Origin of the sequence: uncultured Leifsonia sp., assembly GCF_945957465.1 — a bacterium.
Lineage (GTDB): Bacteria > Actinomycetota > Actinomycetes > Actinomycetales > Microbacteriaceae > Leifsonia.
This window is the reverse complement of sequence record NZ_CAMFLC010000002.1, coordinates 1-109,209: the sequence shown is the minus strand read 5'-3', so window position 1 is coordinate 109,209 and position 109,209 is coordinate 1. Positions and strand designations below refer to the sequence as shown.

The window sequence follows — 109,209 nt, the reverse complement described above, 5'->3', positions numbered from 1 at the left end:
ATGCAGCTCACGGTTCCCGAAGGCGTGGCGATCCCCGCGCAGGTGTCCGTCGCCTACGGCACGAGCGGCGTCGTCGACGGCCCGACGACAGTCCCCACCGGCGGTGCTACGGTCTTCACCTTCGAAGTGACGGCACGCGACTCCGAGGGCGCGACCGATATCACGGTCTCCGCACCCGGATTCGTCCCCGCTCAGACGACGCTCCGCGTCACCGCGGACTACACCGCGATCGCGTTCCTCCACGGCTCCAGCTACGGGATCACGCACAAGGACAACGTCCTGAACCAGGGATTCGACACGTCTCCGCACCAACCGGGCGACGTCGGCCGTTACTTCCTGGACGGGAAGTGGGGCAATCCGTCGACATCGCCGACGAACTCTCTGAGCTTGTCCGGCATCGTGTTCGCGATGCCGGGAAACACTCCGCTCCGCGGAAAGGTCGACTACCGCCTGCAGGTTCTCACGGGCGGAGAAGGCCTGTCGTGGGCGACCGGCCGAGGCGGCGCGAACGCCGGCAAGTCGATCGTCGGTACGGTGATCGACGGCGCAGCCCACCGCGTCGGCGGGATCACGTCCGATGCTGCGTACCAGAACACGTTTCCCGCGGGGGGAAACCGGCTTCTCCCGATCGTGCGCGACCTGCCCATGGTCCGGGCCGCCAGCGTGACCTTCCTGCTCAGTTTCCCGCGCTTCCCGGACTACGTCGTCGTGATCCGCGTCGCGTACTGAGCCCACAGCTGCGAGGGGCCCGTCGCCACCGATCCCCATCGGGGGAGGATCGGTGCGACGGGCCCCTCGCTTGTCTCCGGCCACGCAGGCGCCGCTTACCGCTCGAGCGGCCTCCACACGACGACCTGGTTGCTGCGGCGCACACGGGTGCCTGCGCGCATCGAGACGACCTCGCCTTCGGAGCCGGCTGCGAACACCCGGCGGCCCGGACGGTTGAGCAGTTCGTCGGCCAGCGCCGACTCGAGCTCGCGAACACGCTCGCTCAGCGCGTTCACGCTGTCTTCGAGCTCCAGGATGCGGCGGATCCCCTCCAGGCTCACGCCCTCGGAGCCGAGGCGCGCGATCTCCTGCAGCTTCTGGATGTCGCGCATCGAGTAGCGCCGCGATTTGCCGGCGGTCCGGCCGGGGCTCACGAGCCCGAGCCGGTCGTACTGGCGGAGCGTCTGCGGGTGCATCCCGGCCAGTTCGGCGGCGATGGAGATGACGAAGACCTGAGTGTTCTCGTCCATTCCTAACCTCGCGCCTTGGCCAGGAGGTCCTCTCGCGGGTTCTCGTCGGGGAGCTTCTCGGCGAACGCCTCCAGCGCCTCCTTGGCCTCGGTGGAGAGGTGAGACGGCACCGCGACCTGCACCACGGCCAGGAGGTCGCCCGTGCCCTTCGCGGTCTGGACGCCGCGGCCCTTCACGCGCAGCACTCTGCCGCTCGGCGTGCCGGGCGCGACGCGGAGCTTGACGGGGTCGCCGCCCAGCGTCGGGACCTCGATGGTCGCGCCGAGCGCCGCCTCGGTGAACGTGATCGGCACCGTCACCCGCAGGTTGAGACCGTCGCGCTCGAACACGGGGTGCTTGCGCACCGTCACGGTGAGGACGATGTCACCGGCCTCCCCGCCGTCGGGGCTGGGCTGCCCCTTGCCGCGCAGCTTGATCTTCTGGCCGTCGGCGACGCCGGCGGGGATCTTCACCTTGAACGGCTTGCCGTCGGCGGCCTGGAGGCTGATGGTCTCGCCCTTGGTGGCGGTGACGAAGTCGATGGTGGTGTGCGCGGTCACGTCGTGGCCGCGCGTCGGTCCGCCGTAGCCGCGGAAGCCTCCACTCGCCGTGCCGAACCGGCCGTTGCCGAAGAGGCCGCCGAACACGTCGTCGAAGCCGCCCTGGCCGCCCTGCTGGAATGTGTAGCGCTGGCCCCCGGCCTGACCGCCGAACATCCCGCCGAACACGTCGTCGAAGCCGCCCTGGCCGCTCGCACCCGGCGCGGTGAAGCGGGCGCCGGTGCCCATCGCGCGGATCTGGTCGTACTCCTTGCGCTGCTCGGGATCGCTCAGCACGGAGTGCGCCTCGCTGATCTCCTTGAACTTGGCCTCGGCGGCCGGGTCGCCCGGGTTGGAGTCCGGGTGGTACTTGCGGGCGAGCTTGCGGTACGTCTTCTTGAGCTCCGCCTCGCTGACGTCCTTGGAGACGCCTAGGACCTTGTAGAAGTCCTTGTCGAACCAGTCCTGGCTTGCCACGGCGCCTCCTCTCCTGCCTGTGCTGTCGTGGTGCGTGCCTGCATGGGCACTGCTGTCTGTGTCGAAGTCTGTGTCGAAGTCTGCATCGTGTGCCGAGGCGGGAGCGGCGGGACACGCGTCCCGCCGCTCCCGGCGCTCATCGTCCGGCCGCTCAGGCCGGGGTGGAGACGACCACCTTCGCCACCCGCACCACCGTGGAGCCCAGCCGGTAGCCGGTCTCCACGACCTCCGCGACGGTGTCCGCCGTCACGTCGGGCGTGGGCTGCTGGAAGATCGCCTCATGGATCTGCGGGTCGAAGGGCTCGCCCTTCTCGCCGTACGGGGTGAGGCCGAGCCGCTCGACCGCGGAGCGCAGCTTGGCCGCGATCGTCGCGAACGCGCTGCCCTCCGCCAGGTCGCCGTGCTTCTCGGCCCGCTCCAGGTCGTCGAGCACCGGGATGAGACCCTTGACGGCGTCTCCGATCGCGCGCTCCCGCTCGATCTCCCGGTTGGCCTCGGTGCGCTTGCGGTAGTTCGCGTACTCCGCGGTCACCCGCTGGAGGTCGGCGAGCCGCTCCGCCGCGACCTGGTCGGCCGTGGTCTGGCCCGACAGGATGTCGAGGTCGTCATCCGAGAGGATGCTCTGCTCGTCATCGCCGGCCGGCCCCACGTCGACCAGCTCTTCGTGCGCCAGGTCGTGCTCTTCGCCCTGCGGCTCCCGAACCTTGCCGGTCTCGGGGTCGATCCGCCGCTTGTCGCGGATGATCGGCTCCTCGCGTTCAGGCTCGTCCGAGCCTCGTCCGTCGCGGTTCTGGTCGCTCATGGTTACTTCTTCTCCTCGTCCTCGACGACCTCGGCGTCGATGACGTCCTCATCGTCGGAGGAGGAGCCCTCACCCTGTGCGCCCGCCTCGCCGGCCTCGCCGGCCGGGGCCTCGGACGCCTGCGCGGCCGAGTAGATCGCCTGGCCGAGCTTCTGCTGGCTCTCGTTGAGCTTGTCGTACGCGGTCTTCACGGCCTCGTCGTCCTCGCCCGCCAGAGCGGTCTTCAGCCCGTCGACGTCGCCCTGGACCTCGTTCTTGACGTCCTCGGGGAGCTTGTCCTCGTTGTCCTTGATCAGCTTCTCGATCGAGTACACGAGCTGCTCGGCCTGGTTGCGGGTCTCGGCGGACTCGCGGCGCTTCTTGTCCTCCGCCGCGTGCTCCTCCGCCTCGCGCACCATGCGCTCGATGTCGTCCTTCGGCAGGCTGGAGCCGCCGGTGATCGTCATCGACTGCTCCTTGCCGGTGCCCTTGTCCTTGGCGGACACGTGCACGATGCCGTTGGCGTCGATGTCGAAGGTGACCTCGATCTGCGGGATGCCGCGGGGGGCCGGGGCGATGCCGGTCAGCTCGAAGGTGCCGAGCGGCTTGTTGTCGCGCGTGAACTCGCGCTCGCCCTGGAAGACCTGGATCGCGACGGACGGCTGGTTGTCGTCCGCGGTGGTGAAGGTCTCGCTGCGCTTGGTGGGGATGGCCGTGTTGCGCTCGATGAGCTTGGTCATGATCCCGCCCTTGGTCTCGATGCCGAGGGACAGCGGGGTGACGTCGATCAGGAGGACGTCCTTGCGCTCGCCCTTGAGGACACCGGCCTGCAGGGCGGCGCCGACGGCGACGACCTCGTCCGGGTTCACGCCCTTGTTGGGCTCCTTGCCGCCGGTCTCCTGCTTGACGAGCTCGGACACGGCGGGCATGCGGGTGGAACCACCCACGAGCACGACGTGCGCGATGTCGCCGACCTTGATGCCGGCCTCGCGGATGACGTCCTGGAACGGCTTCTTGGTGCGGTCGAGGAGGTCGCTGGTCATCTGCTCGAACTGGGCGCGCGTGAGCGTCTCGTCGAGGTTCGCCGGACCGTTCTCGGTGAGCGACAGGTAGGGCAGCTGGATGCTGGTGCTCATCGAGGAGCTGAGCTCCTTCTTGGCCTGCTCAGCGGCCTCCTTGAGGCGCTGGAGCGCGATCTTGTCCTTCGAGACGTCGACACCGGTCGAGTCCTTGAAGCGCTTGATCAGCCACTCGACGATGCGCTGGTCCCAGTCGTCGCCGCCGAGGCGGTTGTCGCCGGCGGTCGCGCGCACCTGGATGGTGGAGAAGTCGTCGTCCTTGCCCACCTCGAGCAGGGAGACGTCGAACGTGCCGCCACCGAGGTCGAAGACGAGGATGAGCTCGTCCTCCTTGCCCTTGTCGAGGCCGTAGGCGAGCGCGGCCGCGGTGGGCTCGTTGATGATGCGGAGCACGTTGAGGCCCGCGATCTCACCGGCCTCCTTGGTGGCCTGGCGCTCGGCGTCGTTGAAGTACGCCGGAACCGTGATGACGGCGTCGGAGACGGTGTCGCCGAGGTACTGCTCGGCGTCGCGCTTCAGCTTCTGCAGGATGCGGGCCGAGATCTCCTGAGCGGTGTACTTCTTGCCGTCGATCTCCTGGGTCCAGTCGGTGCCCATGTGGCGCTTGACGGACGAGATGGTGCGGTCGACGTTGGTGACCGCCTGGCGCTTCGCGGTCTCGCCGACGAGGACCTCGCCGTCCTTGGTGAACGCGACGACGGACGGGGTGGTGCGGAAGCCCTCCGCGTTGGCGATGACCGTGGGCTCGCCGCCCTCGAGCACCGAGACGACGGAGTTGGTGGTTCCGAGGTCGATTCCTACTGCACGTGACATGTGTGCTTTCTCTCCTTTGTTGCTGGCTTCGTGGCCGGGGTAAGTCTGGGGGTCAAGAGTTGAGCCTCGACGGCTCAAGCCTGTCACCCCGACCGGGAGACTGTCAAGCCGCAAACCCCAAAACTTGAGTACATGTGACTCAACTTTGACGGAGGTGCGGATATTCCACGGTCAGGGCTGAAGTCCGAGCACCGCCCACGCGCCACCGGGCGACCGTCGCGACGCGGGCAGCGGATTCACACCGTCCGCACAACCCGCCTCGCTAGCGTCAATCGCATGGATCCGGCCCCTGCCCCGCTGCTCTCCACTCGCGCTATCGAGGCTCTGCAGAGCATCGATCCCGCGACGCTGAGCGAGGTGCAGGCGTTCCGGGACGACTTCGCGCGGTTCATCATGCCGTACAAGTTCGGCATCGACGAGATCTCGACCAAGGTCTCCATCCTCCGCGAGGAATTCGCCGAGCTGCACGAGTACAACCCGATCGAGCACATCTCCAGCCGCCTCAAGTCGGCGGAGAGCATCGAGCAGAAAGTCATCCGCAAGAACTGCGAACCCTCGTTCGACGCGATCCGGGAGGCCATCACCGACATCGCCGGCGTGCGGATCGTCTGCTCGTTCGTGTCGGACGTGTACCGCGTTTTCGAGCTCCTGACCGCCCAGGAGAATGTGCGGGTGCTGCGGGTGAAGGACTACATCGCGCACCCCAAGCCCAACGGCTACAAGAGCCTCCACGTCATCGTCGAGGTCCCCGTGTTCCTCAGCGCGGGCCCGGTGGCCGTGCCGGTCGAGATCCAGCTGCGCACGGTCGCGATGGACTTCTGGGCGAGCCTCGAGCACAAGATCTACTACAAGTACGACGGCGAGATACCCGAGACGCTGCTGCGCGACCTCACCGCCGCCGCGGGCACAGCGGGACAGCTCGACATCACGATGGAGGACATCCACCGCCAGGTGCGGGGCGACGGCGGCGGCCTGCACTACGCGTTGCCCGTCTCGGTCTAGGGGCGCACGCCGTCCGTGGAAGGATGGCGGGGTGAGCGACAGCATCGAACCCGCCGCGGAGCCCGCCCGCACCGCCGACGAACCGGCCGCACAGGACACCGCGGAGGCGTTTCGCACGCGTCGCTCGCGTGCCCTCGTCACCATCCTGGTCATCGCCGCCGTCGTCGTGCTCGCCGACCAGCTCACCAAGCTCTGGGCGACCTCCACCCTGAAAGAGGGCGAGTACCACTCCGTGCTCGGCGCGCTCCTCGGGCTGCAGCTGACATACAACTCGGGTGCGGCGTTCTCGTTCCTGGTGAACGCGACGTGGGTGTTCACCATCATCGCGGCGCTCGCCGTGGTGGCTCTGCTCTGGTTCTCGAGGCTGGTCGGCTCGCGCGCCTGGGCCGTCGCGTTCGGACTGCTCCTGGGAGGCGCGGTGACCCACCTCGGCGACCGGCTGTTCCGCGCGCCCTCGTTCGGCCAGGGTCACGTCGTCGACTTCATCGCCTACGTGAACTGGTTCATCGGAAACGTCGCCGACATCGCCATCTTCTGCGGCGCGGTACTGGCGCTCGTCCTCTCGGTGGCCGGAGTGCCCTTGCGCGGCGGGCCCCGGCACACGCACACCGCGCCGAACGAAGCCGGCTGAGCCGCCGGCGACCGGTTCGTCAGCGCCGGGTCGGTCAGCGGACCCGCGCGACCGTCGCCAGCCACTCGTCGAAGGTGATCGCGCCGAGCTGCGCACCGGACCCGGGCAGCAGGGTGCCGTCGCGCAGCGCGCGACCCCAGCGGCCCGGCAGCGGCACCGTGAGGACCCGGCCGGATCGGCCGGTCGCCGTCAGATAGCGGCGGACGAGGGTCGGCATGTCCTCGACGCGCGGTCCGGCGATGTCCCGGGTCAGGCCCACCGGGGCCGCGGTCGCGAGCTCGGCGAGGCGCGCGCCCACCTCCGCGGCGGCGACCGGCTGCGAACGCATCGCGGGGACCACGTGGAGACCGCCCGATCGGGCCGCCAGCTGGGCGGCGAACTCGTGGAACTGGGTGGCGCGCAGCACCGACCAACCGGCTCCGCTCGCCGCCACAGCTCGCTCCTGCGCGACTTTGCCCGCGTAGTACGCGGCCGGCGCCGCTTCCGCGCCGACGATCGACAGCACGACGTGATGCGCGACGCCGGCGGTGCGCTCGGCCTCGAGGAGGACGCGGGTGACCGTCTCGAAGAAGCGTGTCGACTTCGCCGCGCTCGTCGTCATCACGGACGTGACGTCGACGACCGAGGCGCACCCCTCCAGCGTCCGGGCGAGCCGGCCGGCCTCCCGATCGTCCGTGGCGGCCGCCAGCAGGTCGACGCCGACCGACCGACTGAGGACGATCGGCTCGTGACCGGCAGCGCGCAGAGCCTCGACCGTGCGCGCGCCCACCGCACCCGTGCCTCCGGCGACGGCGACCTTCATCGCGTCACCTCCGGAGCAGCGACTGCTGTCGGTCGGAGAGGGAGGCTCGGGATGCTCGGGATGCGACGGTGACGTGTGTCCATACCCTCAGGACGACGCAGCCGCCCGAAGTGTGAGGTCGGCTGCCAGGATGGAGGCCGGACGGCACCGAGACGGGAGGACGGACGCATGGGCGCGGCACACGACGACGCGGCGATCGCGGAGCGGCCGCACCTCCTGGCGCTCGGCTACCGGATGCTCGGCACCGTCGCGGACGCGGAGGACGCTGTGCAGGAGACCTACACCCGATGGTTCGGGATGTCCGAGCCGGAGCGTGCGGAGATCGGCTCTCCGCGCGGCTGGCTCACCCGCGCGGCCTCCCGTGTGTGCCTCGACATGCTCGGCTCGGCGCGGGTGCGCCGCGAGCACTACGTGGGCGAGTGGCTGCCCGAGCCCGTCCCCGCCTTCGCGTTCCCCCGCGGTGACGCCCTCGCCGACGCGACGAGCGACCCGCTCCGGCACGCGGAGCTCGACGACTCGATCAGCACGGCACTGCTGCTCGTCCTCGAGACGATGACCCCGTCCGAACGGGTGGTGTTCGTCCTGCACGACGTGTTCGGGATGCCGTTCCCCGAGGTCGCCGAGGTCGTGGGGCGCAGCCCGGCGGCCTGCCGCCAGCTCGCCACGTCGGCGCGCCGGCGGATCGCGGACGAGCGCGCGCGGACCGCGCCGACCGCGGAGCACGATCGCGTCGTGAGAGCGTTCGCCTCGGCCGCAGCAGGCGGTGACCTGGACGCGCTCGTGCGCGTGCTCGACCCCGCCGTCGTGCTGGTCTCCGACGGCGGGGGCCGGGTCAGCGCCGCACGCCGACCGGTCGTCGGCGCCGACAACGTCGCGCGCTTCCTCCTCGGGCTCGCGGCCAAATTCCCGGAGTCCACGGCGGAGCTGGCGCCCGCCGGCGACGGGCTCGCCGTGCTCGTGCGCCTGGGCGACCGGCTCGACAGTGTCGCGACGGTCAGCGTGGGCGGAGGCGTGATCACGGGCATCCGCATGATGCGCAATCCCGACAAGCTCAGCCTCTGGGTCTGAGCGGAGCGGGCGGACGTACGATCGGCGCATGGCATTCACGGGCTTCGACGAGGACGCCATCGCGTTCTACCGCGAACTGACCCTCAACAACGAGCGCGCCTTCTGGCTCGCGAACCGCGACCGGTACGAGACACGGGTCGCCCGGCCTCTGCACGAACTGGCCGACGCGCTCGAGCCGCGGTTCGGGCCGGCACGCCTATTCCGGCCGTACCGCGACGTGCGGTTCTCGCCCGACAAGTCGCCCTACAAGCTGCACGCGGCGCTCACGTTCGAACGCGGCGGGTACGTGCAGGTCTCGGCCGAGGGCCTGGCCGGCGGCGCGGGCGTCTACCAGCTCGACAAGGAGCGGCTCGACCGGTATCGGCGTGCGGTCGACGCACCGCGCACCGGCGCCGAACTGGAGGCCGCGCTGGCGGCCTTGCGCGCCAAGGGCGTCGGCATCGAGATCCCGGACGCACTCAAGACCACCCCGCGCGGCTTCGACCCCGACCATCCGCGCGCCGAGCTGCTGCGCTACAAGGGCATCATCACGTGGGCCGACTGGGGTGTTCCCGACTGGTTCGGCTCGCCGGAGGCCGCCGACCGCATCGCGGCTTTCCTCGACGACAGCGCTCCGCTCACGCACTGGCTGCGCGCCAATGTGACCGGCACGCCGGACTGAGCGCGCGGGAGTTCACCGCCTGTTCCCCGCGACGCCCTACGCTGTCCCCATGACCAGCGACAGACCCGTCGACGAGGGAGCCGCCGGGGCCGGAGCGGGCGCCGACGCGGACGCCCTCGCCACGGCGACGGCTCCACTCTTCGGCGAAACCTCGACCGACCGCCGCATCCCGCGCAGCTGGGTGGCGTCCTGGGCGCTGTGGGATGCCGGCGGCGCCGCGTTCAACGCGGTCATCACCACCTTCGTGTTCACGGTCTACCTGACGAGCGAGTACTTCATCTCGCCCGCGCTCCTGTCGGCGCAGAACGCCGAGAAGGACGGTTCCGGTCCCGCGCACCACGCGGTCACCGGCGCGATCGCCGGCCTGTCGAGCGGGCTCGCCTGGGGCATCGGGATCGCGGGCATCGTCGTGGCCGTCCTTGCGCCGGTCCTCGGGCGCCGCACCGACGGGTCGGGGCGGCGCAAGCTCTGGCTGGGCATCAACACCGGAGTGGTGGTCGTGGTCACCGCGCTGATGTTCTTCGTCGTGGGCGAGCCCTCCTTCTTCCTCTTCGGCGTCGTCCTCGTCGGCGTCGGGACCGTCTTCTACGAGATCGCGACCGTCAACTACAACGCGATGCTCGTGCAGGTCTCCACGCCCAAGACGGTCGGCCGGGTCAGCGGACTCGGCTGGGCCAGCGGGTATTTCGGCGGGATCCTGCTGCTGGTCATCGTGCTCGTGCTGCTCGCATCGCCGAACGGCGACGGGACGGGCGGCCTGCTGCGGGTCACCACCGACCAGGGCCTCAACTACCGTCTTGTCGCCGTCGTCGCGGCGATCTGGACGCTCGCGCTCTCGATCCCCGTGCTCGTGCGCGTGCCCGAGGCGGCCGCGAACCGGCGGGTGCCGCGGGTCGGTTTCTTCTCGTCGTACCGGCTGCTGTTCCGCGACATCGCCGTGCTCTGGAGGGAGAGCCGCAACACGGTGATGTTCCTCATCGCGTCGGCGCTCTTCCGCGACGGGCTCGTCGGGGTGTTCACGTTCGGCGGCATCCTCGCCAAGGGGACCTTCGGCTTCACCCAGTCGGGCGTGATCGTGTTCGCCATCGCCGCGAACGTGGTGGCCGGCGTCAGCACGATCCTGTCGGGTCGGTTCGACGACCGGTTCGGCGCCAAACCCGTCATCGTCACGGCGCTGATCGGACTGGTCATCGCGGGGTTGGCCGTGTTCGTCCTGCACGACGCCGGCGCGATCGTGTTCTGGGTGTTCGGCCTCATCCTCTGCCTCTTCGTCGGGCCCGCCCAGTCGGCGAGCCGCACCTTCCTGGCGCGGATCACACCCGCCGGTCGGGAGGGCGAGGTGTTCGGGCTCTACGCGACCTGCGGCCGGGCCGTCTCGTTCGTGGCTCCCCTGCTGTTCGCGACGTTCGTCGCCGTCGGCGGCGCGCAGTACTGGGGCATCCTCGGGATCGTGCTGGTGCTGCTCGTGGGGCTGCTCCTGCTGCTGCCGGTGCGTTCGCCGCGGGAGGCGTCGGCCGCGCGCCGGTAGCGGAGGAGTCTCGGGGCGCGGCGGCGCCTGGAGACGGGGTACGGAGGAGTTCGCGCCTCCAGGGGCTCGGATGTCCTCCGGTGGCCGCTGGCCGGTCGTGCCCCGTCCGTAGCGGAGGATTCTGCGGCCGAATAGTGCGGAGTCTCCTCCGCTGGCCGTCGAGGGGCGGCGTGTCGATGCCTGACTCCTCCGCTGCCGACGGGACTCAGCGCGGCCAGGCCCGGACGAAACGGTCGAACAGGTCGGCGAAGGTGCGCGCCTCCTCGGGCGTGAACGATGCCAGCGCCGCCTCCACGGCCGACCTCCGGTGGTCCTGGACCTCGCCCAATTGCGACCGGCCGGCCGCGGTGAGTTGAAGGAGGGCGCGCCGCGCGTCGGACGGGTCGGGAACGCGCCGGACCAGGCCGCGTTCGACGCCCTCCTGCACCAGGCGGCTCGCACGCGGCTGATCGACGCCGATCGCCGCGGCGAGCGAGCTGACCGAGAGCCGGCGGTCGTCGGACTCGGCCGCCGCGAGCGCCTCCAGCATGCGGAAGCGCGCGATGCGGCCCAGGGACCCGTCACGCCCGCGCCGGCCCGGGCCGGGCCTGGCGGAATCTCCGAAGGGGCCCGGGTAGCCGCCCCAGGGGCCGCGCCCTCCCCAGCCGTGCATATCGCCGTGCGGGCGTTGGCCGTGCCGGTGCTCGCCGTGCTCGTGCTCGTGCTCGTGCTCGCCGTGATCGCCGTGATCGCGCTCGAATCTGCGGCGCGACTGGTCACGTCGCACCGCCACCAGCGATCTCTCGATCAGCGACACGATGTCCGCTTGCGGCGAACCGCTCTGCTCTTGACGATCCTCAGCCATGCATGTAACTATACATTTACTTGTAACAGTACATAGAAATAGGAGGGGTCCCCGATGACGAACATCGACGACTCGAACGACACACAGCCGGGCTACTGGTTCGGCGAGCTGAACGGGCGCCTGCGCGACCGCATGCGCGACGAACTCCGCGACCTCGACCTCGGCCGCCGCGGCTGGCGCATCCTGCACAGCCTGGCCGAGAACCCCGCGACCGCGGACGACCTGGCGGCCTCGCTTCCCCGGCACGGCCGCCGGAGCCGGCCGGACCGCCCCGGCCGCGGCGACCCTGCCAACGGGTCGGCCGCCCAGCCTGAACGGCGTGAATGGCGCGGACGCCCCGACTGGATGCGGCGCGAATGGGAACGCCGGCAAGAGATGTACCGCGCGTGGATGGAGCACGACCGCGAGCGTTCGCATCCGGACTCGCGCGGCGAGCACGAACACCCCGAGCGCCACGAGCACGAGCACCACGACGAGCACGAGCACGAGCACGAGCACAACGAAGACCTCCACGAGCACGACCACGACCACGACCACGACCACGACCACCACCACCACCACCACCACGCGGGCGCCCGCGACTCGCAGCAGGCGTTCGAGCGCGGCTTCGAGCGCGGATTCGTGCGTGGCTTCGAGCGCGGTGTGCCGGGCGGCCCGGGACGGTTCGGCCCTCGCCCGTTCGCTCCCGGATCCGGTGCCGGGCGGTTCGGGCACGGCCCACAGGGTCAGGCGTACGGCTACGGCCCTGCCTACGCGCCCGGCCACGGTCACGCGCCCGGCCACGGTCACGGGCACGGCCACGCGACCTCTCCGGGCCGGGGCTGCCGCGACCACGTGCGCGACGGGATCGATCGGATCCTGGCCGACTTCGTCGAGCGCGGCTGGGTGTGGTTCGACGGCGACACGGCCACACTGACCGACGAGGGACGCGCCGCTCACGACGCGGCGTTCGAACGCATCCGCTCCCTCCGCAATGCCGTGAGCGAGGGCATCGACCCGGCCGATCTGGCCACGACGATGGCCACCCTGGAGGCCATGGCGCGCAACCTGGGCTGGGCTCCACCCGCCGAGGACGCCGACGCCTCCGGCTCCTCCGCCGGCGGGTCGCGCAGCGACGATCCGGCCTCGGACTGAGCGCGCGCAAGCCTAGGATGGACGCATGACGCCACCCCGCGAAGAGGTCGTGCTGCTCGCCGACGACGGCACCCCGACGGGCACGGCGGACAAGGCGACCGTGCATACGACGCACACGCCGCTGCACCTGGCGTTCTCGTGCCACCTGTTCGACGGCGAAGGGCGCATCCTCGTCACCCGCCGCTCGCTCGCCAAGGCGACCTGGCCCGGTGTCTGGACCAACTCGTTCTGCGGACACCCCGCCCCCGGCGAGGCGATTGAGGACGCGATCGCCCGCCGCGCGTCGGATGAGCTCGGCACATCGGTCGAGAACCTCGTGGTCGCGCTGCCGGACTTCCGCTATCGGGCGACCGACGCGGCCGGCATCGTCGAGTACGAGGTCTGCCCCGTCTACACGGCGACCATCGCAGGCGAGCTCGCCCCGGTCGCGTCCGAGGTCGCCGAATGGGAGTGGGTGGACCCCCGCGTGCTGCTGGCCGCGGTCGAGGCCACTCCGTGGGCGTTCAGCCCCTGGCTCACCCTGCAGCTGCCCGCGCTCTACGCGGACGACGCACCCGAAGCTTCAGGCCAGCTGTGAGTCGATCTCATTATTTTCCACCTGTGTAATTGACTGTGGATAACTTCAACCGGCGTATGCCGCGACGCGAATCCATTCGGGCCCGAAGCAGCTCACCCGGGTAGCAGTTGCGCCGTCGCATCCACCGCCGCATCAGCCCGTGCGCGTCGCCTCGAGGTGCTGCTCGAGCCACCAGGTGCGGCCCTCGTCGTTCGACACCCAGCCGTCCCACTCGAACGAGTCGTCGGTGATGTTCGAGAAGTTCCAGCGGATCGGCCGACCGTCGGTCTGCGTGCCGTCCTGACGGATCCCGTTGCGCCGGTGCGGCGTCGCCACCAGCGTGCAGAAATCGCCGGCGGCGGCACCGAACCAGTTGACCCGCCAGGCGCCGAGGGTCGGGTCGTAGACACGCACGGTCGAACCGCGGCCGTCCAGGAGGTCCGGGTCGGCGGCGTCGCGCGCGATGAGCACGTCCTGCACGGCGCGGCCGCCGAGCGTGTATGCGAACACCCACTCCGCGACCGACTCACGCCACGCGCCCGTCGTCTCGTCGAGGAAGCGCACGTCGGCGCGCCAACTGCCGACCAGCCGGCCGAACAGCTGCATCCGCTGCGGGCGTTCCGGCGTCGGTCCGGTGGCGATCAGGGCTCGCGCGAAAAGGGAATCGGTCGACTCGCTCATGGGCGGCCCTCTCGGCTCGGATGGGTCAGCTGGACGGTCGTCCGGCGTCGGTCGCGGAGACGTCGGTGCGGTGGAAGTTGAGGTACGAGCGCGACGCGGTCGGCCCGCGCTGACCCTGGTACCGGGAGCTGTACTCCGCCGAGCCGTACGGGCGCTCGGCCGCGGACGAGAGCCGGAAGAAGCACATCTGCCCGATCTTCATGCCCGGCCAGAGCTTGATCGGCAGCGTCGCCACATTGCTCAGCTCGAGCGTCACATGCCCGGAGAACCCGGGGTCGATGAAGCCGGCCGTGGAGTGCGTGAGGAGGCCGAGCCGGCCGAGCGAGCTCTTGCCCTCCAGTCGCGCGGCGACGTCGTCGGGCAGGCTCACCCGCTCGAACGTCGAGCCGAGGACGAACTCGCCCGGGTGCAGGATGAACGGCTGGTCCGGGTCGACCTCCACGAACCGGGTCAGCTCGGGCTGATCCTCCGCCGGGTCGATGAAGGGGTACTTGTGGTTGTCGAACAGCCGGAAGAAGCGGTCGAGCCGCACGTCGATGCTCGACGGCTGCACCATCGCGGGCTCGTAGGGCTCCAGCGCGATCCGCCCGGCGCCCAGCTCGGCCTTGATGTCACGATCGGAGAGAAGCACGCGCCCAGCCTATCGGGTGCGGGCTCGCCGCCGTCGGCGCGGATGGGCCGGGCGCGGAGCCGCCGGGCGCGTGGCCTAGCCTGGTGGGATGAGCACCACCGCCCCGGCCGCCACCGTGCGCATCCGACCCGCCGTCGACGGCGAGTACGCCTCGATCGGCGAGCTCACATACGCGGCCTATTCGCACGACTACAGCGATCTCTCCGACGACTACCGCACGCAGCTGCAGCACCCGGAGTCCCTCCTCGACGCGTTCGACTTCTTCGTGGCGGAGGACGACGTCACGGGCGAGCTCGTCGGCACGATCGCGGTGCTCCGGGCCGGGCTCGACCAGAACGGGAGCATCGGCCGCGACGAGCTGTACTTCCGCCTCCTGGCCACGCATCCTTCTGCACGCGGCCGCGGGATCGGCGACGCGCTGACCCGGTTCGCCATCTCGGAGGCCCGTCGTCGCGGGCAGCGTGCCGTCGTCTTGAACAGCGGACCGGAGATGCGGGGCGCGCACGCGCTCTACCGCAAGCTCGGCTTCACCAGGCGAGCCGAGCGCGAGGGCGTCATCGTGCTGCCGGACGGGCGGGAGCTCGAGCTGCTGACGTTCGTCCTCGACCTCGAGGGCTGAGCGCGGCGCGGATCTCCCGGCGTACGTCGACCCTCAGCCGGCGATCGACGAGCGCCGGCTCGCCAGCGCCGTGGCCCCGACCGCCACGTACAGCGCTGCCGCGGCGACGAACCCGACGGACATGGCGAACGACAGCCAGTCGCCGCCCGTGAACATCGTCCCGAGGCCGACGAGGAACGTGGCGATCACCACGATGAACGCCCAGAGCGCGGCACCTTGCGCCGCATTCACCCGCCGTGCGGTCGTCCACACCCGCACAGAGACGACGATCAGCCCGATGCCCACCAGCGCGTGGAGGCCGAGGACGATGCCCGAGAACACCCGGGCGGCACCGTCGTTCTCCTCGGGGCTGCCGAGGAGGTTCGCGCCCATCCCGAGCAGGAACTGCAGGGCGAGCGCGCTGAGCGCCTCCCGCGAACGGCGGACCAGGTCGGCGGACGGGTTCGTGAGCGTGGACATCGGTGCCCCTTTCGTTCGGTGGTGCAGGGTGTCGGCAGTGCGCACCCGACGGTTCGCTCCGCATACGCCCAGTGTGTTCCCACGCCGAAACGCTGTCATGCGGTGAATGAAGTAGATTCGGTTACTCCCGCCGGAGTAGCGCGATCGGGCGTCGAGCTCCTCACAGCAGGAGGAGCGTCGCGCACAGCAGCGCGATCGCGACGCCGAGCAGCGTCGCACGGAGCACGATGATCGACTCCCAGCGGCTCTGCAGCGCTCGTGCGTCCTCCGGCACGACGCCGGCCGATGCCGCAGCGGTGAACACGGAGTTGATGGGCTTGGCGATGCGCGCGAAGAGCAGCAGCCACGCGAGCAGGAACAGCAGCGCCCCGGCGGCGGGCGTACCGGCGGGCGGCGTGCCTCCGACGAAGGCGAGCACGACGGTCGCGGCCACGGCGATCGTCCCCCCGATCCCGATGACGGGGAACCGCCGATCTCCGAAGTAGTGCCCGCGGCCGATGACCTGCACGAGCGTTCGGTCGTCCAGCTCGGCCCAGACCGGGCGCTGTACGACGGCGACGCTCATGTCGGTGCCGAAGATGACGGCGAGGCTGAGGATGGCAACGACCGCGGTGATGCCGATGGCGAAGGACATTGTGTCTCCTGGTTTTCGAGGTGATGGGTGTTAGCACTGCTAACAGCTAGCACTGCTAACCTAACGACATGCCTCGATCACCGCAAGACTCGGCGCGAGTCCGGGAACGCGAGACCCGGATCGTCCGCACGACACGCGATATCGCGGAGAACGAGGGGTGGCCCGCGGTGACCGTGCGCCGGCTCGCCGACGCCATCGGGGTCAGCCAGCCGATCCTCTATCGGCACTTCCCCGGGGGCCGCGACGACATCGTCGGCCGGGTCGTGCTCGATGGCTACGCCGAGCTGGCGGCCGCGATGGAGGTTCCGGGCAACGGGCCCGAGTCACTGCCGGCGTTGATCGACGCCTACCTCGCCTTCGCACGGGAGAACCCCGCCGTCTACGAGGCGATGGCTTCGGCCCGCAGCAGTATCGTGTTCGCTTCGGTCGAGACCCCCGAGGTGCTCCGCAGGGGCTTCGAGTTACTCGAGAACGCCGTCGGCGGCCGGGACGGCCGCGAGCGCGCGGTGCGGGCGGAGCTGTTGTGGAGCACACTGCACGGCATCAGCCAGCTCAGCGCCGGAGGCCGCCTCGACGCCGACCTCGACGGGTTCCGGGAGGAGACGATCGCGGCGCTCTTCACACCGCCGGCGTGAGGCGGTCGCCGCAGACGCAGAGGCGACCGCCGCGTCCCCGCGGTCACGTGCGACGGGCTGCCAGGCCGATCAATCCCACGCCGGCCAACGCCGCACCCGCCGCTCCCAGCGCCCGCCGGTTCCGCGACGCCCACGCCTGGACGCTCGTCGCCTTCGACCGGTCGCCGAACGGACCGTGCGTGCCGTGGTCCTCGGTGCGGTCGGCCGGCTCCCAGAGGTTCGCGGGCTGGTCGGCGGGGCGCGGTTCGCCGGTCTGCTGCGACCGGTATCCGGTCGCGGCGAGGTAACGGTCGAGCAGGCCGGGGATGAGCCGGTTGCCGATGATGGTCTGCACCGTCGAGATGCCCACCCAGTACGCCCTGCGCGGCCGCACGGCCGCCTGGACGATCGTGCGGGCCGCGACCTCCGGCTGGTAGATCGGCGGCACAGGCTGCGCCTGCTCCGGGAGGCGCGACAGCAGCCACCGGAACTGCGGGGTGTTCATCGCGGGAAGGTGCACCATCGTGATCGCGACGTCGCTGTGCTCGTGCAGCAACTCGGTGCGCACCGACTCGGTGAAACCGACGATCGCATGCTTGGCGCCGCAGTAGGCGGACTGCAGCGGGATGCCGCGGTAGGCGAGCGCCGAACCGATCTGCACGATCGTGCCGCGGCCCGCCGGCCGCATGCGGCGCAACGCCGCCATGGTGCCGTAGACGAAGCCGAGGTAGCTGACCTCCGTCGTGCGGCGGAACTCCTCCGGGGCGATGCGGCCGAGCTCGGCGAAGACCGACGAGAACGCGCAGTTCACCCAGACGTCGATGCGGCCCCACTCGGTGACGACCCGCTCGGCCGCAGCCTCCACGGCGTCCGCGTCGGCGACGTCGACCGGCACCGTGATCGCACGGCCGCCCGCCGTGCGCACCTCGTCGGCCGCGGCCTCCAGTCCCGCTTCACCGCGGGCGAGCAGGGCGACGCTCGCTCCCGCGCGGCCGAACTCGATGGCGGCGGCACGACCGACGCCTCCGCTCGCGCCGGTCACGACGACGACAGCGCCCTCCAGGGTCTCGATCCGGTCCATCCGTGCTCCTTTCGTCTCCAGTGCGGATAGTCCGGCGACTTCCGGATCGGGTCAACCCCTTGCGTTCGCGCACAGGTTGGCATTGCATCCGGTTCGAGGCGTCGGGACTATCACCGTCGGGACTATCACGAAGGGACGAACAATGACCGTCAAGCTCAACCGGAAAGCCCTCGACCACGCGCGATCGCTGGTGAAGAAGGGCGATGTCGTCCGCGATGAACGCGACGACTGGAGCGAGGACGCGCCGAGCGCGGACGACGAGAACGCCTTCATCGAGAAGCACGGCTGGGAGCAGTACGCGCTGTGGCACCTCGGCGAGGACGCCGAGAAGAACGAGGAGACCAAGGGCCGATACAGCTTCCCGTACGGCGACTTCGTCAAAGTCCACCGCGGCGCGGTGATATCGCTCGAGAGCCGCGCTGCGCAGAACGATCACGACGACATCGCGTCGTCGACCAAGAAGCTGCTCGAGCAGATCGACGAGGACTGAGCAGACGCCATGACCGCGCGCGTGATCGGAACGCTCCCGACCGTGGACGAGGTCGAGACGCGCGTCCTCCGCATCCCCACCGATGCGCCGGAGGCCGACGGCACCGCCGCCTGGGACAGCACCACCCTGGTCGTGGTGCTGCTCCGAGCGGGCGGGACGACCGGACTCGGCTACACCTACAGCTCGGCGGCCGCGGCCGTCGTGATCGACGAGGAACTCGCTCCGGCGCTGCGGGGGCGATCGCTCACCGACCTGGGAGCCGTCGTCGCCGACCTGGAGCACGCCCTGCGCAATCCCGGCCGGCCGGGGATCGGCGCCTGTGCGCTGTCAGCCGTCGACGTCGCCCTGTGGGACGCGCGCGCTCGAGCGCTCGGCGTCCCCCTCGCCGACCTCCTCGGCCGGGTGCGTGCGTCGGCTCCGGTCTACGGAAGCGGCGGTTTCACGACCTACGACGACGAGCGGCTCCACGATCAGCTCGCCGGCTGGGCACGCGACGGCTGCCGCTGGGTCAAGCTGAAGATCGGGGAGTCGTGGGGAACGCGCGTGGAGCGCGACCTGCACCGCGTCGGCATCGCCCGAGCGGCGGTCGGGCCGGGCGTCGGCGTGTTCGTCGACGCCAACGGTGCCTACGGTGTGGCGCAGGCGCTGCGCGTCGACCGGGCGATGCGCGCCTTCGACGTCACCTGGTTCGAGGAGCCGGTGAGTTCCGACTACCCGGACCAGCTGGCGGCCGTGCGCGCTGGAGCGACTGCCGACATCGCGGCGGGCGAGTACGTGTACCGGCCGTCGGACGCCGTGGCCCTGCTCGGGTCCGTGGACTGCCTCCAACTCGACGTCACCCGCTGCGGCGGCTACAGCGGATGGCTGCAGCTCAGCGCCCTCGCGGCCGCCCACGGCGTCCCGGTGTCGGCGCACTGCGCACCGCAGCTCGCCGCCCACGCCGGCTGCGCGACCCGCGGGTTCCGCCACCTCGAGTACTTCCACGACCACGCCCGGCTCGAGAAGCAGGTGTTCGCCGGAACCCTGCCGCTCGTGGGCGGCGCGCTCACACCCGACCGGCGGCCCGGTCACGGGCTGTCGTTGCGCGACTCGGCGACCGTGTGATCCGCAGTCCGCGGAAGCCCCCGGCGGGTGTGCCCACGCAACAGTCCGGTGGCGAGGTCGCGCAGGTAGGACAGCCGTTGGGTGCGCGCCCCGTGTGCGCCCTCGCAAGCCCGAGGGGCCGCCGAGGGGCCGCCGAGGGGCGCGTAAATGCCCTCATCCGTAGCGTTTGAGGGCATTTGCGCGCCCCTCGGGCGCCCCTCGGGCGCCCCCCCGCGCGTCAGCGGGTGGCGGGGCGGCGGTTCTCGGCGCTGACCATCCAGGCCAGCTGCTCGAGGCGCTCGATGATCTGGTGCAGGATGTCGGCCGATGTCGGGTCGGCTTCGTCCACGTCGTCGTGCACCGAGCGCATCGTGCGCACGACGGTCTCGAGGCGGTCCGTGATGAGGTCGACCGCGTCGGTCGTGTCGATCTCGCCGTTCGGGAACGGCGCGAGCGCGGTCGTCTCCGCCACCGTGCGCGACCGCCCGTCGGTGGTCGCGTGCAGCGCGCGCAGCCGCTCGCCGACCGTGTCGCTGAACTCGCGGGCGGCCTCCACGATCTCGTCGAGCTGCAGGTGGAGGTCGCGGAAGTTGCGGCCGACGATGTTCCAGTGCGCCTGCTTGCCCTGCAGCGACAGCTCGATCAGGTCGACCTGCACGCGCTGGAGGTCGCTCGCGAGCGACGCCGGGGCGACGAACCCGTTCTCGGAGTTCTCGCGACGCGTCTCGTGCTCGCCCGGCGCCGCTCCCCTTGCGCGTGTGGTCCGGGGCGCAGCGGCGGCCTTGGTCTTCGTGCTCTGATTCTTCGACGTGGTTGCCATGCCTGATCTCCTTCGCTGGTCTCCCCGCGGAATCTAGGCCCGCCAGCGTGCGCCGCAAACCGGGTTGACCTCCGGCGGAAGTGTGATGAGGTATCGCCCTGCACGCTCGGGTACGCCGTGCTCTCTTGGGCCCGTCCAGGGCATTTCCGGGCGGGCCGTGTAAGGTGAGGCAACTTCTCTTCGCGTTGCAACGTCGCCGCGACCTCATCCCGCCTCGATCGAGGCGAAAGGACTCACCATCACCATCGCTCCGCGGCCGACGGCCGCACTGATCTGGCGCCAAGCCGACGACACGGTCTGGGTCGCCACCACGAACGACGGGTACGCCGGCATGGCCGAACTCGACGGCGGACGGTTCCGCGTGCTCGACGGCCGTTCGCGCCCCGTCGGATCCGCCCCCACCATCTCTGAAGCGGAGGCGCTGCTCACGCGCGCCCCGCACTCCCACTCGCACCGCGTCCGGCGCGGTGCCCGCAGCCGTCCGCGCCGATTCGGGCGCGGCGACCGGAGCCGCTCACCCGGCTCCCGAAGAATGAAGGAAGAAAAGATGCCCACTGGCACCGTCAAATGGTTCAACTCGGAGAAGGGCTACGGCTTCATCGCCCCGGATGACGGCAGCGCCGACGTCTTCGCCCACTACAGCGAGATCGCCGCCACCGGCGGCTACCGCAACCTCGACGAGAACCAGAAGGTCGAGTACGACCTCGCGCAGGGCCCCAAGGGCCCCCAGGCGGCCAACATCCGTCAGGCCTGAGAGTCCGGTGCCCGGCCGAACGGTCGGGCACCGCACCGGCAACGCCCAGCAACCGCGCCTACGCTGATGGCATCTCGGGCGATCCGCCCATCATCCTCGGCTGGGAAGTCGTCGCACCAGCGGAGGAAGCAATGACCGCACCCACTCTCGGCCCCGTTCTGCGGACACGCCCTCGTGACGAATCGCGCGCGCCGGTCACGAGCACGTACAACGAACTCCTGGCACGCGTTCGCGGCGAAGGTCTCCTCGAGCGTCGTCGCGGCTTCTACGTCGCCGTCTTCTCGCTCCTCACCGTCGGGCTGCTCGGCGCAGCGGCCGGCTTCGTGCTGCTCGGAGACTCCTGGCTCCAGTTGCTCATCGCGGGAGCCCTCGGCCTGATCTTCACCCAGTTCGCCTTCCTCGGCCACGAGGCCTCCCACCGACAGGTGTTCGCGTCAGGGCCGCACAACGACCGCGCAGGGCGGCTGATCGCGACGTGGCTGGTCGGCATGAGCTACCAGTGGTGGATGACGAAGCACACCCGGCATCACGCCAACCCGAACACCGAGGGCAAAGACCCCGACCTCGCGTTCGACACGATCTCGTTCACGGAGCGGGACGCGGCCCGTCAGCGCGGACTGCTGGCCGTGATCACGCGACGGCAGGGCTACCTGTTCTTCCCGCTGCTGCTGCTGGAGGGCGTCAACCTCCACGTGACCTCCATCCGATCGCTCTTGGCACGCGGACCGGTCGAGCGTCGCACGTCGGAACTCGTCGCCATCGGACTGCGACTCTCCGTCTACGTCGCGATCGTCTTCCTGATGCTGCCGGTGGGGCTGGCGTTCGCTTTCCTCGGGGTGCAGTTGGCCGTGTTCGGCGTCTACATGGGAGCGTCCTTCGCGCCCAACCACAAGGGGATGCCGCTGCTGCCCGCCGGCACGCGCGTCGACTTCCTGAACAAGCAGGTGCTGACCTCCCGGAACATCCGCGGCGGCTGGCGGATGAGCATCCTGATGGGCGGACTCAACCACCAGATCGAGCACCACCTCTTCCCCAGCATGCCCCGGCCGCACCTGCGCCGAGCGCGCGAGCTGGTGCGGCAGCACTGCGCCGCCCATGGGATCCCCTACACGGAGACCGGGCTGGTGGCGTCCTACCGGATCGTCATCCGCTACCTCAACCGCGTCGGCCTCGCCGCACGCGACCCGTTCGACTGCCCGGCGGCACACCGGTTCCGGCGGGCCTGATCCGCACGGGTCGTCCTTGCGGGCCTGCGCTCCGCTGTGGAATGCTGGCTCCCGTGATCCTCTGACCGCGTTTCCCTTCCTCCCCACGACCGTGGGTGAGTCGATCGATCCTGCGAACCACGAGGTTTCATGTCTTCCCCTGATCACACCATCACCATGCCCGGCTTCACCGTCGAGCCGCTCGTCGTCCCGGACACCGTCGACGCCGAGGACGCGGCGGACTTCGTCGCCTTCGCCGCGGTGCGCAGCGCCGTCGAGGCGGAGCAGCGCGGTAACGCCGGCGAGGTCATGACCGCGGCCGGGCTGCTGCCGGACTGGAAGGACGCGTCGAAGCCCATGACGGGGCTCGTCGCCAAGGTCGGCGGTCGCGTCGTCGCCCGCGGCAATCTGGCACTGCCGCTGAACGCCGCGGAGTGCTGGTGCGCCGTCTCCGTCCTGCCCGGCTTCCGCGGCCGCGGCATCGGCTCGGCGCTCTATGACCGTCTGGAGGAGCTGGCCCGGCTTGCCGGCCGCGCGACGATCCAGAATCAGACGACCTACCCCGCGGGCGTCGCGGGCGAGACGATCGCGGCCCCGACCGGTTTCGGGTCGGTGCCGGTCGACCTCCCCTCGACCCGGTTCCTCCGGCGTCACGGATTCTCGCTCGAGCAGGTGGGACGGATCAGCTCTCTGCCGCTGCCGGTCGACCCCGCCCCGTTCTCCGCGTGGCTCGAGGCGGCCACGACGGCGGCCGCCGGCTATCGGACGATCACCTGGCAGGGGCGGACCCCCGAGGAGTGGGTCGATGCCATCGCGTTCCTGCGCACCCGGATGAGCTCCGACGCCCCCAACGCCGGCATCGAGCTGACCGACGTCTGGACCGCCGAGCGCGTCCGCGCCGTCGACGACCTGTGGGCCGACAGCCCCCGCATCGCACTGACATCGATCGCGGTCGATGAGGCGACCGGCCAGGCCGTCGGCTTCACCGAGCTCGAGGTGTCGGCCGAGTCCGACCGACCGGCTGAGCAGATGGACACCCTCGTGCTGCGCGAGCACCGCGGTCACCGGCTCGGGATGATGCTCAAACTGGTCAACCTCCGCGAGCTGACCGTGCGGTTCCCCGGCTGCGAGAGCGTCGAGACGATCAACGCCGAGGAGAACCGTCCGATGCTCGACGTGAACGACTCGATCGGCTTCGTCGCGAGCTCCTTCTCGGCGCGCTGGCGCAAGGTGATCGCAGGATGAGCGCGGAGCGACGGTGACGGAGGCGGCCGGCCGACCCGGCGGTCAGCCGGCCGTGTCGCCGGGCTCACCGGCGCCGATGCCCAGCTTCGCGAGCAGCTTCGTGAGATCGGCAGCCTCGCGCGCCGTCAGAGGGGCCACCACGGCGTCCTGGGCGGCGTCGAGGGCGGCGTGCAGGCGGGGGAGCAGCGCCCGACCTTCACTCGTGAGAGCGACGATGGCGCGGCGCCGGTCCGTCGGGTCGGCACGTCGCTGCACGAGGCGACGCTCCCCCAGGTGGTCGATGGCCACGCTGACGTCCTTGCGGTCCATCGTCAGGCGCCTCCCGAGCTCGGCCTGACTGAGCTCGCCGTGCTCCTCCAGCGCGGCGAGGGCACGATACTGCAGCGGCCGGAGCCCGAACGGCTCGAAGGCTGCGGCGAGCAGCGTCTGTGCGCGCGCATTGGCCCGTCCCAGCAACCAGGTCGGGGTCGTCGAGACACGCGTGACGGACATCCCCGAAGCCTACCCCTTGTTGGGCTCCCCAACAATCTGTTATCGTTGGGCACACCAACGAATTGAAGGAGTCGACATGACCGCATTCGGACCCCAGCTGATCGGCGCGACGGAGAAGACCCTGAACGCTGTGCTGCGCCGCCTCCTCGCCGACGCCGCGCTGACCGAACCCCAGTGGGTCGCGCTGCGCCTGGCGGCCCAGAACGACACGGGAGCGAACCTCGCCACGATCGTCGGCGAGCGGGCCCACTTCGCGAACGCAGCGGCCATCGTGGCCGAGCTGACGCACCGCGGACTGATCGCCGACGAGACACCCACCCCGGCCGGCCACGAACTCCTGACCGAGCTGCAATCCCGCGTCGCGATCGCGACCGCGCCGATCTGGGCGGATCTCGACCCCCACGATGTCGCCGCGACCGAACGCGTGCTCGAACGCGTCGGACGCCGGGCCGGGCAGGTGCTCGCGGCCCTCTCGGCGTCCGTGGCCTGAGCGGGCCCTGCCCTGCCGCACTATGCCGGGGCTGGCGCAGGAGCAGCGCCCGACCGGATACTGATCCCGTGGAGATTCTGCAGGTCGCACAGCACGCCGACGACCTCGATCGCGCCGCGGCGTTCTACGAGAACCTGCTCGGCGAGGCGCCGGCCGCCCGCTTCGACCCGCCCGGCCTGCTGTTCTTCAACATCGGCATCGGCCGCCTCCTCCTCGAGCAGGGGGCGCCGTCGTCGCTCGTCTACATCCAGGTGGACGATGTGGCGCAGACCGTGGAGCGGCTGCGCGGGGAGGGCGTGCGGGTGGTCACCGAACCCCACGTCATCTTCACCCACACCGACGACACCCTCGGGCCGGCCGGCAACGACGAGTGGATGGCGTTCATCGAAGACAGCGAAGGCAACACGGTCGGGCTCGTGAGCCATGAGCCCCGACACGATCCGTGAGTCGGCCGCGACTCCTTTCGGCATCACAGGCCTTCAGGACGGGCCCCCTTGCGATCGAGCGTCGGCTGGATACGGAACTGGCGGAGCAGCGCGAGAACACCGATCAGGAGGGCGCAGACCACCCAGCCCGGCCAGCCCAGTGGAATGTAGTCGACCGGCGGTATCGGTGCGCCGGCGGCGAGCAGCAGCGTGCCGACACCGGCAGACGCGTTGAATGCTCCATGCGCCAGCACTGAAGGCCAGAGCGATGCCGAGCGCAGTCGCAGCCACCCGATGAGCACGCCATAGGTCACACAGCCCAGGACCATGAACAGGACCCCCCAGGCGTTCGGTTCGCCGAAGTTGTAGCCGAGCAGGATGATCGGGCTGTGCCACAGCCCCCAGATCAGCCCGGTGAGCAGCAGTGATCGGGCGGTGCCGAGGGGACGCAGGCTGGGGAGCAGCCAGCCCCGCCAGCCGAGCTCCTCTCCGACCGTGGCAACGGAGTTCAGCAGCCCGCCGACCGGGATGGCGATCAATTGGAGCAGCACGATCAGACCGACCGGGATACTGACGGAGGTGTGCACAGCCGCCAGCTGCGCACGGACGATCTGCGCGAAGTGCGAGAAGGTGACGAGGTCGAGGTGGATCGCTCCCACCGCGGCCGCCAGCAGCACGGAGAGCAGTGCGACGAGGATCGATCCGAACATCCCGATGAGCGCGAGCCCGATGATGCGCCGAGCGGGCCGGAAAGGCGCGACCCCCAGGTATTCGGCGACGTGCACCGGCCGTGGCCGCTGCACAACGAACACGACGAACAGCGCGGCGATCGCCGGCGTGTACATCATCGCGATCAGCAGTATCCCGGCGAGCGGGTTGCGCAGGCCGCCGTGCAGCCACAGCGGCGCGGCGACGAGCCACGCCAGTCCATAGGCGACAGCGATGTATACGCCGACGGCAGCCCACGGCACCCGCTCCGGACGGTCGAAGCGCGGAGCGGTGCCGCTCACTGGAGCGCCCCGGGCGCCAGGATGAAGAGCCCGGCGACCGTGCGGTCCGCCCGCACGCTGATTCGGGCGACCATCTCTCCCGCCTCGAAGCGCAGCGGCGTGTCGACGACGGTCACGTCGCCCAGCCGTCGAGCCTCGGGGACCCCGGCGCCCTCGAACTCGCCGACAGTGCCGACGACCTGCGCCCACGCGTCGCCCACGCCGGCGACGTCCAGAGCCGCCGCCATGCGCTCGTCGAATCGAGCGACGACCTCAGTCCATCGGGCGCCTGCCAGATCGCTCACGATCTCGGCCGCGATCTCGACCGCGCCATCCTGTGCTCTCGTATCCATGAGTTCTCCTGTTCTCGGATCCACCGGGTGACCGAACCGCTGGAACGCCGCCTGCCGAGAGATGCCGAGCGCGTCGCCGACCGCTTGCCAGGTCGCCCCGTCCTGCCGCGCCTGGTCGACCAGCGACGCCAGCAGTTCTTCGAGTTCACTTCGCAAGGAGGCCGTGCGGGTCACGACCCGCAGCAATCCCTCGAGGCTCGTCGTTTCCGTCGCCCGAACCGCGAGCGATTGAACCGAAGCCAGCAGGCCGGCGATGGCGGATAGGGTGTCGGTCATACGTAAAGAATAGCTTTACATATCCGGGAATTGTCAATAATCAGTTGCGCCGTGCCGCCCGCACGCGTTGCCGCGTCATCACCCCCCGCGTGCGCCTGCGACGTACCATGAGGGGATGACGGTGGCCACCGATCCGACGCCTGCGCGGCTGACCGCGCGCGGCGCGAGGACGCGCGACCGGATCGTCACAGCGGCCGCGGACCTGATGTTCGTCCGCGGAGTCGGGGCTACCACGCTCGACGACATCCTCGACGCCAGCGGCGTCAGCAAATCCCAGCTCTACCGCCACTTCGCGAACAAGGACCAGATCGTCCGCGCGGTGATCGGGCTCATGGGCGAGCGCGTCATCCAGCGCGAACAGGACGCGCTCGGCCGCGTCTCGACCCTGGCGGCCCTTCGCCGTTGGCGGGATGCACTCGTCCAGAACAACGCGCTTCGCCACGGTGCATATGGCTGCGCCCTCGGTTCGTTGGCCTCGGAGGTCGCCGACCACGACGATGTTGCGCGGCGTAGCTTGATGGCGCTCTTCACCGAATGGGAAGACCTGCTGGCCGCCGCGATCCGTCGCCTCCAGGACAACGGCACGCTTCGGAGTGACGCGCCCGTCGACGAGCTGGCGATCGGCTTGCTCGGTGCTGTGCAGGGCGGCTACCTGCTCGCCCAGACTGCGCGCGACGTGACGCCCATGGCGACATCGATCGACATGGCCCTCCGGCACATCGAGAGCTACTCCGCGAGCTGAGCCTTTCGCCGGTCGGATTCCTGGCGCACATCACCCCCGTAGACGGCTCTTCGCACTCTGCAAACAGGACTGTTTCGTCCATTTTGGGGGAGTCTGTTCCTTTTTGCATGCATGCACAGTTGACTGAAATTGGACTAGACAGTCCTTTTCTGGTTTACCATGTTCCATGATTCGGCCATCGGGTCGATGCTGGAAACACGGACCGCCATCGTGCGGAAGCTGTTGCAAGGAGGTGCCTCATGAAGGCGATAGTGGTGTCCGATCAGGCTGCGGGAGCCGCGGGAATGATCCTCGCGGACCGTCCGGAGCCCACGCCCGCAATCAACGACGTCCTCGTCGAGGTGCACGCCGCAGCGTACGTCCCCACCGAGGTCGGATGGCCCTCCACCTGGGTGGACCGGGCGGGCCGCGACAAGTCGCCGTCCATCCTCGGCCATGATGTCGCCGGTGTGGTGACCGCCCTCGGCTACGGCACCACAGGGCTCACGATCGGCCAGCGCGTCTTCGGCATCACCGACTGGCACCGCGACGGCACCCTCGCCGAGTACGTCGCGGTCGAGTCCCGCAACCTCGCGCCCCTGCCCGGCGACGTGGACTTCACCGTGGGCGCCAGCCTCCCGATTTCCGGCCTCACCGCCTGGCAAGGGCTCTTCCAGCACGGGCGCCTGCGGTCCGGCCAGACCGTCCTCGCCCACGGCGCCGCCGGAGCGGTCGGGACGATGGTGACCCAGCTCGCCCGTGAAGCCGGCGCCCATGTCATCGGCACGGGGCGCACGGCGGACCGCGAGAAGGCGCTCGACTACGGCGCTCACGAGTTCGTCGACCTCGAGAACGACGACCTCGACGACGTCGGCCGCGTCGACCTGGTGTTCGACGTCATCGGCGGCGCCATCCAGGAGAAGTCGGCGCTGCTCGTCCGCCCAGGCGGCACCCTCGTCACCGTCACCGGACTGGGTGCCGTCCGGCCGGAGGACGGCCTCTCCATCGACTTCGTCGTCGAGTCCGTGCCCTCGCAGCTGACCGAGATCGTCCAGCGCGTCCGCGACGGCCGCCTGCGCACCAACATCGACGAGATCGCCCCGCTCGACCGTGCCGTCGCGGCGCTCAACCCGTCTCAGCGGCGCAAAGGCAAGACCGTCATCAGCGTCCGCCCCTGACCAACGCTCCATCAGAGGAATGAACCCATGAACACCCCAGACTTCGAGTATCCCGACGAGGCCGGATATCCCGACGGTGTCGGAACCCTCACCCAGGATCAGGTCGTCCTGATCGACGAGGTGAGCGAAGATCACTCCCCCACGATCGAGTTCTTCGTCGTGAACAACGAGGAGACTTCCACCTACGAGGCGATCTCCGGGGACACCGTGATCGGTGGCCTGACCTACGACCTCACCGGCGAGAATCGGCTGGTCCTGGTCGCCGCCGCGGTGTTTCCCGCCTACCGGGGCCAGGGAGTCGCCACCGAACTCATCCGGCGCGTCCTCGATGAGATCCGCGCCGGCGGAAGCAGTGTCACCATCCTGTGCCCGATCGTGTGGGAGTTCATCGACCGCAACCCCTCATACGCGGACCTCATCGACACAGAACTCCCCGGACTGCGGAAGACCCGATAGGAGAAGTAGTCGCATGCACAACAAGAAGCCACAGCACTTTCCCGTGATGGACGGAGCCGAATCGGCGCCCCGGGAGGACCAGATCGCAGGGATCGTCCAACGGGTCTGGGCCGACTCACGCGTCTACCACCACGACGTGGAGACCCTGCTCCGGGAATGGCTGGACGCGGACGACTGCACCGTGACCGATGCCGAGTTCCTGACGTTGCTGGAGAAGGCCCGCGGGGAATTCGGCCGGATCGCGACCCCGGACGCCTCAGGATCTCCAGCGTGCCCCGCGCACTCGCTCGTCGCCTGCGTCTACTGGGACGTCCAACAGCTCGAACACCGGTCGTGACCGGATGCCTCCTCGGTTCGTGCCGACGTCTCACGGATTCCGGCGTTCCGTCAGAGTTCGCGGAGTAGCGCGCTGAACTCGTCGGCCATCTCGAGTTGGCGGGCGAGGTCCACCCGGCGTTCCTGCGTGTCGGCGAGGAAGCCGTCGAGCCGGGCGCGCGCAGCTGCGTCGTCGGGAGACCGGCGCAGGGCGTCCACCGGGTAGTGTTGAGGCCGGGCCCTGATGGCTCCGCCTCCCCCTGACTATCTCGCCGGTCGCCCGTGTGCCGACCCGCAGCGAACACCCCCGACCGACGCGCCGCGGCGCGCCCTCAAGGAGTCGATCCATGCCCTCGAGCCTGAAACAGCTGGTGCTGGCCGCCACGGTCGGCGTGCCGACCGATGACGGCGACGTGCGGGTGATCGACGCGGTACGCCGCCCGCGGCTGCTGACCCGTGAACTGCTGGCCGGCCTCGTCGTCGGGCTGGCCCTGATCCCGGAGGCGATCTCGTTCTCGATCGTCGCCGGCGTGAGCCCGAGCGTGGGCCTCTACTCCTCGGTGATCATGGCGATCGTCATCTCGATCACGGGAGGCCGGCGAGCGATGATCAGTGCCGCAACCGGCTCGATCGCACTCGTCGTCGCGCCCGTCGCCCGGGAGCACGGCCTCGACTATCTGGTCGCCACGATCATGCTCGCCGGGCTCCTGCAGATCGCGCTGGGCGCGGTCGGGTTCGCGAAGCTGATGCGCTTCATCCCCCGCAGCGTGATGGTCGGCTTCGTGAACGCACTGGCGATCCTGATCTTCATCGCCCAGCTGCCGCACCTGATCCACGTGACCTGGCTGGTGTATCCGCTCGTCGGGCTGGGCATCCTGATCATCGTCTTCTTCCCGCGCGTCACGAAAGCCGTCCCGGCTCCGCTCGTCGCCGTGATCGCGATCACCGCGATCACTCTGCTCGGCAATCTCACCGTGCCCACCGTCGGAGACGACGGTAAGGTGCCTGCGGGACTGCCCGACCTGTTCTTCCCGCACGTGCCGTTCACGCTGCACACGCTCACGATCATCGGCCCGTTCGCGCTGGCGGCGGCTCTGGTGGGGCTGGTGGAGTCGCTGATGACGGCGAAGCTCGTCGACGACATCACCGAGACCGGCTCGAACAAGACCCGCGAGTCCATCGGTCAGGGCATCGCACAGATCGCCTCCGGATTCTTCGGAGGCATGGGCGGCTGCGGCATGATCGGCCAGACCATGATCAACGTGCGCGAATCCGGCGCCCGCACCCGACTCTCCACGTTCTCGGCGGGCGTGTTCCTGCTGATCCTCATGGCCGTCTTCCACGACCTCGTCAATCAGATCCCCATGGCCGCACTCGTCGCGGTCATGGTCATGGTGTGCGTCGGCACATTCGACTGGCACTCCGTGCGCCCCTCGACGCTCAAGCGCATGCCCGCGGGCGAGACCACCGTCATGGTCCTCACCGTCGCCGTCGTGGTCGCCACCAACGACCTCTCCATCGGCGTCGTCGTCGGCGTGATCGCCGCCATGATCGTCTTCGCCCGCCGCGTCGCAGCCGTCACGACAGTGACGCGCACCCTGCCGGCCGACGGCACCGCGCACTACCAGGTGGACGGCGAACTGTTCTTCGCCACCAGCAACGAGCTCACCCGCCGCTTCGACTATGCGTGCGACCCGCAGCATGTCACCATCGACCTGAGCGGCTCACACGTCTGGGACGCCTCGACCGTGGCGGCGCTCGACGCCATCGAGACGCGCTACGCCCGGCACGGCAAGACCGTGACCGTCGAGGGCATGAACCAGGCCAGCACCCGCTTTCACGCGCGACTCACCGGGCAACTGGGCGGCGAGGGCTGAGGGTCCGTACCCGATGAGCCCGGACGGGCTTCAACCCGTCGGGTGAACGTGCGGGACGACCAACGTCGGGCACACGGCTCGGTGTGCGCTATGGGAACTGACCGAGCCGAGGAGAAGGCTGCGGAAGCCACCACGGCCTCGATTGCCGACCACGAGCAGGGCAGCAGCCGAGGCCGCATCGACGAGGGCCTGGCCCGGGTCGCCGAGGGCACCGATGAAGCGCACATCGGCCTCCGGATGTCGTCCGGCGATCACCCCGGCGTCTGTTCGCAGTTGGTCTCGAACCGTGGCGGAGGCCTCGTCGAAGGACGGGACGTACCCGTCGCTCCACAGCAGCCCGGACGGATGGTCGTCGATGGTCCAACGGCGGGGCCGCGAAAAGCTCGGCGAACTCGATGGCTCTCACCAGGGCCAGGTCGGCATGGTGGGAGCTGTCGTGGCCGACCACCACGGCTCCTGACTCCGCTGCGCTCGGCTCAGCCACAGTGACCACCTGCCTTCCTGGGGTGGTCCGAAGCCTATCGACTCCATCGCAACCACGGGGAGGACCTTTGCCTCTTGCCCGCCGCGCACTGGGCCACAACACTCAACGCCATGACTGACGATCGAGGCAAGGATCATCCCCATCCCCACTGGCTTCCGTGGGCCCGTCCCGGTGTGCTGGTCGGTGTCGACGGCTCGGCGCCGTCAGCAGCGGCATTGCGGCGGGCGATCGAGTTGGGTGAGCAGCTGCACCTTCCCGTCCACGCCGTTCACGCCTGGGAGTATCCGACGCTCATCTTCGACGCGCAGGTGATCCTGCCCGACGAGGTGCGCCAGGACGCGGAGCGGGTACTCACCACGATGACTGCCGACATCTTCGCAACGGACGGGCAGCCGCCGTGGTTCACCACCAGCGCCGAACGGGGCGGCGCGGCGGATGTGCTGATCGACGGCTCGCGCGGCGCCGAGATGCTGGTGGTCGGCAGCCGGGGACGTGGAGGCTTCGCGGGCCTGTTGCTCGGCTCAGTGAGCTCGCAGTGCGCAGCACATGCCCACTGTCCCGTGCTCATCGTCCACCCTGAGGAGGCGGAGCCGTCGGCGCATGGCTGACCCGCGCCCGCTGCGGCCGCCGGAGCCCGACGGGGCGGAAGCCCGGGCGACGCCGAACTGGCATTCGATGAGCGCTGACGCCGCGCTCCGGCGGCTGGGAACGTCGCCGTTGGGGCTGGCGTTGACGGAGGTGACGACCCGGCAGCAGCGGTACGGGGAGAATTCGCTCCCTCTCGCACCGCCCACCCGGTGGTGGGTGGTGCTGTTGCGGCAATTCGTCAGCCCGCTGATCGGCATCATGGTCGTCGCCAACCTGATCACGATCGTCCAGCAGCACTGGGTGGACGCCGCCGCGATCGGCGTCGTGCTCGTGCTCACCGTGACGCTCGGGTACTGGCAGGAGCGCAAAGCAGAACGGGAGGTGCATGCCCTCCGGTCCCTCTCCTCCTCCGTCGCTCATGTGCGCCGCGACGGGACCATCCGGGTCATCCCGGCCTCCGAGCTGGTACCGGGAGACATCGTGGCCGTGGTCGGCGGCGAACGGGTTCCCGCCGATCTGCGGATCGTGGAGGCGAACCGCCTCCGGGTGGACGAATCGATGCTGACCGGCGAATCCCTCCCCGTGGCCAAGACCACCACGCCCGTGCACCAGGGTGCGCCGGTCGCGGAACGCCACGACATGGCCTTCAGCGGCGCGCTCGTCACCAGCGGCCGCGGCCTCGGCGTGGTCGTGGCCACCGGGCCGAGCACGGAGCTGGGCGCGATCGAGCAACTGATGACGGCACCGCCGCCGCCCACCCCGCTGCAGGTGATGACCCGGACGCTGGAGTGGCGGATCGGCGGCGCCATCCTGGTGGCCGTCCTGTTCCTCTTCGTCGCCGGGCTGGTCAGCGGCTTCACCGTCGGCGAGATGTTCCAGACAGCGGTCGCCCTGACGGTGGCGGCCATCCCGGAGTCGATGCCCGTCATCCTGACCATCGCTCTCAGCGTGGGGATCTCCCGGATGGCCCGCCGCAATGCGATCGTGCGAAGGCTGCCCGCCGTCGAGACGCTCGGATCGACTACCGTGATCGCCTCGGACAAGACCGGGACCCTCACCCAGAACCGATTGACCGTCGAGCAGGTCTGGACTGTCGGAGGGTACTGGGAACCAGGCATGCCCGCGGACCCCGATACCGTCGCCGTCCTCCGGGCCGGAGCCCTCACGAACGAGTCGTCGCGCACGGGTACAGGCGAGTTCCACGGCGACCCCGTCGACGTCGCGATGAGCAGCGTGGCCCTGGACGCATCCGCGGTCTCGGCCACCGAGATCACGGCGGCTCCCGAACGCCATACGCCGTACGAGCCGGTGCTGGGGTACTCGCAGTCCGTCCGCACCGTGCCCGGCGGGCAGCGCCTCCTCTATGTCAAGGGCGCACCGGAGACCCTGCTCGCGGCGAGCACCAGCCTGCGCACACTGCACGGTTCCCGGCCGCTGAAGGCGAGCACGGTCAGCGAGGCCAACGCGGTACTGGCCCGCGAGGGGCTGCGCGTGGTGGCCACCGCATCCCGCCGGCTGGGGCCGGACGAACTCACCAGCGACCCACTGCCCCCGCCCGCAGGCCTGGAGTTCCTCGGACTGGAGGGGATGACGGATCCCCCGCGCGAGGGCGTCGCCGACGCCATAGCGGCGTGCGCGGCCGCCGGCATCGCCGTGAAGATGGTCACCGGCGACCAGCCGACCACCGCGGAAGCCATCGCCGCCCGCCTCGGCCTGGCCTCCGAAGGACCGCCGCTGACCGGAGCCGAGATCGGCACACTCGACGACAACATGCTCGCCGCGAGACTCGAGGAGACCAGCGTCGCCGCCCGGATGGTCCCGCAGGACAAACTGCGCATCGTCCGGGCGTTGCAGAGCCGCGGCGAGGTCGTCGCGGTCACAGGCGACGGCGTCAACGACGCCCCAGCGCTCCGGGCCGCACAGATCGGCGTGGCGATGGGACGCTCCGGCACCGACGTCGCCCGGGAAGCGGCGGGTCTGGTACTGACCGACGATGACTTCGTCACCATCGTCCACGCCGTCGAACAAGGTCGCGTCACCTTCGCCGCGATCAGGAACGCGACCTTCTTCCTGCTCTCCACGGCTGTCGCGGCCGTGCTGGCGCTCTCGATCAACGTGCTCCTCGATCAGCCACTGTTGTTCCTGCCTGTGCAGATCCTGTTCATCAACGTCGTCACCAGCAGCATCCAGGACATCGCCCTCGCCTTCGAACCGGCCCGCGGAGACGAGCTCTCCCGGCCGCCCCGCTCACCCCAGGAAGGCGTCCTGTCGCGACGTCTCTGGTATCGCACGTTCATCACCGGCGCGTGGATGGGACTGATCGTGCTCCTCGTCTTCGGGTGGGCCCTCCATGTCGGCGACAGCGTCGAGCACGCGAGAACCCTCGCACTGGTGCTGTTCGTGATCTTCAACGTGTTCCAGGTCGGAAACGCCCGCGCCGAGACGGCGTCGCTCCTGCGCCTGAACCCGTTCAGCAACCCGCTGCTGTTCGCCACCGCGTTCGGGTCGGTTCTGGTCGTCGCCGCGTTGCTCGCCTGGCCCGCGGCGACGCTCCTTCTCGGGCTCGCCCCGCTGACGCTCACCGAGTGGGCGATGATGGCGGCGCTCGCCCTGACCGTCCTCGCCATCGTCGAAGCCGACAAGCTCATCTGGGCGGCCATCGACCGCAGGAACACGCGAGCCCGAGGGCGCCGCGAACGCTAGTCGAGCTGCGACTCGAACGCCTGCAGGTGGTTCCGCGAACCGGCGAGCAGCCGCTGCAGGACCGCAGTCGTGGCGGCGTCGGTGGTCGTCTTCAGATCCGCGCTCAGGTCGGCGATGTCCTTCTGCTCGATGGCCACTCCCGCCTTGTACGCCTCCGTCAGACTCGCGCTCCCCTGCTGCACGAGCTGGTCGTACAGGCGTTGGATGTCCGGATCGGAGAATTCCCCGGCCGTCGACGACCGCGGATCCGCGATGCCCTTCGAGGCGAGCAGCGGCACCAGGAGCTGCTGGTGCGTCACCTCGCTCGCCATGATGTTGCTGAAGATCCGGACGCCCCAAAGCTCATCGAACCGCTGATACACGTCGTGCGCGAGCTTCTCCTCCTCGATCAGATACTGCAGGCGCGCCGCCTCATCCGTCGGAGCGGGAGAGACGGATGCTGGTGCGGACGCCGTAGGCGACGGCGGCTCGGCGGGAGCGGTGCCGCCGCTGCCCGGTCCGGTGACGCTGCAACCCGCCGTCGCTGTGAGCAGCGCGATGCCGAGCACCGAGGCGTATGTCGTGGCCGATCTTCTCATGAGGACCCCCTGATGTGACGGTGATGCTCGAAGGCTAGGTCGTGCGATGCTCTCGCCACCGGGCCGAACGTCCCTTCGGGATCCTTTCGACAAGCCGGGAATACCTTCTGGGGGTATGCGTGTTATCGTGATCGTCATACCCATTAGGGGTATTCGACGAAAGGATCGATGATGCGCGAGAACGTGTACCAGGTGACCGGCATGACCTGTGGCCACTGCGAGATGTCCGTCCGTGAAGAAGTCGAGCGGGTGGCGGGCGTGACCGCCCTCACCGTGAGCGCGCAGACCGGAAAGCTGGTCGTGAGCTCGGCCGAGCCGATCGACGACTCTGCGGTGCTGGCCGCGGTCGAAGAGGCCGGCTATTCCGCCGTACGCGCCTGAAAGACCCAGCACAGCGACCCGCGCCCACGGCACTCTGATCGAGGAGGTTCACATGAGCATCACGACCCCGGCCGATGAGCCGAACACGGCTGTAGAGCTCGAGATCGGCGGGATGACCTGTGCCTCCTGCGCGATGCGGGTCGAGAAGAAGCTGAACAAGCTCGATGGAGTCACCGCGACGGTCAACTACGCCACCGAGAAGGCGAAGGTGACCGCTCCTCGCGGGTACGAGGTCGCCGCGCTGATCGCGGAAGTGGAGAAGGCGGGCTACACCGCCGCCGTGCCCGCACCGCCGACTCCTCCTGCCGAGCAGGCCGCGACGGAACCGGTCGACGCGGAGCTCGCCTCTTTGCGCACACGGTTGCTGATCTCCGTGGCGCTGACCGTGCCGGTGGCCGCCCTGGCGATGGTCCCGGCGCTCCAGTTCACGTACTGGCAGTGGGCCTCCCTGACGCTCGCGGCGCCGGTCGCCGTCTGGGGTGCGTGGCCGTTCCACAAGGCCGCATGGACGAACCTCCGGCACGGTGCGGCGACGATGGACACCCTGATCTCCGTGGGCGTGACAGCCGCCTTCCTCTGGTCGCTCTACGCACTGCTCCTCGGCACAGCGGGCATGCCCGGCATGACGCACGCCTTCGAGCTCACGCTCGCGCCCTCGGACGGCGCGTCGAACATCTACCTGGAGGTGGCCTCCGGGGTGACGGTGTTCATCCTCGCCGGGCGCTACTTCGAGAAGCGGGCGAAGCGGCGGGCGGGAGCCGCCCTGCGCGCGCTGCTGGAACTGGGCGCGAAGGAGGTCGCGGTGCTCCGCGGCGGGGTGGAGTCGCGGATCCCCGTCGAGCAGTTGCGGGTGGGCGACGAGTTCGTGGTCCGCCCCGGAGAGAAGATCGCCACCGACGGCGTCGTCGTCTCCGGCAGCTCGGCCGTGGATGCGTCGATGCTCACCGGCGAGTCCGTCCCCGTCGAGGTCGTCGCCGGTGACGCGGTGGCCGGCGCCACCGTCAACGCCGGCGGCCGGCTGGTCGTCCGGGCGACCCGCGTCGGGTCCGAGACACAGCTCGCCCAGATGGCAAAGCTCGTGGAGGACGCGCAGACGGGCAAGGCGGAGGTTCAGCGGTTGGCCGACCGGGTCTCGGCCGTGTTCGTGCCGATCGTGATCGGGATCGCTGTCGTGACCCTCGCGGCCTGGCTGATCGCCGGGTTCCCCGTCGCCGCCGCCTTCACCGCCGCCGTCGCCGTCCTCGTGATCGCCTGCCCCTGCGCGCTCGGGCTGGCCACGCCGACCGCCCTGCTGGTCGGGACGGGACGGGGAGCCCAGCTGGGAGTCCTCATCACGGGGCCCGAAGTCCTCGAGTCCACCCGCACTGTCGACACCGTCGTGCTCGACAAGACCGGCACGGTGACCACCGGCCGCATGACGCTCGTCGAGACGGCACCGGAGTCCGGCACCGACCGCGATGACCTGCTGCGGCTGGCCGGCGCGCTCGAGCACGCCTCCGAGCACCCGATCGCGCAGGCAATCGCCAAGGCCGCCGCCGAGCAGGGCGGCGCTCTCCCACCCGTCGGCGAGTTCCAGAACATCGAAGGCCGAGGCGTTCAGGGCGTCGTCGAGGGGCACGCCGTGCTCGTCGGCCGCGACTCGCTCCTGGCCGACTGGTCGCTCGCACTCAGCCCAGAGCTCGACGCCCGCAAATCGGCTGCCGAAGCCGGAGGCAAGACGGTCGTGACGGTCGCCTGGGACGGCCAGGCCCGCGGCATCCTCATCGTGGCCGACACGCTCAAGCCGACCAGCGCCGAGGCTGTCGCCGGCCTCCGGAAGCTCGGGCTGACGCCGATCCTCCTCACCGGAGACAACCAGGCAGTCGCCCAGCGGATCGCAGCCGAAGCGGGTATCGACCGGGTCATCGCCGAGGTCCTCCCTCAGGACAAGGTGGCCGTGATCGCCGGGCTGCAGCAGGAGGGACGGATCGTCGCGATGGTCGGCGACGGCGTCAACGACGCACCCGCCCTCGCGCAGGCCGACCTCGGCCTGGCGATGGGGACCGGCACGGATGCGGCCATAGAGGCCTCGGACATCACCCTGGTGCGCGGCGACCTGCGCGGCGCGGTCGACGCCATCCGGCTCTCCCGGAAGACCCTCCGGACGATCAAGTCGAACCTCTTCTGGGCCTTCGCCTACAACGTCGCCGCCATCCCGATCGCCGCCCTCGGGCTGCTGAACCCGATGCTCGCCGGAGCGGCCATGGCCGCCTCCAGCGTGTTCGTCGTCGGGAACAGCCTGCGCCTGCGCAGCTTCACCAGCATCGTGCCGAGCACGGTGTCACACTCGAACCAGAGCATTCGCACAACGGAAGTGACCTCATGACCGACCCGCACGCTCACCACCAGCACACCGGGACCGCCGAAGCCGCGGCCCACGAGATGCCCACCACCGGCGACCGCGCCGCCAGGGATCACGGCAGCATGGACCACTCGGGCATGGACCACGCTGGCATGGACCACGCCGGCCACGCGGGGCACTCCGGCCACGGGGGGCACTCGGGGCACGCCGGCCACGGCGATCACGTCGGGCAGTTCCGGCGCCTGTTCTGGATCAACCTGATCGTCGCCGTTCCCGTCGTCGCGACGTCGCAGATGTTCGCGATGATCCTCGGGTACACCGTGCCCGCCTGGGCACTCTGGATCGCGCCCGTACTCGGCACCGTCATGTACGTCTGGGGCGGCTGGCCCTTCCTCAGCGGCGCCTACAGCGAGCTGAAGAGCCGCACACCGGGCATGATGCTGCTGATCGGACTGGCGATCACCGTCGCGTTCGTCGCCTCCTGGGGAGCCACCCTCGGCCTGCTCGACCACGAGCTGGAGTTCTGGTGGGAGCTCGCCCTCCTGATCGTGATCATGCTGCTCGGCCACTGGATCGAGATGCGCTCCCTCGCCCAGACCAGTTCGGCGCTCGACTCCCTCGCCGCCCTCCTCCCCGACGAGGCGGAGCGGGTCGAGGGCGACACGACCGTGAAGGTCGCCCCCGCCGATCTCCGCGTGGGCGATGTGGTGCTGGTCCGGCCCGGCGGAAGCGTTCCCGCCGACGGCCGGATCGTGGACGGTCGCGCCGAGATGGACGAGTCGATGGTGACCGGCGAGTCCCGCCCCGTCTCCCGCGGCGACGGGGATGCCGTGACCGCGGGAACGGTGGCAGTCGACTCCGGCCTCCGGGTCGAGGTCACCGCCGTCGGCGACGACACCGCCCTCGCCGGCATCCAGCGCTTGGTCACCGAGGCGCAGAACTCGTCCTCCCGCGCCCAGCGCATCGCCGACCGCGCCGCCGCACTGTTGTTCTGGTTCGCTCTCAGCGCCGCCATCATCACGGCGATCGTCTGGACCCTCGTCGGCAGCCCCGACGACGCGGTCGTACGCACCATCACGGTGCTCGTGATCGCCTGCCCGCACGCGCTCGGGCTCGCCATCCCGCTCGTCGTCTCCATCGCGACCGAGCGCGCCGCCCGCGGCGGTGTGCTGGTCAAGGACCGGCTCGCGCTGGAGAGCATGCGAACGGTGGACACCGTCTTGTTCGACAAGACCGGCACCCTGACCAAGGGCGAGCCGACCGTCACCGCGATCGCACCCGTCGGCGGGATGGCGGAGGACGAGGTCCTCGCCCTCGCAGCGGCGGCCGAGGCCGACAGCGAGCACCCGTTGGCCACCGCCATCGTGCGCGCCGCCCGCGAGCGCGAGCTGACCGTGCCCACTGCCACGGGGTTCTCCTCCTCCCCGGCCGTCGGTGTGACCGCCACCGTCGACGGGTCGGAGATCCGTGTCGGCGGTCCGCGCCTTCTCGAGGATGCGGGAGCCACCGAGGTCGACCAGGCCGATTCGTGGCGCGGCGAGGGGGCGATCATCCTGCACGTCCTCCGCGACGGCACCCTGATCGGCGGACTGAAGCTCGCCGACGAGGTCCGTCCGGAGTCCCGGGAGGCGGTCGACGCGCTCCACAAGCTCGGAATCCAGGTCGTGATGATCACCGGCGACGCCGAAGCGGTCGCGAACGCGGTCGCCGCCGAACTCGGCATCGACCGCACCTACGCGCACGTGCGACCGGAGGACAAATCCAGCACCGTCGCCGAACTCCAGAAGGAGGGCCGGAAGGTGGCGATGGTCGGCGACGGCGTCAACGACGCACCCGCCCTCGCGCAAGCCGACGTCGGCATCGCGATCGGCGCGGGAACCGACGTCGCGATCGCCTCCGCCGGTGTCATCCTGGCGAGCTCCGACCCGCGCAGCGTGCTCTCGGTCATCGAGCTCTCGCGCGCCAGTTACCGCAAGATGAAGCAGAACCTCTGGTGGGCCGCCGGCTACAACCTGATCTCCGTCCCCCTCGCCGCCGGCGTGCTCGCCCCGATCGGCTTCGTGCTGCCCATGTCCGTCGGCGCGATCCTCATGTCGCTGTCGACCGTCGTGGTCGCCCTGAACGCCCAACTGCTCCGCCGGCTCGACCTCGCCCCCGAGCTCAGCACCCGGGCCATCCTCACCCGCTGACGCCGTCCTTCTCCCACTGACGAAAGGCCCCCGATGACCGACCACGACCACACCGAGTACGGCTACATCACCGACAAAGACAAGTACCTGAACCGCCTCAAGCGCATCGAAGGCCAGGCGCGGGGGATCTCACGGATGGTGGATGAAGAGCAGTACTGCATCGACATCCTGACCCAGATCAGCGCCCTCACCAGCGCCCTGCAGGCCGTCGCCGTCGGCCTCCTCGACGACCACCTCAAGCACTGCGTCGTGGACGCCGCCAGGCTGGGCGGCGACGAGGCCGACATCAAGATCAAAGAGGCGAGCGACGCAATCGCCCGCCTCGTGCGCTCCTGACCCCAGCGCCGATCGGAGGCCTAACCGCCTGAGCGCCCGAGCTCGTCCCGTCGCCGGATGTACTCCTCGTGATCGATCTCACCCCGGGCATACCGCTCATCGAGGATCGCCCTCGCCGACGAGTTCGGCGGAGGAACCGCGCCGGAACCACCCGACGGGCCGCGCCGGGTCAGCGTGACGACCAGCACGACGACCACGGCGATGATCAGCAGCGGAACGAGCAGCCACACGATCCACCACGCCCCCGCGCCGCCCATCATCCACCCGTACATGGCCGCCTCCTCAGTCGAGTTCTGCGACCAGCGTGGGCTCACGGCGAGGCAGTGCAGCGGGTACAAAGTCCCGCGCCGATGAGGCGAAAGAGTATGACGCACCGGATGCGCACGTTGCCGAGCTTTCGAGGGAGCTTCGGTAGCAGTACCTGTTCAAAGCGGTGAGTAAACGGTGAGTTTGGCCAAAAACCATTGAACGGGTAGTCTGGGCGGCAGCCTTACTTCCCAGTGTTTTACTGGGGTTCCGGGCCGCGCGAGTGTAGTTCAATGGTAGAACTTCAGCCTCACCACTCGATCAATTGAAGCGCCGCCCGGCGCATATCATGCCGCGCGAGGATGCAATACAGACTTCGGGTAACTGCGGGTCGCGTGTCCACGCGATGCGCCTACGCTAAGTAGCGATGAACACGGACCTTGTCGACCGAGCTCGAACACTCGCGAGGGAGCGTTTGGCGGTTGCTATGCCCCAGCGCTGGGCACACGTCGTTGGCGTCGCGAAAACTGCGTCCGATATCGCCCCAAGGCTCCTCGAAAAAGACGCCGATGCGATCGTCGCCGCCGCGTGGCTGCATGACGTCGGCTACGCACCGAGTATCGCTATGACAGGTTTTCATCCCGTGGATGGTGCGAGATTCGCCAAGTGTGCGGGTATGCCCGCTCTGGTTGTCTCACTCATTGCCCACCACTCGGGAGCCAGTGCCGAAGCAATCGAGCGCGGGCTTGACGCCGAGCTGGCGGAGTTCGATCGACCACCCCGTGACGTCCTAGACGTAGTGACGTACGCGGACATGACCACGGCGCCCGATGGGACGCCAATCGAGGCCGACAGGCGCGTATCAGAGATCCTTTCTCGCTATTCGCGCGATGACCCGGTGCATGCGGCGGTCTCGCGATCGTCTGACGAGTTGCTTGCCGCGGTTGCCCGAATCAAGGACCAGCTTCGGTTGGCTCCCGCTGGGGCCAGTCAGCCGAGGTAGGGCCCATCACGTCGCTCGAGGTAGTGGTCGATCCGTAGCCTCATCGAAGGGTGCATCGGCAGAGCAGCGATCTCCATGGGTTCGACCCACGCGATTTCCGTCGACTCGGAGTCGAACGCAAGCTCGCCGCCGATCAGCTTGGTCGTGTAGCAGATCGAGAATTGCTGCCGGACTTCTCCATCGTCGTACTTCATGACGTGATGGGGGTTCGTGTAGATGCCGACGAGGCCGGTGAGCTCCACGTCGAGGCCGGTCTCTTCCTTGACTTCGCGCACAGCGCACTCCTCAATGCTTTCGCCGAGTTCCATGCCGCCGCCGGGCAATGCCCAGAGGCCGTTGTCTTTTCGATGCACGAGCGCGATGCGCCCCCGCTCGTCAAGTACTACAGCCGTGGTCGATGGGACGACGCTGTTCGCCTTCGGCGCGTCAGGGTCGTTGTAGTAGTCGAGTCGCGCCACTGCCTCAGCTTTCGATCGGGAACTCGGCTGGCGTCGCACTGCTCCACACAGCATCGAACGCGACCGCGTACGTGTCCCACAACTCGGGCTCGGCCTCTCTGGGGAGCTCGATCACGGGGTTTTCGCCGGCTGGGGAGCCGAAGATGTGGTGATTGGCGTAGAGCATGTCGTCGATGAAGAACATCGACGTGTAGAGCGGCGTGCCGTGCGTGCGAATCTCAACCCCATCGACGTCGTTCAGCGGTTCGAGGTGCACCAGCGTCATTTTGCAGCGCGCGGCGAGTGCGTCGCCGATCCTCTCTTCGGAGCCGCGTTGCAGGACGCCGACTGAATCAGGCGCACCGATCGCAAATCGGATCTTCGTGCCGCGCGAGGCCGCGTCTTTGATGATGCGGGTGAATCCGTGAAGCGCGTCCCAGAGGAATGTGCCGCCGTAGACGCAGATATCGATGCGCTCGGTGGCGGCTTCGAACATCTCACGCCATAGGTCGATCGGCACGTGGGCCCGCGACGGGAACAATCGGACTTCGATGGTCGCGTCGTGAATGGCGTGTCGAATGCCGAACCGTGGCCATAGATCCTCAGCGGTGACGCCGAGGGCCGCAGCGATCTCTTCGGCGATCCGAGTCTTGGGCGTGGTCTCGCCCCGGATCGCGCGTTGAACGGTGCGCTCGTCGCATCCCGCGCGAGAAGCGAGGTCACGGATGCTTGTCCGCTGCTTATCCATCTGCTCGGCCAAGAGGCGCCCAGTTCCGACGCCAGCCGCTCTTTGATTCACAGTCATGAGGCTCCCCAAACCAGATCTTGCCTGCAACCTCTGACACATTCTGACACTCGTCTGGCCTTCCACTGTCAGATTCGGCCGTGTGCACTGACTGTTGTGCGCACCAACCGGCACTGTCATCTGCAACTAGACGGAGGAACTAGGACATGCGTCTGAGCAACATCGACGAAGCACTATTCCGCGCGTTCAGCTCCGGAAACCGGGAGTGATGATGCGCAGTACAAAACAGATAAGCATTGACTTGTTCGACGGGATGCACCACTTGAGCGTGACAGTTATTGGGAGGCCAATCCCGGCGCACGAACTGTGCGACATCCTTGCGAATCTCGAGGCTGCCGGCGGCTACAACTTCGGCGAGGTGCTGAGCCGATTGGCAAGAGGCTTCGAGCGATCGCTTCGTGAAGACGAGACCTCCCTTACATCCGTTCGCGAACGACTCATTGCTTGCCTCGTGCGAAGGGCCGCAGAGCAAGCGCAACAGATCGCGCTGTGCCTCGAAGCCGCGCGCTTCGAGTTGGAAGCGCTGCCGTCCCCAGATGTCGACGATTCGAGTCGCATTCAGTGATTGATCGCCAACGAAACGAGCGCAGACCAAAGTAAGAGCAGATGGAGGCGATATGAACAGTAGAAAGGGCCAGGACCGGAGCAACGCGAATACCGTTGCGCCATTACTTCTGACCGAAGCAGAGACGGCAGCGATACTCCGAATCGACCGGACCACACTCGCGCGCCTGGTCGATCAAGGGACCTGTCCGCTGAGCCCGGTGAACCTCACTCCACGGATACGTCGGTACCGGCTAGCTGACGTCGAGGAGCTAACGGGTTCCCATGTGGTGATGCCGTAATGGCAATCGACAAGCGGCCTTCAGGCAAATATCGTGTGCGCGTCTTTCTGGACCACGTAGTGGTGGGAACTCGATCATTCGAGCGAAAGGCGGACGCCCAGGCTTGGGAGAATGAGCAGTACCGCGTTCTCTCGCTGGGAGGAATTCCCTCTCCTTCCTTGTCACTGCTGCCTGTCGCCGGGTTGATAGCTCGGTTTCTCAACGCCCGGCAGACGCGCGTTTCTCCGCACACGTGGCGTACCGACTCGGACAACCTCCGCCACGTGCCTTCGACGTGGCTGCGTCGACCGGTATCCACGATCACCGCATCCGACGTGCACGACCTCCTAGCGGGTCTGCTGGCCGGCGGATTCGCGCGTTCAACCGTTACCCGGATGAGAGTCACCCTCTCCGCTCTATTCGAGTACGCCGTCTCAGAACATTTCGCACCGGCGAACCCCGTCCGGAGTGCTCGTATGCCTGTGGTTGTCGGCCTCCCTTCGCGACCCAAAGCGGATACATGGACGCCCGAAGAGATGTCGAGAACCATCGCGGCGCAGCGGCTAGTTGACCCCGCAATGGCCGAGGTGACTGAATTTCTCGGGCTCACCGGCCTGCGGTGGTCAGAACTGAGGGCGTTACGCGTTGAAGATGTGGCGCAGATTCCGATGCCAGCGTTACATGTATGGCGCGCACAATCAGATGGCTACGCCGAAAAGACACTGAAGAGCAACTCTGGCGAGGTACGGTCCCGAACGATTCCTCTGCGCCCGCGGGCCTTAGAGATCGTGGCCCCTCGAGTTGAGGGCGTTCCTCCCGGAGCACACCTGTTTCGTTCGAAAACGGGAAAGCAGTTGCGAGGAAACTTGTTCCGCCGTCAAGTGCAGTGGAATGCGACTACGTGCCGCGGACTCACGATCCATGCGCTGAGACACTTCGCAATTTCGTATTGGCTGCTTCGCGGCGTAGACGTCAAGACTGCCGCCGAGTGGTCTGGGCACAAGAACCCGACAGTGCTGCTGTCCACCTACGCTCATGTCCTCGGCATTGATGCCAACCGGGCAGCTCTCGCCCTTCTGGACACACCTGCTGTCCCAGCGCTGTCCTGGGGCGCGGTTCCTGAAAGTTTGAACGGCCTCGACTAGTGCGCCACATAGCTTTATAAACTATCGCCTATCAGCACTTTTGTTGCGGAGACGGTGGGATTTGAACCCACGGTGCCCTTAACGGGCACTCCACCTTAGCAGGGTGGTGCACTAGGCCTGACTATGCGACGTCTCCTGAGCGCCCGCGGGCGGACGCACGACGACCATCATAACGGACGTTCCGTGCGCGGCCCGACACCGGGTCGTCAGGCTCCGACCCCGGGAGCCGGCATGTCGTGGATGATCGTCGCCATCAGGTCAGCGATAAGCGTTCCGGTGGCGATCAGGCTGATGCCGACGACCGCGATCATCACCCAGATCGGCACGAGGCCGCGACCGGGCGCGACGCGGCGCACGATGACTCCGCGGCCGATCACGTAGATCGCGCTCGACAGGAACGACCACGCCCAGTGGAACGGGCGCTCCAGGCCGCGCCGGCCCAGCTCGCGGTAGTCGAGCCAGGAGAAGACGATCATCGCGGCGAAGATCAGCCAGCCCACGAGGGTGTCGATGAGGAACGCCGGGCTGTAGACCTCCAGCATGGCCTGAGGCGACGGGCGTGCGGAGGTCTCCAGACTCTGCATGAGGTGCGCGTAGCCGCTGAACGGGTTCGTCACGAGGAGCAGAAGGATGCTCACCAGCGGGAGCAGCACCACCAGCCAGATCCACGGCGTGTAGACCGGCGTGCTTTCCGGCAGGGGACGACGCGCGCCCATGCCGGCCGCGCCCGGCGCGTGACCGCCGACCTGCGGGGTCCACTGCCTTCCGTCCCACCAGCGCAGCGGCGCCTCCCGGTACGGGTCCGCATACCAGCCGGGCGCCGGGGGCGTGCTCGGGTCGGTCATGCTGCCTCCACTGCGATCGAAGTCGACACCTCTAGAAATACCCCAGGATCTCGTCCACTGCCTGGCGCGCATCGCCGAACAGCATGCGCGCGTTCTCCCGGTAGAACAGCGGGTTCGGCACACCCGCGTAGCCCGCGGCCATCGACCGTTTGAACACGACGACCTGGCCGGCCTCCCACACACGCAGCACCGGCATGCCGGCGATCGGGCTGCCCGGGTCCTCCGCCGCAGCCGGATTGACGGTGTCGTTCGCGCCGATGACGAGCACGACATCCGTGGTCCGCAGGTAGTCGTTGATCTCGTCCATCTCGAACACGATGTCGTAGGGCACGCGCGCCTCGGCGAGCAGCACGTTCATGTGGCCGGGCAGGCGGCCGGCGACCGGGTGGATGCCGAACCGCACCTCCACGCCCCTCTCGCGCAGCTTCTTCACCAGCTCGGCGACCGGGTACTGCGCTTGCGCGACGGCCATGCCGTAGCCGGGTGTGATGACCACGGAGGTCGCGCTCTTCAGCAGCTCGGCGGTCTGCTCGGCCGTGACCTCCTGATACTCGCCCTGCTCCTGCGCACCCGTCGCCGCCGGAGCTTCGATGCCGAACCCTCCCGCGATCACCGACAGGAACGAACGGTTCATCGCCTTGCACATGATGTACGACAGGTAGGCACCGGAGGAGCCCACGAGTGCACCGGTGACGATCAGCAGGTCGTTGTCGAGCAGGAAGCCCGACGCGGCGGCGGCCCAGCCCGAGTAACTGTTGAGCATCGAGACGACGACAGGCATGTCGCCGCCGCCGATCGACGCGACGAGGTGGATTCCGAGCGCCAGGGCGACCAGGGTGACGGCGGCAAGCAGCCAGAGCTCGGGCGTGATCACGTACCCGACGGCGAGCGCGACGAAGACGACGAGCGCGCCGACGTTGAGCGCGTTCTTGCCGGGCAGCACCAGCGGCTTCGACGAGATCCGCGCCGACAGCTTGAGGTAGGCGACGATCGAGCCGGTGAACGTCACAGCGCCGATGAAGATGCCGATGACCACCTCGGCGCTGTGCACTCCGGCGAGCGCACCGGGCAGATGCGGGTGCGACAGGTAGCCGTTCCAGCCGACGAGCACCGCGGCGAGGCCGACGAAGCTGTGCAGCAGGGCGATCAGCTGCGGCCATGCCGGTCATCTGCACGACCCGTGCCCGCCACAGCCCGATGGTCGCGCCGATCAGCACGGCGATGGCCATCAGCACCAGACCTGACGGCGCCAGGGCGTTCTCGGCGGTGAGCCAGATCGTCGCGGCGAGCGCGATGACCATGCCGGCGATCCCGTACAGCACCCCGCCCCGGGAGGACTCGTGACGCGACAGCCCGGCGAGGCTCAGGATGAAGAGGACGGCAGCGACGAGATACGCGGCGTCCGCCACGGCGACCGCGGTCACCGGCGCGCTCCGCCCGGCCCGCCGCCATCGCTGCGCGAGAACATCGCGAGCATCCGCCGGGTCACCGCGAAGCCTCCGAAGATGTTGATGGAGGCCACCAGCACCGCGATCGCCGCGAGCACCTGCACCGTCAGGTCGGGCGTGGTGATCTGCACGATCGCGCCGACGACGATGATGCCCGAGATGGCGTTGGTGACGCTCATCAGCGGCGTGTGGAGGGCGTGGTGCACGTTGCCGATCACGTAGAAGCCGATGACGGTTGCGAGCACGAGCACGGTGAAGTGCCGCGGGATGGGGTCGGGCGAGAACGCGGTCAGCAGGAACAGCACCGCGAGCCCGACCGCGGTCAGCACCGCCCGGCGCACCGGGGTGAGCCACGGCTCCTTCGGCGCGGGCGCCGCGACGGCGGCCGCGTCGGAGGCGCCGCGCGTGGCGGGAGGCGCCGCGGACACCTGCACCGGCGGCGGCGGCCAGGTCGTCACCCCGTCGCGGACCACGGTCACCGAGCGCTGCACGACGTCGTCGAAGTCGAGCGTCAGCCGGCCGTCCTTCTGCGGCGTCAGCAGGGTGAGGAGGCTGACCAGGTTGTTGCCGTAGAGCTGCGACGACTGGGTGGGCAGCCGCGACGGGAGGTCCGTGTAGCCGAGGATGATCACGCCGCCCTCGGTCACGACCCGCTCCCCCGCGACCGAGCCGGCCACGTTGCCGCCCTGGGCGGCGGCCATGTCGACGATGACCGAGCCCGGCCGCATGCTCGCGACGTCGTCTGCGGTGAGCAGCTTGGGCGCCGGGCGACCGGGGATCAGGGCGGTGGTGATGACGATGTCGACCTCCCGCGCCTGCTCGGAGTAGATCTCGGCGGCGCGGCGGTCGTACGCCTCACTGGTCTGCTTGGCGTAACCGTCGGCGGACTCCATGGTTTCGCCGACCTCGACCGCCAGGTACTCGCCACCGATCGAGCGCACCTGGTCGGCGACCTCCGGGCGAGGGTCGGTGGCCCGCACGATCGCACCCATGCTGGAGGCCGCGCCGATCGCGGCGAGACCTGCCACTCCCGCGCCGGCGACCAGGACCTTCGCGGGCGGCACCTTGCCCGCGGCGGTCACCTGGCCGGTGAAGAACCGGCCGAATTCGTGGGCGGCCTCCACCACGGCCCGATAGCCGGAGATGTTCGCCATCGAGCTGAGGACGTCCATCGACTGCGCCCGCGAGATGCGCGGCACGGCGTCGAGGGCGAGAGCGGTGATCCCCCGCTGCGAGAGGGCGGCGAGGAGGTCGGGACGGAGAGCCGGGCTGAGGGTCGCGACGAGCGTGGCGCCGTCGGCCAGCAGGGCGATCTCGTCGTCGGTGGGAGGCGCGACCTTCAGCACGATGTCGGTCGCCCAGGCGGCGTCGCGGGTGACGATGCGCGCCCCCGCGGCGGCGAACGCCTCGTCGGTGAACGCGGCCCGCACGCCGGCCCCGCGCTCCACGACCACGTCATAGCCCAGGGAGACGAGCTTCTTCACCGAGCTCGGGCTGGACGACACGCGGGCTTCACCCGGACGTTCAGCGACGATGCCGACTGTCGACACCTGGCCTCCCTGCCTTTTGATCTGGACCCTACCAGGCCGGGCCGCCTTGCCACTGGAGGAGAAGCGCTCACGACACGCCCGCGATCTCCTCCAACAACGCGCTCCTCAGGAAATCCCCGCGCGCGTCTCCTCTGAGAGCGTGCGTACGACGCCCAGACCACCCGGTATACACAGACCACCCCGAAGAGACCATTCCGGTCTCGAGTGTGTCAATATGTATACACAGGAGGCCCCATGGAGACGAAGGCGAGCGACCGCGCGTACGCCGCGCTGCGCGAGGACATCGTCGAATGGCGCCTCCGGCCCGGCACCGTGCTGCAGGAGGTGGAGCAGTCGGAGCGCCTCGGCGTCTCGCGCACGCCGGTGCGGGAGGCCCTTGCCCGGCTGAGCGCCGACGGGCTGGTCGCAGCCCAGGGCGGCCGCGGGCTCATCGTCACGGCGGTGTCCGTCGAATCGGTCGAGCAGCTGTTCGGGCTGCGCCGCGCACTCGAGCAGGAGGCGGCACGAGCGGCGGCCGCCAATCGCGATCCCGAGGTCTTCCGCGACCTTCGCGCGCGCTTCCTCGCCGCGGGCGACCTCCTCGCCGACGGCGACCCCGCCCACACCCGGTACTACGAGCTGGTCGACCGGCTCGACCGGGCCATCGACGGCGCGGCCGCCAACCCGTACCTCGTCGCGGCGCTGCGCAACCTCCGCCCGCATCTCGCGCGGCTGCGCCGGGTGTCGCGCGACGATCCCGACCGCCTGCGCGCCGCAGCGCAGGAGCACCTGCTCATCGTGGAGGCGATCATCGACGGCGACGCCGAGCTCGCCGCCTCCGCCACCCGCGTCCACCTCTACCGCAGCCTGCAGAGCGTGCTGGCGTCGGCAGAACGACTCACCTCGACCAAGGAGACTCCGTGAGAACCCACACCGTCCGCGTGCACCGCAGCGACGAGAACCTCGCCCGCGAAGACCAGCTGGCCTGGAAGATCGCCGAGGTGGCGACCGACCCTGTGGAGGTCGCCCCCGACGTCGTCGACATGGTCATCAACCGCATCATCGACAACGCCGCCGTCGCCGCAGCCTCCCTCACCCGCAAGCCCGTCGTCTCCGCCCGCTCGCAGGCGCTGGCCCATCCGCTGCCGACGGCCCAGTTGGAGGAGATCGTCTCCACCGCGCAGCACCCGCAGCACGGTTCCACCGTCTTCGGCGAGCCGCAGACCACCCGGGTGAGCCCGGAATGGGCGGCGTGGGCGAACGGCGTCGCCGTGCGGGAGCTCGACTTCCACGACACGTTCCTGGCAGCCGAGTACTCGCACCCGGGCGACAACATCCCGCCGATCCTCGCCGTGGCCCAGCACGCCGGCCGCACCGGGCACGACCTGATCCGGGGCATCGCGACGGGCTACGAGATCCAGATCGACCTCGCTCGCGCGATCAGCCTCCACGCGCACAAGATCGACCATGTCGCCCACCTCGGGCCGTCCGCGGCCGCCGGCATCGGGACGCTGCTCGGGCTGGACGCCGAGACGATCTTCCAGGCGATCGGTCAGGCCCTGCACACCACCACCGCCACGCGGCAGTCGCGCAAAGGCGAGATCTCCAGCTGGAAGGCCCACGCGCCGGCCTTCGCCGGAAAGATGGCGGTGGAGGCGATCGACCGGGCGATGCGCGGCGAGACCAGCCCCACCCCGATCTACGAGGGCGAGGACGGCGTGATCGCCTGGCTTCTCGACGGGCCGTCCGCGTCCTACGCGGTGCCGCTTCCGGAGGCCGGGGAGGCCAAGCGCGCCATCCTCGACTCGTACACCAAGGAGCACTCGGCCGAGTACCAGGCGCAGGCGTGGATCGACCTGGCCCGCAAGCTCCACCACGAGCATCCGGAGGTCGGCGACCCCGAGCGCGTGGAGAGCATCGTGATCCACACCAGCCACCACACCCACAACGTGATCGGCTCGGGCGCGAACGACCCGCAGAAGTACGACCCGACGGCCTCCCGCGAGACGCTCGACCACAGCATCCCGTACATCTTCACGGTGGCGCTCCAGGACGGCGGCTGGCACCACGTGGACTCGTACCTGCCGTCGCGAGCGGCCCGCCCCGACACGGTCGCCCTGTGGGGCAAGGTCACCACCACCGAAGACCCGGAGTGGACCCGCCGCTACCACTCCGCCGACCCCGACGAGAAGGCGTTCGGCGGCCGGGTCGAGATCACGCTCGCCGACGGCCGCGTCATCACCGACGAGATCGCCGTCGCCGACGCGCACCCGCTCGGCGCCCGGCCGTTCGCCCGCGCCGACTACATCGCCAAGTTCCGGTCGCTGGCGGCGGGCGTGCTCGAGGAGGTCGAGATCGAGCGCTTCCTCGCGCTCGTGCAGCGGCTGCCCGAGCTGACCGCGGACGAGCTCGGCGGCGTGACCATCACTGCGCCGGCCGGAACCCTGCCGGCCGCACCGAAGGGACTGTTCTGATGCTGTACTCCTCTGTTCCCGCCCACGAGAAGCGCGCCGCCTTCCGCGCGCGGCTGGCGACCGGCGAGCTGCTGCGCTTCCCCGGCGCCTTCAACCCGCTGAGCGCGCGCCTCATCCAGGAGAAGGGCTTCGAGGGCGTCTACATCTCCGGCGCCGTCATCGCCGCCGACCTCGGCCTCCCGGACATCGGCCTGACGACCCTCACCGAGGTCGCCGGCCGCGGCGCGCAGATCAGCCGGATGACCGACCTCCCCACGCTGATCGACGCCGACACCGGGTTCGGCGAGCCGATGAACGTCGCGCGCACCGTGCAGGAGCTCGAAGACGCAGGCGTCGCCGGCCTCCACATCGAAGACCAGGTGAACCCCAAGCGCTGCGGCCACCTCGACGGCAAGGCCGTGGTCGGCCTGGACACGGCGACCAAGCGCATCCGTGCGGCGGCCGACGCCCGGCGCGACCCGAACCTGCTGATCATGGCGCGCACCGATGTCCGAGCGGTGGAGGGCCTGGCGGCGGCGATCGACCGGGCCAAGGCCCTCGTCGACGCGGGTGCCGACGCGATCTTCCCCGAGGCGATGGCCGACCTCTCCGAGTTCGAGGCCGTCCGCAACGCGGTCGACGTGCCGGTGCTGGCCAACATGACGGAGTTCGGCAAGAGCGAGCTCTTCACCGCCGAGCAGCTCGCGAGCGCCGGCATCAACATCGTCATCCACCCGGTGTCGCTGCTGCGCATCGCGATGGGTGCGGCCGAGCGCGGCCTCGACACGCTCGTGGCCGAGGGCTCGCTGAAGTCGGAGGTGCCCGGGATGCAGACGCGCGCCCGGCTGTACGAACTGGTCGACTATGCCGGTTACACCGCCTTCGACACGAACGTCTTCGACTTCGAGGTCCCGACCGGCCGCTGAGCGCGCCCGCTGCCGCCCCGCGGCCCCCGAAGGGCTGCCGAAGGGCACGTTATCGCCCCTAAAACGCGGTTTTAGGGGCGTTTGCGTGCCCTTCGGCAACCCCTCGCTCGCCCTTAGAGCGCGCGGGCGCGGGCGAGGCAGCGCGGGGGCGGCGTCCTCAGGCCTCGCGGGTCCGGGGCGAGCGGGTGGAGGTGTGGCTCGGGTCGCGCTCGACCGCGCCGCCGAGCACGTCGTCGATGCGGCCGAGCAGCTCGGCGGGGATGGTGACGCCGGAGGCCTTGACGTTCTCCACCACCTGCTCGGGCCGGGAGGCGCCGATGATCGCGGTCGCGACGTTGTCGTTCTGCAGCACCCACGCGACGGCCAGCTGCGCCGGCGTGAGACCGATCTCCTGGGCGATCGGGGTGAGCTCCTGCACGCGCGTGAGCACATCGTCGCTCAGCCAGCGCTTGACGGCGCCCGCCCCGCCCTTCTCGTCGGTGGCGCGGCTGCCTTCGGGCAGCGGGGCGCCGGGCTTGTACTTGCCGCTCAGCACGCCCTGCGCGACCGGCGACCACACGATCTGCGAGATGCCGAGCTCCTTGGAGGTCGGCACGACCTCCGCCTCGATGACCCGCCATAGCGCGGAATACTCGGGCTGGTTGGAGATCAGTTGGACATTCAGCTCCTTGGCGAGCGCGGCGCCGGCGCGCAGCTGGTCGGCGGTCCACTCGCTCACCCCGATGTAGAGCGCCTTGCCCTGACGCACGATGTCGGCGAACGCCTGCATCGTCTCCTCGAGCGGAGTGAAGTAGTCGAAGCGGTGCGCCTGGTAGAGGTCGACATAGTCGGTCTGCAGCCGGGCGAGGGAGCCGTCGATCGACTCCAGGATGTGCTTGCGCGACAGCCCGACGTCGTTGTGCCCCTTGGGCCCGGTCGGCCCGAACACCTTGGTGAAGATTTCGAGCGACTGCCGGCGCTCACCCTTCAGCGCCTCGCCCAGCACCGTCTCCGCCGCGGTGTTGGCGTAGACGTCGGCGGTGTCGAAGGTGGTGATCCCGGCATCCAGAGCCGCCCGGACGCAGGCGGCCGCGGTGTCGTTCTCGACCTGCGACCCGTGGGTCAGCCAGTTGCCGTACGTGATCTCGGAGATTTTGAAGCCGGAGTTTCCCAGGTACCTGAACTGCACTGTCGTTCCTTTCGTCACGGGCCGTCAGCGTCGATGCTAGGCATCGGGATTCAGCAAATCCAACAGTGGGAGGTTCTGGGATTCAGTGGTAGCGATGATGAGTCCTGTGGATGGCGGCACACTGGCGGACCTAGACTCCCCACCATGACCGCACGGATCGCCAACGTCACCTTCCACGCCCACGATCCGGCGGCGCTCGCCCGGTTCTGGGCGGCCGTCATGGGTTATCCGGAGCCGCAGTGGCTGACCGAAGAAGAGGAGGCGGAGTTGCGCGCCGCCGGCCTGACCGACGACGACCTCGCCGCGCGCGCCGTCGCGTGGGACGAGGATCCCGCGCACCAGCGCTTCTACTTCGCCCGCTACGACCACGAGAAGCGGCACCGCAACCGCATGCACCTCGACATCAGCCCGGCGAGCGGCCGGCACGCGACGCGCGAAGAGGTGGAAGCCGAACGCGACCGGCTCGTCGCCCTCGGCGCCACCGTCGAGAAGGTGCTCGACGGCAGGTGGGGCCCCTACGACGAGTTCGCGATCATGATGCGCGACCCGGAGGGCAACGAGTTCTGCCTGCAGTGAGCGGCTGTGCCCTCATCGGTCCTTGAAGTAACGGAGCAAGCGTCTCTCGCTGATCGACGACGACGCGATGACCACTCCGAGCAGCGCTCCGGCCACGCCGGCCAGCGGGACCCCCACCGTGGATTCGAAAACGGCCGACTGGTCTCCGTGCGACCCCGCCCACGCTGCCGCGGAGACGACCCCGACGGCCAACGCCCCCGCTGCGCCGGCCCAAGCACTCGCCTCGAGAAGGTTCAGCGCGAGGAGATCGCTCTTGGCCACACCCGCGTGCAAGGCGGAGGTCAACTCGAGCCTCCTCATCCTGACGCTGACGAAACCCAGACCGATCGCGACGACGAAAGAGGACGGAGTCGCAGCTCTCGTCAGGCGTTCCCTGAACGACGCAAACCCGTCGAACGAACCGCCCAATGACGAATTGAGTTGGATCACGCTCGGTTTGGTGCTGCTCGCCTTGTCCGCCGTGAGCACGGCGGTCAGCAGCAACGAACGCAGATTCGGCACCTGCGGCCACGCCGTAACCCAGCATTCGTCGAAGGTTCGCGACGCCTGCGTGGGAGAGAGGATCGCATATCCGAAGCCTGGTCTGCGGCCGTCCGACGGATAGCCGTAGACCGAAGCGATCGTCATCGGCCCCGAGTCGGTCGTGACCTGCGCTCCGGCCGACGCGCCGAGGGACTGCGCGAGATCATCCGGGATGAGTACCCCGCGCGATGAAACATCAGCACCCGTCAGGATCGCGGCGAAGCCCGGGGAGACCTCGTAGAGCGGGACGGGTGCCTCCGGGAGGGCGGCGACTGTGACGCGACTGGCAGACGCCTTCACAGCTCCCGCATGGGCGACTCCAGGCGCATCGGCCAGTGCCTCGCACGCTGGCCCGTCCACTCGGTCTTCGGCGACCAGGACTTCCGTCGCGGCCCCGGACGAGCGAAATGCCTCGGCTTCAGCCAGGAGCCGAGTGATCGACATCTGATCGACGAGGGCGAGTGCCGTGACGACAGCGCCGAGAAGGATGGTGTTCAGAACGAAGCGAGACGTACCTGTGACGGTGTTCCGGATCGTTTCGCGCAGCAGAGTGGAGAGCTTCATTCGTGGCGATACCCATCTCGAGCGCCGAGATCGAGATGCCTCGTGCATGCAGCGCGCGTGCGCATGTCATGCGTTGCCACGATCACGATCGTTCTCGGATCCGCGACCGCACCGATCGCCGAATCGACACGTTCCGCAGTGCGCCGGTCGAGCTGTGCTGTCGGTTCGTCGACCAGGAGCAGGCTCGGCCGACTAGCCAGCCCGCGTGCGAGCATCAACCGTTGCGCCTCTCCCCCGGAGAGTTCACGGAATTGTCGATGCGCGATGGATCCTAAGCCGACTCGAACTAGCAACGACTGAGCTTCGGCCTCGGCCGAAGCAGCCGACGCACCTGCGGCGATGATCGGCAGGACGACGTGATCCAGCGCGGTCCGCCTCGGCGCACCGAAGGGATTCTGAAAGACCCAGCTCACCCGTTCCACATCGGTGAAGCGGATCGCCCCTTCGCGGGGTCGATCCCGGCCGGCGAGCAGCGAGAGCAGCGTGCTCTTGCCCGATCCGGACGGCCCGGTCAGCGCATAGATCTCGCCAGGCAGGAACTCGAAGTCCAGATACCGGAAGAGCCAATCGCTCCCGCCTCCGAACCGATGGCCGACGTTCTCCAGGGCTACGCGCACGGCGCGGGTTCCCCGTAGGGCAACCGAACCTTCGCCGGCTTGTCACCCTTCGTGAACAGAATGAACGTCTGCCCGAGCTGGGAACCCACGATCGTCACTGCCGCAGGGCCACGCGCAGTCGCCACGCACCCGGCGCTACCCGCGATCGCGTAGACGGAAGACGGCGGCACGACGCCGACAACGAGCGGCTTCGCGAACTCGACAGTGGCGCTGATGCTCCGAGATCCTCCCGATTCGCTTTCGTTTTCGCGCCCTCGGCCATCCTGATCGTGGGTGAAGGAGGGCGTCGTCGATAGGCGATCCAGAGCGGACTGCTCGATCACAGCACCGGTCTCGAGCGGGACGGTGACGGAGTCGACAGTCACGTTTCGCTGGACGCCTGTCAGTTCGGGAAGCGGCTCGGTCAGCGAGACGCGTGTGACGCGCTCCGCGACCGATGCGATCGTTTCCCCAGCTTCCAGCCGTGAGCCTGTGTGCGCCCGGCACTCACCGATCGTCACGGACTGCGAAGGAAGCCATACGATCCGCCCGACATCGACAGTGTCGAGGCCCGGCTGCCGTTCCCCGGCCGATCCCACAAGATCCGCGAAAGCGATGAGGCTCCGCGCGCCGACGACTCCATCTGCCACGATCGCGTATCCGAGGCGGCGGAGTTCTGTCTGGAGGCTCCTCACGTCGTCGCCTCTGTCGCCCGCGCGGAGATCGCGCCAGAGAGGTACGGACGTGGCAAGGGCCACGACGGGTCGTCCGTCGATGGACGCGAGAATGGAGCCCGATTCGATCACAGCGCCCGGTGCGCATTCCGACGACGTGATGCGCCCGGCGAGCCCCGACTCGAGTGTCGATCCACCGGCATAGTCCACCCGGAGCGTGACGGCCCGAGTGTCGGTGTACTCCCGATAGCCGACCGGCGCTTCCGTCGCGGGCTGCGCCGAGGCGAGGGAAGTCGGGGGATCCGCAAGGAACCACAACCATGCCGCGGTGATCCCCGAGGCGAAGACCGCGACGATGATGACCGCGATCACCGCGAGCCGCGCGGGCATTCGGGACGTCATCGTTCCCGGCTCTCCAGTAGACCCAGTGGGTCGGTGCTGCACTGTTCTAGCGCCTTGTCTCCGGAGGTCTTGTCACTGAACGGGAACGCCTGCGTCGGAGCGTCACGGGAATAGTCACGAGCCGAGTAGCTCGGCGGGACGACCTTCTTCTTCACCAGGCACGCGGCGGTGATCGTGGCCTCGTCGAGATTCTGCGGGTTTCTCTGCATCGCGAAATAGAGGTAGCCGACGGTGTCGAGACCGGAGCGAGCCGAGCAGTCATCGGCGATCGAGTTGGCTTCTTCGGTCGTCGTGCCTGTACGTGGGGTGAACCCGTAACCACCTCCGACTCCGAAGCCATCGAAGGTCACGTTGTGGTCGCGAAGGCACCCTGCGAACCCGTTCTCCATCTCAGAGAACTCGGCGTCCGTAATGCGGCCATCAGACAAGGCGCTTCTTTCGAAGTCCGTCCGTGCGCGGCGGGACGCATCGGCGAACTCGTCTTTCCAGCCGGCGGCCGCCGCAGCCGTAACGCGTGGCGGAGTAGATGAATCCCCGACGGATGAATCGCTCGGAGAGCATCCGCTGAGCACGAGAACGCTGGAGATCACAATCCCTATCGCTGAGCTGATCGTCTTCATCGCTGCCTCACGAGCTGAGGGGTGGGACGGCGATTCTCGCCGGCCCACCCCTCGTACCTCAGTAGTTGTAGTAGTACCAGGTGTTCCCGGTCACGGTCCACGAGGCAGAGGAGTAGGACCAGTTGCCCTTCGCCGCGTCAGCCGACCGGAGGCAGGTGATGGAATTGCAGGCAGTCGAGCGGTGCTTCTTAGAGCCGTGGTGATAGTTGGACCATGTCTTTCCCGAGTTGCCGTAATCCCACGTTCCACCCTCGGGGTAGCTCGTGTATGCGTTCGCAGGCGTTGCGCCGAGGCTCGCCCCGATGGTCAGTGCGCCGGCCGCAATGATCGTTGAAACAACCTTGTTCTTCAATTTCACAGTCTATGGCCCTATTCGCGTAACTAGCATCGATTATTTCAATGCGAGATTTAACCTAGCCGGATGGCCGTCATTCGAGCAAGCCGAGCTGACGCCACCCCTGGCCCCGTCCGGCACCCGCGGCTAACGTGGCGGCATGACCCCGTCGTCGAAGTCCGAGACGTTCCTCGAGGTCGGCGGCCACGAGGTGCGGATCTCGAGCCCGGACAAGGTGGTGTTCCCCGAGCCGGGGCTGACCAAGCTCGATCTCGCGCGCTACTACATCGCGGTCGCCGACGGCGCGCTGCGTGGCGCCGGAGGCCGGCCGATGGTGCTGAAGCGCTTCGTGAAGGGACTCGGCCAGGAGCCGTTCTTCCAGAAGCGGGTACCGGAGGGGCATCCCGACTACATCGACACGGCGACGCTGCACTATGCGCGCGGCACGTCGGCGGAGGAGGCGGTGCTGCGCGACGCCGCCGGTCTCGCCTGGGTGTCGAACCTCGGCTGCCTGGACCTCAACCCGCACGCCGTGCGCGCGGAGGACCTCGACCATCCCGACGAGCTGCGAGTGGACCTGGACCCGATGCCGGGCGTCGACTGGTCGCAGATCGTCGACGTCGCCTTCATCGCCCGGGAGGTATTGGAAGACCACGATCTGGTCGGCTGGCCGAAGACCAGCGGCTCGCGGGGCCTGCACATCCTCGTGCGCATCGAGCCGCGTTGGAGCTTCGCCGACGTCCGGCTCGCCGCCGAGACGCTGGCCCGCGAGGTGGAGAACCGGGCGCCGGGGCTGGCGACGGCGCGGTGGTGGAAGGAGGAGCGCGGCGAGAGCGTCTTCGTCGACTTCAACCAGAACGCCAAAGACCGCACGGTGGCGTCGGCGTACTCGGTGCGGCCGCTGCCGGACGCACGCGTGTCGACCCCGCTCGACTGGGACGAGGTGCGCACGCGCCGGCCGTCGGAGTTCACCGTTCCCACGGTGCTGACCCGGTTCGCCGAGCGCGGCGACCCGCACGTCGGGATCGACGCGTCTCCCGGCACGCTCGACGCCCTCCTGGCCCTGGCCGCCCGTCTGGGGCCGGCCGAGAAGCCGCCGCGCGCCGGCGACGGCGCGGGCCGGCGCGTCTCGCAGATGCCGCTGATCGAGGTGGCGCGAACCAAGACCAAGCCGGAGGCGACCGCGGCGCTCGCCCGCTGGCGCGACCTCCACCCCGACGCCGCCGCGCACCTGCACCCCGCCGACGAGCTGATCGACGGCATGCGCGGCTCCAGTTCGCAGTGGTACCGCGTGCGCATCAACCTCCAGCACGTCCCGGAGGCCGAGCGCCCGGAGCAGGGCGACCTGCTCGCCGACTACGATCCGTGGGCCGGGCGCCGCTGAGCGCCGCGCACCCTCGCACCTTCGTGACGAATGTCGACATTCGTGCCACGAAACACGAGATTCGTGACGAATCTCATCGCGCGCGTCGGCGGTGGCGGCATAGGGTGTGGAACGTGAAGTCGAGCCTGCCGTTCGTCATACCCGGCGTGATCCTCGCCGTCCTCGGGCTGGTCTGGCTGCTGCAGGGAGTCGATGTGCTGGGCGGGTCGGTGATGAGCGGGTCCCCGCTGTGGGCGACCGTCGGCCCGATCGTGCTGGTGGTGGGGCTGGTGCTGATCGTGATCGGTGTCGTGCGCAGGCGCCGGGCCCGTTAGGGCCGTAGAAGGCCGGGTGTCCGCGTATCAGGGTCGACTGGTGCCTCCGGTGGAATTCCGGGGTCCCCGGCCCAGGGCGGAAGCTCCAACTCGTCCTGCGTGAGCCCGGCGGCCTACGGCGCGATCACCATCCGCGAGATGCGGTCGCCGTCGACGGTGAAACGGATCGGACTGGTGCCGTTGAAGCCGTCGCCGGTAACGGTCACCGTCACGATCCAGTCGTCGCCGTCGCGCTCGGCGCGGTCGACCACGAAGTGCGACCGCTTGCCGATGTTGTCGCTGGCGTTCCAGGAGCGGGCGCCGTCGTGGCCGCGGAAGACGCGGCCCCAATCCTCGAGGTAGGCGTCGTCGGTGAAGACCGCGACGAAGGCGTCCGAGTCGGCGGAGTTCGTGGTGTCGATGAAGGCTCGGATGGGTGCGGGCAGGTCGGTCATGGGTCGAGGATCGCACGCCGGCGGGAGCGTCATCCAGGGCCCGCCGGTCCCTCCCTGGCGCCCGGACGCGACGACGACCCGCGGACTAGAGTGAGGCTGTGACGACCAGGAGGGCGAACATGGCGACGGACGAATCCTGGCCGTCGCTCGCAGTGGAGTCGTGGACGCCCACCCGCGACACCCTGCACATGTGGACGCAGATCGTCGGCAAGATCCGGATGGCGCTGGCGGCGCCCGTCAACCACTGGTGGCACGTCACCCTCCGGGTCGATGCGCGCGGGCTCACCACCGGCGGCGTCCCGGTCGGCTCGCGCCTGCTCGAGCTCGCCTTCGACTTCGTCGACCACGTGCTGCTGGTGCGCACCAGCGACGGCGGCAGCGTGGCCGTCCCGCTGCCCGGCCTGTCGGTCGCGCAGTTCTACGACCGGGTCTTCGACGGGCTCCGCCGGTTGGAGGTCGAGGTCGCCATCCACCCGTCGCCGAACGAGGTGGAGGTGGCCATCCCGTTCGCCGACGACACCGTGCACGCCACCTACGTGCCCGAGCAGGCCGAGGCGTTCTGGCGGCAGCTGATCCAGGCGGACCGCGTGCTCCAGACCTTCCGGTCCGAGTTCCGCGGCAAGGTCAGCCCGGTGCACTTCTTCTGGGGCGCGATGGACCTGGCCGTCACCCGGTTCTCCGGCCGAACCGCTCCCCCGCACCCCGGCGGGGCGCCCAACTGTCCCGACAGTGTGATGCGCGAGGGTTACTCGCACGAGCTCAGCAGCGCCGGCTTCTGGCCGGGTGGAGGAGCCGAAGGAGCGTTCTACTCGTACGCGTACCCGGCTCCCGACGGCTACGAGGAGGCCGAGCTGCCCGCCGGCGCGTCGTTCAGCGCGGAGTTCGGCGAGTTCCTGCTGCCGTACGAGACGGTCAGGACCTCCGCCGATCCGGACGCCACCGCGCTCGCGTTCCTGCGCGCCACCTACCGGGCGGCGGCGGCACGCGGCGACTGGCCCTCCGACCTGCTGATCGCACCGAACCATGTGAGGAGTGAACGATGACCGACGGGATCGACCCCGGAGTTCCGCCCAGCGGAACCGGCTGCGCCGAGTGCGAGCGCGACGGCGGCTGGTGGGTGCACCTGCGGCGCTGCGCCGCCTGCGGCCACGTCGGCTGCTGCGACGACTCGCTTTCGCGCCACGCCCGCGCGCACGCCGCGGCGACGGGACACCGCTACATCCAGAGCTTCGAGCCGGGCGAGGACTGGTTCTGGGACTTCCGCACCGACCAGTACGCGGAAGGCCCGACACTCGCGGCGCCGACGAGCCACCCGTACGACCAGACCGTCCCCGGGCCGGCCGAGCGGCTGCCGTCCGATTGGCGGGCGATCCTGATGCGCCGCGCGGACGCCGAGGCGTCGAGCTGAGGAAGCCGATGATCCCCTACCTGGACAAGTCCATGCCCGACGTCTGGCAGGCCGCCAGAGCATGGTCCGCCGTCGCAGCCGAGGCCGCGCTGGTGCACGGCCTCACCGGGCAGGAGACCGAACTCATCAAGGTGCGCGCGTCCCAGTTGAACGCGTGCGCCTACTGCCTCGACCTGCACTCCCGCGAGGCCAGGAAGGCCGGCATCCCCCAGCAGAAGCTCGACATGCTGCCCGCCTGGCGCGACGCCGAGCTCTACGACGAACGCGAGCGGGCCGTGCTCGCCATCGCCGAGGCGGCGACGCGGCTGCCGCTCACCGAGGACTCCCGCGCCGACCTCGTCGGCGCCCACACCGTCCTCGGCGAACCGGCCTTCGCCGCCGCCGAATGGATCGCCGTGGCCATCAACACGTTCAACCGCGTCTCCATCCTCAGCGGGCACCCGGTGAACCCGCGCGACCGGGAGGGGCGGCTGCTGCGCTGAGGCGCGGCCGGCCGGCGTCGGTCAGGCGCGGAGCGGCGCGGCTGCGACCGGAGCGGTCGCCTCGACCCGCCCCGCCACGCGCTTCCCTGCTACGGGAGGATGTGACCGGCCGCCGTGAAGAGGCGGTACCACTCCTCGCGCGACAGGCGCACGTCGGAACCGGCCGCCGACTCCACGACCCGCTGCGGCGTCGTGGTGCCCAGCACGACCTGCATGCGGGCCGGGTGGCGGGTGATCCAGGCCACGGCGATGCCGGTCGGCGTGACGCCGTGGGCCGCCGCGATCTCGTCGAGCGCGTCGTTGAGCGGGCCGTAGTTCTCGCGGTCGCCCAGGAACACGCCGTCGAAGAAGCCCTTCTGGAACGGTGACCACGCCTGCAGCGTGATGTCGTGCAACCGCGCGTAGTCCAGGATGCCGTTGTCGCGGTCGATGGACTGGTCGAGCCCGGCCATGTTGGCGGCCACCCCGGCCGCGATCAGCGGCGCGTGCGTGATCGACAGCTGCACCTGGTTGAAGGCCAGCGGCTGCGTGACGGAGCGCTTGAGCAGCTCCACCTGGCCGGGGGTGTGGTTCGAGACCCCGAAGTTCCGCACCTTGCCCGCCGCCTGCAGCGCATCGAAGGCGGAGGCGACCTCGTCCGGCTCGACCAGCGCATCCGGACGGTGCAGGAGCAGGACGTCCAGGTAGTCCGTCCGCAGTGCCGCGAGCGAGGCGTCGACCGACTCGAGGATGTGCTCGGCCGAGAAGTCCCAGAACCCGTCGCGCAGCCCGACCTTCGACTGGATGATCACCTGCTCGCGCTCGGCCGCGGTGAAGGAGATCGCATCCCCGAAACGGCGCTCGCACCGGTGGTCGCCGCCGTAGACGTCGGCGTGGTCGAAATAGTTGATGCCGGCGTCGCGCGCGGTGCCGACCAGGGTGCGGATCGCCTGATCGTCCAGTTCGGCTATGCGCATCAGGCCCAGGATGACGTCCGAGGCGTGCAGGGTCGTCTGCGGCGGGGTGAAGGTCTTCATCGTCGTTCTCCTCTGGTCGGCTCAGGCGACGCGGGTGCTCGGGGACACGGTCTGGCCGGGGTCGGTGACCGCGACGTCGCCGACGGCCTGGTCGATGCGGCCGAGCACGTCACCGGACAGACGCACTCCGGCGGCTGCGGCGTTGGAGGCCACCTGCTCCGGGCGGGACGCGCCGACGATGGCACCGGAGACGTTCGGGTTCTGCAGCACCCACGCGACGGCCAGCTGCGCCATGGTCAGGCCGAGCTCGTCGGCGATGGGCTTCAGCCGCTGGACGGAGGTGAGCACGTCATCGCGGAGGAAGTCCTTGATCGCGTTCGCCCCGCCCTTCTCGTCGGCCGCGCGGCTGCCTTCCGGCAGCGGAGCGCCGGGAAGGTACTTGCCCGTGAGCACGCCCTGGGCGACCGGCGACCAGACGATCTGCGAGATCCCCAGCTCGGCCGAGGCCGGGACGACCTGCTTCTCGATCACGCGCCACAGCATCGAGTACTGCGGCTGGTTGGAGATCAGCTGGAAGCCGAGCTCCTTCGCCAGCGCGTGACCCGCGCGGAGCTGCTCGGCGGTCCACTCGCTGACGCCGATGTAGAGCGCCTTGCCCTGCCGCACGATGTCGGCGAAGGCCTGCATGGTCTCTTCCAGCGGCGTCTCGTAGTCGAACCGGTGCGCCTGGTAGAGGTCGACGTAGTCGGTCTGGAGGCGCGTGAGCGAGCCGTCGATCGACTCGAGGATGTGCTTGCGCGACAGCCCGGTGTCGTTGTGGCCCTTGGGGCCGGTCGGCCAGTAGACCTTCGTGAAGATCTCGAGCGACTGCCGGCGCCGGCCCTTCAGGGCGTCGCCCAGCACCTCCTCGGCCGCGGTGTTCGCGTACGCGTCGGCCGTGTCGAACGTGCTGATGCCTGCGTCGAGGGCCGCGTGCACGCACTGACGCGCGATGTCGTTCTCGACCTGCGACGCGTGGGTGAGCCAGTTTCCGTAGATGATCTCCGAGATCTTGAGACCGCTGTTGCCGAGGTACCGGAATTCCACGTCGCGCCTTTCACGTCTGCATCGAGCGTCTGCATCGAGCGCTCCTGCGCCCGGGTCTGCGACGATGCTAGAACCCGCGATTTCAGAAGTCCAACAAGCGTCGCTTCTTCCATTCAGCGACGGGACGGATGAGATGCGTAGACCGGCCGTTCTCGGCCAATCGGCGTTACGCGGAGTGACGGGTCGGAACACAACGTCACACGACAGTGCCGGGAGTCGCTGCCTTCGCTAGCTTCGCGGCGTGATTCGTTTACAGCAGCTCTCGAAGGTGTACGGCCGCGGCGCCGACGCCGTGACGGTGCTCGACCGGCTCGACTTCTCGGTGGAGGCCGGCGAGATCTTCGGCGTGGTCGGCCCTTCCGGCGCCGGCAAGTCCACTCTGGCGCAGTGCATCGCACTGCTGGAGCGCCCCACCTCCGGTTCGGTCATCGTCAACGGCGAGCCGCTCAGCGAGCTGAGCCGCGACCGGCTTCGGGTGGCGCGCCGCCGGATCGGGACGGTCTTCCAACGCGACGGACTGTTCTCCCGTCGCACGGCGGCGGAGAACGTGGCGCTGCCGCTGGAGTACCTCGGCGTGACACGCGCCGAGACGAACGCGCGGGTCGCCGAGCTGCTCGACCGCGTCGGGCTGACCGGCCGTGCCGGGCACTACCCGCATCAGCTGTCGGGCGGGCAGCGGCAGCGCGTCGGCATCGCGCGGGCTCTCGCACTGCGACCGAGCGTCCTCCTCGCCGATGAGGCCACCAGCGGACTCGACCCGGAGTCGACCGCGGCGATCTCCGCCCTCCTCAAGGAATTGCGCGACGAGCTCCGGCTCTCCATCGTCTTCATCACCCACGAGATGGACACCGTGGTCCGACTCGCCGACTCCGTCGGCCGCCTCGAGCACGGCAGGATCGTCGAGTCAGGGCGGACCGTCGACCTGCTGCGCGACCCGGAATCCCCGCTCGGCGCACTGCTGCGACCGGCCCCGGCCTCCGCATCGGCTCCGGCCGGCGAGGTCGCGTTGCGGGTGCGCTACCGCGGTGACGTGCCGGGCGACTGGCTCGCCCGCGTCGCCCGCGAACTGGCGGTCTCCCCCGCGCTTCTCGGCGCCGACATCGCCACCATCGACGGTCAGGTCGTCGGGTCGGCGACCATCGCCGTCCCGGCGGGCGCTGTGACGAGCGTCAGCAGCTTCCTCTCCGAGTTCGGCCTGGATGCCCGTCTCTTCGACGACGCGCGTGGCGCCGAGCCGTCCGCGTCGCCCGAAACCGATCCCGCCCTGGAGGCCGCCGCATGAGCGGAATCGTCCTGGCGTCCTCGACGCCGCCCGACCAGATCCCCGGTCTCGTGCTGCCTGCGCTGGGCGACACGCTCATCATGGTCGGCATCACCATGTCCATCGTGCTGGTGGTCGGCATCCCGCTGGGCGCGGCCATCTTCAACGCCGCTCCCGGAGGGCTCTTCCCGAACCGGTTCCTCCACACCGTCGGCGGCTGGATCATCAACCTCGGGCGGTCGCTGCCGTTCCTCATCCTGATGGCGGCGATCATCCCGTTCACCCGGTTGCTGACCGGCACCAACATCGGCATCCCGGCAGCGGTCGTGCCGATGACCATCGCCGGCATCGCCTTCTTCACCCGCATCGTCGAGAACGCGCTGCGCGCTGTGCCCCGCGAGTACGCACGGGTGGCCATCGCCAGCGGCGCCTCCACCCTCCAAGTGATCCGCACGGCGCAGCTCGCCGAGGCCGTCCCCTCCATCGTCGGCGGGTTCACCATCAACACCATCGCGATGATCGAGTACTCCGCGATCGCCGGGACGATCGGCGCGGGCGGGATCGGCTACGTCGCGGTCACGTACGGCTACCAGCGCTTCGATCACCTCGTCATGCTCGCCACCATCGTGATCCTCGTCGCCACCGTCGCGCTGGTCCAATTCTTCGGCGACCGTATCGTGCGCCGGCTCACCCCGGCGCTGCGCGACCGCAGCGCGCACGCCTGACGAACGAGCCCGACCCACCCGTATCGCCGGCACCATCCGCATCCGCACCACCACATCCCCGATCACACTCCTGGAGAGAACCATGTCTGCAACCGAGACCGCGACCACCACCCCGACCCCGCCGAGCGACCACGGCTTCACCGTCAAGCGCCGCCGTCGCTGGCCCTGGATCGCCGGAGGAGCCGTCGTCGTCCTCGCGATCGTCGCTGCGATCGTCCTCCCGCGCCTGGGCGGCGACCGGTCGCCCAACCTCGTGGCCGGCGCGACCCTGACCGTCGCCACCGCGGAAGGCAACGCGGCAGAGCAGTCCCTCGTCGACTTCGTCGCCACGAACGTCGCCCCCAAATACGGCCTCCACCTCGCCTTCAAGGGCCTGAGCGACTCCAACACCATCAACCGCGCCGTCAGCGACGGGGAGATCGCCGGGACCGTCTACCAGCACAAGCTCTGGCTCGGTCAGGTGCTCCAGGCCAACCCGGACTTCAAGGAAGAAGCGGCGACGCCGGTCTTCCGCTGGGGCTTCGGGCTGTGGAGCTCGAAGTACTCCTCCATCGATCAGCTTCCCGACGGCGCGAACATCTCCCTGTACTCCGACCCCGCCAACGAAGCCCAGGGCCTGTGGCTGCTCGAACGCGGCGGCCTGATCACCCTCAAGCCCGGCGTGAACAAGGCCGACGCGACGATCGACGACATCGCCGCCAACCCGAAGCACGTCCACTTCACGCTGCTGGACTTCGCCGCCCAGTCCCGGTCGCTCGACGACCTCGACGGCGCCGTCGGCTACACCGAGTACTACCTCGCCGCCGGCATCGACATCGCCAAGCAGATCTACGCCCCCGCCGCCCCCGACGACTTCGCCGGCCAGCTCACCATCGGCTCCACCTACAAGAACGCCGACAACATCAAGAAGCTCGTCGCCGCGTTCAAGGACCCGGCCGTCCAGGAGTTCCTGCGGACCGACCCCAGCGTGAAGGGCGTGCTGCTGCCGCTCGATCAGAAGTAGCGGGTCAGTCCTCCCCGATGTCCTCGTTCCAGAGTTCCGGGTTGGCTGCGATGAAGGCGCCCATGGTCGCGATGAGCTCCGGATCGTTGACCACGGTGATGTCGGTCCCGTGCTCGGCCAGCCAGTGCTGGCCGCCGAGGAAGCTCCGGTCGTCGCCCACCACGACGCGCCCGATGCCGAACTGCTTCACGAGGCCCGAGCAGTACCAGCAGGGCGACAGCGTGGTGACCATGACCGTGTCGCGGTAGCTGCGCTGGCGCCCGGCGTTGCGGAAGGCGTTCGTCTCGGCGTGCATGGAGGCGTCGCCGTCCTGCACGCGACGGTTGTGGCCGCTGCCCAGCAGCCGACCGTGGCCGTCGAAGAGCGCCGCCCCGATGGGGATGCCGCCGTCCGCCGCCCCGAGCCGGGCCTCCTCCGCAGCGACGGCCAGCTTCTCGGCGTCGGTCGCGTAGACACGGTCTTCGTCGACGCTCATGCGACGTCGTCCGCAGCGTCGACGCCGACGATGACCGTCGGCTCGGTCGCCAGCGGGGCGCCGAGTCGAACCCTGAAGGCCCGGAAGAGCACCCAGTAGAGGATCGCCGCGAGGACGAATCCGACGAGCGGAGTGAGGTCGCCGATCGGCGCCGCCTTGGCGACGGGGCCCGTGTAGAAGGTCTGGTTGGAGAACAGCCAGACCGAGACCACTCCGGCGACCACGAGCGAGATCCAACCGGCCGGGTTGCGGTAGCGCGCGTGGCTCGGGACCAGGCTCGCGATCTCCGTGCCGCGCCGCAGGAACCGGTCGGTCAGCACCACGCCGAGCCACGGGGCGATCCAGTACGCGATCACGAGCAGGAAGTTCTCGTACTTCGCGCCCGCGTCGGGCAACGCGCTCCAGGCGATGAAGAAGCCGATGACACCGAAGCCGAGGGCGACGATCGCGCGGCGCCAGGCGAACGGGATGCGGATGCCGGCGGCGAGGAACGACATCGCGCCGGAGTAGATGTTGAGCGCGTTCGCCGCGATCGCTCCGACCGCGATCGCGAGCAGGGTCAGGTCGCGGATGACGACCGGCATGCTGGCGGTGAACGACGCCGTCGGGTCGTCCGGGTTGAAGCCGGCGATCGTGGCCGCGGCGGCACCGGCGGCCATGAGCACGACGCAGCTGACGAAGTTGCCGAGGCCCGCCGCCCAGCCGATCGCCGCGCGGCTCGAGTTCGCCGGGAGGTAGCGGCTGTAGTCCGACGCGTAGGGGTTCCAGCCTGCTGCGTAGCCGAACGCGGCCGCCGCGGCGAGCGTCCAGCCGGCGAAGCTGAAGCCTCCGCCCTTGACCGGGCCGCCCAGGTTCGCGTTCAGGAAGACCGTCACCGTCGCCACGAGGAAGATGGCGCCCAGGATGTAGGTGGCGTAGCGCTCGAACAGCTGGACGAGGTCGTGCCCGATGAAGGCGACGACCACCTCGACCACGACCACGATCAGCAGGGACAGCACGGCCGGCATCCCGGTGAGCGTGGTCAGTGCGAACGCGCCGCTCACCGAGTTGACGGCGAACCAGCCGAGTCCCGCCATGACGGTGTTCAGCGCCGAGGGCAGGATGTTGCCCCTGCTGCCGAACGCCGTCCGCCCGATGACCATCTGGGCGAGCCCTTCGCGGGGACCCCACGTGGACAGGATGCCCTGCGTCAGCGCGCCGAGGGCCGTGCCGAACACCAGCGCGGTCATCGACTGCCAGAAGCCGAGCCCGAAGAACGCCACCGCGATGACGCCGACGAAGATCGTCGCGAACTCGAGGTTCGGGGCCGTCCAGGTGGCGAAGAGCTGCCACGGCGAACCGTGCCGTCGCTCCGGTGGGATGGCCTCGATCCCGCCTGCCTCGATGGTCGTGGCGGTGCGGCGCGGGGCAGCGGCGTCCTCGGCCGCGACGGTGGGGGTTCTCGTCATGCGTGCGAGCATACGAAAATCGCAGGATCGCACAACCGCGGAGGGGCCCCGGAGCGGGAATCGTCACATGTTGTTTACAAACAGCAAATAGTGCGCGGTACGCCGGGTACGGCGTCTTTTCACTGCATGACGTGCGCACCCGTATCCGGTCGGACGTCGGGCGCCCGAAATACCTCGTACTGGTGGGGCCTGTTGGCCACCGATCAGGCGGGGGTGCGCGGCAACGCCAGGTGGACGTGGAATCCTCCCTGGGTGGGTCCCGTGGAGAGGGAGCCGCCGAGCAGGTCGGCCCGTTCGCGCAGGCCCAGCAGCCCGAGCTTGGCGCTCGGCAGGTCGAGAGGCTCCTCTGTCGGCCGGCCGTTCACCACCGTGACACCGCACGAGGACTCGTCCGACCAGAGGCAGACGGAGATCGGCGATCCTGGCGCATGCTTGCGCGCGTTGGTCAGCGCTTCTTGCACGGTGCGGTAGATCGCGCGTTGGGTGGCGGGACTGAGATCCGCCGGGAGCTCCCCGGTGAGGGTGACCGGGAGGCCGGATGCCGCGACCAGGCCGGGAAGGCCGCCGACCGTGGGCTGCGGGGCGAGGCCCGGGCTCTCCGTGCCCGCTGCGCGGAGCAACGTCACCATCGATCGCAGCTCCTCCAATGTTGTGGAGCTCAGCGTGCGGATCGAGGCGGCGGCGTCGCGGACGCCCGGATCGGAAGCGGTGACCTGGAGCGCGCCGGCCTGCACCGAGATCAGGCTGACTTGGTGCGAGACGACATCGTGCATCTCGCGGGCCAGCTGGTTGCGTTCCCGGGCGAGGACGCTCTGGGCGTACAGCTCTCGCTCGTGTCGTTTCGTCGCCTCGATCTCGTCGATCCTGGCGCGCAGGTCCGCGGCCGCTTGCACGAGCTGCCCGAGCAGGATCGGCGCCGCGGCTGTGGCCAGCTGATAGACGAACGTGACCACGGTCCAGTTCTGGTCGCTGGTCAGCTGTTCCGCGATGGGCCAGCCCAGAGCGTTCGCCGCCGCGAACAGCCCCCCGCAGACGGCAAGCAGCCAGCGGCGCCGCGACTGCACCGACAGCGCGAAGAGCGCGATCACGGGCGCGGCGAGGACGTTGACGATCAGAGCCGCGGGCAGGGTCAAGACGAAAGCGACGAGTGGCCGGCGCCTCATGATCAGGGCCCCCCAGGAGCAGCGCGGGCGCTGGGGCGGCCTCTTCGGTTCGCGTCAGGCTCAGCCGGCCGGATCCGACGGAGCTCGCCCGGCCGGAGGCGGCAGCAGCTTCCTGAAGACCGCGGCCGCAGGCGCCGCGGGTGTGGCCGGCGGTGTGCTGCTCGCGCAGGGCATCTCCGGACTCTTCTCCGCCCCGCACGGTGAAAGCGGCGCGTACGAACCCGCCGAGGACGACTACGACTCCGAGTCCGATTGGGGCATGGACAGCGACTGGGCAGAGGTCTGACGTGCCGAAACCCGTCGAGGTCAGCCTCGTTGGGGCGTCTGAGGACGACTTCGCCGATTTCGGCAGGCGACTCCAAGCCGCCTTCGCCGTCGCTCTTCCAGCCGACCCGCATCACGACGTGGCATCGGAACCGATTCCGTCAGACGCCGAATTGAGCGCATCGTTCAACGACCCCTGCTCGGAAGTCCTCCACGTCATGCAGGACGGCGCGACGGTGGGCGGCATGGTGCTTCGCGTCGATGCCGCCAGTCGGCCGCCGGCCTGGTCGCCGGGACGTGCGCTCTCTACGCGTTCGCGGTGGCGGGGATGTTCGCGCTCGACGTGCTGCTCTGCCGCGCGCTGTTCGTCTGCGCGGCGCCGCCCGCGACTGACGTTCCCGCGGCCCAGGTGCGGTAGCCGCCGTCGAGGTTGACGACGTCGCGTCCGTGCTGGGCGAGGATGCGGGCGGCGGTGTGGCCGCGCTGACCCACCTGGCAGTGCACCACGAGCGGCCCGTCCGGCAGTTCGGCGAGCCGGTCGCGCAGGTCGTCGACCGGGATGTTGAGCGCGCCCGGGATGGCGCCGGCGGCGTGCTCGCGGGCCGTGCGGACGTCCACCAGGGTCGCCCCGGCGGCGACTGCGGCGTCGAGCTCGTGCCACTGGATGGCGCGGGTGTCGCCCGTGCGCAGGTTGTCGGCGACGTAGCCGAGCTGGTTGACCGGGTCCTTGGCCGAGCCGAACTGGGGAGCGTAGGCCAGCTCCAGCCGGGTGAGGCCGGATGCGGTGATTCCGCCGGCCATGGCGACTGCGATCACGTCGATGCGCTTGTCGACGCCCTCGCCGCCGACGATTTGCGCGCCGAGGATGGCGTCCGTCCCGGGGTCGACCAGCAGCTTCATGGACATGGGCTGGGCGCCCGGGTAGTAGGTGGCGTGCGAGGCGGGGTGCGTGTGGATGACGCGGTGCGCCCGACCGGCGGCGACCAGTTGCCGCTCGCTCCAGCCGACCTTGGCGGCGACGGTGTCGAACACCTTCACGATCGCGGTTCCCAGCGCGGGCGTGTTCTGCTCGTCGCGGCCGGCGATCACGTCGGCGACCGAACGGCCGTGCCGGTTGGCGAGGCCGGCCATGGTGACCAGCGCCTCCTCGCCGGAGAGCGCATCCACCTTCTCGACGCCGTCCCCCACCGCGTAGATGTGGCGGTCGCTGGTGCGGTTGGAGGCGTCCACTGCGATCCCGCCGGTCGGACCGACGCGGAGCCCGGCGGATCGGGCCAGGTCGACGCTGGGCACGACCCCGGAGGCGTCGACGATGAAGTCCGGCCGGAGCACTGCCCCGTCGCTCAGCAGCACCGCGCCGGCCTCGGCGGAATCGATGGTGACCGCGGTGCGGACGTCGACGCCCCGGCTGCGCAGCTGCGCCTCCAGCGGGGCGACCATCTCCGGGTCGAGCGGGGTGAGGATCTGCGCCGACCGCTGGATCAGGGTCACGTGGATGCCCCGGCGCACCAGGTTCTCCACCGCCTCCAGGCCGATGAACCCGCCGCCGACGACGAGCGCCGACGGGTGGTCCGCGGCGGCCTCCACCAGCACGCCGATCGCGTCCACATCCTCGACCGTGCGGAGGGTGTGGGTGGGGATGCCGGGATGCCCTGCGGCCTCCCGCGCGGACGCCCCGACGGCGAGGATCAGCTCGTCGTAGCTCTCGGTGAACGCGTCGCCCGCGGCCAGGTCGAGCACCGAGACCGTGCGGGCGACCGGGTCGACACTGATCACCTCGTGACCGGTGCGGACGTCCAGCCGGAAGCGCGCCGCGAGCGACTGCGGCGTCTGCAGCAGCAGCGACGAGCGATCCGCGATCACCCCGCCGACGTAGTACGGCAGCCCGCAGTTCGCGTACGAGACGTACGGGCCGCGCTCGAACACCACGATCTCCGCGGACTCGTCCAGCCGGCGCAGCCGAGTCGCTGCGGACATTCCCCCGGCGACTCCGCCGACGATCACGGTCTTCATACTTCGTTCCTCCCGAGGTCGGTTTTGTTATACCCTCCCCGGTATCGTACTATACGGAGGGGGGTATAACCAATTCCCCTCGACCGACTACCGGAAAGAGAGTCCACACCCATGTGCTACCCCGTCACCTGCAACGTCTGCGGCAAGACCACCTGGAGCGGCTGCGGCCAGCACGTCTCCGACGTCCGCCGGCGCGTCCCCGCCAACCAGTGGTGCAACGGCAACCACACCGACGCCGAGAAGGCCGCCGCCTCCAGCGGCGGGTTCTTCAGCCGGCTCTTCGGACGCGGCTGATCATGAGCACCGTCGAAATCACCGCCGATACGCTGGGAGTCCAGATCGAGCAGAACGACATCGTCCTGCTCGACTTCTGGGCCGCGTGGTGCGGACCGTGCCGCATGTTCGCCCCCGTGTTCGAGGCAGCGTCCGAGCAGCATCCGGACATCGTGTTCGGCAAAGTCGACACCGAGACCGAGCAGGAGCTCGCGGCCGCCGCCGGCATCACCTCGATCCCGACGCTCATGGCGTTCCGCGACGGCGTCCTCGTGTTCGCCCAGCCGGGCGCGCTCGCGGCGCGGGACCTCGAGCAGCTGATCGGCCGGATCCGGGCCATCGATCCGGCCGAACTGTCCGCAGCCAAGGCGCGCGCTTGAGCGGAGGAGATACCCTGGCGGGTACCGCAACCCGCTCACCTGCGCCGGCATCCCCGAGAAAGAAGACCACCGTGGCCACCACCACCACCGCCGCCGACATCAAGCCCGTACTCAACCGCCTCCGCCGAGCGCAGGGGCAGCTGAACGCCGTCATCGCGGCCGTCGAGAACGGCGGCAAATGCCGCGATGTCGTGATTCAGCTCGCCGCCGTCTCCAGCGCCCTCGACAAGGCCGGATTCCAGATCATCTCGACGGCCATGCAGAAGTGCATCACCGACCCCGACGACGACACCGACCCCATGACCGTCGAAGAGCTTCAGAAGCTCTTCATGACCCTGGCGTGAAGCACGTGACGGAGACCGCCGCACCCCCGGGCGTTGTCGTTCACCTCGACGAAGCCGACCCGGCCAAACACGCAGCCGTCCTGCGGAACGTGAGCAACCTGATCGCTGCGCTCGAACCGGAAGCGGAGGTCGAACTCGTCGTCCACGGCCCCGCCATCAGCCTCCTCCTACCGGGAAGCCCGCACACCGAGACGCTGCAGGCACTCCAGCAACGGGGACTCACCGTCGATGCCTGCAACAACACGCTCCGCAGCGAACACATCACCCCGGAGCAGCTCACCCCGGGTGCGGTGATCGTCCCATCCGGCGTCGCACACCTCGTGCTCCGCCAACGCGAGGGATGGGCGTACCTGCGTCCCTGATCCGGCCGCGCCTCGCTGGGGGATCTTGTAAGCGCTCGCCCTCGCCACCGCACGAGCCGAAGCCGTCCGGCTCGGGCCATCGCATCCAGGAATCCGGAAACGCTGCTGTCCGTCGCGCGAGATCGGGGCGCCGTCACCGACGGGTCGCGGCCCTCGACTGGGCGATCCCACTGTCGTACGTGCTCTTGAGGCTTGACACCGTCGTCTGGTAGTGCGCCGCGGCGTATGCGGCGTACAGGATGTCGATGGTGAGCAACTGGCCCCACTTGCTCGTCACCGACTCACCGTAGAGCTCGCCTCCGCTGGCCGCATTCGAGGAGAAGAGCGCCACGTCCACCGCCCGTGCCAGAGTCGAGCCTTCCTGAGAGGTGATCCCGATCGTCTTCGCGCCCCGGCGGCGGGCGAGCTCGACCGCCTGGACGACGGCCGACGTTTCGCCGGAGTCACTGATGGCGATCAGCACGTCGCCGTCATCGGCGATCGTCGCCAGCATCACCTGGAGGCTCTGATCCCGGAACAGGAAGCATTTGCGCCCGGCGCGAGTGAACCGCATGACGCCCTCTTCGGCGGCGATGGCGGAGGAGCCCATGCAGGCGAACAGGAGCGCGGAAGCGGACTCGACGTAGGATACTGCTCGCGCCAGCGCGCGGACGTCGAGCGAGTCGTTGGTGAAGCTCATAGCCTCGATGCTCGAATGCGCCACCTTTCGCACGATCGTCGCGAGGTCGTCCGACTGGCCGACCCCGCCGTAGACGATCTCGCGCTCTCCGTCCGCGGGATTCGCGCCGCGCGTCTCGAAGTTGGCCTCTGCGACCTCCCTCACGAGCGTCTTGTAGCTCTTCACACCGACTTCGCGGGCGAACCGGGAGACAGTGGATTCGGCCACTCCCGCTTGCGCGGCCAGTTCCCCGATCGTCATCGACGGGATGATCGTGGGGTCTCGCAGAATGGTCTCGCCGACCTGGCGCAGCGACGGGGCGAGGTACGGGAGGCGGCCCGAGATGCGCTGGAACAGCGGCCGCTCCGTCGTGGGTTCCGCCATTCCGATCTCCGCGCTAACGAGGGGCATCGAGCACCCGGATGATGTTGTCGACCGCGGCCTCTGCGGCCCGGTCGACGCTTTCCTCAGTGTAGCCGCCGAGGTGCGGCGTCACGATGACGCGCTCGTGCTCATACAGCGGGTGCGGTGCGGGCGGTTCGGTGTCGAAGACGTCGGTCGCGTACGACCACAGCCGCCCCTCGCGGACGGCCTCCCACACCGCGTCGAGGTCGACGAGGGACGCGCGAGCGGTGTTGACCAGGATCGCTCCCGTGCGCAGTCGCGCCAGCTCATTGCCGCCGATCAGCGGACCCTCCGGTGCGGGAGGGGCGTGGAGTGTCACGGCGTCCGATTCGGCGAGCAGCCGGTCGAGGTCGACCCACTCGAAGCCGTCTCCGGGAGCGAACCCACTGTCCGGGTACGCGTCGAACGCGATGACCCGCATCCCGAGCCCGAGGGCCATACGACTGACCCGCCGGCCGATCTGACCGCAACCGACGACCCCGAGCGTGCGGCCGTTGGTCTCCAGCCCGATCGAACGCGTCCAGCCGTCGAGCTTCAACGCGTGGTCATGCCACGGGATGCGCCGGGCCGCTGTGAGCAGCAGCCCGATCGCGAGCTCGGCCACACCCTGCGCGTTGGCGCCGGCCGCCGTCTCGACGCGCACGCCCGCTTCCGCGGCGGCGGCCAGGTCGACGCCGTCGGTGCCGATGCCGTTGCGCGCGATCACCCGCAGCGACGGAGCCGCGGCGAGCGTGGCCCTGTCGATGCGCTCGGTGCCGGCCAGGTAGCCGACGGCACTCGGCAGCGCCGCCCGCAACTCCTCCGGCTTCGGCACGCGGCCCGGGCTGGGGAACACCAGGTCGTATCCGGCTGCGGTCAGCCGCCCGAGGGCAGGATGCCCGTCGGCGGACAGGGAGCGCGGAGTGACGACGATCGTGCCGTGCCCCGACACGGTCAGTCCTGCCAACGCGGGTTGTCGACGAACGCCGGCGCGCCGTCCCGCTCGACGCAGAGCTTGCGGAAACCGGTGGTCTCGATGGTCCCGTAGTCGTGCCCGGCGTGGCCGGGAAAGGCGAAGAAGGTGACGAGCGGCTCGGTCGGCGACGTGTTGATGCTGCGGTGCGCGTACCGGCGCGGCACGTACACCGCCTGCCCTGGCCGGAACTCGGCCGCCTGCCAGTCGCCCTCCGGGTTCTCCATCAGGAGGTACCCCTCGCCGCTCAGGCAGTAGTAGATCTCGGCGGTGTCGAGGACCGCGTGGAAGTGGCCCTTGGTCATGAAGTACTCGTCGCCAACCGTGCCCGGGTAGGTGATGCTCGTCCCGTACGCGACATCCCCGGAGGTGGACGGCACGCCCATGTCGAAGAACTCGTAGGTGAGGATGTCGCCGGTCGCGAGCTGCGCCTCGAACGCGGCCTCGTCGGCGTACATCCCGCGCATCGCAGACAGCGTCCGGCGCAACGGCTCGGCGGTGCGGGACAACCCGGTGCGGGTGTCGAAGTCGGTGACGGTGGCGGAAACGGTGGTCGCGGTCATGCGCGGGGTCCTTTCGGGTGGGTGATGGAGTCGGGGGATGCGGGCGATGCGGCAGCCGCGACCGGCGCGGTCGCCGACCTGGCGACCTCGGAGATCCGGTCGAACACCGGGCCATGGGTGGGGATGTCGATGTCGAAGACCTGGGCGATCACCCGGGTCCAGCCGTGGAGGAAGTACACCCAGCCGTCCACCGCCGTGACACCGCGCCCCTGAGCACGGGCCTGGTCGAGGAAGACCAGGTCGCCTCGGTAGTTGAAGTCCCAGGCGATCGCGTCGTCGGGGAAGCGCGGGTCCGACGTGAGCGGCGAGCCCGGCCGGTCCTTGCCCAACCCGGTCGCGTTGACGACGACGGACCGCGCCGCGGCGGACGACACGACGGCGTCGTTGACGGTCGGGGCGGACGCCTGGACATACTCGATCGCCAGGTCCGAGCCGAGTTGAGCGTGGATGCGGCGCATCTCCTTGAGCCGCTCAGCTCGCCGGTTGGTCACGATGATCCGGTCAGGCACGTCGAGGCCTCGCGACCGGCGCCGATGAAGGTACAGGGTGAGGGCGAGGGACGAGCCGCCGGCACCCAGCAGCACCAGATCGCCGCCGCCGGCCCAGTGGCCGTCCGGCACGATCGCCTCGAGCGCCAGGCCGCTGGTCCACGGGTCCATCGCGTCGCCGAGCAGTGCGCCGTCCCGCTTGGAGATGCTGCTGATCTCATGCAGGATCTGCGCGTCCTCCCCGAAGCCGTCGAACAGGTCGCCTGCCGCTGTGACGATGTCCAGCTTGTGCGTGGTGACGAGCGCCCCCAGCGACAGCGGGTCGTGTTTCAGGAAGGAGACCACGCGCCGGTATTGCTCGGCGTCTGCGCCGAGCGGCAGGTCGATGCCTCGGATCACACCGGTCAAGCCGAGCAGCTCCGCCCACGCGGGGAACACCCGCATGATGGACGACTGCCCGGTGGTGACTCCGACGAAGTACATCGTCGGCTCGGACGCCGCCTCCAGTCGGGGGCCGCCCTTGCTCGTGTCAGTCATGTCTCTCCCAATCGCTCGCGCGCTCGACGGCGCGCTTCCATCCTTCGTAGAGGTCCTCACGGGTGGCCTCGTCCATCGCCGGCTCGAATCGACGGTCGAGCCGGAACGAGTCGCGCAGGTCGTCGAGGTCATCCCAGACCCGAGTGGCGAGGCCGGCGAGGAACGCGGCCCCGCGTGCCGTCGTCTCGATCACCGTCGGCCGCAGGACCGGGAGGGCGACCATGTCGGCCTGGAACTGCATGAGGAAGTTGTTGCGCACGGCCCCACCGTCGACTCGCAGTTCCGTCACCGTGATCCCGGCGTCCTGTTCCATGCACTCGAGCACGTCGCGGTACTGGTAGGCGATGGACTCCAGGGTCGCCCGGATCAGCTGTTTGCGTCCCGATCCTCGCGTCAGGCCGACGATCGCCCCACGCGCGTACTGGTCCCAATACGGAGCGCCCAGACCGGTGAAGGCCGGGACGACGTACACGCCTCCGGAGTCCTCGACCTGAAGCGCTGCCCGCTCGCTGTCCGACGCCTCGTAGAGGATCTTCAGCTCGTCGCGAAGCCACTGGATGGAGGCCGCGGCCACGTAGATGAGCCCCTCGAGCGCGTAGACGATGGTGCCGTCCACGCCCCAGGCGATCGTCGTGAGCAAGCCGATGTCGCTGCGTACCGGCGTGGAGCCGGTGTTCATCACGAGACTTCCCCCGGTGCCGTAGGTGGCCTTCACCATCCCGGTCTCGAAGCACGCCTGACCGAAGAGGGCGGCCTGCTGATCTCCGGCCGACGCCGCCACCGGCACGCTCGCACCCGGGAACACCCCGGGCGCCGTCACTCCGTAGACGGCACTACTCTCGCGCACGTCCGGCAGAATCGCCCTGGGCACGCGCAGCGCCTCGAGCAGCAGATCGTCCCAGTCGAGCCGCTGGATGTCGAACAGCATGGTGCGTGAGGCGTTCGTGTAGTCGGTGACGTGCGCCGCGCCCCCGGTAAGGTTCCAGATCAGCCAGCTGTCGATCGTGCCGAAGCACAGCTCTCCGGCCTCAGCGCGCTCCCGCGCCCCTTCCACGTTGTCGAGCAGCCAGGCGATCTTCGTGCCGGAGAAGTAGGCGTCGACGACCAGTCCCGTCGTCGCCCTGACGTGCTCCTCGAGGCCGTCCGCCTTGAGCCGGTCGCAGACAGCGGCTGTCCGACGGTCCTGCCAGACGATGGCGTTGTGGATCGGCGCCCCGGTCGAACGGTCCCAGACGACCGTCGTCTCGCGCTGGTTGGTCACCCCGATGGCGGCGAGGTCGCCCGGGTCGATGCCGGCGCGGGCGATCGCACGCTTGGCGACCAGGAGCTGGGTGTCCCAGATCTCCGTCGCGTCGTGTTCCACCCAGCCGGGCTGCGGGTAGATCTGGGTGAACTCCTGGCTCGCCTCGCCGACGATCTCGGCGCGCTCGTCGAAGACGATGGCGGTGATGGAGGTCGTCCCGGCATCGAGGGCCAAGACGTAGCGTTGTGACATCGGTCGTTCCGTTCTCCGTTGAACTCGGGGTCTCTCTAGGATCGGGCAGGGAACTCGATCATGGCCTTCATGCCCTCACCCGACCCGGCGTACGCGAGCGCCTCCACCGCGTCGTCGATGGCGAACGACCGCGAGACGAGGCTCTCGAGGTCCACGCGTCCGTCGGCAACGAGCGCGAGCGACGCCAGGTAGTCGGCGTTGCTCGACCCGGTGGTCCCGGTGAGGGTGAGAGCACGATAGTGGACGCGGTTGGTGTCGATGGGGACGCGTTCGGCCCGTCCCAGTCCCGCGAAGAAATTGACGCGCCCGTGCGTGGCCAGCAGGTCGACGGCCTGGGCCTGCACGTCCGCACTCGACGCGCACGTGATCGCGACGTCGACACCGCGGCCGCCGGTCTCGGCGCGGACGACCGCGGCGAGGTCCTGCTCGCGCGGGCTCACGATCACGTCGGCACCCATCCGCCGGGCGAAATCCAGCCGCGGTCGCCGGTTGTTGGACACGATGACCCTCCTGGCCCCATACAGTCGGGCGAGCTGCACGTGGAGGACGCCGATCGGCCCCGCGCCCATCACGAGCACCGTCGTGTCGGGCCCGATGCCGAGCCTGCGCGCCGCCGAGTAGCAGCACGACAGCGGTTCGGCGAGCGCGGCGCTGCGGTAGGAGACGACGTCCGTGAGGGCGAACACGTTGCCGCGGTCCAGCGCGAAGGCGGGGATGCGGACGTACTCGGCGAGGCCACCGTCGAGGGTGATCCCGAAGGCCTCGTAGTCGGGGCACATCTGGTTGAGTCCGAGCCGGCAGTTCTCGCACTGGCCGCAGCCCACGTTGGGGGTGACGCTGACGCGGTCGCCGACCGAGAAGCGGGTGACGCCCGCACCGACCTCGACGACGTCGCCGGCGAACTCGTGGCCGAGCACGCGAGGCGTCCCGTCCGGCAGCTTGAAGTGCCCGTTGGCCGCTATGCGCCGGTCGGTGCCGCAGATGGAGGCCGCGCGCACCCGGACGACGAGCTCGCCCGGCCCGGCGACGGGTTCCGGCAGCTCGTCGACGGTCACGGTCCCCGGGGAGTGGAAGCGCGCGCCCTTCACGGCTCGCGCACCTCCCCTGCCGCCTCGTCGGCGAGCTGGAAGAGCACCTTGTTGTACCAGATCTCGCGGTCGAGCAGCTGCTGGAAGGTGTAGGGCGCGGCCTCCAATGGGCGCACGTGGCTGATCAGCTCGTCCACCCTGAGGTCGCGTCCGAGGTGGGCGATCACCATGTCCCACTCGCTGTGGCCCAGCGGCGCGACTTTGGCGTTCCAGGTGCCGTAGAGGCGCAGCTCGCGCCGGAGCATCGACGACACCAACGGCTGCGGCAGCTGGAGGTCTCCGGACAGGTCGCCCAGCAGGACGACCTGTCCGAGCGCGGCTGCTGCCTCGATGCACTGCACGAGCGCGGCGGGCACGCCGGTCGCCTCCACCGCGATGTCCGGTCCGCGGCCCCCTGTCCGCTCGCGGATCTCCGCGACCGTAGCGCCGCCCGCCGCGTCGATGGTCTCGAACCCGAGCTCGGCCATGATCTCGCGCTTGCGCGGATCGACGTCGGCGACGACGACCCGGCTGCAGCCGAGGATCCGCAACCACTGGGCGGCGAGCGCCCCGATGGGGCCGGCGCCGATCACCAGGGCTGTCGCGGCGGCGGGGATCTCCGGCTTGAGCATCGCGTGCAGGGCGACGGCCGCCGGCTCGACCATCGCCGCGTGGGTGAGCGGCGTGCCGTCCGGAACACGGAACAGGTTGCGCTCTGGCACCCAGAGCAACTCCTCCAGCCCGCCGTCCCTGCGCGAGCCGAAGTAGTCGTAGCCGTCGCCCAGCGCGTACTCGCCGATCTGCGACATCGGGTCCTCCGCCCGGGGCAGCAGCGGGAACACCGCAACCCTGTCCCCGGCGGAGAACCAGCTGTCCTCCGGCGCCTCTTCGACGACGCCGGAGAACTCGTGGCCGAGGATGAGCGGGTAGTGGTATGCCTTGCCGCGCCCGAACCGCAGCACGTCCGACCCGCATACCCCGACCGCGCCGACGCGCAGGAGCACATCGCGGTCGCTCACGCGCGCAGGGGGCGGCACGTCGCGATGGACGAGCGTGTTCGGCGCCTCCAGGACGACAGCCTGCATCCCTCAGACCTCCATACCGTAGCGGTGCGCCTTGTGCGTCGGGTACATCGCGATGGTCGGGATGGTCACGTCCGGCGTCCGGGTGGCGACGAACAGGGTGATCTCGGCGACGTTGTCGACGTCGATGCAGGAGGCGTGGATGCCCTCCTCCAGCTCCTTCTGGTCGAGCCAGCCGTCGAGGTACGCCGGCACGTCGCCGTCGTAGAGGCCCTTGTCGATGATCTCGGTCATCGGGGTCTTCACATGCGACGGGTTGATGACCGTCACGCCGATGCGCTTGTCCTTGCCCTCCAGCAGGATGTTCTTGCTGAAGCCCATGAGGCCGTGCTTCGAGGCCCGGTACGGGCTGTGGCCGGGCCCGCTGGCGAGGCGCGCCGACGACGAACCCATGTTGATGATGCGTCCGCCGGACGCCTGCGTCTCCATGATCCGGAACGCCTCGCGGCAGGACAGGAACACGGCGGTCAGGTTCGGCTCCATGGTCTTCGTCCACTCCTCCAGGGTCACCTCTGTGACCGGCGGGGCGAGAGAGTCGCGGCCGGCGCTGTTGACGACGATGTCGACGGATCCCCAGTTCGCGCGGGTCCACGAGAAGAAGTCGATCACCGCCGCCTCGTCGGTGACGTCGGCGACGACGGCGTGCACCTCGCCTCCGCGCGAGCGGATGCTGTCCGCGACCCATTCCAGGCGCGGTGCGTCGAAGTCGACCAGGGTGACCTTGGCCTCGTTGGCGGCGAAGATGCGGGCGACGGCCTCGCCGATGCCGCTCGCCGCACCGGTGACGATGGCGACCTTCCCGGCGAGCGCGGTGCCCGCGCTGGGGAGGTAGGTCTCTGCGTATGTCATGTCCATTCCTTACTCGTGAGTGGTCTGCGGGGCTGCGGCGCGCACTGCGTCGGTGGCCCGGGTGCGGATCGCGTCCCAGTCGCCACGCTCGATGAGCTCGGCTGGCGCGATCCAGGTTCCGCCGCAGGCGGCGACCGCGGGAACGGCGAGCCAGTCGGCGAGCGTCTCCTGACGGATCCCGCCCGTCGGCATGAACCGCACGTCGCGGTACGGCGCTGTGAGTGCGGTCAGCAGGGGGATGCCTCCGGCGGGTACCGCCGGGAAGAACTTGAGGGTGCGGAACCCGTCGGCGCGAGTGTTCTCGACCTCGCTGGCGGTCGCCGCGCCCGGGATGAGGGGGATGCCGAGCTCGGCCGCTCTGCGCCCGACAGCGGGCGAGTATCCCGGCGCGACGAGGAAGTCGGCGCCGGCGCCGGCTGCCGCTTCTGCGGCGGCGGCGTCCAGCACCGTCCCTGCGCCGATCGCCATCTCCGGCACGGCGGCGCGGATGCGGGCGATCGCGTCCACAGCGGCGCTGGTGCGCAAGGTCACCTCGACGACGGGCAGGCCGCCGTCCGCAAGCGCCGCCGCGAGTCCTGCGGCGTCCGCCGAGTCTGCGATCTCGACGACCGGGATGACCCGGTGTTTCAGCAGCAGCTCGAGTGCGTCACGCATGGACATCGCTCTCCTCCCGATCGGTCGCCTTGACCGAGTAGCCCGCCCCGAGCTGTGGGAGCATCCATCGGACGCTCCCCCCCGCGCGGGCGAGACGTTGCTCGGCCTCGTCGACACCGACGGTGTTGAAGTCGAAGAGCCCGATGTGGTGGCCGACGAGCGCGGGGATCCCGGCGGCGTCGCACAGAGCCACGGCCTCCTCGACGGTGAAGTTGCCCGGCACGCCGTTCTCCGTTCGGTGCGCGTCGCGGCCGTTCACCGGCAGCAACGCGAGGTCGACGTTCAGCTCCCTGAGCAGCTCGGCCTGGCCTTCGTAGGGCACGCAATCCCCCGAGTGGTACAACCGGACGCCGCCGAGCTCCAGCACGTAGCCGAGGAAGGCGTCCCTCCCCGCTTCGTCCCGTTCGCGCGTCTCATGGGCGGCCGGGACGACCTGGATCGCCACCCCCGGCAGGTCGATCGCATCCCCGGCGACCGCGCCGATCAGACTGTCTTCGGGCACGCCGCGCTCGATCGCGACGATGCGCCGCGCCTCCGGTGCGACGAAAGAGGGGCTGTTGCGCACCAGTAGGTCGCGCACCGTCCACGGGTCCAGGTGATCGGTGTGCGCGTGCGTGTGCAGCACCGCGGAGACGCCCCGGATGGCAGTGGGATCGATCGGCACCGGGTGCATCCGCTTGTGCGGGAAGAACGCGCCCCGATACTTGGCGGCCAAGCTGTCGGAGAGGTAGGGGTCGATCAGGATCCGCACACCTGCCGCTTCGAGGGCGAATCCGGCCTGGCCGAGCCACCAGAGGCGGAGCCCTGGCAGTGCGGAAGGCGGACTGGTCAGCGGATAGGGGCTCGCACCCGTCGCGTCGACGCGGACGACGTTCATCGGGCCGCCCCCGTCAGGCGCACCGGCGCCGTCTCCGGGTCGTGGTCGTCTCCCGGCGTCAGGGCGCCGGTCATCAACGAGACGGCGTCCGTCATCGACACCTCGGCGGTCTGCACACAGGCGATGCGGCGACCGAGTCGCTGCACGTGGATGCGGTCGGCGACCTCGAACACGTGCGGCATGTCGTGGCTGATCAGGATGATCGGGAGGCCACGGTCGCGCAACTGCTTGATCAGGTCGAGAACGCGGCCCGACTCCTTGACGCCGAGCGCCGCGGTCGGTTCGTCCATGATGACGACCTTGCTTCCGAAGGCGGCGGCGCGGGCGACCGCGACGCCCTGCCGCTGGCCGCCGGAGAGCGTCTCGAGCGCTTGACCCAGGTTCTGGATGGTGAGCAGCCCCAACTCGTCGAGCAACGCGGCCGACCGCTCCCGCATCGCCTTGCGGTCGAGTATTCGGAGCCCGCGCCCGAGGAACCCGGGTTTGCGCAGTTCGCGTCCGAGAAACAGGTTGGCGGCGATGTCCCGGCCGGGTGCGATGGCGAGGTGCTGGTGCACGGTCTCGATGCCGTTCAACCGGGCGTCCAGTGGCGTCTTCAGCCGGGTGGGCACGCCGTCGATCTCGATCGCGCCGTCGTCGGGTGTGATCGCACCGGAGAGGCACTTGATCAGGGTGGACTTGCCTGCTCCGTTGTCGCCGATCACGGCGAGCACCTCGCCGGGATACAGCGTGAGGTCGGCACCGGTCAGCGCGCTGACGTGTCCATAGCGCTTGGTGAGTCCACGTGCCCTGAGCACCGGCTCGAGCGGTGTGACCGCGGACTCCATGTTCGTCCTCTCCTCATCGGTCCTGACGTTCATCCGGCGATCCTCCTGGTCCACTGGTCCACGGCGACGGCGAGGATCACGAGAACACCCGTGGTGAACACCTGCCACAGCACGTCGACGCCCGCGAGGGTCAGCCCGTTGCTGAAGACTCCGACGATGAGCGCGCCAAGGAGCGTCCCCGTCACGCTGCCCCGGCCGCCGAAGAGGCTCGTGCCGCCGATGACCACCGCCGTGATGCTCGTGAGGTTGACGTCCGTCCCGGAGAACGGGCTGATCGAGCCCACCCGGCCGATGAGCAGCCACCCGCCGATGGCGCAGATCACACCGGCGGCGAGGTACACCGCCATCAGCACGCGCTTGGTGTGGATCCCGGAGAGCCTGGCGCCCTCGGGGTTGTCGCCGACCGCGTAGACGTGCTCCCCGAAAGCGGTGCGCCTCAGGACGAACGCCGCGACCACGAATCCGGCGATCGTGAGCAGCGAGCCGTAGGTGACCGGGGTTCCGAGCACTTGGAAGGTGTCGCCCGGCCACAGGAGCAGGTCGGGCACGTTGGCGCTCTGAATCGTCTGGCTCCCGGAGATCTGCAGGTTCAGCGCGGTGAAGATGCTGAGCGTGCCGAGGGTTGCGATGAAGGGCGGGATGCGCAGCCGAGTGACCAGGAAGCCGTTCAGTCCTCCGCACAGTGCTCCGCACAGCAGGGCGATCAGGAGGGCGACGACGGCCGGCAGGCCGGCCTGGAAGGCCAGGGTCCCGGCGACCACCGAGGTGAGCACCATGATGGCGGCCACGGAGAGGTCGATACCGCCGGTCAGGATCACCAACGTCTGCGCGATGCCGATCATCCCGATGATCTGCACCTGCTGCAGTAGCAGCGAGATGTTGCGCGGACCGAAGAACTTCGGACCGACCCAGATCGAGAAGACCAGGCAGGATAGGGCGAGCACGACGACCGGGCCGAGTAGCGGGTGGGAGTGCATCGCGCGCTGGAGTCGCTGCAGCATGCTGAGCCGGACCGGTCCGTCGAGTCGCTGGCCGACACGTCGGTCTGTTCCCGGCTCGGCGGCCGAGGGCGGGGCGAGGCGGGTCATCGGATCAGCCCCAGCAGTTCTGGAGGCCCCAGGCGGAGTCTCGCGAGGGGATGCCGGGCATCGGGGTGTCGGTGATCAGCTGTACGCCGGTGTCCGTGTAGTCGAGTCCTGCGCTGGTCGGGACCTTCTTGCCGCCGTCGAGGTGGGCCTTGAGCGCCTGGAGCGCCTCGGTCGCCATCTTCTTGGGGAACTGCATGCTGGTTGCCTGGATGAGGCCCTGCTGGACGTTCTTGACTCCCGTGCACCCGCCGTCGATCGAGACCACGGTGATGGCGCCTGCGCGGCCGGCGTCTTTGATGGACTGGTAGGCACCCGCGGCCGCCGGTTCGTTGATGGTGTAGACGAGGTTGATCGAGGGGTCCTTCTGCAGGAGCTTCTCCATCGCGGTCCGGCCGCCCTCTTCGTTGGCGTTGGTCACCTCGTGACCGACGACTTCGGGCGACTTCTCGTCGCCGATCTTGTTCGGGTCGCCGAGTGCGATGCCGAATCCCTTGAGGAAGCCTTGATCGCGCTGCACGTCAACCGCCGGCTGCGAGGGTGCGAGGTCGAGCATCGCGATGTGCGGGTCCTTACCCGTGAACGCGGATTTGGCCCACTCTCCGATCAGTTGACCGGCCTTGGTGTTGTCCGTCGCGAATGTCGCGTCGGCTGCGCTCGTCGGGTTGGTCGGCGAGTCGAGCACTGCGACCCAGACCCCGGCGTCTCGCGCCTTCTTGATGGCCGGCAGGATGCCCTCCGAGTCGGACGGCGTGATCAGGATGCCGACGGCGCCCGAGGCGACGAGATTCTCGATGGCCTGGACCTGAGCGTCGTTGTCGCTCTGATCCTTGCCCGCGAGCGACTGGAGCCTGAAACCGAGCTTGTCGGCCTCCTCCTGCGCTCCTTTTCGCATGCTGACGTAGTACGGGTCCTCGGTCTTGGTGATCAGGCCGACGAGCGGCTTGTCGTTTCCGGCAGACGTGGAGCTGCAGGCGGCCAGACCGGCGCTCAGGAGCGCGACGACGCAGACAGCGAGCGTGCGGATGACGGAGCCGCGGCGGCGGCGGTGAAGTGCGGTCATAACGGGTGAACCTCTCCAGTGAGGGCGGCGGCTTCGCCGACTTGTGGTAATCCCTTTCGGGCCACTGAGACCATAGCAGCAAATTTCTTGCTTGCACAAGGTTGACGCAAGAAAATACCTGTCAAAATGAATCGGCACCGCCGACCGGCACGGGCTGACTCGGGTGCGGCGAGGTTCGAGCTCGCCGAGTCGCGCGTCAATGCCGTCGACGGCCGCTTCCGGTGAGGACGCACGGAGCGTCGAGGTCCTCTTGACATCCACCCGGAGATCCGAGGCGGGTGCATAGAGGCGCGTCGCCTGTCTGCCGTCCCGCTCGTCGAGTACGAACCGCGGGAGCGGTCACGACGGGTGATCGCCGAGTCGCGGCGTCGCATGTCGGTCTGTTTGACAGCCCCAACAGCACCGTCATAGTTGAGCGGCGAATGTTCTGCTATAACTCCTCCTGAGAGACCTCACATGGTGCGCTCTCTCGAACCGTGGGGGTCCGCGGCAGGAGAACGGAGGAGACACATGAAACGCCACCCCCTGATCGTGTTCTTCATCGCGGCATTCGCACTCCCCTGGCTGATCTGGGGCACCACCCTCGCCCAGCAGGCCGGCCTGATCGGTTGGCACGTCCCCGAATCGCTCGGATTCTGGATCGGCCTTCCCCTCGCCACCTACGGCACTGCAGCGCTGACCGGTGGATGGCCGGCAGTCAAAGATCTACTCCTCCGCCTGATCCGCGTCAGAGTGCACCCGCTCTGGTACGTGGTCGCGATCGGGCTGCCCATCTTCATCGCAGCAGCGGCTGCGGGCATCGGATTCCTGCTCTCCACCCCGGCTGCGATCGGTGCCCTGATCCCGGCGGGCGCGCTCGTGGGCGCGCTTCTGCTCAACTGCTGGGAGTGGCTGATCACCGAGGAGACCGCGTGGCGGGGATACGCCCTCCCCCGGCTGCAGCGCCGGTTCGACCCGCTCACCGCCTCGCTCCTCCTGGGCATCCTGTGGGCCCTCTGGCACCTGCCGCTGTTCTTCATCGACGACAGCTTCCAGTCGCGCATCCCGTTCGCGGGTTTCGTGCTCTCCACCGTGGCGACGTCGGTGCTGATCGGGTGGCTGTTCAATCACGCGCGTGGCAGCGTCCTGCTCGCTGCGCTCTTCCACGGATTCACGGACGTTTCCATCGCGTACACCGGCGTCCTGACCTCGGGTACCGTGCTCTTCTGGGTGACGGTCGGCGTCCAAGTCCTCCTTGCCGCCGCCGTCTCCGTCGACCTGTTCCGGCGCGACCGCACGTCGCCCGAGCTTGCTGCGACCACGATCTGACCGAACCCGCGGGGTCGCTCTCTCAGCGATCCGGCATAGAGCCGACGCCAGCAGCTGATCGATGAAAGCCTGCCCCACCCGGCCTACCGCTACGTGCTCATGCAATGTGACTGGCTGGACGCTTCTGGCATGCTCGGGAGAGTGATTCCCGAGGCCGCCGTGGAGCTGTACCTGCGCACGCACCTGGTGCGCGCGCAGGCCTCGCATTCCGATCCCGGTCTGACCTGGTTCCGCACGGGCGCGCCCCACGAAGAGTTGAATGGCGTGCTGCGGGTGACGCCCGACCGCGTCGACGAGTCGCTCGCCGCGATGGCCGAAACCCCCGCGCTTTGGCACAGCTGGCCGGGAGAACCGCGCTTCGCCGTGGACGAGATCCTGGCCTCCCGCGGGCTCGGGTTCGTCGAGGAGGAGCCGCTGATGCTGTGCGACCTCCGCACGCCCCTGCCCTCGGCACCCGGCTTTCCGGCCGATGGCCGCATCCAGGTCGCCGAGGACCGTGAGGCGCTCGGCGACTGGGTTCGCGTGTGGACGGGCACCAATGCTCCCGGACCACTGACCGACGCCCTGGCCTCGACCGGGCTCGGGCCGGCGCGGCCGGTGTACCACCTGGTAGTGCGCGTGCAGGATGAGCCGGTAGCGTGCGCCGCCGCCGTCCTCCACAGGGATGCGCTCGCGGTGGAGCACGTGGTCACGCTCCCGGAGCAGCGCGGTCGCGGGCTCGGCACGGCCGTCACCCGAGCCGTCATGGAGCTCGGCCGAGCGCGGGGGTGCACGACGGCGGTCCTCACCGCATCTCCCGACGGTTCCGGGATCTATCGTCGGCTCGGGTTCGAGGTGCAGGGACGAGTGCGCCGCTACGCGGGCTGACCGGACCCCCGGACGCGGCGCCGGCCTCCATGACGCCGACGTTCCGCATTCAGCTGATGCGGGACCGGAGGCTCGTGATCGCCCAGACGACGGCGTCGTATGCGGCGCCGGCCGCCACGAACGGCACGACGATGAGCAGGCCGATCGGGCTGATCGGGGCGGACAGCACCCCGGCGAGGCAGCCCACGACAGTGGCGGCCCAGCGGTAACCGAGCAGTCGACGCGCCAGGAAAGGGAAGACGCTGTATGCTCCTGCGATCACAGCGTAGAGCGGAGCGGAGAAGGCCGCCGTCGCTGCGGAGAATCGAAGGACGCCCTCATGACAGACGGCAACACGCCCGACGCTGCGATGAAGAGCGTCCCGTGGAGCCGAGGAAACTGGCGCAACGCGCCTTTCTCAGCAACCCCAACTGCCTCTGGAGGGCTCCGCGTCGAAGCGGTCCACGGCAGTGACGCATGGCAGAAGACGTCCTACGGGTTCGAGAGGGACTCGGAGCACGGCTTGCTTCAGCCCTTCGAGATCGACACGGCGGTGGAAGTGCAGTTCGTCGCTGACATGTCGGAGCAGTTCGACCAGGCCGGGGTGATCGTCCGTGTCGACGAGAACCACTGGGTCAAGGCCGGCACCGAATTCGCGGACGGAGTCCTCCGCCTCTCGACCGTCGTCACCGACGTCTTCTCCGACTGGTCGACGGCGCCCGTACCCCGGTGGCACGGCAGCCAGGTGACGATCCGCGCGAGCTGGGCCGAGGGCGCCCTCTCCGTCCGCGCCAAGTCGGAAGGCGAGGAATTCGAGCTCATTCGGCTCGCGCCCTGGTCTCCCGACCAGCAGAGCGCCGTCTTCGCCGGGCCCTACCTGTGCGCCCCGGAGCGCGCGGGATTCATCGCCGAGTTCACGAACTGGCGGGTCGGACCGCGCGACTCCGCACTGCACTGATCGGACGTCCGGCGCGCTCGCGTGCGCGTGGCCGTCTTCGGCGCCTCAGGGCCCCGGGCCGCTCACCCGCTCAGCGCACCGCGCAGCGCGTCCGCGTCGGCTTTGGGCCGGCGGTGCTCGTCGAGGAGCCCGTTGCGCTCTTGGAGGGTGTCGGTCAGCTGCGTGTAGCAGAACCCGGCCAGGGCTCCGGCCGACGCGGCGCCGACGAGCTCGCGCAGCCGGCTCAGGAACGCGGCTTCGTCGTTCACGGTGCCGTACCCGTTCCACCCCTGCGGGCCTCGCGTGAAGCCCACCCCGCCGAATTCGGAGAGGACGACGGGACCGGCGGAGGCTTCGCGCACGACGCCCGGTTCTCCCACCAAGAGCAGACGGCCTCCCGGGCGTTCCTTCTCCAGCGTGTGCTCGACGGCGTCGCGGGTTCCGTAGCGCGCCAACAGGTCGGTCCCGTGCTGGGTGTAGTCGTGGACGCCGATGACATCGCCGGACACGTACTCCCACCCGTCGTTCCCGATGACGAGCCGGGACGGGTCGAGCGCCTTCAGCAGTCCGACGAGCCCCCGCACAGCGTGCCGCTGCGCCAGGTCGACGGCGAGCGCGGGCACCCCCCAGCTCTCGTTGAAGGCCACCCACGCGATGACCGAGGGATGACCCGCGTCCCTGTCGACGAGCTCCAGCCACTCCCTGGTCGTCCGTGCGAGCGCCCGGTGGGAGAACCGGTAGGCGGCCGGCGCGTCGGCCCACACGAGCAGTCCGAGCCGGTCGCACCAGTAGAGGAACCGGGGATCCGCTGTGGTCTGATGCAGGCGGATGCCGTTGAAACCGAGCCGCTTCGCAGCCTCCACCTCCTGCCGGAGGGCGTCGTCGTCCGGCGCCGCCAGATGGGACTGCGGCCAGTACGCCTGCTCCAGCACCAGGCGGAGGAAGTACGGCCGGCCATTGAGCGCCACGCGCTCACCCTCTACCCCGACGGTGCGGAGGCCGACATACGACCGGAGCTCGTCCACCGTCGCCCCGTCGCGCAGCAGCCGAATCGAGACGTCGATCAGGTTGGGCGTCTCCGGGCTCCAGAGCAGCCGTTCCGGTTCGGTGTCCAGCCGGGGGTCGCGCACGGTCACGACGGCCTCCACGTCGCCCGCCGTCACCGTGTGCAGCGACCGGGCGAGCTCGACGCCCTCGAACGAGAAGCGTGCTTCGATGCTCAGACCGTCGACTGCTCCGGATATCTCGGCCTTCATACCGATGTCGCCGATGCGGGTGCCGGGCGACCAGCGGAGGGCCGAGATGTGCGCTGCCGGTACTGCCTCCGCCCACACTTGGCGCCAGATGCCGGTCGTGCGGCCATACCAGATGACGTGCGGCTCGTCCTCCCAGTCCTGTTTGCCCCGCGGCTGCTCCAGGCTGCGGGGGTCGTCGAAGGCGCGGACGACGATCGTCTGGAGGTCGGCGTCGCACAAGGCGTGGGTGACATCGGCATGGAAGCCCACGTGCCCTCCCTCGTGGGAGGCGACGTGAACGCCGTTGACCCACACATCGGCCCGATAGTCGACGGCTTCGAAATGGAGGAGGACCCGCCCATCATCGGGCGCGGGCAGCGCCGCATGGCGGCGGTACCAGACCGTGGCGTGCCCGTCCTCCTGGATGCCCGAGAGCGGCGATTCGGGCGGGAACGGCACCGTGATCGTCCGGTCGAATTCGGCGCCGGGGCGCCACCAGCCCTGGAGCAGGCCGCGATCGTCGTCGTCGAAGCGGAGCTCCCACTCGCCGTCCAGGTCGGTCCACTCCTCACGCGACAGCTGGGGCCGGGGGTGCAGACGAGGTGCGGTCATGCCGCGGATCCTTCCAGCGGCACGAAGATGCGCATGACGGACGGGCCGCGATTGGCCCAGAGCGCGTAGGGGATCGCGCGAAGCTCGACCTCGTCGCCGTCGCTGGGGGGCGCATCCTCCAGCCGCTTCCAGCCCGTGCCCTCCCAGTCCGCGTCGCGGCGCGCACGGCCGCGAGCGGAGACCAGCACCGACGGCTGCCCGAGGAACTCCTCGCGGATCTCCTCGACGAGCTCTGCGTCGCGCAGCAGCTCGACGTGGTTGAGGTCGACGCCTGCCTGCTGGTCCACGCTCTCGAACGCGTAGACCACCGGCCCCCGCTCGATGGCGACCGCGCCGCGCACAGCGTCGACCGCGGGATGCGCGACGGTCAGTCGCGCCTCGACGGGGATCGTGTAGGTGATCGTGTCACCGGGCACCCACACCCGCGACACCCGCACATATCCGCGGTCGTCGGTGCGGCTGGCGGCGGGGAGCCCGTTCACCGCCAGCTCCGCGTGACCCGCCCAGTCGGGCACCCGGAACTCGAGCGCCCACTCGGCCCCGGGAGCCTCGAGAACGGTCACCTCGACGACGCCGTCGAGCGGATACCGGGTGTCGATCTGCACCCGCACGGACCCGACCGAGAGGTCGGCCTGAACGCTGGCGGGAAGGAACTGGTGCACCTGAAGCGCATCGGCGGTCGTCGTCGTCACGTATGCCGCGAGCGAGGCGATCGTCCGCATGATGTTGGGCGGGCAGCATGCGCACTCGAACCAGACCGGCCGTGTTCCGGGTGCGTCCGCGCGGTCGGGCCGGGTGTCGACCGGGGCGGCCTCGAGGGCCGTCCGGCGCTGCGCCGGGTTGTTGTAGAAGAAGCCCGTCCGGTCGGTCGAGGTCGACGCGGCGAACAGGTTGTAGAGCGCCCGCTCGATGGCATCGGCGAACCGCGACTCCCCGGTGAGCAGGAGCAGACGCCAGCTGACCATGATGTTGCCGATGGTCGCGCAGGTCTCGCCGTAGGCGAGGTCGGGCGGCAGCTCGTACGAGTCGCCGAACGCCTCGCCGATGAAGCGGGATCCGACCGCGCCGTTCAGGTAGGTCTTCGTCGCCGTCATCGACTCCCACTGGGTGATCGCCGCCTGCAGGAGGGCGTCCTCCCCCGTCTCGATCGCGAGGTCGACGACGCCTGCCAGCAGATAGATCGCACGGACCGCGTGTCCCACGACGGTGGTCTCATCGCGAACGGGGGTCGCGTCCTGGTAGTACGGGCTGTCTCCGAAGTTCGTCGTGTCCAGAGTCCTGTGACCGCGCACGTCGACGAGCTGCTGGGCGAGATCGAGGTAGTCGCGGTCTCCGGTCTCGCGGTACAGCTCGACCAGCGCCATCTCGATCTCCTCGTGGCCGTCGGTGTCGCTTCGCCGGCCGTTGCCGAAATCGGCGACGACGACGTCGGCCGCCTTGACCGCGACGTCGAAGAGCTCGGTGTCGCCGGTCGAGCGCTTGTGTGCGATGCCGGCCTGGATGAGGTGGCCGATGCAGTAGAGCTCGTGGCTCTTCACCAGGTTGTCCCAGCGCACATCCAGCCCGGCCTGGACGAACGAGTTGATGTAGCCGTCAGGAAGCTGGGCGTTGCGGATGATCGCGGTGATGTCCGACAGGAGCGCAGTGAGCTCGGCCGGCTCGGCGCGTCCGAGATCCCAGGCGACGCCTTCGAGCGCCTTGTAGAGATCCGAGTCGGTGAACCACGGACCGCGGCGCTCCGGGACGCCCGCCGCCGCGGGGTCGAGACGGCGCAGGTTGTCGACGGTGCCGTCGTTCTCGAGCCACCCGAACGAGTGGGGGGTGGTGATCTCGCGGTTGTCCTTCTGCCAGTCCGCCCAGACCCCGCTGCGGATCTCGACTCCGTCCAGACCCAGAGGATGCAATGCGAGTCGCTCCGTTGCCAAGGGGAGCACGGGGGTGACGGGGCGAGTGGTGTTCACAGAGGAACCTCCTTTGTCGGGGGTTGGCGTGGGACGGGCAGAGAGTGTTCGAGGTGGGTGCTGGATGGTCATCCGCGCAGGGCTCCGTTCACGAGTCCGGAGACGTAGTAGCGCTGCAAGGCCAGATAGAGCAGCAGCACCGGGACGATGGTGATGACGACGCCTGCTTGCAGCGACCCGTAGTCCACGGCTCCGTACTGGCCGGTGCTGAGGCCCACGAGCATGAGCGGGAGCGTGTACTGCGATCCGTCGTTGAGGAAGATGAGCGGGGCGAGGAACTCGTTCCAGGAGGCCAGGAAGGAGAACAGAGCGACCGTCACGATCCCCGGCGTCACCAGTCGCAACGAGATGTGCCGCAGCGCGCCGACCGGACCGCAGCCGTCGACCAGCGCGGCCTCCTCCAGTTCGCGCGGAATGGATTCGAAGCTGTTCCGCATGAGGAAGACGCCGAACGGCATCTGGAACATCACGAGGGTGAGCGCCAGCCCGATCACCGTGTTCGTGAGATGCAGCCAGCCGAGGACGATGTAAAGCGGAATGAGGATCGTCGCGTACGGCACCATCAGGATGAGCAGGGTGGTGCCGAACAGCAGCGACCTGCCGCGGAAGCGGAAGCGGGCGAATCCGTAGCCGGCGAGCACCGTCACGATGAGGGTGCCGATGACGACGAGGACGGAGAGGAACAGACTGTTCCACAGGTAGACGCCGATGCCGTCGCCGTATGAGGCGAGCTTGGCGTAGTTCTCCAGCGACAGGCTGTGCGGGAACCAGGTCGGTGTCGCAGCGTTCGCCTCTGCCGACGTCTTGAACGAGTTCAGCGTCGCCCAGAGAATGGGCAGGAGGAACGACGCGGCGAGGATCCCGCTGAACAGGTGGTATGACGTGCCGGCGACGGCACGGCGTGCGCGCCGCGAGCGGGGGACGGGCCGGCGCATCGTCTGCACGGGCCGGACGCTGGTGCTCACTTCTCCTCCTTCGCGCGCAGGAACATCAGCTGGATGCCGTTGAGGACGACCAGGGCGATCAGCAGCACGATCGAGAGGGCGGCCGCCTTGCCGAGGTCGAACTTCGCGAACGCCGTGTTGTAGATCGCCATCACGAGAGTGATCGTGCTGTTGTCGGGGCCGCCGTGGGTCAGCACCTGGAACTGGTCGAATGCGAGCAGCGAGCCGGTGATCGAGAGGATGAGCAACAGCGCCAATGTCGGACGCAGGTAGGGCAGCGTGATGTAGCGCAGCCGCTGCATGGTCGACGCGCCGTCCATCCTCGCCGCCTCGTACAGCTCGCCCGGCACCGCCTGCAGCCCGACCAGCAGCACGATGACCTGGAAGCCGATGAACTTCCACACCACCAGCGTCAGGGTGGTGAACAGCGCCTGCCCGGGGGTGTCGAGAAAGCCCCAGGGGCCTTTGCCGAAGCCGAGCGCCTGCAGCACCGTGTTCGCGATCCCGTTCTGGTCGTTGACAGCTGCGAACCAGATCAGCGCGGCGGAGGCCGTGCCGACCACGTAGGGCAGGAAGAAGGCCGTGCGATAGAACTTCGCTCCCTTGCGTCGTGAGTTGGACACGGCGACGAGCACGAAGGAGACACCGAAGATGACGATCGTGGCCAGCACGGTGTAGATGAGAGTGAAGGCGATCGCCCCGGTGAACAGTGTGTTGTCCGGGATGGCCTGGTAATTGGCGATGCCGTCGGGGGTCGGGCCGCCCAGCAGCGGCCAGTTCTGGAACGACATGAAGATCAGGACGCCCAGGGGGATGAGGAACAGGACGATGACGATCACCGCCAGCGGGGTGACGAACAGCATCCCGAGCCCCGGCCGGCCGGTGAGTGTCGGCCTCTTCCGGGGCGACGGCGCAACCGGGCGCGTCGCAACGGGGCGCTCCGGGGTGGTCGCGGTCATGATGGTGGCTCCGATCGTGTCACGCGGTCGTGTGTGCGCGGGCGGCACGTGCACACACGACCGTGAGGTCAGTACGCCTGGGCGAGCCCGGAGTCGAACGACTTCTGGGCGGTGGTGAGCGCGTCGGCGTGGCCGTTGAACACGTAGTCCCTGATGGCCTTGAGCCAGGGGCCGGTCGCGTCGTTGACCAGCGAGCCGTAGGCGATCGATGACGGCGTGTAGCCTGTCGCCTCGCCCTTGATCGCTGCGACAACGGCGGGGTTCTTGGAGCTGTACTTGTTGTCGGCCAGGTCGACGCGGGAGGGCAGCAACCCCGCCTTGGCGAGGACGTTCACCTGCGCGTCCTCGCCGAGCGTCCATTGGAGGAAGTTCCAGGCTTGGGCTTTGTGGGTCGAGTTCTTGCTGATCCCGGCCACGTCGCCGCCGATGAAGCCCGCGGTCTTCGAGCCGTCCGGTGCGGGCAGGCCCGCTTCGCCGTAGGTGATCTTGGCTTGTTCGGCCGGGGCGAAGTTGAAGTTGCCGATCGGGAGGATGCCGATCTTGCCCGCGTTGAACAGCTTCGTCCAGTTCGTGCCGTCGTCGGACTTGGCGCTGGCCGGGACGATGCCTTCGTCGAACATCTTCTTGTAGAGCTCGAGCGTGTCCTTCATGGGCGCCGTGTCGATCTGGGCCTTCTTGCCGTCGTCGATGAACGGCGGCTTACCCGCGGCCGCGAGGTACGGCATCATCGTGTACGCGTTGCAGCCGGCGCAATCGCCGGCGAAGTAGAAGCCGTATGTGTCTCCGCCGACCTTGTCGCGGATCGCTTTGGCGTCGTTGTAGATGTCGGTGAAGTTCTTCGGCCCCTGTTGCGGGTCCAGTCCGGCCTTCGCGAAGAGGTCCTTGTTGTACATGATGAGCGAGGAGTCGACGATCAGCGGGGTGCCGTAGAGCTTGCCGTCTTTGCTGGCGGCCTCGGTGTGCGCGTGGGAGAGCTGGTTGTAGAACGGCAGGCTCTTCAGCTCGCTGGTGATGTCCTGGTAGAGCCCTTGCTTGACGTAGTTGGGCGAGTAGACGACGTCTGCGGCGAGGATGTCGGGGAGGCCGTTGGAGCCGGCCGCCGCGCCGACCTTGGCCTGGTAGCTGTTACTGGGGATGATGGTCAGCTTGACCTGGTTCTTGTGGCTCTTGTTGTACTCCTTGACCAGGGTCTGGGCGACATTGCCATTGGAGTCGCGGGCCCACATGGTGAGTGCGGTGCCGTTGTCGGGAGTGCTGTCGGATTGGGCCGGCGCGCTCTGCGAGCATCCGGCCAGAGCGGCTGCGGTGACGAGCGCCGCGGTCGCGATCGCCGCCACGCGCAGGGAACGCGCCGACGTGGGTCGGGAAGGTGTCACCATTTCGTTTCTCCTTTGAAAGAAGGGGGATCTGCCTCGTCGACATGACTCGACGTTTCGGAAAATTAGGACAACGGTTTCCGAGTGTACTTACTGAGCGTTTTGGCGTCAATCACCAATAGTGCGGTACAGTTTCGGAAAGATTTCCGAATCGCGCCATGAGGTCGGACGACCAGGAGGAACAGATGGACTCGGCCCCGCAGAAGAAGAAGAACCCGACTGTCGCCGACGTCGCCGCTGCGGCCGGTGTCTCGCCGGGAACCGTGTCCAAGGCGCTGAACGGTCGTGGTGCTCTCCGCCAGGAGACCAGGGAGAAGGTGCTCGCGGCAGCCGAGGCGCTGGGGTTCCAGCCCAATCTCGTGGCGCGCGGACTGCTGACCGGTCGCAGCTACATCGTCGGGGTTCTGACGACCGACAGCATCGGCCGGTTCACGATTCCCCTTCTGACCGGCGCCGAGGACGCGCTCGGAGCCGGTCAGATGTCGATGCTCCTCTGCGAGAGCCGGGGCGATCCCATCCGTGAGCAGCACTATCTGGGAGTGTTGCTCGCACGGCGCGTCGACGGCATCATCGTCACCGGTCGCTCGAGCGACCGCCGCCCCTCCCTCGGGCGCCACCTCCCCGTTCCCGTCGTCTACGCGCTGGCGCAGTCCGACGACCCCGAAGACCTGTCGATCCTGCATGACGACGAGGACGGCGCAGCACAGGCGGTGCGGCACCTGCTCGACACAGGCCGCCGGCGAATCGCGCACGTCACCGGCCCGCCGAGCCAGGTCGCCGTTCAGCATCGACTGGCGGGGGTCGAGCGCGCGCTCGCCGAGGCGGGCGAACCGCTCGTCGCCGACGGGCCGCTGTTCGGCGAATGGAGCGAGGCCTGGGGCCGCGAGGCGGCCCAGCGCCTGCTCCGTTCCGGCGCCGAGTTCGACGGCGTCTTCTGCGCTAGCGACCAGATCGCCCGCGGGCTGAGTGACGGGCTCCGGGAGAGCGGCGTCGACGTGCCCCGACAGGTCGGCGTGGTCGGCGTCGACAACTGGGACGTCATGGTCGACGGAGCGCGGCCTCCGCTGACCACCGTCGACCTCCAACTCGCCGAACTCGGGAACGTCGCAGCGACACGCCTGCTCGCAGCCATCGACGGCAAGCCGGTCGAGGGAGGGGTGGAGCGCGTCCCCTGCCGTCTCATCCAGCGGCAGTCGACCGCTCTCGCCTGACTCGCGCACACGGTGCCCTCCGTCAACGTGACGAACCAGCGACCAGCCCCTCGGCGTAGTAGCGCTGCAGCAGCAGGAAGAGTGCGACGACCGGCAGGGCCGCGATCGTCGTGGCACCGGTGACGAGGCCGGGGTCGACCACGCTGATGCCGAAGTTGCTGTGCGTCGAGAGCAGTGTGAGCGCGATCGGGAGCGTGTAGGTCGACTGATCCGAGAGGAACGTCACCGACGTGATCAGGTCGTTCCAGCCCGCCATGAAGGCGAACAGGCCGACGGTCACGAACCCGGGCCACGACAGCGGGAGGATCACGCGCAGCATGACCTGGAGCTGCGAGCAGCCGTCGAGCCGCGCGGCCTCCTCGAGTTCCACCGAGATGGCGGCGAAGGAGTTGCGCATGACGAAGATCGAGAAGGGCAGCTGGTACGTCGCGAGGACCAGGATCACGCCGGCAAGGGTGTTGAGGAGCCCGAGATCCTTGAGGACGACCGACAGCGGCGTCAGCAGACCCTGAATCGGCACGACGATCGGCGCGAGCACCAGCAGGAACACGACATCGACCCAACGGCCGCGGACGCGGGCGAGGACGTACCCTGCCGTCACCGCGACGAGGAGTGCCACGACGGCGGTGGCGACGCCGACGATCGCCGAGTTCATCGCATAGTGAAGGATGTCCGCAGACGGGCTGAACAGAATGCTGAAGTTGCGCAGGGTCAGGTGCGTCAGCGAACCGAGGGTCAGGCCCTCGGCATCGGCGTTGCGACCCTGGAACGACCGGATGACAGTGGCCAGGATCGGCGCAAGCGCGACGATCGAGAGCACGGTACCGAGCACGACGTATGCGCCGCGGGAGAGCGCCGAGCGCGCACGCGTGCGCCGTCGCCTCGTCTGAACGGTGGCTGATGCGGACATCTCAGTCCTCCTTCCGTCCGAGCACTCGCAGCTGGAACGCTGTGATGGCCAGGATCACGAGTGATACGACGACCGAGATCGCCGCTCCATAGCCCAGGCGGAACTGGATGAACGACGTCGTGTAGGTGTAGAGCACGACAGTCGTCGTCCCGCCGCCGGGGCCGCCTTTGGTGAGTGCGTAGAACTGGTCGAACGTGAGGATGGTGCCGCCGATCGAGAGGATGAGGCACAGCCCGATCGTGCGGCGGATGAGCGGCGCGATGACCTTGGTTTCGATGGCGAACCACGAGGCGCCGTCCATCCGGGCCGCCTCCACGACCTCCGGGGCGACCGCCTGGGCGGCGGCCATCAGCAGGATCATGGCCGTTCCGGCCGTCTTCCAGACGGTGAGCACGATCACCGCCCAGAACGCATTCGTCGGGTGGGAGAACCAGGCGGTGTTCCCGCTTCCGAGCCCCGTCGCGGCGAGCAGCCGATTGATCAGGCCCGTGCCGGGCGTGAGCAGGGTCGACGCCATGAACGAGGCCGCGGTGAAGCCGATCACCACGGGCAGGAAGAACGAGGCCCGGAACAGGGACGAGATGCGGCTCGACCGCCGCAGCATCATGGACAACCCGTAGGAGACCAGGAACGAGATGGGTACCAGAACCACGGTGAATTCGATCGTGAACCACACGGCCTGGCCCAGGCCCGGGTCGGTGAACAGCGCCTGGTAGTTGGCGAGTCCGATCCATCGCGGAACTCCGGTGAAGAGTGGCCACTGCGTGAACGACATGTAGACCAGCAGCACCATCGGCACGAAGAAGAACACCGCTACGAGGATCAGCGCCGGGCTCACCAGCCCCAGCGCGAACCAGTTCGGGCGCCGAAGCGACCTCGTCCCGCGGCGCTCGCCTTCACGCGCCCGGCGCCCCGGACGGGGCGGCTCCGAAGAGCCGCCCCGCGCAGGACTGCGGAGGTCGTCTGGCGGCCCGGCACGACGCCGGATCCGGCGATGAGCAGAAGGGCTCGTCCCGACGACCACCGCTCAGGAACCGATCTGGCTGTACGCGGCCGCGATCAGCTTGTCTGCCGAGGAGGCCGCCTGCGGCAGCACAGTCGCCGGGTCAGCGCCGTTGAAGATGACGTTCTGGGCTGCGGTCGTCCACGGGCCGTTCGGGTCGTTGATGACCGCGTTGTACGCGATGCTGAGCGGCAGCCGCGCCGACCGGAGCGCTTCCAGCGAGTGCGCCGGGTCGGACCCCATGAGGGCGGACGCCTGGGCCGTGTTCGACGGCACGGATCCGCTGGAGAGGACCACTTTCGCCGCCGTCTTGCTGGCGACGCTCCAGTTCAGGAAGTTCCAGGCAGCGCTCTGGTGCTTCGAGCTCGCCACGATCCCGAGCGCGTCACCGCCGAGGAATCCGCTGAGCTTGCCCGACTGACCCGGGATCCCTGCAGCGTAGCCCCACTGCAGCTTCTGGGCGTCGGCGCCGGAGATCGCCCAGGTGCCGGTGAAGGCGATCCCGATCTTGCCGGTGTCGAGCATCTGCATGGTCTGACCGCCGGGATCCTGGTTCGGGGCTTCGGTGGGCGGCATCACACCGGACTTCCACATCTGCTGCAGCCAGAGCAGGTCCTTGGCCACCGCGGGCGACGAGGCCCACGTCGCCTTCTGCTTGGACCCCAGCGCGCTCAGGAGCTGTCCGCCATCGGCCCACATGGTCGGGAAGCCTGTGTACGCACCACCCGCCGAGCCGAGAGTCGAGAAGCCGTAGGTGGTGGGCGAGAGAGCGTGGATCGCCTCGGCGTCACGCTGGACCTCCGCGAGGTTCGCGGGCGCCTTGTCAGGGTTCAGGCCCGCCTTCTGGAACAGTTCCTTGTTCCAGATCATCTGCGACGACCCGATGGCGATCGGGAGCGAGTACTGCTTGCCGCCCACCTTGCCGGCGTCGAGGGCGGGCTTCATGATCGGCGACCCCGAGCCGAGGGCGGACGTCTTGCTGCTGATGTCCTCGAGAAGACCCTCCGTTGCGAGCAGGGGCGCGTTGACGAGGTCGAAGGCGACGATGTCGGGCGCCGAGTTCGACCGCACGGCGGTGCTGAGCTTCTGGAGGAACTGCGCGTCGGCGACGGGGGTGTACTTCACGACCTGGCCGGGGTGGGCCTTCTCGTAGGCCTGCACGAGAGGCTTCACTTCGGAGGCTCCGCTGCGCCCCCAGATCGTGATGGGGTCGGTGCTGCTCCCGCCCGTGGAGGGTGCACTGCTGCAGCCGGCGAAGGCGGCGGCGATGGCCGGGAGCAGTCCGAGGGCGATCGCCACCTTCCTGCGCCTGGGCATCTTTGCGGGTTCGGACATCGTTGTCTCCTATCGGGAAATTTTTCCGGCAACGTTTCTGTTATGTTGAACGTAGCGTCGGGGGTTTGCGGGTGTCAAGCGCGCTCCGGCTTCCTGTGCGCTCCCGATGTCCCGGGTCGTTACAGGAGGGTCCAGTGAACACGCGCGTCACCGATTCGATTTCCGTCATTCGTCCGCTGCCGGGCACCGACCCTGTGCCGCATCCTGATGCGGTCGTCGGCGGGGCGAACTGGCGGATAACGGTCCTCCACGAGGGGCTCTTCCGCGTCGAGTGGAGTGACGACGGGGGGTTCGAAGACCGAGCCTCCACGTTCGCCATCCGGCGCAGACTTCCCGTACCGGAGTATTCGGCGACGCGCATCGGCGACGGTGTCGAGATCACCACCCGACGCGCTCGACTGCGCTACGACGGGCGCCCGTTCTCCTCCCGCGGGCTCTCGCTGGAGACGCGGGAGGGCGGAGCGCACCAGTGGCGCTACCGAGCCGACTCCGGAAACCTCGGAGGGACAGGACGCACCCTCGACGACGTCGACGGCCGGATGCCGCTCGAGCCCGGCGTCCTCTCGCGCGACGGCGTCGCCGTCCTCGACGACAGCGACTCGTTCGTCTTCGACCGCGACGGGTGGATAGCGACCCGCACGCCCGGGCGACGCGACATCAACATCTTCGCCTACGGCACCGACTTCGAACAGGCGCTTCGCGCCTACTACGACGTTTCCGGCACGCCATCGCTTCTGCCGAGATGGGCGCTGGGCAACTGGTGGAGCCGCTATCACCGTTACACCGACGCGCAGTACCTCGAGCTCATGGACCGATTCGCGGCCGACGAGCTCCCGTTCTCGGTCGCCGTGGTCGACATGGACTGGCATCACGTCGACTCGGTTCCGCCCCGTTTCGGCAACGGCTGGACCGGCTACTCGTGGAACAGGGAGCTCTTTCCCGACCCTGAAGCGTTCCTCGGCCGGCTGCATCAGCGAGACCTCCGCGTCGCGCTGAACCTCCACCCGGCGGACGGAGTCCGGGCGTTCGAAGACCAGTACCGGCCGATGGCCGAAGCACTGGGCCGCAATCCGGAGTCCGAAGAGCCGATCCCGTTCGATCCTGTGGACCCGGCCTTTCTGAAGGCGTATTTCGAGGTCCTCCACCATCCGCTCGAAACGCAAGGCGTGGACTTCTGGTGGATCGATTGGCAGCAGGGCCAGTCCAGTCGACTTCCCGGCGTGGATCCGCTGTGGATCCTCAACCACTTCCACTACCTGGACTCGTGCCGAACCGGCGCCCCCGGGATGACGTTCTCCCGCTACGCAGGGCCGGGCAGCCACCGCTACGCTGTCGGCTTCTCCGGCGACGCCGTCATCTCCTGGGCGTCGCTGGCGTTCCAGCCGGAGTTCACGGCCACGGCGGCCAACATCGGCTATGCCTGGTGGAGCCACGACATCGGCGGGCACATCAACGGCATCCGCGACGACGACCTCGCCACCCGGTGGGTCCAGTTCGGCGCCTTCTCGCCGATCATGCGGCTGCACTCCGCGAGCAACGCGTTCATCCGCAAGGAGCCCTGGCACTTCCCGCCGGAACCTCGCGCTGCGATGGGCGACGCTCTGCGCTTCCGCCACCGCCTGGTCCCGTACCTGCACACCATGAACCACCGCGCCGCCGCAGGCACACCGCTGGTCCGCCCGATGTATCACCTGCTGCCTGACCGCGAAGAGGCGTACCGGGTCCCGAATCAATTCGCCTTCGGCACAGAGCTGATCGTCGCGCCCATCGTGGAGCCACGCGACCGGACGACCCTGCTCGGGTCGGCGGAGGCGTGGCTGCCGCCCGGCTCGTGGACCGATATCTTCACGGGCGTCAGATATTCGGGCGACCGATTCGTGCGCCTGCACCGCAGCCTCGAGACGATTCCGGTCCTGCTCCGAGACGGCGGGATCGTCCCGCTCGATGCATCCTCCGAACTCGACGCCACGGTCAACCCGGGCACGCTGGAGGTTCTGGTCGCTCCGGGGGCGTCCGGCTCGTTCACGCTCGTCGAAGACGGCGATCGCCGTGAGGACGGCACCTGCGAGACGGAGCTCTCCTGGGACCTTGACCGCCGGCTGTTCCGGGTCGGAGCCGCATCCGGTGCCACTCGGCTCATCCCTGCGACGCGCGAGTGGCGGATCACCTTTCTCGCGAGCCCTGGCGAGCGACGCGACGAGGAGACCGCCCGTGCGGATCGGTTCTCCGTCACCCTGACGGCCGACTCGGCCCAGGGTGCTGAGTTCACCCTCGCAGAAGCGCCCGTGCCGTCGGCGGCTCACCGCACGATGCTCCGCAGGGTGCTCCAGGCCGCCCAGATCTCCAACGCCGAGAAACCCGCGATCTGGTCTGCGCTCGAGGAGGCGACCTCCTGCGCCGCGCAGGAGGAGCCGCTCCGAACAATCGAGCTGCCCGCCTCACTGAGACGTGCACTGACCGAGCTCGTCGCGAGCCGCTCACAGGCGGGCTGACCCGAAGGGCGGCGTCACGTCGACTGTCGCGGCACCAGGAAGCACTCGGTCGTACGCACACCGCCGGCGACGTCCTCTCCCCCGATCATCCGCATGAGAAGCTCCGCCGCCTGCCGCCCGACATCTCTGAGGTTGAGGTCGACGGATGTGATGCTGGGCCGCGCCGCATCGGTGATGACGTTCCAGTTGTCGACGCCCACGACCCCGACCTGCGTCGGTATCAGGATGCCGGCTTCACGCAGGCAGTCCACGACTCCACGTGCGATCTGGTCGCTGGCGCAGAACACGCCGTCGAATTCGGTGCCCAGCAATCGCGTCGCCGCTTCGTAGCCCCACCGCTCGCTCCACTCGCCGTACAGAGCTGCGCCTCCTGCCAGCTCGGCGCCCGCAGCCGCGATGGCGCGCTCCGCACTGTCGACACGGTGGGAGCTGGCTGTATGCCGCCGGGCGCCGGAGATGACCGCGATGGAGCGTCGCTCCGAACTGATCAGATGGCCGATTGCACGCTCCGCGCCGGCTTCGTCGTCCGGCACGACCGAGACATCGTCGGGGTTCTGCGACGGCGATAGTGCGTAGACGGTCGGAACGCCGAGCAGTCCCGTGATCGACGGTCGCGGGTCGCTGGAGCCTCCCGCCACTACGATGCCGTCGACCTGCTGGTTCAGGAAGGTTCGCACGTAGTGCGCTTCTCGGATCGGGTCTCCGCGGCTCTCGGCGAGCAGCATGGATACCTCCCCGGGGCCGAATGCATCCTCCGCCCCCGCGAGAATCGGGAGGGTGAACCGGCCATAGGCGTCCGTGGAGAGAACACCCACCAAAAAGGACCGGCCTCGGGAGGCCGTCGGGGCGGGGGTGCGCACTCCCAGTCCGAACTCGGCTGCGGCGCCGGCGACTTTCTGGCGCGTCTCGACGGACAGCTGTCCGCGGCCGTTGAGAACCTTCGAGACGGTCCCGACCGACACTCCGGCGCGCGCGGCGACATCCGCGAGTGTCACCTCCCGTCGGTTGACCACGGCTTCGCTCCCTTCGATCAGCCGATTCTACGTGACTGGGCAAACTTTGCGCCACAGCGGCGGGGCGGTCACGCGCGAGGACGGCATGGTTCGGAAGGCGGGGGAAACGTTAAAGAAATGTTTGCCTGTTTTCGGCAACATCACTATGCTCGGGGCAGTCAACGGAGACCGAGAGGTGTCGAGAATGAGATCTGCAACGTGGAAGGTCCGCAGAGCGGCCGCTGCGGTGGCCGCCTTGGCCGTCGTCGCTGGAGTGGCGCTCTTCGCCATCCCAGCCCAAGCGAATTCGCCGGGAGGGAGCATGTACACCCGTTCCTCCTCCGACGAGATCCTGGCGTACTCCCGGGTGATCAGACTCGAGCATGCCGGTTCTCAGAACGGGACCCTGCTCGGGACGTTCGAGCACGGATCCGCGAGCGGACAGCCGTCGGACTATGTCATCCGCAAGTCGACCGACGACGGCGCGACCTGGACGACGCTGGCGACGCTCACCGACCCGCTGCCCGGAGCCGGACACCCATCGGATCACATGTGGCAGCCGTTCCTCTACGAGTTCCCGAAGCAGCTGGGCCAGTACCCGGCCGGGACACTCGCCCTGGTGGGGAACTCGTCGCCGAGCACCACGCTGACCACCGACTTCATCATGTGGCACAGCACCGACGAAGGCGCCACGTGGACGACATCGGGCGCCGCGATCCAATCCGGCGGAGGAGGAGTCGGGGCGCCCAACGGCGGTTCCGGGATTTGGGAACCCTTCCTGACGCTGGACGGTCAGGGCCGGCTCGCCATGTTCTTCTCCGACGAACGGTTCGAGCCCACCTACGCTCAGGTCGTCGCGCACATCGTGTCGAACGACGGTGGAGACACCTGGAGCACCAACCCGGACGGGTCCACGAACTTCAGTCCGGGAGAGGTCATCGACGTCCAGAGCACGAGCGCGACCGATCGTCCCGGCATGCCGACCGTCGCAACGCTTCCAGACGGCCGGATGGTGCTGGCGTTCGAGATGTGCGGAGCCGGACGCAACTGCGAAGCGCACACCAAGATCTCGTCCGACGGAGGAACGACGTTCGGGACGGGCCCGACCGATCTGGGAACCGAAGCCGTGACCGGCGACGGCCGCTATCTCGGCAGCAGCCCCTACCTCGTGTGGAGCCCGGCAGGCGGCCCGAACGGGCAGCTGATGCTGACCGGGATGCGCACACGCTTCGCCTCCGACAACAGCTTCACGCCGGAGGACCGCCAGGCGATCTTCACCAAGGATCCGGACTCGTCCGGCCCGTGGAGCTGGACGCCCGCACCGCTCCAACCGCTCACCGGCGCCTCCGATTGCAGCACGAGCTACAGTCCCGACCTGCTGCTCGGGCGCAGTGGCACCTCCGTGCGCTACACCACCGCATCCACCGTGGGCGGCACCGGGTGCGCGGAGGCGACCGGCGAGGCCAACAGCGGCGTGCTCCCCTATACGAGTTCGTTCGACGGCGGCCAGGCGGGATGGATCAACTACGGAGGCTGCTGGAGCACCGCATCGGGCGTGCTCTCGGAGACCTGTGGCGGATCCGGCGGCAACAAGTCCGTGGCCGGTTCCACCGGCTGGGCCGACTACACCCTCCAGGGCGACGTCCGCATCGACAGCGGCGCTCAGGCAGGGTTCGGGGTGCGGGTGAGCAACCCGAACGTCGGCGCCGACTCGCTCAACGGCTACTATGTGGGCGTCTCGGGCTCGGCTCTCTTCCTCGGCAAGGAGAACGGCGGCTGGACACCCCTGCAGTACACCTCGATCCCGGGAGGCCTGGCGACCGGATCGTGGTATCACGTGACCGTCCAAGCCGTCGGCTGCACGCTCACGGTCAGCGGCTCGCCCTCCGGCTCGACCGGCGCACCGATCGGGTTCAGCTACACGGACACCGGGTGCTTCGCCACCGGCGGCATCGCCGTCCGCGACCAGGGCGCGACCGCGAGCTGGCGCGACATCGTCGTCACCCAGGGCGGGCTCACCTCGCTGAGCCCCGCGCCGTACCAGGCGCCGTTCGACAGCGGAAGCAGCTCGGGGTGGACCACCTACGGCGGTACATGGACGGTCGGCGGAGACCCGGGCGTCTATTCCGACACCTCGGGAGGTGCCGGCGACAAGTCGGTCGCCGGTTCGACGAGTTGGACCGACTACACCGCGACGGGCGAGGTGTCGTTGACGAACCCGAGCGGCAACGCCGGCCTCCTCGTCCGCGTGACCAACCCCGCGGTGGGGACCGATTCGCTGAACGGCTACTTCGTGGGCGTGAGTCACGGCGCCCTGTTCCTCGGACGGGAGGGGAACGGGTGGACCCCGCTGGCTTTCTCGGCATTGCCCGTGCCGTTGGCCGCCAGCACCTGGTACCGCATCGTCGCCGACGTCACCGGCTGCACCATCACCGTCACGGGAGTGCCAGCCGCAGGCGGCGACTCCGTCTCGTTCAGCTACGACGACAGCGGTTGCACGACGACAGCAGCAGGCGCGATCGGCGTGCGGGCTTACAACACGCCGGCCGCGTGGAGGCACATCGAGGTCGCTCAGCACTGAACGGCGGGAACACGAGCGGGCCTATCGGGCGGCCCGCTCGTGTCCCTGCCGGACCTGCTCGAGCACCGCACGTCGCGAGGCAGGACGCTCCCCGGGTGGTCGCGTTCCCCTGGACTCAGCCCCACACGTCGGCGGCGATGTCCACGACCTCGCGCACCTTCGCCCACTGCTCCGCCGGGGTCAGCAGGTTCCCTTCTTCTGTCGAGGCGAAGCCGCACTGCGGGCTGAGAGCGAGCTGGTCGAGGGGCGCGAACTCGGCGGCCTGGTCGATCCGTCGCTTGATCGCATCGGGGTCCTCCAGTGCTCCGGACTTCGATGTGATCAGGCCGAGCATGACCCGCTTGTCTCCCTCCGGCAGGAACCGGAGCGGCTCGAAGCCGCCGGCCCGGTCGCTGTCGTATTCGAGGAAGTACCCGTCGAACGGCGTGTTGCCGAGCAGCTGCTCCGCGACGGGCTCGTATCCGCCCGACGAGATCCAGGTCGACCGGAAGTTGCCGCGGCAGACATGCGTGGTGACCGTGAGGTCGTCGGGTCTGCCGTCGAGGATGCGGTTCAGCATCCCGGCGTACCGCTCGGCGATGCCGTTCGTCTCGATGCCTCTTTCACGCGCCTTGGCGAGTTCCTCGTCCGAGCACAGGTACGCCCAGGCGGTGTCGTCGAACTGCAGGTACCGGGCGCCGGCGTCGTAGAAGGCGCGCAGGGCGTCCCGGTAGGCGTCGACCAGGTCGTCGACGAGGTCGTCGCGTCCGCCGTAGGCCGACGGCGAGATGTGGTCGGGCTCCAGCCGGAAGTCGAGCACGGTCGGGGCCGGGATGGTGAACTTGGGCACGGCCCCGGTGGTTTCTTCGAGCAACGCTGCGAGCGACCGGAAGTGCTCCAGGAACGGATGGTCGTCGCCGAACCCGATCCTCCCTGTGACCTCCAGGCCGCGGGGCTTCGTCTGAACCCCCTGGAACTGGATACCGTGATCGAGCTCGACGACGTCGACGCCGTCGAGCAGCCCGAAGAAGTCGAAGTGCCACCAGGCACGCCGGAACTCGCCATCCGTCGCGACCTGCAAGCCCGCCTGCGCCTCGCTGAGCACGAGCTCCCGGATCGCGGCGTCCTCGACCGCGCGCAATCCGTCGCGATCGAGCCCGCCTGATGCGAACGCGTGCCGGGCCGCGGCGAGCTCGGGCGGGCGGAGGAAGCTGCCGACGATGTCGGCGCGCAGCGGCAGAGTGGGCATTTCTCGAGGCTAGCCGATCACGCGCCGCTCGGGCACGGATGGCATCGGGCACAGTCGCAGGTGCCAGGTCGTGGAACATATGTCGCGACTCATCTACGATTTGTCCGAGCGGACTACAGCACCCAAGGCGAACCAGCCGACGCCCGCCTCGGGCGATCAGCCTGTCCAACCCGATCGTCGCGGCCACAGAGCGTCGGTGAGGATAGCGTGGTCAGTATGGAGTCCGAGAAGCTGACACATGAAGGAGCCGAGTGGGCTCGGGTTGTTGACCCGGTAACTCAGGAAGAGCTTTCTGTGCCCTCCTTCTCAACGGTCGAGGCTACGATCGCCCGGAGCGCAAAGAGACGAGCTGGAGAATTGCACACGATCAGGTTCTTTCCTGATCACGGTCATCGGTGGCCGCTTTGGGACCCGAAAGCTGGTTACACCGCAACGCCCGATGAATATGGGCTCAGTGACCAACTCGTTATGGCGTTGCGGCGATGGTATGACGAATGGGAGGCCGCCGTCGGCCCGGGCGACGGCTGGCGCGACGCGGAACAGCACCGGAGTTGGGCAGAGCGTGGCGACGAACTTGCTGCCTGGCTGGCCCGGGAGGTCCGGGACACCGCTGAAGTCGTTGTAGAGCATCGAACCGGTTGAAGGCAAAGGGGTCGGCGCATTGCAAGCAACGACGCCGACCCCTCATCCTCTCAGCAGACCTTGCGTGTCGACGGGAAGGACGTGATGAGCCTGTCGCTATCCGATGCCCAGGCGGTCTCGACACCAAACCGACGCGGGCAGCGTCTACACGTCAATCGCGTTCACCGACCGTTTCGCCGACGAGGGCATCGACCCCTCGGTCGGGTCCGTCGGCGACGCTTACGACAACTCTCTCGCGGAATCGCAGATCGGGCTTTACAAGTCCACGCTCATCCACCACGAGGGCCCCTGGCGACACATCGCGCAAGTCGAGGTCGAGCAACTCGACAGCGCTCGCAACGAACCGGTCACCAAAGCCGGCTGACACCAGAAAAGCACTCTCCGGAAATGCCGGGGCGAGTCAGCCTTCCGCCAAATAATAGGGCCCGCGAATCCCAGGAAACTACTGGGATTCGCGGGCCCTAGCAATGGCGGAGGGCGTGGGATTCGAACCCACGAGACATTTCTGCCCACCAGTTTTCAA

117 protein-coding genes, 1 tRNA gene and 2 pseudogenes (1 of these 120 only partly in view) are annotated in these 109,209 nt (G+C 69.0%); 57 read left to right on the top strand and 63 right to left on the bottom strand.

Annotation, left to right across the window (positions count from 1 at the left end; all coding sequences use genetic code 11):
* A protein-coding gene (locus Q0Q23_RS01850) for a hypothetical protein (protein WP_295118430.1) crosses the window boundary here: on the top strand, positions 1-729 show its 3' portion. The gene continues 198 nt to the left of window position 1, outside the view; the window shows 729 of its 927 coding nt (coding positions 199-927); its start codon lies beyond the left edge, outside the window; the stop codon is at positions 727-729.
* A gap of 95 nt (positions 730-824) precedes the next feature.
* Here the strand turns inward: Q0Q23_RS01850 and Q0Q23_RS01845 are convergent, their stop codons facing one another.
* The 4 genes from Q0Q23_RS01845 to dnaK all read right to left on the bottom strand — a co-directional run bounded on the left by Q0Q23_RS01845 (position 825) and on the right by dnaK (position 4,906).
* Positions 825-1,238 carry a heat shock protein transcriptional repressor HspR gene (locus tag Q0Q23_RS01845; protein ID WP_295118427.1) on the bottom strand — a complete coding sequence of 138 codons (414 nt, stop codon included), beginning with the start codon at positions 1,236-1,238 and terminating at the stop codon, positions 825-827.
* A 2-nt stretch (positions 1,239-1,240) separates the two neighbouring features.
* Positions 1,241-2,233: a DnaJ C-terminal domain-containing protein gene (locus Q0Q23_RS01840; RefSeq protein ID WP_295118424.1), complete on the bottom strand. Its 993-nt coding sequence runs from the start codon at positions 2,231-2,233 to the stop codon at positions 1,241-1,243.
* A gap of 151 nt (positions 2,234-2,384) precedes the next feature.
* Positions 2,385-3,035 carry a nucleotide exchange factor GrpE gene (locus tag Q0Q23_RS01835; RefSeq protein ID WP_295118421.1) on the bottom strand — a complete coding sequence of 217 codons (651 nt, stop codon included), beginning with the start codon at positions 3,033-3,035 and terminating at the stop codon, positions 2,385-2,387.
* Positions 3,036-3,037: 2 nt separating this feature from the next.
* Entirely contained in the window at positions 3,038-4,906 is a 1,869-nt protein-coding gene (dnaK, locus tag Q0Q23_RS01830) for a molecular chaperone DnaK (protein ID WP_295118418.1), read from the bottom strand.
* A gap of 276 nt (positions 4,907-5,182) precedes the next feature.
* Here dnaK and Q0Q23_RS01825 point away from each other — a divergent pair, with 276 nt between their 5' ends.
* Together Q0Q23_RS01825 and Q0Q23_RS01820 are read left to right on the top strand one after the other, a co-directional pair.
* Positions 5,183-5,908, top strand: a complete 726-nt coding sequence (locus tag Q0Q23_RS01825) for a GTP pyrophosphokinase family protein (RefSeq protein ID WP_295118416.1) — start codon at positions 5,183-5,185, stop codon at positions 5,906-5,908.
* A 31-nt stretch (positions 5,909-5,939) separates the two neighbouring features.
* Positions 5,940-6,539 (top strand): signal peptidase II, encoded by a 600-nt coding sequence (locus tag Q0Q23_RS01820; RefSeq protein ID WP_295118414.1) that lies wholly within the window; start codon positions 5,940-5,942, stop codon positions 6,537-6,539.
* Between the two features lie 34 nt (positions 6,540-6,573).
* Here Q0Q23_RS01820 and Q0Q23_RS01815 read toward each other — a convergent pair whose 3' ends face one another.
* Positions 6,574-7,341, bottom strand: a complete 768-nt coding sequence (locus Q0Q23_RS01815; protein ID WP_295118411.1) for an SDR family oxidoreductase — start codon at positions 7,339-7,341, stop codon at positions 6,574-6,576.
* A gap of 168 nt (positions 7,342-7,509) precedes the next feature.
* On the opposite strand from Q0Q23_RS01815, the gene sigJ reads away from it, so the two are divergent.
* The 3 genes from sigJ to Q0Q23_RS01800 are packed head-to-tail and all read left to right on the top strand — an operon-like array spanning position 7,510 to position 10,598.
* Positions 7,510-8,409, top strand: a complete 900-nt coding sequence (gene sigJ / locus Q0Q23_RS01810) for an RNA polymerase sigma factor SigJ (RefSeq protein WP_295118409.1) — start codon at positions 7,510-7,512, stop codon at positions 8,407-8,409.
* A gap of 28 nt (positions 8,410-8,437) precedes the next feature.
* Positions 8,438-9,070, top strand: coding sequence for a DUF2461 domain-containing protein (locus tag Q0Q23_RS01805; RefSeq protein WP_295118406.1), 633 nt, complete (start codon positions 8,438-8,440; stop codon positions 9,068-9,070).
* Between the two features lie 49 nt (positions 9,071-9,119).
* The gene (locus tag Q0Q23_RS01800; protein WP_295118402.1) at positions 9,120-10,598 is read left to right on the top strand and encodes an MFS transporter; all 1,479 of its coding nucleotides are present in this window, start codon (positions 9,120-9,122) and stop codon (positions 10,596-10,598) included.
* Between the two features lie 205 nt (positions 10,599-10,803).
* Here Q0Q23_RS01800 and Q0Q23_RS01795 read toward each other — a convergent pair whose 3' ends face one another.
* Positions 10,804-11,442: a MarR family winged helix-turn-helix transcriptional regulator gene (locus Q0Q23_RS01795; protein ID WP_295118399.1), complete on the bottom strand. Its 639-nt coding sequence runs from the start codon at positions 11,440-11,442 to the stop codon at positions 10,804-10,806.
* Between the two features lie 54 nt (positions 11,443-11,496).
* Between Q0Q23_RS01795 and Q0Q23_RS01790 the strand changes: the two genes are divergently transcribed.
* Positions 11,497-12,576, top strand: a complete 1,080-nt coding sequence (locus tag Q0Q23_RS01790; protein ID WP_295118396.1) for a hypothetical protein — start codon at positions 11,497-11,499, stop codon at positions 12,574-12,576.
* Positions 12,577-12,601: 25 nt separating this feature from the next.
* On the top strand, positions 12,602-13,153 hold the full coding sequence (idi, locus tag Q0Q23_RS01785; RefSeq protein WP_295118393.1) for an isopentenyl-diphosphate Delta-isomerase: 552 nt from the start codon (positions 12,602-12,604) through the stop codon (positions 13,151-13,153).
* A gap of 132 nt (positions 13,154-13,285) precedes the next feature.
* Here the strand turns inward: idi and Q0Q23_RS01780 are convergent, their stop codons facing one another.
* Both Q0Q23_RS01780 and dcd read right to left on the bottom strand, forming a co-directional pair.
* On the bottom strand, positions 13,286-13,813 hold the full coding sequence (locus Q0Q23_RS01780; RefSeq protein ID WP_295118391.1) for a hypothetical protein: 528 nt from the start codon (positions 13,811-13,813) through the stop codon (positions 13,286-13,288).
* Positions 13,814-13,838: 25 nt separating this feature from the next.
* Entirely contained in the window at positions 13,839-14,444 is a 606-nt protein-coding gene (dcd, locus tag Q0Q23_RS01775) for a dCTP deaminase (protein WP_295118390.1), read from the bottom strand.
* Between the two features lie 88 nt (positions 14,445-14,532).
* Between dcd and Q0Q23_RS01770 the strand changes: the two genes are divergently transcribed.
* On the top strand, positions 14,533-15,063 hold the full coding sequence (locus Q0Q23_RS01770) for a GNAT family N-acetyltransferase (protein ID WP_295118386.1): 531 nt from the start codon (positions 14,533-14,535) through the stop codon (positions 15,061-15,063).
* Positions 15,064-15,096: 33 nt separating this feature from the next.
* On the opposite strand, the gene Q0Q23_RS01765 is transcribed toward Q0Q23_RS01770, so the two are convergent.
* Together Q0Q23_RS01765 and Q0Q23_RS01760 are read right to left on the bottom strand one after the other, a co-directional pair.
* A complete protein-coding gene (locus tag Q0Q23_RS01765) occupies positions 15,097-15,522 on the bottom strand; it encodes a hypothetical protein (RefSeq protein ID WP_295118383.1) in 426 nt (141 codons plus the stop codon).
* 160 nt (positions 15,523-15,682) lie between these two features.
* On the bottom strand, positions 15,683-16,156 hold the full coding sequence (locus Q0Q23_RS01760) for a DUF1772 domain-containing protein (protein WP_295118380.1): 474 nt from the start codon (positions 16,154-16,156) through the stop codon (positions 15,683-15,685).
* 68 nt (positions 16,157-16,224) lie between these two features.
* Between Q0Q23_RS01760 and Q0Q23_RS01755 the strand changes: the two genes are divergently transcribed.
* Positions 16,225-16,791: a TetR/AcrR family transcriptional regulator gene (locus Q0Q23_RS01755; RefSeq protein ID WP_295118378.1), complete on the top strand. Its 567-nt coding sequence runs from the start codon at positions 16,225-16,227 to the stop codon at positions 16,789-16,791.
* A gap of 43 nt (positions 16,792-16,834) precedes the next feature.
* Here Q0Q23_RS01755 and Q0Q23_RS01750 read toward each other — a convergent pair whose 3' ends face one another.
* Entirely contained in the window at positions 16,835-17,851 is a 1,017-nt protein-coding gene (locus Q0Q23_RS01750) for an SDR family oxidoreductase (RefSeq protein ID WP_295118375.1), read from the bottom strand.
* Positions 17,852-17,993: 142 nt separating this feature from the next.
* On the opposite strand from Q0Q23_RS01750, the gene Q0Q23_RS01745 reads away from it, so the two are divergent.
* Entirely contained in the window at positions 17,994-18,341 is a 348-nt protein-coding gene (locus Q0Q23_RS01745; protein WP_295118372.1) for a hypothetical protein, read from the top strand.
* 9 nt (positions 18,342-18,350) lie between these two features.
* Complete coding sequence (locus tag Q0Q23_RS01740; protein ID WP_295118369.1) at positions 18,351-19,445, top strand: enolase C-terminal domain-like protein; 1,095 nt, start codon at positions 18,351-18,353, stop codon at positions 19,443-19,445.
* A gap of 217 nt (positions 19,446-19,662) precedes the next feature.
* Here the strand turns inward: Q0Q23_RS01740 and Q0Q23_RS01735 are convergent, their stop codons facing one another.
* Together Q0Q23_RS01735 and Q0Q23_RS01730 are read right to left on the bottom strand one after the other, a co-directional pair.
* Positions 19,663-20,244 carry a Dps family protein gene (locus Q0Q23_RS01735; RefSeq protein ID WP_295118365.1) on the bottom strand — a complete coding sequence of 194 codons (582 nt, stop codon included), beginning with the start codon at positions 20,242-20,244 and terminating at the stop codon, positions 19,663-19,665.
* Between the two features lie 204 nt (positions 20,245-20,448).
* The gene (locus tag Q0Q23_RS01730) at positions 20,449-20,577 is read right to left on the bottom strand and encodes a hypothetical protein (protein ID WP_295118362.1); all 129 of its coding nucleotides are present in this window, start codon (positions 20,575-20,577) and stop codon (positions 20,449-20,451) included.
* Between the two features lie 214 nt (positions 20,578-20,791).
* Between Q0Q23_RS01730 and Q0Q23_RS01725 the strand changes: the two genes are divergently transcribed.
* The 3 genes from Q0Q23_RS01725 to Q0Q23_RS01715 all read left to right on the top strand — a co-directional run bounded on the left by Q0Q23_RS01725 (position 20,792) and on the right by Q0Q23_RS01715 (position 23,448).
* On the top strand, positions 20,792-20,998 hold the full coding sequence (locus Q0Q23_RS01725; protein WP_055922908.1) for a cold-shock protein: 207 nt from the start codon (positions 20,792-20,794) through the stop codon (positions 20,996-20,998).
* A 131-nt stretch (positions 20,999-21,129) separates the two neighbouring features.
* The gene (locus tag Q0Q23_RS01720; protein ID WP_295118356.1) at positions 21,130-22,224 is read left to right on the top strand and encodes an acyl-CoA desaturase; all 1,095 of its coding nucleotides are present in this window, start codon (positions 21,130-21,132) and stop codon (positions 22,222-22,224) included.
* A 129-nt stretch (positions 22,225-22,353) separates the two neighbouring features.
* The gene (locus Q0Q23_RS01715) at positions 22,354-23,448 is read left to right on the top strand and encodes a GNAT family N-acetyltransferase (protein ID WP_295118353.1); all 1,095 of its coding nucleotides are present in this window, start codon (positions 22,354-22,356) and stop codon (positions 23,446-23,448) included.
* 42 nt (positions 23,449-23,490) lie between these two features.
* On the opposite strand, the gene Q0Q23_RS01710 is transcribed toward Q0Q23_RS01715, so the two are convergent.
* Entirely contained in the window at positions 23,491-23,940 is a 450-nt protein-coding gene (locus tag Q0Q23_RS01710; RefSeq protein ID WP_295118350.1) for a MarR family winged helix-turn-helix transcriptional regulator, read from the bottom strand.
* A 76-nt stretch (positions 23,941-24,016) separates the two neighbouring features.
* Here Q0Q23_RS01710 and Q0Q23_RS01705 point away from each other — a divergent pair, with 76 nt between their 5' ends.
* Together Q0Q23_RS01705 and Q0Q23_RS01700 are read left to right on the top strand one after the other, a co-directional pair.
* On the top strand, positions 24,017-24,430 hold the full coding sequence (locus Q0Q23_RS01705) for a hypothetical protein (RefSeq protein ID WP_295118347.1): 414 nt from the start codon (positions 24,017-24,019) through the stop codon (positions 24,428-24,430).
* A gap of 68 nt (positions 24,431-24,498) precedes the next feature.
* On the top strand, positions 24,499-24,876 hold the full coding sequence (locus Q0Q23_RS01700; RefSeq protein WP_295118344.1) for a VOC family protein: 378 nt from the start codon (positions 24,499-24,501) through the stop codon (positions 24,874-24,876).
* Positions 24,877-24,899: 23 nt separating this feature from the next.
* Here the strand turns inward: Q0Q23_RS01700 and Q0Q23_RS01695 are convergent, their stop codons facing one another.
* Together Q0Q23_RS01695 and Q0Q23_RS01690 are read right to left on the bottom strand one after the other, a co-directional pair.
* Entirely contained in the window at positions 24,900-25,865 is a 966-nt protein-coding gene (locus tag Q0Q23_RS01695) for a CPBP family intramembrane glutamic endopeptidase (protein WP_295118341.1), read from the bottom strand.
* Positions 25,862-26,473, bottom strand: coding sequence for a DUF3887 domain-containing protein (locus Q0Q23_RS01690; protein WP_295118338.1), 612 nt, complete (start codon positions 26,471-26,473; stop codon positions 25,862-25,864). Before Q0Q23_RS01690 ends, Q0Q23_RS01695 begins: the two co-directional genes overlap by 4 nt.
* Before the next feature lie 115 nt (positions 26,474-26,588).
* On the opposite strand from Q0Q23_RS01690, the gene Q0Q23_RS01685 reads away from it, so the two are divergent.
* The 4 genes from Q0Q23_RS01685 (at position 26,589) to Q0Q23_RS01670 (ending at position 29,165) form a co-directional block, all read left to right on the top strand.
* Positions 26,589-27,215 (top strand): TetR/AcrR family transcriptional regulator, encoded by a 627-nt coding sequence (locus Q0Q23_RS01685; protein WP_295118336.1) that lies wholly within the window; start codon positions 26,589-26,591, stop codon positions 27,213-27,215.
* Positions 27,216-27,454: 239 nt separating this feature from the next.
* Entirely contained in the window at positions 27,455-28,372 is a 918-nt protein-coding gene (locus tag Q0Q23_RS01680; RefSeq protein WP_295118333.1) for an NADP-dependent oxidoreductase, read from the top strand.
* Positions 28,373-28,399: 27 nt separating this feature from the next.
* Positions 28,400-28,828 carry a GNAT family N-acetyltransferase gene (locus Q0Q23_RS01675; protein WP_295118330.1) on the top strand — a complete coding sequence of 143 codons (429 nt, stop codon included), beginning with the start codon at positions 28,400-28,402 and terminating at the stop codon, positions 28,826-28,828.
* 13 nt (positions 28,829-28,841) lie between these two features.
* Entirely contained in the window at positions 28,842-29,165 is a 324-nt protein-coding gene (locus tag Q0Q23_RS01670) for a hypothetical protein (protein ID WP_295118327.1), read from the top strand.
* Between the two features lie 50 nt (positions 29,166-29,215).
* On the opposite strand, the gene Q0Q23_RS01665 is transcribed toward Q0Q23_RS01670, so the two are convergent.
* On the bottom strand, positions 29,216-29,362 hold the full coding sequence (locus Q0Q23_RS01665; RefSeq protein ID WP_295118324.1) for a hypothetical protein: 147 nt from the start codon (positions 29,360-29,362) through the stop codon (positions 29,216-29,218).
* 128 nt (positions 29,363-29,490) lie between these two features.
* Here Q0Q23_RS01665 and Q0Q23_RS01660 point away from each other — a divergent pair, with 128 nt between their 5' ends.
* Positions 29,491-31,020, top strand: a complete 1,530-nt coding sequence (locus Q0Q23_RS01660; RefSeq protein ID WP_295118321.1) for a SulP family inorganic anion transporter — start codon at positions 29,491-29,493, stop codon at positions 31,018-31,020.
* Between the two features lie 30 nt (positions 31,021-31,050).
* Here Q0Q23_RS01660 and Q0Q23_RS01655 read toward each other — a convergent pair whose 3' ends face one another.
* Positions 31,051-31,293 carry a universal stress protein gene (locus tag Q0Q23_RS01655; RefSeq protein WP_363316229.1) on the bottom strand — a complete coding sequence of 81 codons (243 nt, stop codon included), beginning with the start codon at positions 31,291-31,293 and terminating at the stop codon, positions 31,051-31,053.
* Between the two features lie 321 nt (positions 31,294-31,614).
* On the opposite strand from Q0Q23_RS01655, the gene Q0Q23_RS01650 reads away from it, so the two are divergent.
* Positions 31,615-32,112, top strand: a complete 498-nt coding sequence (locus tag Q0Q23_RS01650; protein WP_295118315.1) for a universal stress protein — start codon at positions 31,615-31,617, stop codon at positions 32,110-32,112.
* Positions 32,105-34,795 carry an HAD-IC family P-type ATPase gene (locus Q0Q23_RS01645; RefSeq protein ID WP_295118312.1) on the top strand — a complete coding sequence of 897 codons (2,691 nt, stop codon included), beginning with the start codon at positions 32,105-32,107 and terminating at the stop codon, positions 34,793-34,795. Before Q0Q23_RS01650 ends, Q0Q23_RS01645 begins: the two co-directional genes overlap by 8 nt.
* Here Q0Q23_RS01645 and Q0Q23_RS01640 read toward each other — a convergent pair.
* A complete protein-coding gene (locus Q0Q23_RS01640; RefSeq protein WP_295118309.1) occupies positions 34,792-35,373 on the bottom strand; it encodes a DUF2202 domain-containing protein in 582 nt (193 codons plus the stop codon). The two genes, Q0Q23_RS01645 and Q0Q23_RS01640, sit on opposite strands and share 4 nt — an antisense overlap.
* 171 nt (positions 35,374-35,544) lie before the next feature.
* Here Q0Q23_RS01640 and Q0Q23_RS01635 point away from each other — a divergent pair, with 171 nt between their 5' ends.
* From Q0Q23_RS01635 to Q0Q23_RS01620, 4 genes are all read left to right on the top strand, one after another.
* A complete protein-coding gene (locus Q0Q23_RS01635) occupies positions 35,545-35,754 on the top strand; it encodes a heavy-metal-associated domain-containing protein (protein WP_295118653.1) in 210 nt (69 codons plus the stop codon).
* A gap of 52 nt (positions 35,755-35,806) precedes the next feature.
* Positions 35,807-38,119 carry a cation-translocating P-type ATPase gene (locus tag Q0Q23_RS01630; RefSeq protein ID WP_295118306.1) on the top strand — a complete coding sequence of 771 codons (2,313 nt, stop codon included), beginning with the start codon at positions 35,807-35,809 and terminating at the stop codon, positions 38,117-38,119.
* A 128-nt stretch (positions 38,120-38,247) separates the two neighbouring features.
* The gene (locus Q0Q23_RS01625) at positions 38,248-40,284 is read left to right on the top strand and encodes a heavy metal translocating P-type ATPase (RefSeq protein ID WP_295118650.1); all 2,037 of its coding nucleotides are present in this window, start codon (positions 38,248-38,250) and stop codon (positions 40,282-40,284) included.
* A 33-nt stretch (positions 40,285-40,317) separates the two neighbouring features.
* Positions 40,318-40,620, top strand: coding sequence for a metal-sensitive transcriptional regulator (locus tag Q0Q23_RS01620; protein ID WP_295118303.1), 303 nt, complete (start codon positions 40,318-40,320; stop codon positions 40,618-40,620).
* Between the two features lie 20 nt (positions 40,621-40,640).
* Here Q0Q23_RS01620 and Q0Q23_RS01615 read toward each other — a convergent pair whose 3' ends face one another.
* A complete protein-coding gene (locus Q0Q23_RS01615; protein WP_295118300.1) occupies positions 40,641-40,934 on the bottom strand; it encodes an SHOCT domain-containing protein in 294 nt (97 codons plus the stop codon).
* Positions 40,935-41,293: 359 nt separating this feature from the next.
* Here Q0Q23_RS01615 and Q0Q23_RS01610 point away from each other — a divergent pair, with 359 nt between their 5' ends.
* Positions 41,294-41,869, top strand: coding sequence for an HD domain-containing protein (locus Q0Q23_RS01610; RefSeq protein WP_295118297.1), 576 nt, complete (start codon positions 41,294-41,296; stop codon positions 41,867-41,869).
* On the opposite strand, the gene Q0Q23_RS01605 is transcribed toward Q0Q23_RS01610, so the two are convergent.
* Together Q0Q23_RS01605 and Q0Q23_RS01600 are read right to left on the bottom strand one after the other, a co-directional pair.
* On the bottom strand, positions 41,857-42,327 hold the full coding sequence (locus Q0Q23_RS01605) for an NUDIX hydrolase (RefSeq protein ID WP_295118294.1): 471 nt from the start codon (positions 42,325-42,327) through the stop codon (positions 41,857-41,859). The two genes, Q0Q23_RS01610 and Q0Q23_RS01605, sit on opposite strands and share 13 nt — an antisense overlap.
* 4 nt (positions 42,328-42,331) lie before the next feature.
* Entirely contained in the window at positions 42,332-43,066 is a 735-nt protein-coding gene (locus Q0Q23_RS01600) for a helix-turn-helix domain-containing protein (protein ID WP_295118291.1), read from the bottom strand.
* 250 nt (positions 43,067-43,316) lie between these two features.
* On the opposite strand from Q0Q23_RS01600, the gene Q0Q23_RS01595 reads away from it, so the two are divergent.
* The 3 genes from Q0Q23_RS01595 to Q0Q23_RS01590 are packed head-to-tail and all read left to right on the top strand — an operon-like array spanning position 43,317 to position 45,080.
* Complete coding sequence (locus Q0Q23_RS01595; protein WP_295118286.1) at positions 43,317-43,676, top strand: hypothetical protein; 360 nt, start codon at positions 43,317-43,319, stop codon at positions 43,674-43,676.
* Positions 43,677-43,728: 52 nt separating this feature from the next.
* Positions 43,729-43,956, top strand: coding sequence for a helix-turn-helix domain-containing protein (locus tag Q0Q23_RS19965; RefSeq protein ID WP_363316228.1), 228 nt, complete (start codon positions 43,729-43,731; stop codon positions 43,954-43,956).
* A complete protein-coding gene (locus Q0Q23_RS01590) occupies positions 43,956-45,080 on the top strand; it encodes a tyrosine-type recombinase/integrase (RefSeq protein WP_295118282.1) in 1,125 nt (374 codons plus the stop codon). The genes Q0Q23_RS19965 and Q0Q23_RS01590 overlap by 1 nt, the downstream gene beginning before the upstream one ends.
* A gap of 46 nt (positions 45,081-45,126) precedes the next feature.
* Here the strand turns inward: Q0Q23_RS01590 and Q0Q23_RS01585 are convergent.
* From Q0Q23_RS01585 to Q0Q23_RS01570, 4 genes and pseudogenes are all read right to left on the bottom strand, one after another.
* Positions 45,127-45,216 (bottom strand) — tRNA-Ser (locus Q0Q23_RS01585).
* Positions 45,217-45,286: 70 nt separating this feature from the next.
* Positions 45,287-45,925, bottom strand: coding sequence for a DUF2510 domain-containing protein (locus Q0Q23_RS01580; protein ID WP_295118279.1), 639 nt, complete (start codon positions 45,923-45,925; stop codon positions 45,287-45,289).
* 31 nt (positions 45,926-45,956) lie between these two features.
* A pseudogene (gene pntB, locus Q0Q23_RS01575) lies at positions 45,957-47,349 on the bottom strand (Re/Si-specific NAD(P)(+) transhydrogenase subunit beta).
* Positions 47,346-48,923: a Re/Si-specific NAD(P)(+) transhydrogenase subunit alpha gene (locus Q0Q23_RS01570; protein ID WP_295118276.1), complete on the bottom strand. Its 1,578-nt coding sequence runs from the start codon at positions 48,921-48,923 to the stop codon at positions 47,346-47,348. Before Q0Q23_RS01570 ends, pntB begins: the two are co-directional and overlap by 4 nt.
* Before the next feature lie 234 nt (positions 48,924-49,157).
* Here Q0Q23_RS01570 and Q0Q23_RS01565 point away from each other — a divergent pair, with 234 nt between their 5' ends.
* Genes Q0Q23_RS01565 through prpB form a run of 3 tightly spaced genes read left to right on the top strand, consistent with a single transcriptional unit; the run spans position 49,158 to position 52,281 of the window.
* A complete protein-coding gene (locus Q0Q23_RS01565) occupies positions 49,158-49,826 on the top strand; it encodes a GntR family transcriptional regulator (protein ID WP_295118273.1) in 669 nt (222 codons plus the stop codon).
* A complete protein-coding gene (locus Q0Q23_RS01560) occupies positions 49,823-51,376 on the top strand; it encodes an MmgE/PrpD family protein (protein ID WP_295118270.1) in 1,554 nt (517 codons plus the stop codon). Before Q0Q23_RS01565 ends, Q0Q23_RS01560 begins: the two co-directional genes overlap by 4 nt.
* Positions 51,376-52,281, top strand: a complete 906-nt coding sequence (prpB, locus tag Q0Q23_RS01555; RefSeq protein WP_295118267.1) for a methylisocitrate lyase — start codon at positions 51,376-51,378, stop codon at positions 52,279-52,281. Before Q0Q23_RS01560 ends, prpB begins: the two co-directional genes overlap by 1 nt.
* Positions 52,282-52,438: 157 nt before the next feature.
* On the opposite strand, the gene Q0Q23_RS01550 is transcribed toward prpB, so the two are convergent.
* Positions 52,439-53,449, bottom strand: coding sequence for an aldo/keto reductase family protein (locus Q0Q23_RS01550; protein ID WP_295118264.1), 1,011 nt, complete (start codon positions 53,447-53,449; stop codon positions 52,439-52,441).
* Between the two features lie 144 nt (positions 53,450-53,593).
* On the opposite strand from Q0Q23_RS01550, the gene Q0Q23_RS01545 reads away from it, so the two are divergent.
* Positions 53,594-54,025, top strand: a complete 432-nt coding sequence (locus Q0Q23_RS01545; RefSeq protein WP_295118261.1) for a VOC family protein — start codon at positions 53,594-53,596, stop codon at positions 54,023-54,025.
* Positions 54,026-54,037: 12 nt separating this feature from the next.
* On the opposite strand, the gene Q0Q23_RS01540 is transcribed toward Q0Q23_RS01545, so the two are convergent.
* The 5 genes from Q0Q23_RS01540 to Q0Q23_RS01520 are packed head-to-tail and all read right to left on the bottom strand — an operon-like array spanning position 54,038 to position 57,755.
* Positions 54,038-55,111 (bottom strand): hypothetical protein, encoded by a 1,074-nt coding sequence (locus Q0Q23_RS01540; protein ID WP_295118258.1) that lies wholly within the window; start codon positions 55,109-55,111, stop codon positions 54,038-54,040.
* Positions 55,108-55,728 (bottom strand): ATP-binding cassette domain-containing protein, encoded by a 621-nt coding sequence (locus tag Q0Q23_RS01535; RefSeq protein WP_295118255.1) that lies wholly within the window; start codon positions 55,726-55,728, stop codon positions 55,108-55,110. Before Q0Q23_RS01535 ends, Q0Q23_RS01540 begins: the two co-directional genes overlap by 4 nt.
* A complete protein-coding gene (locus Q0Q23_RS01530; RefSeq protein ID WP_295118252.1) occupies positions 55,719-56,771 on the bottom strand; it encodes a peptidoglycan-binding protein in 1,053 nt (350 codons plus the stop codon). The genes Q0Q23_RS01535 and Q0Q23_RS01530 overlap by 10 nt, the downstream gene beginning before the upstream one ends.
* 8 nt (positions 56,772-56,779) lie before the next feature.
* Positions 56,780-57,403, bottom strand: a complete 624-nt coding sequence (locus Q0Q23_RS01525) for a hypothetical protein (RefSeq protein WP_295118249.1) — start codon at positions 57,401-57,403, stop codon at positions 56,780-56,782.
* A 58-nt stretch (positions 57,404-57,461) separates the two neighbouring features.
* Positions 57,462-57,755, bottom strand: coding sequence for a lactococcin 972 family bacteriocin (locus Q0Q23_RS01520; protein WP_295118245.1), 294 nt, complete (start codon positions 57,753-57,755; stop codon positions 57,462-57,464).
* A gap of 142 nt (positions 57,756-57,897) precedes the next feature.
* Between Q0Q23_RS01520 and Q0Q23_RS01515 the strand changes: the two genes are divergently transcribed.
* A complete protein-coding gene (locus Q0Q23_RS01515) occupies positions 57,898-59,121 on the top strand; it encodes a DNA polymerase domain-containing protein (protein WP_295118243.1) in 1,224 nt (407 codons plus the stop codon).
* 113 nt (positions 59,122-59,234) lie between these two features.
* Positions 59,235-59,435 (top strand): hypothetical protein, encoded by a 201-nt coding sequence (locus Q0Q23_RS01510; RefSeq protein ID WP_295118241.1) that lies wholly within the window; start codon positions 59,235-59,237, stop codon positions 59,433-59,435.
* Between the two features lie 113 nt (positions 59,436-59,548).
* Here Q0Q23_RS01510 and Q0Q23_RS01505 read toward each other — a convergent pair whose 3' ends face one another.
* Positions 59,549-59,869: a nuclear transport factor 2 family protein gene (locus Q0Q23_RS01505; protein ID WP_295118238.1), complete on the bottom strand. Its 321-nt coding sequence runs from the start codon at positions 59,867-59,869 to the stop codon at positions 59,549-59,551.
* Positions 59,870-59,988: 119 nt separating this feature from the next.
* Here Q0Q23_RS01505 and Q0Q23_RS01500 point away from each other — a divergent pair, with 119 nt between their 5' ends.
* The 3 genes from Q0Q23_RS01500 to Q0Q23_RS01490 are packed head-to-tail and all read left to right on the top strand — an operon-like array spanning position 59,989 to position 61,759.
* The gene (locus Q0Q23_RS01500) at positions 59,989-60,912 is read left to right on the top strand and encodes a DUF5996 family protein (RefSeq protein ID WP_295118237.1); all 924 of its coding nucleotides are present in this window, start codon (positions 59,989-59,991) and stop codon (positions 60,910-60,912) included.
* A complete protein-coding gene (locus tag Q0Q23_RS01495) occupies positions 60,909-61,277 on the top strand; it encodes a UBP-type zinc finger domain-containing protein (protein ID WP_295118234.1) in 369 nt (122 codons plus the stop codon). The genes Q0Q23_RS01500 and Q0Q23_RS01495 overlap by 4 nt, the downstream gene beginning before the upstream one ends.
* An 8-nt stretch (positions 61,278-61,285) precedes the next feature.
* The gene (locus Q0Q23_RS01490; protein ID WP_295118231.1) at positions 61,286-61,759 is read left to right on the top strand and encodes a carboxymuconolactone decarboxylase family protein; all 474 of its coding nucleotides are present in this window, start codon (positions 61,286-61,288) and stop codon (positions 61,757-61,759) included.
* Between the two features lie 89 nt (positions 61,760-61,848).
* Here Q0Q23_RS01490 and Q0Q23_RS01485 read toward each other — a convergent pair whose 3' ends face one another.
* Entirely contained in the window at positions 61,849-62,775 is a 927-nt protein-coding gene (locus Q0Q23_RS01485) for an aldo/keto reductase family oxidoreductase (protein WP_295118228.1), read from the bottom strand.
* A 21-nt stretch (positions 62,776-62,796) separates the two neighbouring features.
* Positions 62,797-63,801 (bottom strand): aldo/keto reductase family protein, encoded by a 1,005-nt coding sequence (locus tag Q0Q23_RS01480; protein ID WP_295118225.1) that lies wholly within the window; start codon positions 63,799-63,801, stop codon positions 62,797-62,799.
* A 241-nt stretch (positions 63,802-64,042) separates the two neighbouring features.
* On the opposite strand from Q0Q23_RS01480, the gene Q0Q23_RS01475 reads away from it, so the two are divergent.
* From Q0Q23_RS01475 to Q0Q23_RS01465, 3 genes are all read left to right on the top strand, one after another.
* Positions 64,043-65,083, top strand: coding sequence for a methionine ABC transporter ATP-binding protein (locus Q0Q23_RS01475; protein ID WP_295118222.1), 1,041 nt, complete (start codon positions 64,043-64,045; stop codon positions 65,081-65,083).
* Positions 65,080-65,787 carry a methionine ABC transporter permease gene (locus tag Q0Q23_RS01470; RefSeq protein WP_295118219.1) on the top strand — a complete coding sequence of 236 codons (708 nt, stop codon included), beginning with the start codon at positions 65,080-65,082 and terminating at the stop codon, positions 65,785-65,787. The genes Q0Q23_RS01475 and Q0Q23_RS01470 overlap by 4 nt, the downstream gene beginning before the upstream one ends.
* Positions 65,788-65,869: 82 nt before the next feature.
* Positions 65,870-66,790: a MetQ/NlpA family ABC transporter substrate-binding protein gene (locus Q0Q23_RS01465; protein WP_295118216.1), complete on the top strand. Its 921-nt coding sequence runs from the start codon at positions 65,870-65,872 to the stop codon at positions 66,788-66,790.
* A gap of 4 nt (positions 66,791-66,794) precedes the next feature.
* Here the strand turns inward: Q0Q23_RS01465 and Q0Q23_RS01460 are convergent, their stop codons facing one another.
* The 3 genes from Q0Q23_RS01460 to Q0Q23_RS01450 all read right to left on the bottom strand — a co-directional run bounded on the left by Q0Q23_RS01460 (position 66,795) and on the right by Q0Q23_RS01450 (position 69,846).
* Complete coding sequence (locus tag Q0Q23_RS01460; RefSeq protein ID WP_295118213.1) at positions 66,795-67,265, bottom strand: nucleoside deaminase; 471 nt, start codon at positions 67,263-67,265, stop codon at positions 66,795-66,797.
* The gene (locus Q0Q23_RS01455) at positions 67,262-68,713 is read right to left on the bottom strand and encodes a cytosine permease (protein WP_295118208.1); all 1,452 of its coding nucleotides are present in this window, start codon (positions 68,711-68,713) and stop codon (positions 67,262-67,264) included. Before Q0Q23_RS01455 ends, Q0Q23_RS01460 begins: the two co-directional genes overlap by 4 nt.
* A gap of 203 nt (positions 68,714-68,916) precedes the next feature.
* Positions 68,917-69,846, bottom strand: coding sequence for a sensor histidine kinase (locus tag Q0Q23_RS01450; RefSeq protein WP_295118205.1), 930 nt, complete (start codon positions 69,844-69,846; stop codon positions 68,917-68,919).
* Positions 69,847-69,874: 28 nt separating this feature from the next.
* On the opposite strand from Q0Q23_RS01450, the gene Q0Q23_RS01445 reads away from it, so the two are divergent.
* Positions 69,875-70,162, top strand: coding sequence for a DUF2076 family protein (locus Q0Q23_RS01445; protein WP_295118200.1), 288 nt, complete (start codon positions 69,875-69,877; stop codon positions 70,160-70,162).
* Positions 70,163-70,446: 284 nt separating this feature from the next.
* On the opposite strand, the gene Q0Q23_RS01440 is transcribed toward Q0Q23_RS01445, so the two are convergent.
* A complete protein-coding gene (locus tag Q0Q23_RS01440; protein ID WP_295118198.1) occupies positions 70,447-72,153 on the bottom strand; it encodes an FAD-dependent oxidoreductase in 1,707 nt (568 codons plus the stop codon).
* Between the two features lie 111 nt (positions 72,154-72,264).
* Between Q0Q23_RS01440 and Q0Q23_RS01435 the strand changes: the two genes are divergently transcribed.
* From Q0Q23_RS01435 to Q0Q23_RS01420, 4 genes are all read left to right on the top strand, one after another.
* On the top strand, positions 72,265-72,447 hold the full coding sequence (locus Q0Q23_RS01435) for a hypothetical protein (protein WP_295118195.1): 183 nt from the start codon (positions 72,265-72,267) through the stop codon (positions 72,445-72,447).
* 2 nt (positions 72,448-72,449) lie between these two features.
* On the top strand, positions 72,450-72,806 hold the full coding sequence (gene trxA, locus Q0Q23_RS01430) for a thioredoxin (RefSeq protein ID WP_295118193.1): 357 nt from the start codon (positions 72,450-72,452) through the stop codon (positions 72,804-72,806).
* 71 nt (positions 72,807-72,877) lie between these two features.
* Entirely contained in the window at positions 72,878-73,150 is a 273-nt protein-coding gene (locus Q0Q23_RS01425) for a metal-sensitive transcriptional regulator (RefSeq protein WP_295118190.1), read from the top strand.
* The gene (locus tag Q0Q23_RS01420; RefSeq protein WP_295118187.1) at positions 73,147-73,512 is read left to right on the top strand and encodes a DsrE family protein; all 366 of its coding nucleotides are present in this window, start codon (positions 73,147-73,149) and stop codon (positions 73,510-73,512) included. Before Q0Q23_RS01425 ends, Q0Q23_RS01420 begins: the two co-directional genes overlap by 4 nt.
* 133 nt (positions 73,513-73,645) lie before the next feature.
* Here the strand turns inward: Q0Q23_RS01420 and Q0Q23_RS01415 are convergent, their stop codons facing one another.
* From Q0Q23_RS01415 to Q0Q23_RS01355, 13 genes are read right to left on the bottom strand one after another with little or no spacing between them, the layout of a single operon-like run.
* The gene (locus Q0Q23_RS01415; protein WP_295118184.1) at positions 73,646-74,554 is read right to left on the bottom strand and encodes a MurR/RpiR family transcriptional regulator; all 909 of its coding nucleotides are present in this window, start codon (positions 74,552-74,554) and stop codon (positions 73,646-73,648) included.
* Positions 74,555-74,567: 13 nt separating this feature from the next.
* On the bottom strand, positions 74,568-75,521 hold the full coding sequence (locus tag Q0Q23_RS01410; RefSeq protein WP_295118181.1) for a phosphoglycerate dehydrogenase: 954 nt from the start codon (positions 75,519-75,521) through the stop codon (positions 74,568-74,570).
* Entirely contained in the window at positions 75,509-76,090 is a 582-nt protein-coding gene (locus Q0Q23_RS01405; protein WP_295118179.1) for a glucose-6-phosphate isomerase, read from the bottom strand. Before Q0Q23_RS01405 ends, Q0Q23_RS01410 begins: the two co-directional genes overlap by 13 nt.
* On the bottom strand, positions 76,087-77,115 hold the full coding sequence (locus Q0Q23_RS01400; RefSeq protein ID WP_295118176.1) for a shikimate dehydrogenase: 1,029 nt from the start codon (positions 77,113-77,115) through the stop codon (positions 76,087-76,089). Before Q0Q23_RS01400 ends, Q0Q23_RS01405 begins: the two co-directional genes overlap by 4 nt.
* Positions 77,108-78,610 (bottom strand): glycerol kinase GlpK, encoded by a 1,503-nt coding sequence (glpK, locus tag Q0Q23_RS01395; RefSeq protein ID WP_295118173.1) that lies wholly within the window; start codon positions 78,608-78,610, stop codon positions 77,108-77,110. Before glpK ends, Q0Q23_RS01400 begins: the two co-directional genes overlap by 8 nt.
* A gap of 35 nt (positions 78,611-78,645) precedes the next feature.
* Entirely contained in the window at positions 78,646-79,698 is a 1,053-nt protein-coding gene (locus Q0Q23_RS01390) for a zinc-dependent dehydrogenase (protein ID WP_295118170.1), read from the bottom strand.
* Entirely contained in the window at positions 79,695-80,762 is a 1,068-nt protein-coding gene (locus Q0Q23_RS01385) for a galactitol-1-phosphate 5-dehydrogenase (RefSeq protein WP_295118168.1), read from the bottom strand. The genes Q0Q23_RS01390 and Q0Q23_RS01385 overlap by 4 nt, the downstream gene beginning before the upstream one ends.
* 3 nt (positions 80,763-80,765) lie before the next feature.
* Entirely contained in the window at positions 80,766-81,608 is an 843-nt protein-coding gene (locus tag Q0Q23_RS01380; protein ID WP_295118166.1) for an SDR family oxidoreductase, read from the bottom strand.
* Between the two features lie 9 nt (positions 81,609-81,617).
* Positions 81,618-82,262, bottom strand: coding sequence for a bifunctional 4-hydroxy-2-oxoglutarate aldolase/2-dehydro-3-deoxy-phosphogluconate aldolase (gene eda, locus Q0Q23_RS01375; protein ID WP_295118163.1), 645 nt, complete (start codon positions 82,260-82,262; stop codon positions 81,618-81,620).
* Positions 82,255-83,139 carry an MBL fold metallo-hydrolase gene (locus Q0Q23_RS01370; RefSeq protein ID WP_295118160.1) on the bottom strand — a complete coding sequence of 295 codons (885 nt, stop codon included), beginning with the start codon at positions 83,137-83,139 and terminating at the stop codon, positions 82,255-82,257. The genes eda and Q0Q23_RS01370 overlap by 8 nt, the downstream gene beginning before the upstream one ends.
* Positions 83,136-83,999: an ATP-binding cassette domain-containing protein gene (locus Q0Q23_RS01365; protein WP_295118158.1), complete on the bottom strand. Its 864-nt coding sequence runs from the start codon at positions 83,997-83,999 to the stop codon at positions 83,136-83,138. The genes Q0Q23_RS01370 and Q0Q23_RS01365 overlap by 4 nt, the downstream gene beginning before the upstream one ends.
* Positions 83,996-85,054 (bottom strand): ABC transporter permease, encoded by a 1,059-nt coding sequence (locus Q0Q23_RS01360; RefSeq protein ID WP_295118155.1) that lies wholly within the window; start codon positions 85,052-85,054, stop codon positions 83,996-83,998. Before Q0Q23_RS01360 ends, Q0Q23_RS01365 begins: the two co-directional genes overlap by 4 nt.
* A 4-nt stretch (positions 85,055-85,058) precedes the next feature.
* Positions 85,059-86,114 carry a substrate-binding domain-containing protein gene (locus tag Q0Q23_RS01355; RefSeq protein ID WP_295118152.1) on the bottom strand — a complete coding sequence of 352 codons (1,056 nt, stop codon included), beginning with the start codon at positions 86,112-86,114 and terminating at the stop codon, positions 85,059-85,061.
* A 510-nt stretch (positions 86,115-86,624) separates the two neighbouring features.
* Between Q0Q23_RS01355 and Q0Q23_RS01350 the strand changes: the two genes are divergently transcribed.
* Positions 86,625-87,422 (top strand): CPBP family intramembrane glutamic endopeptidase, encoded by a 798-nt coding sequence (locus Q0Q23_RS01350; protein ID WP_295118149.1) that lies wholly within the window; start codon positions 86,625-86,627, stop codon positions 87,420-87,422.
* A gap of 129 nt (positions 87,423-87,551) precedes the next feature.
* Positions 87,552-88,289, top strand: coding sequence for a GNAT family N-acetyltransferase (locus Q0Q23_RS01345; protein WP_295118147.1), 738 nt, complete (start codon positions 87,552-87,554; stop codon positions 88,287-88,289).
* A 49-nt stretch (positions 88,290-88,338) separates the two neighbouring features.
* Here the strand turns inward: Q0Q23_RS01345 and Q0Q23_RS01340 are convergent, their stop codons facing one another.
* Positions 88,339-88,551, bottom strand: coding sequence for a hypothetical protein (locus Q0Q23_RS01340; protein WP_295118144.1), 213 nt, complete (start codon positions 88,549-88,551; stop codon positions 88,339-88,341).
* Positions 88,552-88,608: 57 nt separating this feature from the next.
* On the opposite strand from Q0Q23_RS01340, the gene Q0Q23_RS01335 reads away from it, so the two are divergent.
* Positions 88,609-89,226: a DUF1349 domain-containing protein gene (locus Q0Q23_RS01335; RefSeq protein WP_363316227.1), complete on the top strand. Its 618-nt coding sequence runs from the start codon at positions 88,609-88,611 to the stop codon at positions 89,224-89,226.
* Between the two features lie 62 nt (positions 89,227-89,288).
* On the opposite strand, the gene Q0Q23_RS01330 is transcribed toward Q0Q23_RS01335, so the two are convergent.
* The 5 genes from Q0Q23_RS01330 to Q0Q23_RS01310 all read right to left on the bottom strand — a co-directional run bounded on the left by Q0Q23_RS01330 (position 89,289) and on the right by Q0Q23_RS01310 (position 96,295).
* A complete protein-coding gene (locus tag Q0Q23_RS01330) occupies positions 89,289-91,052 on the bottom strand; it encodes a glycoside hydrolase family 2 protein (protein WP_295118141.1) in 1,764 nt (587 codons plus the stop codon).
* The gene (locus Q0Q23_RS01325) at positions 91,049-93,013 is read right to left on the bottom strand and encodes a glycoside hydrolase family 127 protein (RefSeq protein ID WP_295118138.1); all 1,965 of its coding nucleotides are present in this window, start codon (positions 93,011-93,013) and stop codon (positions 91,049-91,051) included. The genes Q0Q23_RS01330 and Q0Q23_RS01325 overlap by 4 nt, the downstream gene beginning before the upstream one ends.
* Positions 93,014-93,081: 68 nt before the next feature.
* Positions 93,082-93,978 carry a carbohydrate ABC transporter permease gene (locus tag Q0Q23_RS01320; RefSeq protein WP_295118135.1) on the bottom strand — a complete coding sequence of 299 codons (897 nt, stop codon included), beginning with the start codon at positions 93,976-93,978 and terminating at the stop codon, positions 93,082-93,084.
* Positions 93,975-94,916: a carbohydrate ABC transporter permease gene (locus tag Q0Q23_RS01315; protein ID WP_295118132.1), complete on the bottom strand. Its 942-nt coding sequence runs from the start codon at positions 94,914-94,916 to the stop codon at positions 93,975-93,977. Before Q0Q23_RS01315 ends, Q0Q23_RS01320 begins: the two co-directional genes overlap by 4 nt.
* A gap of 68 nt (positions 94,917-94,984) precedes the next feature.
* A complete protein-coding gene (locus Q0Q23_RS01310; protein WP_295118129.1) occupies positions 94,985-96,295 on the bottom strand; it encodes a sugar ABC transporter substrate-binding protein in 1,311 nt (436 codons plus the stop codon).
* 182 nt (positions 96,296-96,477) lie between these two features.
* Here Q0Q23_RS01310 and Q0Q23_RS01305 point away from each other — a divergent pair, with 182 nt between their 5' ends.
* On the top strand, positions 96,478-97,503 hold the full coding sequence (locus Q0Q23_RS01305; protein WP_295118126.1) for a LacI family DNA-binding transcriptional regulator: 1,026 nt from the start codon (positions 96,478-96,480) through the stop codon (positions 97,501-97,503).
* A 22-nt stretch (positions 97,504-97,525) separates the two neighbouring features.
* Here the strand turns inward: Q0Q23_RS01305 and Q0Q23_RS01300 are convergent, their stop codons facing one another.
* From Q0Q23_RS01300 to Q0Q23_RS01290, 3 genes are all read right to left on the bottom strand, one after another.
* Positions 97,526-98,413: a carbohydrate ABC transporter permease gene (locus Q0Q23_RS01300; RefSeq protein WP_295118122.1), complete on the bottom strand. Its 888-nt coding sequence runs from the start codon at positions 98,411-98,413 to the stop codon at positions 97,526-97,528.
* A 1-nt stretch (position 98,414) separates the two neighbouring features.
* Positions 98,415-99,251, bottom strand: a complete 837-nt coding sequence (locus Q0Q23_RS01295) for a carbohydrate ABC transporter permease (protein ID WP_295118119.1) — start codon at positions 99,249-99,251, stop codon at positions 98,415-98,417.
* A gap of 189 nt (positions 99,252-99,440) precedes the next feature.
* Positions 99,441-100,751, bottom strand: a complete 1,311-nt coding sequence (locus tag Q0Q23_RS01290; RefSeq protein ID WP_295118116.1) for a sugar ABC transporter substrate-binding protein — start codon at positions 100,749-100,751, stop codon at positions 99,441-99,443.
* Positions 100,752-100,885: 134 nt separating this feature from the next.
* On the opposite strand from Q0Q23_RS01290, the gene Q0Q23_RS01285 reads away from it, so the two are divergent.
* Positions 100,886-103,243, top strand: coding sequence for a TIM-barrel domain-containing protein (locus Q0Q23_RS01285; RefSeq protein WP_295118113.1), 2,358 nt, complete (start codon positions 100,886-100,888; stop codon positions 103,241-103,243).
* Positions 103,244-103,257: 14 nt separating this feature from the next.
* Here the strand turns inward: Q0Q23_RS01285 and Q0Q23_RS01280 are convergent, their stop codons facing one another.
* A complete protein-coding gene (locus Q0Q23_RS01280; RefSeq protein WP_295118109.1) occupies positions 103,258-104,256 on the bottom strand; it encodes a LacI family DNA-binding transcriptional regulator in 999 nt (332 codons plus the stop codon).
* 184 nt (positions 104,257-104,440) lie between these two features.
* Between Q0Q23_RS01280 and Q0Q23_RS01275 the strand changes: the two genes are divergently transcribed.
* Positions 104,441-106,816: a family 16 glycoside hydrolase gene (locus Q0Q23_RS01275; protein WP_295118106.1), complete on the top strand. Its 2,376-nt coding sequence runs from the start codon at positions 104,441-104,443 to the stop codon at positions 106,814-106,816.
* 115 nt (positions 106,817-106,931) lie between these two features.
* On the opposite strand, the gene Q0Q23_RS01270 is transcribed toward Q0Q23_RS01275, so the two are convergent.
* Positions 106,932-108,044: a 5-methyltetrahydropteroyltriglutamate--homocysteine S-methyltransferase gene (locus Q0Q23_RS01270; RefSeq protein ID WP_295118103.1), complete on the bottom strand. Its 1,113-nt coding sequence runs from the start codon at positions 108,042-108,044 to the stop codon at positions 106,932-106,934.
* 216 nt (positions 108,045-108,260) lie between these two features.
* On the opposite strand from Q0Q23_RS01270, the gene Q0Q23_RS01265 reads away from it, so the two are divergent.
* Both Q0Q23_RS01265 and Q0Q23_RS01260 read left to right on the top strand, forming a co-directional pair.
* Positions 108,261-108,686 (top strand): hypothetical protein, encoded by a 426-nt coding sequence (locus Q0Q23_RS01265; protein ID WP_295118100.1) that lies wholly within the window; start codon positions 108,261-108,263, stop codon positions 108,684-108,686.
* 127 nt (positions 108,687-108,813) lie between these two features.
* Positions 108,814-109,002: pseudogene (locus tag Q0Q23_RS01260) on the top strand (IS3 family transposase); the annotation flags it as partial.
* Positions 109,003-109,209: the final 207 nt, after the last annotated feature.

Excerpts from the sequence above, each read along its gene's own strand:
- Q0Q23_RS01685 (WP_295118336.1), top strand. The coding sequence starts at position 26,589 with ATGACGGTGGCCACCGATCCGACGCCTGCGCGGCTGACCGCGCGCGGC.
- Q0Q23_RS01750 (WP_295118375.1), bottom strand. The coding sequence starts at position 17,851 with ATGGACCGGATCGAGACCCTGGAGGGCGCTGTCGTCGTCGTGACCGGC.
- Q0Q23_RS01670 (WP_295118327.1), top strand. The coding sequence starts at position 28,842 with ATGCACAACAAGAAGCCACAGCACTTTCCCGTGATGGACGGAGCCGAA.
- Q0Q23_RS01355 (WP_295118152.1), bottom strand. The coding sequence starts at position 86,114 with ATGACCGCACTTCACCGCCGCCGCCGCGGCTCCGTCATCCGCACGCTC.
- Q0Q23_RS01795 (WP_295118399.1), bottom strand. The coding sequence starts at position 11,442 with ATGGCTGAGGATCGTCAAGAGCAGAGCGGTTCGCCGCAAGCGGACATC.
- Q0Q23_RS01815 (WP_295118411.1), bottom strand. The coding sequence starts at position 7,341 with ATGAAGGTCGCCGTCGCCGGAGGCACGGGTGCGGTGGGCGCGCGCACG.
- Q0Q23_RS01495 (WP_295118234.1), top strand. The coding sequence starts at position 60,909 with ATGACCGACGGGATCGACCCCGGAGTTCCGCCCAGCGGAACCGGCTGC.
- Q0Q23_RS01305 (WP_295118126.1), top strand. The coding sequence starts at position 96,478 with ATGGACTCGGCCCCGCAGAAGAAGAAGAACCCGACTGTCGCCGACGTC.
- Q0Q23_RS01455 (WP_295118208.1), bottom strand. The coding sequence starts at position 68,713 with ATGACGAGAACCCCCACCGTCGCGGCCGAGGACGCCGCTGCCCCGCGC.
- Q0Q23_RS01800 (WP_295118402.1), top strand. The coding sequence starts at position 9,120 with ATGACCAGCGACAGACCCGTCGACGAGGGAGCCGCCGGGGCCGGAGCG.
- Q0Q23_RS01380 (WP_295118166.1), bottom strand. The coding sequence starts at position 81,608 with ATGACATACGCAGAGACCTACCTCCCCAGCGCGGGCACCGCGCTCGCC.
- Q0Q23_RS01690 (WP_295118338.1), bottom strand. The coding sequence starts at position 26,473 with ATGACCGACACCCTATCCGCCATCGCCGGCCTGCTGGCTTCGGTTCAA.
- Q0Q23_RS01545 (WP_295118261.1), top strand. The coding sequence starts at position 53,594 with ATGACCGCACGGATCGCCAACGTCACCTTCCACGCCCACGATCCGGCG.
- Q0Q23_RS01590 (WP_295118282.1), top strand. The coding sequence starts at position 43,956 with ATGGCAATCGACAAGCGGCCTTCAGGCAAATATCGTGTGCGCGTCTTT.
- Q0Q23_RS01780 (WP_295118391.1), bottom strand. The coding sequence starts at position 13,813 with ATGAGCGAGTCGACCGATTCCCTTTTCGCGCGAGCCCTGATCGCCACC.
- prpB (WP_295118267.1), top strand. The coding sequence starts at position 51,376 with ATGCTGTACTCCTCTGTTCCCGCCCACGAGAAGCGCGCCGCCTTCCGC.
- Q0Q23_RS01845 (WP_295118427.1), bottom strand. The coding sequence starts at position 1,238 with ATGGACGAGAACACTCAGGTCTTCGTCATCTCCATCGCCGCCGAACTG.
- Q0Q23_RS01460 (WP_295118213.1), bottom strand. The coding sequence starts at position 67,265 with ATGAGCGTCGACGAAGACCGTGTCTACGCGACCGACGCCGAGAAGCTG.
- Q0Q23_RS01770 (WP_295118386.1), top strand. The coding sequence starts at position 14,533 with ATGAGCACCACCGCCCCGGCCGCCACCGTGCGCATCCGACCCGCCGTC.
- Q0Q23_RS01565 (WP_295118273.1), top strand. The coding sequence starts at position 49,158 with ATGGAGACGAAGGCGAGCGACCGCGCGTACGCCGCGCTGCGCGAGGAC.
- Q0Q23_RS01275 (WP_295118106.1), top strand. The coding sequence starts at position 104,441 with ATGAGATCTGCAACGTGGAAGGTCCGCAGAGCGGCCGCTGCGGTGGCC.
- Q0Q23_RS01805 (WP_295118406.1), top strand. The coding sequence starts at position 8,438 with ATGGCATTCACGGGCTTCGACGAGGACGCCATCGCGTTCTACCGCGAA.
- Q0Q23_RS01680 (WP_295118333.1), top strand. The coding sequence starts at position 27,455 with ATGAAGGCGATAGTGGTGTCCGATCAGGCTGCGGGAGCCGCGGGAATG.
- Q0Q23_RS01825 (WP_295118416.1), top strand. The coding sequence starts at position 5,183 with ATGGATCCGGCCCCTGCCCCGCTGCTCTCCACTCGCGCTATCGAGGCT.
- Q0Q23_RS01490 (WP_295118231.1), top strand. The coding sequence starts at position 61,286 with ATGATCCCCTACCTGGACAAGTCCATGCCCGACGTCTGGCAGGCCGCC.
- Q0Q23_RS01470 (WP_295118219.1), top strand. The coding sequence starts at position 65,080 with ATGAGCGGAATCGTCCTGGCGTCCTCGACGCCGCCCGACCAGATCCCC.
- Q0Q23_RS01640 (WP_295118309.1), bottom strand. The coding sequence starts at position 35,373 with ATGAGAAGATCGGCCACGACATACGCCTCGGTGCTCGGCATCGCGCTG.
- Q0Q23_RS01515 (WP_295118243.1), top strand. The coding sequence starts at position 57,898 with ATGACCCCGTCGTCGAAGTCCGAGACGTTCCTCGAGGTCGGCGGCCAC.
- Q0Q23_RS19965 (WP_363316228.1), top strand. The coding sequence starts at position 43,729 with ATGAACAGTAGAAAGGGCCAGGACCGGAGCAACGCGAATACCGTTGCG.
- Q0Q23_RS01445 (WP_295118200.1), top strand. The coding sequence starts at position 69,875 with ATGATCAGGGCCCCCCAGGAGCAGCGCGGGCGCTGGGGCGGCCTCTTC.
- Q0Q23_RS01400 (WP_295118176.1), bottom strand. The coding sequence starts at position 77,115 with ATGACTGACACGAGCAAGGGCGGCCCCCGACTGGAGGCGGCGTCCGAG.
- Q0Q23_RS01360 (WP_295118155.1), bottom strand. The coding sequence starts at position 85,054 with ATGACCCGCCTCGCCCCGCCCTCGGCCGCCGAGCCGGGAACAGACCGA.
- trxA (WP_295118193.1), top strand. The coding sequence starts at position 72,450 with ATGAGCACCGTCGAAATCACCGCCGATACGCTGGGAGTCCAGATCGAG.
- Q0Q23_RS01580 (WP_295118279.1), bottom strand. The coding sequence starts at position 45,925 with ATGACCGACCCGAGCACGCCCCCGGCGCCCGGCTGGTATGCGGACCCG.
- Q0Q23_RS01625 (WP_295118650.1), top strand. The coding sequence starts at position 38,248 with ATGGACCACGCCGGCCACGCGGGGCACTCCGGCCACGGGGGGCACTCG.
- Q0Q23_RS01350 (WP_295118149.1), top strand. The coding sequence starts at position 86,625 with ATGAAACGCCACCCCCTGATCGTGTTCTTCATCGCGGCATTCGCACTC.
- Q0Q23_RS01290 (WP_295118116.1), bottom strand. The coding sequence starts at position 100,751 with ATGTCCGAACCCGCAAAGATGCCCAGGCGCAGGAAGGTGGCGATCGCC.
- idi (WP_295118393.1), top strand. The coding sequence starts at position 12,602 with ATGACGCCACCCCGCGAAGAGGTCGTGCTGCTCGCCGACGACGGCACC.
- Q0Q23_RS01755 (WP_295118378.1), top strand. The coding sequence starts at position 16,225 with ATGCCTCGATCACCGCAAGACTCGGCGCGAGTCCGGGAACGCGAGACC.
- Q0Q23_RS01405 (WP_295118179.1), bottom strand. The coding sequence starts at position 76,090 with ATGACCGCGACCACCGTTTCCGCCACCGTCACCGACTTCGACACCCGC.
- Q0Q23_RS01270 (WP_295118103.1), bottom strand. The coding sequence starts at position 108,044 with ATGCCCACTCTGCCGCTGCGCGCCGACATCGTCGGCAGCTTCCTCCGC.
- Q0Q23_RS01720 (WP_295118356.1), top strand. The coding sequence starts at position 21,130 with ATGACCGCACCCACTCTCGGCCCCGTTCTGCGGACACGCCCTCGTGAC.
- Q0Q23_RS01735 (WP_295118365.1), bottom strand. The coding sequence starts at position 20,244 with ATGGCAACCACGTCGAAGAATCAGAGCACGAAGACCAAGGCCGCCGCT.
- Q0Q23_RS01435 (WP_295118195.1), top strand. The coding sequence starts at position 72,265 with ATGTGCTACCCCGTCACCTGCAACGTCTGCGGCAAGACCACCTGGAGC.
- Q0Q23_RS01610 (WP_295118297.1), top strand. The coding sequence starts at position 41,294 with ATGAACACGGACCTTGTCGACCGAGCTCGAACACTCGCGAGGGAGCGT.
- Q0Q23_RS01310 (WP_295118129.1), bottom strand. The coding sequence starts at position 96,295 with ATGGTGACACCTTCCCGACCCACGTCGGCGCGTTCCCTGCGCGTGGCG.
- Q0Q23_RS01330 (WP_295118141.1), bottom strand. The coding sequence starts at position 91,052 with ATGACCGCACCTCGTCTGCACCCCCGGCCCCAGCTGTCGCGTGAGGAG.
- Q0Q23_RS01765 (WP_295118383.1), bottom strand. The coding sequence starts at position 15,522 with ATGTCCACGCTCACGAACCCGTCCGCCGACCTGGTCCGCCGTTCGCGG.
- sigJ (WP_295118409.1), top strand. The coding sequence starts at position 7,510 with ATGGGCGCGGCACACGACGACGCGGCGATCGCGGAGCGGCCGCACCTC.
- Q0Q23_RS01760 (WP_295118380.1), bottom strand. The coding sequence starts at position 16,156 with ATGTCCTTCGCCATCGGCATCACCGCGGTCGTTGCCATCCTCAGCCTC.
- Q0Q23_RS01650 (WP_295118315.1), top strand. The coding sequence starts at position 31,615 with ATGACTGACGATCGAGGCAAGGATCATCCCCATCCCCACTGGCTTCCG.
- Q0Q23_RS01345 (WP_295118147.1), top strand. The coding sequence starts at position 87,552 with ATGCTCGGGAGAGTGATTCCCGAGGCCGCCGTGGAGCTGTACCTGCGC.
- Q0Q23_RS01715 (WP_295118353.1), top strand. The coding sequence starts at position 22,354 with ATGTCTTCCCCTGATCACACCATCACCATGCCCGGCTTCACCGTCGAG.
- Q0Q23_RS01300 (WP_295118122.1), bottom strand. The coding sequence starts at position 98,413 with ATGTCCGCATCAGCCACCGTTCAGACGAGGCGACGGCGCACGCGTGCG.
- Q0Q23_RS01730 (WP_295118362.1), bottom strand. The coding sequence starts at position 20,577 with ATGCCGGCGTACCCGTCGTTCGTGGTGGCGACCCAGACCGTGTCGTCG.
- Q0Q23_RS01790 (WP_295118396.1), top strand. The coding sequence starts at position 11,497 with ATGACGAACATCGACGACTCGAACGACACACAGCCGGGCTACTGGTTC.
- Q0Q23_RS01660 (WP_295118321.1), top strand. The coding sequence starts at position 29,491 with ATGCCCTCGAGCCTGAAACAGCTGGTGCTGGCCGCCACGGTCGGCGTG.
- Q0Q23_RS01500 (WP_295118237.1), top strand. The coding sequence starts at position 59,989 with ATGGCGACGGACGAATCCTGGCCGTCGCTCGCAGTGGAGTCGTGGACG.
- Q0Q23_RS01440 (WP_295118198.1), bottom strand. The coding sequence starts at position 72,153 with ATGAAGACCGTGATCGTCGGCGGAGTCGCCGGGGGAATGTCCGCAGCG.
- eda (WP_295118163.1), bottom strand. The coding sequence starts at position 82,262 with ATGCGTGACGCACTCGAGCTGCTGCTGAAACACCGGGTCATCCCGGTC.
- Q0Q23_RS01365 (WP_295118158.1), bottom strand. The coding sequence starts at position 83,999 with ATGAACGTCAGGACCGATGAGGAGAGGACGAACATGGAGTCCGCGGTC.
- Q0Q23_RS01385 (WP_295118168.1), bottom strand. The coding sequence starts at position 80,762 with ATGCAGGCTGTCGTCCTGGAGGCGCCGAACACGCTCGTCCATCGCGAC.
- Q0Q23_RS01740 (WP_295118369.1), top strand. The coding sequence starts at position 18,351 with ATGACCGCGCGCGTGATCGGAACGCTCCCGACCGTGGACGAGGTCGAG.
- Q0Q23_RS01635 (WP_295118653.1), top strand. The coding sequence starts at position 35,545 with ATGCGCGAGAACGTGTACCAGGTGACCGGCATGACCTGTGGCCACTGC.
- Q0Q23_RS01415 (WP_295118184.1), bottom strand. The coding sequence starts at position 74,554 with ATGGCGGAACCCACGACGGAGCGGCCGCTGTTCCAGCGCATCTCGGGC.
- Q0Q23_RS01265 (WP_295118100.1), top strand. The coding sequence starts at position 108,261 with ATGGAGTCCGAGAAGCTGACACATGAAGGAGCCGAGTGGGCTCGGGTT.
- Q0Q23_RS01630 (WP_295118306.1), top strand. The coding sequence starts at position 35,807 with ATGAGCATCACGACCCCGGCCGATGAGCCGAACACGGCTGTAGAGCTC.
- Q0Q23_RS01835 (WP_295118421.1), bottom strand. The coding sequence starts at position 3,035 with ATGAGCGACCAGAACCGCGACGGACGAGGCTCGGACGAGCCTGAACGC.
- Q0Q23_RS01370 (WP_295118160.1), bottom strand. The coding sequence starts at position 83,139 with ATGAACGTCGTCCGCGTCGACGCGACGGGTGCGAGCCCCTATCCGCTG.
- Q0Q23_RS01540 (WP_295118258.1), bottom strand. The coding sequence starts at position 55,111 with ATGAAGCTCTCCACTCTGCTGCGCGAAACGATCCGGAACACCGTCACA.
- Q0Q23_RS01485 (WP_295118228.1), bottom strand. The coding sequence starts at position 62,775 with ATGAAGACCTTCACCCCGCCGCAGACGACCCTGCACGCCTCGGACGTC.
- Q0Q23_RS01710 (WP_295118350.1), bottom strand. The coding sequence starts at position 23,940 with ATGTCCGTCACGCGTGTCTCGACGACCCCGACCTGGTTGCTGGGACGG.
- Q0Q23_RS01675 (WP_295118330.1), top strand. The coding sequence starts at position 28,400 with ATGAACACCCCAGACTTCGAGTATCCCGACGAGGCCGGATATCCCGAC.
- Q0Q23_RS01505 (WP_295118238.1), bottom strand. The coding sequence starts at position 59,869 with ATGACCGACCTGCCCGCACCCATCCGAGCCTTCATCGACACCACGAAC.
- Q0Q23_RS01645 (WP_295118312.1), top strand. The coding sequence starts at position 32,105 with ATGGCTGACCCGCGCCCGCTGCGGCCGCCGGAGCCCGACGGGGCGGAA.
- Q0Q23_RS01745 (WP_295118372.1), top strand. The coding sequence starts at position 17,994 with ATGACCGTCAAGCTCAACCGGAAAGCCCTCGACCACGCGCGATCGCTG.
- Q0Q23_RS01530 (WP_295118252.1), bottom strand. The coding sequence starts at position 56,771 with ATGCCCGCGCGGCTCGCGGTGATCGCGGTCATCATCGTCGCGGTCTTC.
- Q0Q23_RS01465 (WP_295118216.1), top strand. The coding sequence starts at position 65,870 with ATGTCTGCAACCGAGACCGCGACCACCACCCCGACCCCGCCGAGCGAC.
- Q0Q23_RS01335 (WP_363316227.1), top strand. The coding sequence starts at position 88,609 with ATGACAGACGGCAACACGCCCGACGCTGCGATGAAGAGCGTCCCGTGG.
- Q0Q23_RS01525 (WP_295118249.1), bottom strand. The coding sequence starts at position 57,403 with ATGAAGACGATCAGCTCAGCGATAGGGATTGTGATCTCCAGCGTTCTC.
- dnaK (WP_295118418.1), bottom strand. The coding sequence starts at position 4,906 with ATGTCACGTGCAGTAGGAATCGACCTCGGAACCACCAACTCCGTCGTC.
- Q0Q23_RS01315 (WP_295118132.1), bottom strand. The coding sequence starts at position 94,916 with ATGACCGCGACCACCCCGGAGCGCCCCGTTGCGACGCGCCCGGTTGCG.
- Q0Q23_RS01705 (WP_295118347.1), top strand. The coding sequence starts at position 24,017 with ATGACCGCATTCGGACCCCAGCTGATCGGCGCGACGGAGAAGACCCTG.
- glpK (WP_295118173.1), bottom strand. The coding sequence starts at position 78,610 with ATGTCACAACGCTACGTCTTGGCCCTCGATGCCGGGACGACCTCCATC.
- Q0Q23_RS01620 (WP_295118303.1), top strand. The coding sequence starts at position 40,318 with ATGACCGACCACGACCACACCGAGTACGGCTACATCACCGACAAAGAC.
- Q0Q23_RS01725 (WP_055922908.1), top strand. The coding sequence starts at position 20,792 with ATGCCCACTGGCACCGTCAAATGGTTCAACTCGGAGAAGGGCTACGGC.